This window comes from Streptomyces sp. NPDC039465 (assembly GCF_055639315.1).
In genome coordinates this window covers 1-112,533 of record NZ_JBVKAP010000013.1, presented here as the reverse complement: position 1 = coordinate 112,533, position 112,533 = coordinate 1, and the positions used below count along the sequence as shown (strand labels likewise).

Below are 112,533 nucleotides of genomic sequence, written 5' to 3'. Positions count from 1 at the left end.
GCCGTCGATCCGTTCCAGCGAGGTGTAGAGCGGCAGGATCATGAACGGCAGGAAGTTGTAGGTGAGGCCGCAGACGACCGCCATCGGGGTGGCGAGGACGCGGTTGCCCTCGGTCCAGCCCAGCCAGTTGGTGACGTCGAGGACGTGGAGGGCGTCCAGCGCGCCGACGACCGCGCCGCCGTCGGCGAGGATCGTCTTCCACGCCAGCGTCCGGATGAGGAAGCTGGTGAAGAACGGCGCGATGACCAGGACGAGCAGCAGGGTGCGCCAGCGGCCCGCCTTGAAGGCGATCAGATACGCGAGCGGATAGCCCAGCAGCAGGCAGAGCAGGGTGGCGGTGCCGGCGTAGAGCAGGGACCGGATGAACTGCGGGTAGTACTCCTTCAGCGCCTCCCAGTAGGTCTGGAAGTGCCAGGTGACCTCGAAGCCCTTCTCCAGGGAGCCGGTCTGCACGGAGGTGGAGGCCTGGTAGATCATCGGCAGGGCGAAGAAGACCAGCAGCCACAGGATGCCGGGCAGCAGCAGCCAGTACGGGACGAGCCGCTTGCGGGCCGAGGCCTTGCGGACCGGAAGGTCCGGCAGCTCGGCTGCGGGTGGGGCGTCGGTGACGGTCACGCGGCGTCCTCCACCGTTTCGACCCCGGCGTCGATGGCCTGGGCGGCGTCCAGGCCGAAGGTGTGGGCGGGGTTCCAGTGCAGGACCACGGGGGCGCCGGGGACGAGCCGTGTGTCGCGCTCGATGTTCTGCTCGTACACCTGGAGCGCGCCGCCCGCCGGGCTGTCGACGACGTACTGGGTGGAGACGCCGATGAAGGAGGTGTCGACGATCCTGCCGGTGACCTTGTTGCGGCCGGCGGCGATGGTGTTCTCGTCGTCGGCGTGCGCCAAAGAGATCTTCTCGGGGCGGATGCCGACGAGCAGCCGGCCGCCGGTGGCGGCGGGCGCGGAGCACCGCTCGCCGGGCAGCCGCAGCTTGCCGCCGCCGGCCGTGACGACGAGTTCGGCGCCCGCCTCGACGACCTCCGCCTCGATCAGGTTGGACGTGCCGAGGAAGTTGGCGACGAAGGTGGTGCGCGGGTTCTCATAGAGCTCGGCGGGGGCGCCCAGCTGTTCGACCCGGCCGCCGTTCATCACCGCGACCGTGTCGGCCATGGTCATGGCCTCCTCCTGGTCGTGGGTGACGTGGATGAAGGTGATCCCGACCTCGGTCTGGATGCGCTTGAGCTCCAGCTGCATCTGGCGGCGCAGCTTCAGGTCGAGGGCGCCGAGCGGCTCGTCGAGCAGGAGGACCTGCGGGTGGTTGATGAGCGCGCGGGCGACGGCGACGCGCTGCTGCTGCCCGCCGGAGAGCTGGTGCGGCTTGTGCTTGGCCTTGTCCCCGAGCTGGACGAGCTCGAGCATCTCGCCGACCTGCTTCTTCACCGACTTGACGCCACGGCGGCGCAGACCGAAGGCGACGTTCTCGTAGATGTCGAGGTGCGGGAAGAGTGCGTAGGACTGGAAGACGGTGTTGACCGGGCGCTTGTACGGCGGCAGGTCGGTGACATCGCGGTCGCCGAGGAAGACGGTGCCGGTGGTGGGCTCCTCCAGGCCGGCGATCATCCGCAGCGTGGTGGTCTTGCCGCAGCCGGAGGCGCCGAGGAGGGCGAAGAAGGAGCCCTCGGGGACGGTGAGGTCCAGCGGCTGTACGGCGGTGAAGGCGCCGTAGGACTTGCTGATCCCGGTGAGACGGACGTCGCCGCCGGTGTTCTTGTCAGTCATGGGTCGTGATCCCAGGGGTTTCGAGGGGGCGGGTCGGCTGGGCGGCGTCGGCTCAGGCTCCGATGAGCTTGGCGAACTTCTCCTCGTACGCCGTCTCCTCGGCGCTGCTGAGCGAACGGAAGGCGCGCGACTTCGCCGCCATGGCCTTGTCGGGGAGGATCAGCGTGTTGTCCGCGAGCGCCGGGTCGATCTTGGCGAGTTCCTCCTTCACGCCGTCGACCGGGCAGACGTAGTTGATGTACGCGGCGAGCTGGGCGGCGACCGGGGGCTCGTAGTAGTAGTCGATGAGCTTCTCGGCGTTGGTCTTGTGCCGGGCCTGGGCCGGGACAAGGAGGTTGTCGCTGGAGGTGATGTATCCGGCGGCGGGGATCGTGTACTTGATGTCCGGGTTGTCGGCCTGGAGCTGGATGACGTCGCCGGCCCACGCCAGACAGGCGGCGAGGTCGCCCTTGTCCAGGTCGGAGGTGTAGTCGTTGCCGGTGAAGCGGCGGATCTGCTTGGTGGTGACGCCCTTCTGGAGGCGTCCGATCGCCGCGTCGAAGTCGGCGTCCTTGAAGGAGCCGGGGTCCTTGCCCATGTCGAGCAGGGTCATGCCGACGGAGTCCCGCATCTCGGTGAGAAAACCGACCCGGCCCTTGAGCGTGGGGTCGTCGAGGAGCTGGGACACGGAGTCGACCTTCCGGCCGCCGGTCGCCTTGGAGTTGTAGGCGATGACGGTGGAAATGCCGGTCCAGGGGTACGAGTAGGCGCGACCGGGGTCCCAGTCGGGGCTGCGGAACTGCGCCGAGAGGTTGGCGTACGCATGGGGCAGGCGGGACGCGTCGAGCTTCTGCGCCCAGCCGAGCCGGATGATGCGGGCGGCGAGCCAGTCGGTGACACAGATCAGGTCCCGGCCGGTGTCCTGGCCCGCGGCGAGCTGCGGCTTGATCTTGCCGAAGAACTCGACGTTGTCGTTGATGTCGGCGGTGTACTTGACCGCGATGCCGGTGCGCTTGGTGAACGCCTGCAGCGACGGGTAGGTCTTCTCGTCCTCACTGACGTCCATGTACTCGGTCCAGTTGGAGAAGGACAGACGCTTCTCCTTGTCCGAGTAGTCCGTGGACGCGGGGCCCGCGCCCTCCCGCTTCGCGGGAGGGATGCCGCAGGCGCTCAGCCCGGCGAGGCCGCCGAGGGTGAGCGCGCCGACGCCGCCGGCGCGCAGCATCGAACGGCGGGTCAGGGCGCCCCGGCCGCTGGTCAGACTGCGCCGCATCGCGGCCAGTTGGGCCGCGGACAGGCCGTCGGGCTCGTACTGCTCCATGCGCTGTGCCCTTTCGGGATGGGTGTCGCCGCGTGGTCGGTGCGGCGGCGAGTGGCTATCGGTCCCCGAAGATTGTGCGGTGCCAGTCCTTCCGGATCACCGCGGTGTTTTCGTACATCACATGCTTGACCTGCGTGTACTCCTCGAAGGAGTACACCGACATGTCCTTTCCGAAGCCCGACGCCTTGTATCCGCCGTGGGGCATCTCGCTGATGATCGGGATGTGGTCGTTGATCCAGACGCACCCTGCCTTGATCTCCCGGGTGGCCCGGCCGGCCCGGTAGACGTCCCGGGTCCAGGCGGAGGCGGCCAGGCCGTAGGGGGTGTCGTTGGCGAGCCGCAGACCCTCCTCGTCGGAGTCGAACGGGAGCACCACCAGCACCGGGCCGAAGATCTCGGCCTGGACGATCTCGCTGTCCTGGGGGGCGTCCGCGACGAGGGTGGGCCGGTAGTACGCGCCGTCGCCCCTGGGGGCCTCGCCGCCGGTGACGATCCGGGCGTAGCCGCGGGCCCGGTCGACGAAACCGGCGACCCGGTCGCGCTGGGCGTGGCTGATGAGCGGGCCGAGGTCGGTGGCAGGGTCGAAGGGGTCGCCCAGGCGGACGGTCTCCATGAGCGCCGCGACCTGCTCCACGAACGCGTCGTAGAGGGGGCGCTGGACGTACGCGCGCGTGGCGGCGGTGCAGTCCTGGCCGGTGTTGATGAGGGCGCCGGCGACCGCGCCGTGCACGGCGGCCTCCAGGTCGGCGTCGTCGAAGACGACGAAGGGCGCCTTGCCGCCGAGCTCAAGGTGGAGGCGCTTGACGGTGGAGGTGGCGATCTCGGCGACCCGCTTGCCGACCGGGGTGGAGCCGGTGAAGGAGGTCATGGCGACGTCGCCGTGGCCGACGAGGTGTTCGCCCGCGTCCCGTCCGGCGCCGGTGACGACGTTCACGACCCCGTCGGGGATCCCCGCCTCGGTGGCGGCCTGGGCGAACATCAGCGAGGTCAGCGGGGTGAGCTCGGCGGGCTTCAGGACGATCGTGTTGCCCGCGGCGATCGCCGGGAGGATCTTCCAGGCGGCCATCTGGAGCGGGTAGTTCCAGGGCGCGATGGAGCCGACGACGCCGATCGGCTCGCGGCGGACGTACGAGGTGTGGTCGCCGCTGTACTCCCCCGCCGACTGGCCCTGGAGGTGGCGGGCGGCGCCGGCGAAGAAGGCGGTGTTGTCGATGGTGCCCGGTACGTCGAACTCGGTGGAGAGCTTGATGGGCTTGCCGCACTGGAGCGACTCGACGCGCGCGAACTCCTCGGCCCGCTCGGCGAGGACACCGGCGAACCGGTGCAGCGCCTCCGAGCGCTCGCCGGGCGTGGCGCCCGCCCAGCCGGGGAACGCCTCCCGGGCGGCGGCGACGGCGGCGTCCACGTCGGCGGTGCCGGCGAGGTCGTAGGTGTGCACGGTCTTGCCCGTGGCGGGGTCGACGACGCCGTGTTCCCGCCCTGAGGTGCCCGGCCGCAGCCGCCCGCCGATGTACTGCGCGCCCTGCGCGAAGCGCTCGGCGACCGTGGCCGCGGTGGTGGCCGCGGTGCCGCTGCCGGTCTCGCTGTCCGTCTCGCTGTCCGTGTCCTGGAAGCGGTTGCCCATCACGCTCTCCGTTGTTCCAGATCGAATTGAGTGCCGATCCTGACAGAGCGCATGCGGTCCAACAAGTGATTCCGTTGTTGCCTTTTGGTTACGCGACGGAATCGGTCGACCAAGTGTCGAGGCGCCGCGAAAATCTCCGTACGGAGTGTCCGTGGCGGATGCCAAACTCGCATGCATGGGGAGCATCGAGGAGCTGACCGCGCAGGTCAGCAAGGGTAAGCGAGTGAAATACCTGCACTTCTGGGGGCACACGCCGCGCCGCGACGGACGCGTCGGGAAGAGCTGTCTGAGCCAGTGGTGGCCGTCGCCGTTCACGGTCGACGGAACACGCTATGCCACGGCCGAGCACTGGATGATGGCGTCGAAGGCACGGCTCTTCGGCGATCCGGACGCGGAGTGCGCGGCGGTCGAGGCGCGGAGCCCGGCGCAGGCGAAGAACGCGGGCCGGCTGGTCCGGGGCTTCGACGAGACGGTCTGGGACCGGGAGCGGTACGGCATCGTCGTCGAGGGCAGCGTCCACAAGTTCGCCGCTGACGAGGACCTGCGGGCGTTCCTGCTGTCGACGGGCGACCGCGTGCTGGTGGAGGCGAGCCCCCTGGACCGCATCTGGGGCATCGGCCTCGCCGCCGACGACCCCCGCGCCGAGGACCCCGCCCGCTGGCGGGGTCTGAACCTGCTGGGCTTCGCCCTGATGGAGGCCCGGGAGCGCCTGTGGGGCTGACGCCGGGCCTGACGCCGGGGGCGCGGGCCCCCGGCGGTCCCACGGAGGGGAAAGGTCAGCGGGCGGACTGCACGACCAGGGACGTCGAGTACGAGTCGTAGGTGCCGCTGTCCTCCTTCTCGCTCTGCACGATCGCCCAGATCAGGAACGCGAGGAAGGCGGCGCTCACCACCATGCCGATCGAGCCGAGCACGATCCCGGCGACCGCCATCCCCGAGTTCGTCGCCTCGCCGCGCTGCACGCGCTTACGGCCGATGACGCCGAAGATCAGGGCGAGGATGCCCAGGATGATCCCGAGGCCGTACGCGCAGAAGCCGACCGTGGCGCAGATCCCGAGGACCATCGCCGTGATGCCCATGCCGTTGGCCGGTGCGGCGCCGGGCCAGCCGGGCTGGCCGTAGCCGGAGTAGCCCGGGTAGCCGGGGTGGCCGTACCCCGAGGCCGTGGGGGCGGTGGGGTAGCCGTAGCCGCTCGCCGGGGGCGCCGTCGCCGGGCCGCCCGGAGCGGTCGGCGGGGGCGGAACCGCGCCCAGGTCGGGCGGGCCGAAGCCGCCCGCCCCCGGCATCGCCGTCATCGTGGGCTGGTCGTGCACCGGAGGCGGCGTCGGACCGCCCGCGGCTCCGGGCGTCGGCTTGCTCAGCTCCACTTTGTCCTGTGGTGTGCGGCCCTCCGGCGGCGCCCACGGGTCCGGCCGGTCGCTCTGGTCAGACATGTGCCTCCCCCATCATGGTCCCGCCATGCTACGACGTGGCTCATACCCCAGGGCCGCCCGGTCCCCACCCCGCCTACGATGATCCGATGACCGATCTGCGCCCCTTCATCGCCGGACTCCCCAAGGCCGAGCTGCACGTCCACCACGTGGGCTCCGCATCTCCCCGGATCGTCGCCGAACTGGCCGCCCGCCACCCCGACTCCAAGGTCCCCACGGACCCGCAGGCGCTGCGCGACTACTTCACCTTCACGGACTTCGCCCACTTCATCGAGGTCTACCTGTCGGTCGTGGACCTGATCCGCACCCCGGAGGACGTCCGCCTGCTGACGTTCGAGGTCGCCCGTGACATGGCGCGGCAGAACATCCGCTACGCGGAGCTGACGATCACGCCGTACTCCTCGACCCGCCGCGGCATCGACGAGAACGCGTTCATGGCGGCGATCGAGGACGCCCGCAAGGCCGCCGAGGCCGAGCTGGGCGTGATCCTGCGCTGGTGCTTCGACATCCCCGGCGAGGCCGGCCTTGAGGCCGCCGAGGAGACCGCGCGGCTCGCGGTGGACCTGCGCCCCGAGGGGCTGGTCTCCTTCGGGCTGGGCGGGCCGGAGATCGGTGTCCCCCGCCCGCAGTTCAAGCCGTACTTCGACCGGGCCCGCGCCGCCGGTCTGCGCAGCGTCCCGCACGCGGGCGAGACGACGGGCCCCGAGACGATCTGGGACGCCCTGGGCGAGCTGGGCGCCGAGCGCATCGGCCACGGCATCAGCGCCGTCCAGGACCCGGCCCTGCTGAAGCACCTGGCCGACCACCGGATCGCGCTGGAGGTCTGCCCCACCTCCAACATCGCCACGCGCGCGGTGACCGACCTCGACGAGCACCCGGTCAAGGAGATGGTGCGGGCCGGTGTGCTGGTGACGATCAACAGCGACGACCCGCCGATGTTCGGCACCGACCTCAACAACGAGTACGCGGTCGCCGCCCGGCTCCTGGACCTGGACGAGCGGGGCCTGGCCGCGCTCGCCAAGAACGCCGTCGAGGCGTCCTTCCTCGACACGGACGGCAAGGCCCGGATCGCCGCCGAGATCGACACCTACACCGACGCCTGGCTCAGCCGGTAGGACCCCGACCGCACCGGCGACAATGGGTCCATGCGCAACGTCACCGTCGTAGGGCATCGAGGCGACCCCTACCGCTTCCCCGAGAACACCCTCGCGTCGCTCCGTTCGGCGGTCGAACGGGGCGCGGACGCGGTCGAGATCGACGTCCGGCTCACCCGCGACCGCGTGCCCGTGCTGCTGCACGACGACACGCTCAAGCGGCTGTGGAGGCACGACCGCCTGCTGACCAGCCTCACGTACGACGAGGTCCGGGCGGTGGCCGGCGGCGTGCCGACGCTGCGGGACGCGCTGCTCGCCGCCGGGTCGCACCGGCTGATGATCGACGTGCCGGGCGCCACCGAGTCCGACATTCGCGCCATCGTCGGCGTCGTCCGCGAATGCGGCGCGGGCGGGCGTACGTACTACTGCGGCGGCCCCACCGCGATGCTTCAGGTGCGGGCCGCCGACCCGGCCGCGGAGATCGCGCTGACCTGGGACACGCTCGCCCCGCCGCGGCGTGTGCTGCTCGACGCCGTCGCGCCCCGCTGGCTCAACTACCGCTTCGGGCTGGTGAGCCGGGACCTCGCCGACCGGGTGCACCGGGACGGCTTCCTGCTCTCTGCGTGGACCGCGGACACCCGGCGCACCATGCGGAAGCTGATCGCGCACGGCGTGGACTCGATCACCACCAACCGGGTGGACACGCTCGCCTCCGTCCTGCGCAAACGGCAGCCCTAGTGGACGTCCCGGGAGACATACGGGGGCTGTGGGACCGGGCCCGGGTGCTGTCGCGCACCCATCCATGGACCGTGGACATCGGGATCGCGCTGCTGGTGCAGGCGGCGATGTCGATGCCGTTCGTGGTGCCGCGCGCGCCGGAGCTGGCTCCGGCGACCTGGCAGGCGTACGGACTGACCACCCTGACCGTGCTGCCGCTGGTCTGGCGCCGCCGCGCGCCGGTCACCGTCTTCGCCGCGATCCTGGCGACGAGCGCGCTGTACCGGCTGGCCGTGGACGGGCCCGGACAGCCGCTCCCGTACACCGGCCTGGTCATCGTCTACACGATCGCCGCCCTGTGCCCGCCCCGCCGTCGCCTGGCGACCCTGCTGGCCCTGGTGGTGGCGGTGCCCGTGTCGGTCTGGCTCAACACACGCTCCGTGCGGGAGCTGACCTTCTCGCTCTTCGTCTTCGCCGCGGCGTACGTCTTCGGGCGGCTGGTCGACACGAGCAGACGGGCCAACCGGATCGAGGCCGAGCAGGCCGCCGCGCGCGAACGGGCCCGGATCGCCGGGGAGATGCACGACATCCTGTCCCATGCGGTGAGCCTGATGATCGTGCAGGCGGAGGCGGGACCGGTGGCGGTGCGTACGGCGCCGGAGCGGGCGGAGGCGGCCTTCGACGCGATCTCCGAGACCGGCCGGGACGCCATGGTCCAACTGCGCCGCATGCTGGGCGTGCTGCGCGAGGAGCCGGAGGGGGACTGCGCGTCGCCGCGTGAGCCGCAGCCGGGCATCGCCGGGCTGCCGGGCCTGGTGGAGCGGGTGCGGGCCAGCGGGCTCGAGGTGACCTACGAGGAGACCGGGGACGTACGGGCCCTCGGCGACGCGACCGGGACGACGGTCCACCGCATCGTCCAGGAGGCCCTGACCAACACCGTCAAACACGCGGCCGCGCGCCGCGCCCACATCCACCTCACCTACGGTGAGGCGGTGGTCCGGATCACGGTGACCGACGACGGGCGGGGCGCCCGGACGCCGGCCGCGGGCGGCCACGGCCTGGTGGGGATCCGCGAGCGGGCCGCCGCCCACGGCGGCCGGGCGACGACCGGCCCGGGACCTGACGGCCGGGGCTTCGAACTGCGGGTCGAGCTCCCGCTGGAGACGGCCCGGAAAGGGGAACGATGACGATCCGAGTCGTGGTCGCCGACGACCAGGAGCTGGTCCGCAGCGGCTTCGCGATGATCCTGGACGTCCAGCCGGACATCGAGGTGGTCGCCGAGGCGGGCGACGGGGCCGAGGCCGTCGAGGCGGTGCGCCGGCACGCCCCGGACGTGGCGCTGCTCGACATCCGCATGCCGCGCATGGACGGGATCGAGGCGTGCCGCGCGATCAGCGCCGCCGGCGCCTGCCGGAGCGTGATGCTCACGACGTTCGACTCGGACGCGTATGTGTACGAGGCGCTGCACGCGGGCGCGAGCGGCTTCCTGCTGAAGGACGTCCGCAGGGACGACCTGGTGCACGCCGTGCGGGTGGTCGCGCGGGGCGACTCGCTCCTCGCGCCGTCGGTGGCGCGCCGGCTCGTCGAGGAGTACACCCGGCCCACGCGCCGGGCGCCGCGCCCCGATCCCCGGCTGGAGGTGCTGACGGCCCGGGAGCGCGAGACGCTGCTGCTGCTCGCCCGTGGCCTGTCGAACGCGGAGATCGCCGCGTCCCTCGTCGTCAGCGAGCACACGGTCAAGACGCATGTGGGCCATGTGCTGGCCAAGCTGGGGCTGCGCGACCGTATCCAGGCGGTGATCTGCGCCTACGAGACGGGTCTGGTCGCGGCGGGTGCTCCCCCGGCCGGGGGAGGCGCCGGCGGCGGCTTCTCCCCCGCGTCGGCGAGGGACTGACCCGGGAAGACCGCCCGCGTCGGCGATCCGTGTGAAGCCGCAGGCCAGCAGGATGGAGCCGTCGAGAACAACGGCTCATGTCCCAGGAGTTGACCATGAACGCACGGACCCGTGCCCTGATCGCCGCCGCGCTCGTCCTCGGTGTCGCGGCGGGCCCTTCGGTACTGCCCGCGGCCGCCCACCCGCCGGTGGCGGCCGCCGCCCGGGGCGGTGTACCGGCCGCCGACGCCGAGCGGCTGGCGGCGGCGATCGCCGGGCTGCCGCGGCAGGACGCGACCGCCGCGCTGGTGCGGGTCGGCGGCACCGAGGGGAGCTGGCACGGCACCTCCGGCGTGCACGACCTGCGCAGCAACCGCCCCGCGGACCCGCACGCGCGCTTCCGGGCCGGTTCGGTGACCAAGGTCTTCACCGCGGCGACCGTTCTCCAGCTCGCCACCGAGCGCCGGATCGACCTGGACCGTACGGCCCGCTCGTATCTGCCGGAGCTGATCCCCGCGGCGTACGGGGACGTGACCGTACGGCAGTTGCTCAACCACACCCATGGCATCCCTGCGGCCAAGATGCCCGGCCGGACCGTCGAGGAGCGGTACGCACTGCGGTTCGAGCGGCACGACGCGCGGGAGATGGTCCGCTCGGCGACCGGCCAGGAGCGGGAGTTCGCCCCCGGCACCCAGCAGCACTACCTCAACATCGGCTACACGATCGCGGGTCTGCTGGTCGAGCGGGTCACCGGCGAGAGCTACGAGCGTACGGTGCAGCGCCGCATCCTCGGCCCGCTCGGGCTGCGCGGCACGTACTTCCCCGGCACGAGCCCCCGTATCCACGGCCCGCACAACCACGGCTACCAGCTGATGACGCTGGAGGACGGCTCCCGGGGGCTGCGGGATGTGTCGGTGTGGGGGGCGACGGACGGCTGGGCGGCCGGTGACGTCATCTCGACCACGGCGGATCTTGAGCGGTTCACGAAGGCGTTGTTCGCGGGCCGAGTGGTGCGCGGGCCGCTGCTGGAGGAGATGTTCACCCTGCCGCGGCTGAACGGCGAGCTCGTGCCGACCTACAAGTCCGGGGCTCCCGCGGCCTATTCGGTCGGGCTGTCGATGAAGCGGCTCGGCGGGCGGGAGGTGTGGGGCAAGACGGGCGGCCGCTGGGGCTACACCGCGGCGATCGCGTCCACCCGCGACGGGGCGCGCACGCTGGTGTACAGCGTCAACGCGACCGATGCGAAGGGTCAGGAGATGAACCAGGTCGCGCTGGCCCTGATGGTGGGCGCGTACGGCCCGCCGACGCCGTGAGCCGTCCGACGCCCGCCCGTCACAGGCCACAAGTCACAGGTCACTGGCCACAGGTCACAGGCCGACGATCGCGTTCCACTTCTTCGCGAACTGAGCCCGCTCCTCGGAGGTGATGTCCCGGGCGGTCGCCAGGCGGCGCCGCATCGCGTCGTCGGGGAAGATCAGCGGGTCCTCGGCGAGCGCTGCCAGTTCCTCGTCGTCGGAGTCGGCGAGGACGTCGCGTGCGGCGGGGACCGGGCAGACGTAGGTGACCCAGGCGGCGAGCTCGGCGGCGACCTCGGGCTGGTAGTAGAAGTCGACCAGCTTCTCGGCGTTGGCCTTGTGGCGGGCGAGGTTGGGGATCATCAGGCTCTCCGCCCAGAGCTCGGCGCCCTCCTCGGGGACGACGAACTCGATGTCGGGGTTGTCGGCCTGGAGCTGGATGACGTCGCCCGAGTAGGCCTGGCAGGCCAGCACGTCCCCGGTGGACAGGTCCTTGATGTAGTCGTTGCCGGTGAACCGCCGGATGTGCCTGGTCTTCACGAGCTTGTCCACCTGCTCGCAGACCGTGTGGAAGTCGTCGGCGGTCCACCGGGTCACGTCGACGCCGTTGCCCTGCATCAGCAGGGCGAAGGACTCGTCGAGGCCGGAGAGCAGGGTGACCTTGCCGCGCAGGTCGGGGGCCCAGAGGTCCCTGGTGGACCTGATCTCCCGGCCGAGCGCGCGGCGGTTGTAGGCGATGCCGGTGATCCCGGACTGCCAGGGGACGCTGTGGGTACGGCCCTGGTCGAAGCCGGGGGACCGCAGCTGCGGGTCGAGGTACCTGGCCACGTTGGGCTGCCGGGTGCGGTCCATCTCCTGCACCCAGCCCAGGCGTACGAACCGGGCGGCCATCCAGTCGCTGACGACGACGAGGTCCCGGCCGGTCTCCTGATGGTTCATCAGCGCGGGGCTGATCTTGCCGAAGAACTCGTCGTTGTCGTTGATCTCCTCCGTGTAGCGTACGGAGACCCCGGTGCGGTCGGTGAAGGCGGCGAGCGTGGGACGCAGGGAGGTGTCGTCCTCGTCGGTGTCGATGTAGAGCGGCCAGTTGGCGAAGTCGAGCGTACGGTCGCGCGCGGACAGGTCGCGGCCGGCCCGGTCACCGGGCTCGACATAGGCGGCGGGCACCCCGCAGCCGCCGAGCGCGGCCGTCGCCGCGGTGGCGCCCAGCACGCGCAGCAGCGAACGGCGGGGAAGGGGGCTGCGGATACTGCTCGGTAGGGCTCGCACTCAGGAAGCATCCCCGGACGGGCGGTGAGGGGCAATGGACGCTCCGTCGACCGCCAGGCGTGGGGCCGGACACGTTGTCGACCGGTCGGCGGCCCCGGCGGCGGGGGCCGTTGTCAGACCCGGCCCCTAGTCTGCGGTCATGTCTGAGACGTCGCGAACCACCCCGCCCCGGCCGCTCGATGTGGAGGCCCTGTTCCCCGAGGTCGTCGCCTATCGCCGGGAGACCGTACGGCTCCATCCGCGGCAGGGAAGCCCCGGGGTCCTGGACAGTTCGGTGGGCGGGCCGCTGCTGTGGCCGGCCGGGGAGCCGTGGCCGCACTGCGAGGACGACCATCCGCGTACGGGCTACGCCCCGCCGCGCGGCCACGGGCCGCTGCCGATGGTGCCGGTGGTGCAGCTGTACGCCCCCGATGTGCCCGAACTGCCCTTCCCCAAGGGCACGGATCTCTTCCAGATGCTGTGGTGCCCCTTCGACCACGAGCACGGCTATGTGCCCCGGCCGGAGCTGTACTGGCGTGACAGCGGCCTCGTGGAGGAGGAGCTGACGGCGCCGCCGCGGCCGGAGGGGGCCCGCGAGGACTATCTGCCGGACCCGTGTGTGGTGCACCCGGAGCGGGTGACCGAGTATCCGAACTGGGACCTGCCGGAGTCCGTGTACGAGGCGCTGGAGGAGCGGTTCGACACGGTCGAGGAGGAGACCGGCTGGTCGTACTGGTCGCATCTGTCGGTGGCCGAGGGCATCAAGGTCGGCGGCTATCCGACCTGGACGCAGGACCCGTACTGGCCGGACTGCCTGGGCTGCGGGCGGCGGATGGAGCATCTGCTGACGGTCAACAGCGCGGAGTTCGACGGGGAGTCGTGGCGCTCGTGGGTGCCGGTGGAGGACATACCCGCCGAGGGCACGGTGATCGACCTGCCGTACGACGCCCGCCGCCCGGTGCAGCGCCCGCCGGGCCTGATGCTCGGTGACATGGGCGGCATGTACGTCTTCGAGTGCCGCTTCTGCCCGGACCGGCCGTACGCGTACCACTCGGACTGCTCGTAGCGGCGCCCGAAAACAGAACGGGCGGGCGGGGACCGAACCCCGCCCGCCCGTTCGGGGCCGGTCTTAGCCCAGGGACGTCATCACGTGCTTGATGCGCGTGTAGTCCTCGAAGCCGTACGCGGAGAGGTCCTTGCCGTAGCCGGACTTCTTGTAACCGCCGTGCGGCATCTCGGCGACCAGCGGGATGTGGGTGTTGATCCACACACAGCCGAAGTCGAGGCTCTTGGACATGCGCATCGCGCGCGCGTGGTCCTTGGTCCAGACGGAGGACGCCAGGGCGTACTCGACGCCGTTCGCGTACTCCAGCGCCTGCTTCTCGTCGCTGAACGACTGGACGGTGATGACGGGGCCGAAGACCTCGTTCTGCACGATCTCGTCGTCCTGCTTGAGGCCGGAGACGACGGTCGGGGCGTAGAAGTAGCCCTTGTCGCCGACCCGGTGGCCGCCGGCCTCGACCTTGGCGTGGGCCGGGAGGCGGTCGATGAAGCCGGAGACCTGCTTCAGCTGGTTGGCGTTGTTCAGCGGGCCGTAGAGCACGTCCTCGTCGTCCGGCTGGCCGGTCTTGGTGTCGGCGGCGGCCTTGGCGAGCAGGCTGACGAACTCGTCGTGGATGGACTCGTGGACCAGGACGCGGGTGGCGGCCGTACAGTCCTGGCCGGCGTTGAAGAAGCCCGCCACGGAGATGTCCTCGACGGCCTTGGCGATGTCGGTGTCCTCGAAGACGACGACCGGCGCCTTGCCGCCCAGCTCCAGGTGGACGCGCTTGACGTCCTTGGCCGCCGACTCGGCGACCTGCATGCCGGCGCGTACGGAGCCGGTGATGGAGGCCATCGCGGGGGTCGGGTGCTCGACCATGGCACGGCCGGTCTCGCGGTCGCCGCAGATGACGTTGAAGACGCCCTTGGGGACGATCTGGCCGATGATCTCGGCCATCAGCACGGTCGAGGCGGGGGTCGTGTCGGACGGCTTGAGGACGACCGTGTTGCCCGCGGCGAGGGCCGGGGCGAACTTCCACACGGCCATCATCATCGGGTAGTTCCACGGCGCGACCTGGGCGCAGACGCCGACCGGCTCGCGGCGGATGATCGAGGTCATGCCCTCCATGTACTCGCCGGCGGAGCGGCCTTCGAGCATGCGGGCGGCGCCGGCGAAGAAGCGGATCTGGTCCACCATCGGCGGCAGTTCCTCGCTGGCGGTCAGGCCGTGCGGCTTGCCGGTGTTCTGGACCTCGGCGGCGATGAGGTCCTCGGCGCGCTCCTCGAAGGCGTCCGCGATCTTCAGCAGTACCTTCTGGCGGTCCGACGGGGTGGTGTCCCGCCAGGCGGGGAACGCGGCCGCGGCGGCTTCCATCGCCGCGTCCACGTCGGCCTGGCCGGAGAGCGGAGAGGTCGCGTAGACCTCGCCGGTGGCCGGGTTGACCACGTCGATGGTCCGTCCGTCGGCGGCGTCCCGGAACTCCCCGTTGATGTAGTTGCGCAGACGACGCAGCTCGGTGGTCACTTTTGCCACCCCTCCTTGTCAGAGTTTCAGATGTCCGGTGGGTGAGACGTCCACAGCCTAGTCGTTGAGGTGACGCTTTCGACAGCCCCGACCCTCCGCAACTTCGGATTCAGTGTGATCGAGAGGCTCGAACAACGAATTTCATCGGTTTGGGGTTGCCAGACCGACGAGTCTCGGTGCACAGTGAAGTCGTGGTCAGTCGAAGCGCAGATTCCAGGACCGGGAACGGATCGTCCCCGACGATCGATGCCGTATCCCTGGCGATCATCGAACAGCTCCAGGAAGACGGACGCCGTCCGTACGCCGCCATCGGGAAGGCCGTGGGCCTCTCGGAGGCCGCCGTCCGCCAGCGCGTCCAGAAGCTGCTCGACCAGGGAGTCATGCAGATCGTCGCCGTCACCGACCCCCTCACCGTGGGGTTCCGGCGCCAGGCGATGGTCGGCATCAATGTCGAGGGGGATCTGGATCCAGTCGCCGACGCGCTGACCGCGATGGCCGAGTGCGAGTACGTGGTGATGACCGCGGGCTCGTTCGACCTGATGGTGGAGATCGTCTGCGAGGACGACGACCACCTGCTGGATGTGATCAACAAGCGCATCCGCACCCTCCCCGGCGTGCGCTCCACCGAGAGCTTCGTCTACCTCAAGCTCAAGAAGCAGACCTATATGTGGGGAACCCGATAGCCGTGAGCAAGGACCTCTCCAAGACCGCCTACGACCACCTGTGGATGCACTTCACCCGCATGTCGTCGTACGAGAACAGCCCGGTGCCGACCATCGTCCGCGGCGAGGGCACCTACATCTACGACGACAAGGGCAGGCGCTACCTCGACGGCCTCGCCGGCCTCTTCGTGGTCCAGGCGGGCCACGGCCGCAAGGAGCTCGCCGAGGTCGCCGCCAAGCAGGCGCAGGAGCTCGCCTTCTTCCCCGTGTGGTCGTACGCCCACCCGAAGGCCGTCGAGCTGGCCGAGCGCCTCGCCAACGAGGCCCCCGGCGACCTGAACAAGGTCTTCTTCACCACCGGCGGCGGTGAGGCCGTCGAGACCGCCTGGAAGCTTGCCAAGCAGTACTTCAAGCTGATGGGCAAGCCGACCAAGTACAAGGTCATCTCGCGTGCGGTCGCCTACCACGGCACCCCGCAGGGCGCCCTGTCCATCACCGGCCTGCCGGGCCTGAAGGCCCCCTTCGAGCCGCTGGTGCCGGGCGCGCACAAGGTGCCCAACACCAACATCTACCGCGCCCCGCTCTTCGGCGACGACCCCGAGGCCTTCGGCCGCTGGGCCGCCGACCAGATCGAGCAGGAGATCCTCTTCGAGGGTCCTGACACCGTCGCCGCGGTCTTCCTGGAGCCGGTGCAGAACGCCGGCGGCTGCTTCCCGCCGCCGCCCGGGTATTTCCAGCGGGTCCGTGAGATCTGCGACAAGTACGACGTGCTGCTCGTCTCCGACGAGGTCATCTGCGCCTTCGGCCGCCTCGGCACCACCTTCGCCTGTGACAAGTTCGGCTACGTCCCGGACATGATCACCTGCGCCAAGGGCATGACCTCGGGCTACTCCCCGATCGGCGCCTGCATCGTCTCCGACCGGCTCGCCGAGCCGTTCTACAAGGGCGACAACACCTTCCTGCACGGCTACACCTTCGGTGGCCACCCGGTCTCCGCGGCCGTCGGTCTCGCCAACCTCGACCTGTTCGAGCGCGAGAAGATCAACCAGCACGTGCTCGACAACGAGGGCAACTTCCTGTCGACGCTGCAGAAGCTGCACGACCTGCCGATCGTCGGCGACGTCCGCGGCAACGGCTTCTTCTACGGCATCGAGCTCGTGAAGGACAAGAACACCAAGGAGTCCTTCAACGAGGAGGAGACCGAGCGCGTCCTGTACGGCTTCCTCTCGAAGGCGCTGTTCGACAACGGTCTGTACTGCCGCGCCGACGACCGTGGCGACCCGGTCATCCAGCTGGCTCCGCCGCTGATCTCGGACCAGTCCACGTTCGACGAGATCGAGCAGATCCTCCGGGCCACCCTCACCGAGGCCTGGACGAAGCTCTGACGGCTCCGGCCGTCCGTCGATCGCACGCCGCCCTCACGGCGTGACCGGCCCGGGCATGCCCCCATCCGAGTGAGATGGAGGCTGCCCGGGCCGCGTGCTGTCCGGACACCCCGATCTGAATACTTACGGTGCCTCTGGGTGACCAGTGACCGACAGGCCCGTCCTTCGTTCCCCCGTACGGGGGACGACACATCAGATCCGATACCGAGGTGTACGCCATGGTGGCCCCGCCGGACAACGACGTGCTCTGGGCGCGTTCCCTGAACTGCTCGCTGGGCGGTACGCCCGCCCTCAGCGGTGTCTCCCTCGGCATCCGCGAGGGCGAGATCCTTGCCGTGACCGGCCCACGCGGCTCCGGCAAGACCACGCTGCTGCGCTGCCTCTCCGGCCAGCTCCTCCCCGACCAGGGCGAGGTCTGGTTCAACAGCAGCCCCGTCCACACCATGGCGCCGCTCCAGCGTGAACGGCTGCGCCGGGAGAAGTTCGGCTGGATCGACCCCGAACCGGCCCTCGTCCCCGAGCTCACCGCCTGGGAGAACGCCGCCCTGCCCCTGCTGCTGCGCGGCTCCTCGCAGCGGGCCGCGAAGACCACCGCCATGGAATGGCTGGAACGCCTCGACATCGGCATGTGCGCCCGCAAGCGCCCGCACGCCCTGCTCCAGGACCAGCGCCAGCGGATCTCCCTCGCCCGGGCGCTCGTCACCACCCCCAGCGTGCTCTACGCCGACGAACCCACCGCCACCCTGCACCGCGCCGAGGGCGCGCAGTTCCTGCGGACCCTCACCACCGCGGCCCGCTCCCACCGCATCACCGTCCTCCTCGCCACCCACGACCCCGAGATCGCCACCCTCGCCGACCGGGCCGTCGCCCTGCTCGACGGGCGGCGCGTGAACTCCACCGGAGGCGGCACGAACGGAGCGGAGGGCGTCACGGCGTGCTCGCTCTCCGTCTAGCCCGCGGCACCCACCCCCTGGTCCTGCTGCGGCGTCTGCTCGTCGTCTGCGCCGCGGCGGGGGTCGGCTTCCTGCTCCTGTGCGCCCTCGGATACGCGGCCGGCCACCCCGAGGACTCGTCCACCGCCACCCTGCGGCTGCTGTGGTGCCTGGTCCCGCTGGCCGCGATGGTCCACCTCGCCGTCGCCGTGGCCCGTACGGACCCGAGCACCCGGCCCCGGCCAGGGCTGTCCGCGATCGGCCTCGGACCGGCCCGGCTGACCGCGATCGCGGCCGCGTCCACCGCCGTCTCCTGCACCCTCGGCTCGGCCCTCGCGCTCCTGTTCTACCTGCACCTGCGTGGCGACATCACCGGCATGCCGTTCGACGGCGCCGCCGCCGAGCTGCTCGCCGCCGACCAGCCGATGCCGCTGGCCGCCGCCCTGACCCTGCTCGCCGTCCCGCCCCTGACCGCGACCCTCGCCGCGGCCCTGGCGCTGCGCCTGCGCAAGCCCGCCCCCTCCCCCGACGCCCCGCCGGACGACGGCGCCCCGGGCGGCCTGCCCTGGGGGGTGGCGCTGCTCGCGGCCGGCCTCGCCGTGGAGACGTACGCGGCCAGCGGCGGCCAGGACGAGGCCGGCGTCTTCGCCGGCTGGGCCCTAACGGCGCTCGGCCTCGCGGTGGCGGGCCCGAGCCTCACCCACCTGTGCGGCAGGCTCCTGCAGGCCGTCCGCCCCGGCGCCACCCGCCTCCTCGCCGGCCGGGCGCTGATGACCGAGTCCCGCCGCATCGGCCGCCCCCTCGGCGTGGTCTGCGCGGTCGCCTCCGGCGCGTTCGCCGCCGCCACCGTCTCCGTCACCATCGGCCCGCTGGCCCTCCTCGGTGCCCTCCTCGTCGTCGCCTGCACCCTCGGCACCCTGGCCACGGCGGCCCTCGAAGCCCGGCAGGCCCGCACCCCCACCACCGCCGCCCTCCTGACCCTCGGCGCACCGCCCGCCACCCTGCGCGCCGCCGCCGCACTGCGCGCCGGCGTCCTCCTGCTCGTCCTCACCCCCGTGACCTGGGCCGTCGCCGCACTGGCCGCGATGCCGCTGCACGGCTGAGCCGCCCACCCGGCCAGGCCGGCGCCCGGGGCCCCGGCCACCGCCCCGTAGGGCCTGGGCCTATCGTGGCCGCATGGCGCACCCACACGGCCCCACCGAGCAGCCCACCCCGCACGGCCACGACCGTGAGATCGAGACGCTCGAAGAGTTCGACGCCGTCGTCCACCGCGGCTCTCTGGTCGGATACCGCGTCCAGTCGCTCGACCTCACGGACCGCACCTTCGCGCTGCTCACCCACGACACCACCGCCGCCGTCTTCCTCGGCTGCCCCATGGAAGCCGAGGCCGCGGCCAAGGTCCGCGCCGACGGCGCGCTCGTCTTCCCGCCCGTGCCCGACCTCCCCTTCGACCCGTACCGCGGGCTCCTGTACACCCCCGAGGAGCTCTTCACCGGCGTCCGCACCGAGGGCTACGACGCCACCCCGGACGCCCTCGCCTACGAGTGGTTCCAGCGCACCCGCGCCGACGGCGACGTCTTCGCCTCGATGCTGCGCTCCCTGCACGACGACGCGATCTCCGACGCCCTCGACGAACTCCTGGCCGGCACCCCGGTCGTGGGCGTGATGGGCGGCCACGCCATGGCCCGCGGCACCGACGCGTACGCCGGCGCGGCCCGCCTTGGCCGCTCGCTGGCCCGGCAGGGGCTGACCGTGGCGACCGGCGGCGGGCCTGGCGCGATGGAGGCCGCCAACCTCGGCGCCTACACCGCCCCGCACCCGGACGACGTCCTCGACGAGGCCCTGGAAATCCTGGCCAAGGCCCCCTCGTTCACGCCGTCCGTCACCGACTGGGCGCGGGCCGCGTTCGACGTCCGCGACCGCTGGCCGCGCGGCGGCGACTCCATCGGCATCCCCACCTGGTTCTACGGCCACGAGCCGCCGAACCCGTTCCCCGGCCACATCGCCAAGTACTTCGCCAACGCCACCCGCGAGGACGGTCTCCTCGCCCGCTGCACCGCGGGGGTGATCTTCCTGCCCGGCGCGGCCGGCACGGTCCAGGAAATCTTCGACAACACCACGCCGAACTACTACGAGTCCCGCGGCGAGCCGACCCCGATGGTCCTGGTCGACGAGGCCCACTGGACCGAGCGGCTGCCCGCCTGGCCCCTGCTCCAGGCCCTCGCCGCCGAACGCCCGATGGCGGCCAGGATCGCCCTGGTCGACTCCGTCGACGACGCCCCCGCCGCCCTGCGCGCCCTGGCGGCCGCCGGCCCGGTCGGCTGACCGCCCCCGCACCCCTCCCGGCCAGGCATATGAGGCCGGGAGGCAACGCGGCCGCCGAATCCCGCGTCTCGCAGTCGGAACCCCACGGGCCCCGAAGGGCCCGATCCGACGCGAACGGAGCTTTCGGTGCTCATAGGACTCCTGACGGCCGTCGCGGCCTCGATCTGCTACGGCACGGGATCGGTCCTCCAGGCCGTCGGCTCCCGCAAGTCCGCTCGGCGCGAGGCTGCGGCCGCCGGGGTGACCCAGCACGGCGGCCCCAGCCTCCAGTCGACCGCCAAAGCCGCGATGACCTGGGAGTTCATCGTCGGCACCATCCTCGACTTCATCGGTTTCGGACTGGGCGCGCTCGCCGCCCGGATGCTGCCGCTGTTCCTCTCCCAGACCGTCATCAGCGCCAATCTGGTGATCACGGCCGTGCTCAGCGTGAAACTGCTCGGCATCCGGCTCACCCGCGCCGAATGGTCCTCGATCGCCGTCGTCTGCTCGGCGCTGGTGCTGCTGGCCACCGCCGCCGGGCCCGAGGGCAGCGGCCACACCCCCATCGCCACCCACTGGTGGCTGCTGGCGATCTCGCTGCTGCTGATGGTGGGCGGCACGGTCGTCGTCCGCCTCCTCGGCGCGCGCGCCGCGATCCTCGCCGGTCTGCTCTCCGGCCTCGGCTTCGGCGCCCTCGGCGTGGGGGTGCGGATCCTGGACGGCATCGACCCGTTCGACCTCGGCGTGCTGCTGACCGACCCGGCGCTCTACGCGATCCTGGTCGCCGGCATCGGCGGCATGTACCTGCACACCGTCGCCCTGCAGATCGGTTCGGTCAACGGCGCCACCGCCGCGCTCGTCGTCGGCGAGACCGTCCTGCCCGGCATGATCGGCGTCTGGTGGCTGGGTGACACCTCCCGCCCCGGCTTCGCCTGGCTGGCCGTCACCGGCTTCGTCCTGGCCGTGGCCGGCGCGGTCGCCGTGGCCTGGTTCGGAGCCCCGGAGGACCCGGCCGCCACCGGCCCCGCGCCCGACCCCGCCGCCGACCCTGCGGACGCCCCCGGTCTCGTACAGGCCCGGTAGCCGCCGCGCGGGGCGTCACCCGCCGAGGACGACGACCTCCTCGACCCGGAACGTCGCCCCCACCCGGGCCCCCTCCTCCGGCGCGTCACGCAGCGCGCACTCGGCCTCCAGCGGCGGCGCGTCCGTCGCGGGCCGCAGCGTCACGGCGACATGGCTGCCCCGGAACGTACGCGCCTCGACCGTGCACGCAAGACCCTCGCCCGGCCCGCCGAGCCGCACCCCCGCGGGCCGTACCAGCAGCCGGCCGGGGCCCTGCGGGGACCCGGCGGGCACCGGCACCGCGCCCCACGGCGTCTGCGCGGCGGCGCCGCTGACGCTCGCCGCCACCACGTTGTCGAAACCGAGGAACCGGGCCACGAACTCGTCGGCCGGCCGCTGCCACACCTCCAGCGGGGTCCCGCTCTGCGCGACCCGCCCGTCCCGCATCACCACCACCCGGTCGGCCAGCGCGAACGCCTCCCCCTGGTCGTGGGTGACCGCGAGCACGGTCGTACCCAACCGGCCGAACAGCTGCCGCAGTTCGACGACGAGACGCTCGCGCAGCGTACGGTCGAGCTGGCCGAGCGGCTCGTCCAGCATCAGCAGCTGGGGCCGCGGCGCCAGCGCCCGGGCCAGCGCGACACGCTGCTGCTCCCCGCCGGAGAGGGCGGCGACCGACCGCCGCCCCGCCCCCGGCAGCCCGACGAGATCCAGCAACTCCCCCACCCGTACGGCCTGTTCGGCCCTGGACACGCGGTGCATCCGCAGCCCGAACGCGACATTGCCGGCGACGTCCCGCTGCGGGAAGAGCTGATGGTCCTGGAACATCAGCCCGACACCCCGCCGGTGCACCGGCACCCCGCGCTGATCCGCGCCCGCGAGCAGCACCCGGCCGCCGTCGAGGGACTGGAGCCCGGCGACGGCCCGCAGCAGCGTCGACTTGCCGCTGCCGGACGGCCCGAGGACACAGACGATCTCGTGCTCGGCGACCTCCAGGTCCACGCCGTCGAGCGCGGGCCGCTCACCGAACCGTACGGTCGCACCGGTGACCGTCAGCAGTGCCATCAGAACTCCCCGGACGTGCGGTCGGTGCGGATGCGCTCCAGGAGCAGCAGCGCCACCGCGCACACCACCATCAGAATCGTCGACAGGGCCATCGCCTGCCCGTAGTTGAGCTCGCCCGGCCGGCCGAGCAGCCGCGCCACCGCCACGGGCAGCGTCGGCCGGTCGGGCCGGGCGATGAAGACCGTCGCGCCGAACTCGCCCAGGGACACGGCGAACGCGAACCCGGACGCGATCAGCAACGCCCGGCGCACCAGCGGCAGATCCACCTCACGCCAGGCCCGCAGCGGGGAGGCCCCCAGCACCGCCGCGGCCTCCCGCAGCCGCTCGTCCACGGCCCGCAGCACCGGCAGCATCGTCCGCACCACGAACGGCACCCCGACCAGAGCCTGGGCCAGGGGCACCAGGATCCAGCTGGCGCGCAGATCGAGCGGCGGCTCGTCGAGGGTGATCAGGAACCCGAAGCCCACGGTCACCGCCGACACGCCGAGCGGCAGCATCAGCAGCGCGTCGAAACCGCGCACCAGCCGCCCCGCCCTACGGGTGAGCGCCGCCGCGGCCAGCCCACCGACGAGAACGGCGATGGCGGTGGCCACCAGCGCGTACTGGAGGGAGTTCCCGATCGCCTCCAGCGGCGGTACGAGGAACGTGCCGCCGCTGTCGTCCACCGCCTGCAGGGCCCGGTAGAAACCGAACCCGTACCCGCCGGACGTGTTGAACGACCGCTCGACCAGCACCCCGAGCGGCAGCAGGATCAGCAGGGCGACGCTGACGAGCACGGCCGCCAGCAGCGCCCACTGCCCGGCGCCGTGCGGCCGGTCCGCGGTCCGCTCCGGGTCGACCAGCTTCAGCGCCGTCTCACGCCGGCGCACCGTCCAGGCGTGCACCGCGAGGATCGCGCCGACCGCCACGAACTGCACCATCGTCAGCACCGCCGCCGTCGGCAGGTCGAGCAGATCGGCGGTCTGCCGGTAGATCTCCGCCTCCAGCGTGGAGTACGCCGGCCCGCCCAGGATCTGCACGACGCCGAAGGAGGTGAACGTGAACAGGAACACCATCAGCGCCGCCGCGGCCACGGACGGCCCGAGCGCGGGCAGCGTGACCTGACGAAACGCCCCGAACCGGGAGGCGCCGAGCACCCGCGCCGCCTCCTCCTGACGCGGGTCGAGCTGCGCCCACAGCCCGCCGACGGTCCGCACGACCACGGCGTAGTTGAAGAACACATGGGCGAGCAGGATCGCCCACACGGTGGTGTCGAGCCGCAGCCCCCACAGCTCGTCGAGGAGCCCGCCGCGCCCCACCAGGGCGAGAAAGGCCGTGCCGACGACGACGGTCGGCAGCACGAACGGCACGGTGACGACCGCGCGCAGCAGCGTCTTGCCCGGGAAGTCGAACCGGGCGAACACAAAGGCGCCCGGCAGGGCGATCAGCAAGGTCAGCGCGGTGGAGGCAAGCGCCTGCCAGGCCGTGAACCAGAGCACGTCCAGGATCTCGGGACGCCCCAGGGTCTCGCCGAGCCGCCCGAGCCGCCAGCCCTCCCCCGTCTTCAGGCCCCTGCCGACGATGGAGACGACCGGCCAGGCGAAGAAGACGGCGAAGAAGGCGACGGGCAGGACCATCAGGCCCAGCCGCGCCGCACTTCCCCGCGCGGTGGCGCCACGGACCGGCGTGCCTACTTCAGGACGAGCGAGGACCACGACTTGATCCACTGGTCGCGCTTGTCGGCGATCTTCTCGGGAGCCATGGTGTGCGGCTTGTCGACGACCACGCCGTGCTTGGTGAACAGCTCGGGAAGCTTGGCGTCATTGACGGCCGGGTTCACGAACATGTTCAGCGGCATGTCCTCCTGGAACTTCTTGGAGATCAGGAAGTCGATGAGGGCCTTGCCGCCGGCCTCGTTCTTCGCGCCGGCCAGCAGGCCGGCAAACTCGGTCTGGCGGAAGCAGGTGCCGGTGGCCACGCCGGTAGGCGCGGTGGCCGGCTGCGGCTCGGAGAAAAGGACCTCGACCGGCGGGCTGGAGGCGTACGACACGACCAGCGGCCGGTCTCCCTTGGCCTTCTTGCCGCCCGCGGAGCCGGAGAACTCCTGGTTGTAGGCGATCTCCCAGCTGTCGACGGTCTTGACGCCGTTGTCCTTCAGCTTCTTCCAGTACGCCTGCCAGCCGTCGTCGCCGTACTGGGCGGCGGTGCCGAGCAGGAAGCCGAGGCCGGGCGAGGACCGCTCGGGGTTCTCGACGACGAGCAGGTCCTTGTAGGCGGGCTTGGCCAGGTCGTCGAAGCTCTGCGGCGGCGCGAGCTTCTTGTCGGTGAAGTACTTCTTGTCGTAGTTGACGCAGATGTCGCCGGTGTCGATCGGGGTGACCCGGTGCTTGTCCTTGTCGAGCTGGAGCGCGGCCGGGATCCGGTCCAGGCCCTTCGCCTCGTACGGCACGAACAGGTCGTTGTCGAGGGCGCGGGAGAGGAGGGTGTTGTCGACGCCGTAGAAGACGTCGCCCTGCGGGGAGCCCTTGGTGAGGATCTCCTTGTTGACGGCCTCGCCGGCGTCGCCGCTCTTCAGCACCTTGACCGTGTAGCCGGTCTCCTTGGTGAACTGCGCCAGCACCTCCTTGGAGGCGTTGAACGAGTCATGGCTGACGAGGGTGACCGTCTTCGACCGCGTACCGCCGGAGGCGGAGTCCTTCTCGCCGGAGCCGCACGCGGCGAGCGTGCTGACGCCCAGCGCAGCGGCCAGCGCACTGACCGTGATCTTCTTGGTGGTGCTCACTGATTCCTCCTGGGTGTGACCAGGAAGAGACGCGGCCCTGCCCGCGACCGTGGCGGGCACGGCACGCGGGCAGGGCGCAACAGCTCGAGTAACGACCGAACTTCCTACCCAGAATGACCTGGGCGAGGTTCAGAGGGTCTGCGGTCTGACGGTCACCGCACTCTCAGCGCTGTGGCGCTCCCCTGTCGGAATATGCAGATGTTCGAGCCCAGCGTACAAGGTCAGCGTTCCAGGGCCGCCAGCTGTCCACAGGCACCGTCGATCTCCTGGCCGCGGGTGTCACGGACGGTCACCGGCACGCCGTGGGCGGCGATGGCCTCGACGAACGCCTTCTCGTCCTCGGGGCGGGAGGCGGTCCACTTGGAGCCGGGCGTCGGGTTGAGCGGGATCAGGTTGACGTGGACCCGCTTGCCCTTGAGCAGCCGGCCGAGCAGGTCACCGCGCCACGCCTGGTCGTTGATGTCGCGGATGAGGGCGTACTCGATGGAGATCCGGCGGCCGGACTTCTCGGCGTACTCCCAGGCCGCGTCGAGGACCTCGCGGACCTTCCAGCGGGTGTTCACGGGGACGAGGGTGTCGCGGAGCTCGTCGTCGGGGGCGTGCAGCGAGACGGCGAGCCGGCACTTGAAGCCCTCGTCGGCGAAGCGCAGCATCGCGGGCACCAGGCCGACGGTGGAGACGGTGATCCCGCGCTGGGACAGGCCGAGGCCGTCCGGCTCGGGGTCGGTGAGCCGGCGGATGGCGCCGACGACCCGCTTGTAGTTGGCCAGCGGCTCACCCATGCCCATGAAGACGATGTTGCTGAGCCGGGCGGGCCCTCCGGGCACCTCGCCGTCACGCAGCGCGCGCATGCCGTCGACGATCTGGTGGACGATCTCCGCCGTGGACAGATTGCGGTCGAGACCGGCCTGTCCGGTGGCGCAGAACGGGCAGTTCATACCGCAGCCGGCCTGCGAGGAGATGCACATCGTGACCCGGTCCGGGTAGCGCATCAGCACGGACTCGACGAGCGTGCCGTCGTGCAGCCGCCACAGCGTCTTACGGGTGGTGTCGTCGTCGCAGGAGATGTGCCGCACGACGGACATCAGGTCCGGCAGCAGCTCCCCGGCGAGCTTCTCGCGGGACGCCGCGGGGATGTCGGTCCAGGCGGCGGGGTCGTGCGCGTACCGCGCGAAGTAGTGCGTCGACAGCTGCTTGGCGCGGAACGGCTTCTCGCCGATCGCGGCGACGGCTTCCTTGCGCTCGGCGGGCGTGAGGTCGGCGAGATGCCGCGGCGGCTTCTTGGCACCGCGCGGGGCGACGAAAGTGAGTTCTCCGGGCAGCGGACGGGCCACGATGGGGCGTCTCCTCAGAACGACGAGGTCTGGACACCCCCGCGCGGGGCGGGGAGCGCGGCGCGACGGCACCGCGGCGCGGGAGACCTCATGGACCACCCCCGCGGCGGCGGGGACGACTCGGTACGACGAAAGGGCTCGCGGTCACGCCACGAGCCCTTCCAGGATACCCGCTGTCTGTCAAGCGGTGCCGACGAAGATCACCAGCAGCAGCCAGACCACCGGCGCCGTCGGCAGCAGCGAGTCGAGCCGGTCCATGATGCCGCCGTGCCCCGGCAGCAGCGTGCCCATGTCCTTGATGCCCAGGTCGCGCTTGATCATCGACTCGCCCAGGTCGCCGAGCGTGGCGCTCGCCGCGACCGCGAGGCCCAGGAGGAGCCCCTGCCACCACGTGCCGTCGTCGATCAGGAACTGCATGCACAGCGCGCCCGCCGCCATCGCGAAGGCCACCGCGCCGACCAGCCCCTCCCGGGTCTTCCCGGGGCTGATCCTGGGCGCCAGCTTGTGCTTGCCGAAGCGCCAGCCGATCGCGTACGCGCCGGTGTCGCTGACGACGGTCAGGAGCAGGAAGGTCAGCACCCGCTCGGGCCCGTCGTCGGCGGTGAGCATCAGCGCGACGAACGTCGCCAGGAAAGGCACGTAGAACGCCGCGAAGACACCGGCCGTGACGTCCTTGAGATAGCCCTCGGGCGGTTCGATCATCCGCCACACCAGCACCGCGAGGGCGGTGAGCGCCATGGCGACCCATGCGCCTTCCGCGCCGCGCACATAACCGGCCACCACCATCGCCGCGCCGCCGACCGCGAGCGGCACGAGGGGTGCCTTGATGCCCTTGCGTTCCTCCAGGCGGGAGGTGAGCTCCCAGAGCCCGACCACCACGGCGACCGCTATCACGCCGACGAACGCCGGCTTCCAGATGAACAGCGACGCGATGATGACGGCACCGAGCCCGACCCCGACCCCTATGGCCGCCCCGAGATCCCGGCCCGCGCTCTTCTTCTGCGGGGGCTGGGGCGGCTGGGGAGGCTCCGCAGGCTGCGGGTTCGCCTGCGGCGGGGTGTCCATGGGCTCCTGCGGCTTCTCGTCACGGAACAGGGGACCGCTCAGCCGAGCGGCCCCCCGGTCGTCATCCTGGTCTCCGGCGGCCGGAACGTCGGGCACGATGGGCATGGGCCGAGTCTGCTGTGCCTCATGCCCATCGTAGGCGGGACCCGCCGGGGCAGGCCCCTGGTCGGGCGGTCCCCAGTAGCCGGCTGTAGGCGGGGCCCCCCAGGAGGAGTCGTTCATCAGACCTCGAGCAGCTCGGCTTCCTTGTGCTTGAGCAGCTCGTCCACCTGCGCGACGTACTTCGCGGTGGTGTCGTCGAGCTCCTTCTCGGCGCGGCGGCCCTCGTCCTCGCCGACCTCGCCGTCCTTGACGAACTTGTCGATGGTCTCCTTGGCCTTGCGGCGCACGGACCGGATCGAGATCTTCGAGTCCTCGGCCTTGCCCTTGGCGACCTTGATGTACTCGCGGCGGCGCTCCTCGGTCAGCTCCGGGAACACCACACGGATGATGTTGCCGTCGTTGCTCGGGTTCACCCCGAGGTCGGAGTCACGGATCGCCTGTTCGATGTTGCGCAGAGCGCTCTTGTCGAACGGGGTCACCACGGCCATCCGCGGCTCGGGAACCGAGAAGGACGCCAGCTGGTTGATCGGCGTGATCGCACCGTAGTAGTCGGCGACGATCTTGTTGAACATCGCCGGGTGCGCACGCCCGGTGCGGATCGCGGCGAAGTCATCCTTGGCGACCAGGACGGCCTTCTCCATCTTCTCCTCGGCCTCGAGGAGGGTCTCTTCGATCACCACTTGCTCCTGCGTGTCTTGAGTAGGCGCGTCTTCTCCTGCACGGTGTCCGACCGGCAGGGCGTTTGTCCATCCCCTCGCGGGGCCCCGGGAATGCCGGGGAACCATCCCCGGCGGACCGGGGATGCAGGGGCCCGGAAAACTCAGGCCCGGGTGCCCTGGTCGCTCACGAGTGTGCCGATCTTCTCACCCTTCACCGCGCGGGCGATATTGCCCTCCGCGAGCAGCTCGAAGACGAGGATCGGGAGGTTGTTGTCCCGGCAGAGGGTGATGGCCGTGGCGTCGGCGACCTTGAGGTTGCGGGAGAGCACCTCGCCGTACTCCAGCGCGTCGAACTTCACCGCGTCCGGGTTGGTCTTCGGGTCGGAGTCGTAGACCCCGTCCACGCCGTTCTTGCCCATGAGCAGGGCCTCGGCGTCGATCTCCAGGGCGCGCTGGGCCGCGGTGGTGTCGGTGGAGAAGTACGGCATGCCCATACCGGCACCGAAGATGACCACACGGCCCTTCTCCAGGTGGCGCACGGCACGCAGCGGGATGTACGGCTCCGCGACCTGCCCCATGGTGATGGCGGTCTGGACCCGGGAGTCGATGCCCTCCTTCTCCAGGAAGTCCTGGAGGGCGAGGCAGTTCATGACGGTGCCGAGCATGCCCATGTAGTCGGAGCGTGCCCGGTCCATGCCGCGCACCTGGAGCTCGGCGCCGCGGAAGAAGTTTCCGCCGCCGATCACGATCGCGATCTCCGCGCCGTCGCGGACGACCGCGGCGATCTCGCGCGCGATGGCGTGTACGACGTCGGGGTCGACACCGAGACCGGTGCCGCCGGAGAAGGCTTCACCCGACAGCTTCAGCATGAAGCGGCCGGCCTTGTTGCCGTGGTTGTCGTCGCCCTGTGCGGCGCCCTGATTCATGGAGATCTCCTCGTGCACATACGAAGAAGGCCATTGCCGGTGGGTGCTGGTGTCCCGTAGCGGCAATGGCCTCCTCGTCAGATCTGCGGCTGTCCGGCGCGATTGCGCGGGGCTTCCGCTGGGGAAACCCTAGCGGGCTCCCGTGTCGATCGCGTACCGGCTCAGATGCCGACCTTGATGCGCGTGAAGCGCTTCAGGGTGACACCGGCCTCGTCCAGCACCTGCTGGACGGACTTCTTGTTGTCGAGCGCATACGGCTGACCAAGGAGGGTGGCCTCCTTGAAGAAGCCGTTGACACGACCCTCGACGATCTTCGGGAGGGCGGCCTCGGGCTTGCCCTCGGCGCGCGTGGTCTCCTCGGCGACGCGGCGCTCGGCCTCGACGACCTCGGCCGGGACGTCCTCACGGGAGAGGTACTTCGGCGCGAAGGCGGCGATGTGCTGCGCGACACCCTTGGCGAGGTCGGCGTCGGCCTTGTCCAGCTCGACCAGGACACCGATCTGCGGCGGCAGGTCGGGCATGGTGCGGTGCATGTAGGCGAAGACGAAACCGTCGGCGAACTGCGCGAAGCGGTCCAGGACGATCTTCTCACCGAGGTTGGCGTTGGCCTCGTCCACGAACGCCTGGACGGTCTTGCCGGCCTCGATCTCGGAGGCGAGCAGCGCGTCGATGTCCGCCGGGGAGGTGGCGGCGACGTGCTTGGCGATGTCCGCGGCGACGGACTGGAACTTGTCACCCTTGGCGACGAAGTCCGTCTCGCACTTCAGCTCGACCAGGACACCGGAGGTGTTGTCGTCGGCGATGAGGGAGACGACGGCACCGTTCTCGGCGGAACGGCCCTCGCGCTTGGCGACGCCCTTCTGGCCCTTGATGCGAAGCGCCTCGACGGCCTTGTCGACGCTGCCGTCGGCCTCGTCCAGCGCCTTCTTGCAGTCCATCATGCCGGCGCCGGTGAGCTCACGGAGCTTCTTGACGTCAGCGGCGGTGTAGTTCGCCATGAGTCTGTATTTCTCTCTCGAAGTCTGAAAGATCTACGAAGATCTACGGGTCAACGGCGGGGGCCTCGTGAGCCCCCGCCGTCGACAACCGAAGTGTGAAGGTCAGGCCTGCTCGGCGTCCGCGGCCGGAGCCTCGGCAGCCTCAGCGGCCGGAGCCTCGGTGGCCGGAGCCTCGGCAGCCTCGGCGGCCGGAGCAGCCTCAGCGGTCTCGTCGGCCTTCTTCTCGCCCTCGAGCAGGTCGCGCTCCCACTCGGCGAGCGGCTCGCCGGCAGCCTTCTCGCCCGGCTTCGAGTCACCGGTGGCGACGCCGGAACGGGCGATGAGGCCCTCGGCGACGGCGTCGGCGATCACGCGGGTGAGCAGGGTGACGGAGCGGATCGCGTCGTCGTTGCCCGGGATCTTGTAGTCGACCTCGTCGGGGTCGCAGTTGGTGTCGAGGATCGCGACGACCGGGATGTGGAGCTTGCGCGCCTCACCGACGGCGATGTGCTCCTTCTTGGTGTCGACGATCCAGACGGCGCTCGGCACCTTCTGCATCTCGCGGATACCACCGAGGGTCTTCTCCAGCTTGGCCTTCTCGCGCGAGAGGACCAGGAGCTCCTTCTTGGTGAGGCCGGAGGCGGCCACGTCCTCGAAGTCGATCGCCTCAAGCTCCTTCAGACGCTGAAGGCGCTTGTAGACGGTGGAGAAGTTGGTGAGCATGCCGCCCAGCCAACGCTGGTTGACGTACGGCATACCAACGCGCGTCGCCTGCTCGGCGATGGCCTCCTGGGCCTGCTTCTTGGTGCCGACGAACATGATGGAGCCGCCGTGCGCGACGGTCTCCTTGACGAACTCGTAGGCGCGGTCGATGTACGACAGCGACTGGAGCAGGTCGATGATGTAGATGCCGTTGCGCTCGGTGAAGATGAAGCGCTTCATCTTCGGGTTCCAGCGACGGGTCTGGTGACCGAAGTGGACGCCGCTCTCCAGCAGCTCCCGCATCGTGACGACGGCCATGGCCGTATCTCCTTGGATTTCTCGGTTATGTCCTGACGCCCCGACGCGCCGTGCCACGAGGGACCGAAAGGCGCTGCCACGACTTTTGAGGGCAGTGGCGGGGCGTGCGAAGTCGACCCGGTGACCCGGATCGCCAACAGAAGTGTACGGGACCCACGCGGTGCCGGGTGACGACGCTGTCCACAACCGGTCAGTCGTCCATCCACTTGTCCACAGATCCCGACCAAGATCAGCAAGATTCCCCAGGATCTGCGGGACGCTGTCGCCATGAACCACTACACAGCGTTAGCACTGCTGCTGGCAGTGCTCCCCGGGGCCGCCTGGCCAGACCAGGGCCCGAGCGGGCTGAGCGGGTCGAGCGGGCTTCCCGGTGCGGTCGGCTCAGGGATCGGCTCAGCGGGCCCGGTCGGCCGGGCCTGGCCCCTCGGCCCACCCCGCCCCACCATCGTCCGCGGCTGGCAGCCACCCACCACCCCCTACGGCCCCGGCCACCGCGGCATCGACCTCGCCGCCCCACCAGGCACCCCCGTACGTGCCGCCGCCCCCGGCCACATCTCCTACGCGGGACCCGTCGCCGGGCGCGGCGTTCTCACCATCACCCTCACCGGCACCGGCGAACCACCCTTACGTACCACCTACGAACCCGTGACCCCACTCGCCACCACAGGCAACACCGTCACCGCAGGCCAAATCGTCGCCACCACCACAACAACCACAACCAGCCCCCACTGCCAGGACAGCTGCCTGCACTGGGGCCTACGCAGAGCCGACACCTACCTCAATCCACTCGCCCTCCTGCCACCCCAGCTGCTGCGACGCCCACCGTCCAGACTGCTCCCGGTGACAGGCCTGCCCTGACGGGGCCGGGGGCGGGACGGGGCAGGGCCGCAGGGGGCGACGGGGGGAGGGGCGGGGGGAGGGGGGTGGGCCCCCTGGGGGGAGATCAGGGGGTGCGGACGCCGTGGAGGGCCATGGAGACCGCCGTGCGGGCGATCACCGTCGGGTCTTCGGCCGCTCCGAGTTCGATGCGCCGGACCGCGGCGTCGACGACGCCTTGGAGCAGCATGGCGGCCAGGCGGGGTTCGGGCTGGCCGAGTTCCGCGAGGGCTTCGACGATCATGGCGACCAGGCCGCCGTGGGCGGCGCGGATCTTCTCCCGGGCGCCGTCGTCGAGTTCGCTGGCGGAGATGGCGACGACGGCGCGGTGCCGGCGGTCTCCCACGAGCTCCAGCTGCTGGCGTACGTACGCCTCGACCTTGCCCTCGGGGGTGTCCGCGCGCTCCATGGCGCTCTCGACCTCGGCGGCCCAGAGGGGGAAGTCGACGGCGCAGAGCTCCTCGACGACGGCGGCGCGGGAGCGGAAGTACTCATAGACGGAGGACCTGGCGAGTCCGGTGCGCTCGGCGAGGGCGGGGAAGGTCAGGGCTTCCGTTCCGCCTTCGGACAGCAGGGAACGCGCGGCGTCCAGGAGGGCGCCGCGCTGCATGGTCCGGTGCTCGGCCACGGAGGCCGCTCGAATCCTGGGCACGGCTCCACTCTACGACCGTCGCTTCGGCGTCAGCGTCCTACATCGGCCAGCTTGGCCCGGAGCTGGAGGACGGATTTGGTGTGGATCTGGCTGACGCGGCTTTCGGTGACGCCGAGGACGTGGCCGATCTCGGCGAGGGTGAGGCCTTCGTAGTAGTAGAGGGTGACGACGGTCTTCTCGCGCTCGGGGAGGGTGTTGATGGCGCGGGCGAGCAGCCGTCGCAGCTCTCTGTCCTCGGCGACTTCGACGGGGTTGTCGGCGGCGGTGTCCTCGAGGGTGTCCATGAGGCTGAGCCGGTCGCCGCTCTCGCCGCCGACGTGCAGCAGCTCTTCGAGGGCCACGACGTTGGCGAGGGACAACTGGCTGAAAACAGCGTGTAGTTCCTCGAGGGCGATGCCCATCTCGGCGGCGACTTCGCTCTCGGAGGGGGTGCGGCGCAGCTGTGCTTCGAGGGTGGCGTAAGCGCGTTCCACGGCACGGGCCTTCTGGCGTACGGAGCGGGGAATCCAGTCCAGGGCGCGGAGTTCGTCGATCATCGCGCCGCGGATGCGGGTGATGGCGTACGTCTCGAATTTGATGGAGCGTTCGACGTCGAACTTCTCGATGGCGTCGATGAGTCCGAAGACTCCGGAGGAGACGAAGTCGGCTTGTTCGACGTTGGAGGGCAGCCCCACGCTGACGCGGCCGGCGACGTATTTGACCAGGGGTGAGTAGTGCAGGATCAGCTGCTCCCGGAGCCGCTCGTCGCCCGTGGCCTTGTAGGACCGCCACAGCTCGTCGAGTGACGAGGGCGCGGGTGGCCGCACGGTGCCCCGGGCTGCGGGGGGCACCGCAGTGCGGTCAGACCCGGAGGTGTGCTGGGGCATGTGTTGCCTTGAGCCGTTCTGCCGTGGGGTGCGGGATGGCGGGTGCGTGTACCTGGGTGGGGATTTCGGTGAGCGTAGCGTGACTGGGCTGTCGCGGTGAGCGAAGAGACGCGGATCGCCCCTGGGCGGGAGGCTGCCGTCGGGCACACCTTCGAACGGGAGCCGACGCCGCGTGCGTCGGCTCCCGGTGGGGTGCTGTGGGTGGTGCGTGGGTCATCGGCATCACTTTTTCACCCGAATGCCTCAGGTCAAGTACCGCCTCGCCACTGGTTCGTCGTGCCGCGTGGGGGGTGGGTGAGGGTCCAGTCGTCGCCGTGTCGTTCGACGAAGCCGAGGGCGTGGAGTTCGTACAGCTTGGCGAGCGTGTCGTCGGGGTGTGTGGAGGCACGGAGGGCGATGTCGGGGGCGCGGAGTGCGCCGTGGCCGGGGAGGGCTTCGAGTACGCGGGCGGCTGTGGGGTCGAGGAGGTCTCTGGGGAGGATGGGGCCGCGCCGGGCGGGGGCGAGGTCGCCGATGTCTCCGACGAGTTCGATGACGTCGGCGGCGTCGGTGACCAGGGTGGCTTCGCCGCGCAGGAGTTCGTGGACGCCTGCGGAGAGGCCGCTGGTGACGGGTCCGGGGATGCCCATGGTGTGGCGGCCGAGGCGCTGGGCGTTGCGGACGGTGACGAGTGATCCGCTGCGGTACTGGGCTTCGACGACGACGGTGCCGCGGGTGAGTGCGGCGATGACTCGGTTCCGGAGGATGAATCTGGCGGGTGTGGGGTGACTTCCGGGTGGGAGTTCTCCGACGACGAGGCCTTGTTCGGTGATGCGTGCGATCAACTCGGCGTGACCTCGGGGGTAGACGGTGTCGACTCCGCAGGCCAGTACGGCGATGGTGGCGCCGCCGGCGGCGAGGGCGCCGCGGTGGGCGGCGCCGTCGATGCCGAAGGCCGCACCGGAGGTGACGACCCAGCCGCGTTCGGCGAGGCCGGAGGCGAGGTGGGTGGCGGTGTGGGTGCCGTAGGGGGTGCAGGCCCGGGCGCCGACGACGGCGACGGAGCGCAGGGACCAGGTGCGCAGGTCGCCGAGGCCGCGGGCCCAGAGCCCGATGGGGCGGGCGTCGCCGAGGTCGTCGAGTTGGGTGGGCCATTCGAGGTCGCCGGGGATGAGGAAGCGGATGCCGTGGGTGTGGGCGGTGGCGAGGTCGTCCTCGGGGTGGGCGGCGGCGGCGCGGGTGCGCCAGCCGTGGATGCGGCGTTCTCCGGTGGGGCCGAGGATGCCTTGTTGGTGGGTGGGTGTGGTGAGGCGGGCGAGGAGGCCGGTGGCTCCGTAGCGGCGCAGGCAGCGTCCGCCGTGTTCGTCGCCGGGTTCGATGGTGCGGGTGAGCGCGGCGCGGGCGAGGCGTTCGGCGGAGTGGGACAGGTCGGTGTGGGACGGGTCGGGGGTGCCGGGGCCTTCGGTGAGGGGTGGGGTCATGGGCGGGCTCCGGCTGCGGTGGGGATTCCTCGGGCGATGCCGGTACGTAGTTCGAGGGCGAGGGCCACGTCCTCGGTGAGCGGACGGTCGTGTCCGGCGAGGTCGGCGATGGTCCAGGCGACGCGGAGGACGCGGTCGAGGCCGCGGGCGGTGAGCAGTCCGCGTTCGATGTCGCGTTCGGCGGCGGCGAGGGCGCCGGGGGCGACGAGGTAGCGAGTGCGGAGTTCGTGGCCGGGGACTTCGCTGTTGACGGTCCAGGGGGTGTCGTGGAGGCGGGTGGCGGCGCGGTCTCTGGCTTCGTGGACGCGGGCCGCGACGGTGGCGGTGGGTTCGCCGCGGCCGCCTTGGGTGAGGAGGTCGGAGCGGGTGACGGGTTCGACTTCGACGCGGAGGTCGACGCGGTCGAGGAGGGGGCCGGAGAGGCGGGCCTGGTAGCGGCGAATGAGGGAGGCGGGGCATTCGCAGCCGGCGCCGTGGAGGGTGTGCCGGCCGCAGGGGCAGGGGTTGGCGGCGAGGGTCATGAGGAAGCGGGCGGGGAGGCGTACGACGCCTGCGCTGCGGGCGATGACGACGTGCCCGGATTCGAGGGGCTGACGGAGGGCGTCGAGGACTTTTCCGGAGAATTCGGGTGCTTCGTCGAGGAAGAGGACTCCTTTGTGGGCGAGGGAGACGGCGCCGGGGCGTGGCAGGCCGTTGCCACCGCCGACGAGGGATTGCATGGTCGCGGAGTGGTGGGGTGCGCAGTAGGGCGGGCGGTGTACGAGGGGTTCGCCGGGCGGGAGGATGCCGGCGACGGAGTGGATGGCGGTGACTTCGAGGGATTCCTTCCTGGCGAGGGGTGGCAGGACGCCGGGGAGTCGTTCGGCGAGCATGGTTTTGCCTGCGCCGGGTGGTCCGGTGAGCAGGAGGTGGTGGCTGCCGGCGGCGGCGACTTCGAGGGCGGTGCGGGCGCTGTGTTGTCCTGCGACGTCGGCGAGGTCGGGTCCGTCGGTGGGGTCGTGTGCGAGGCCGGTGCCGACGGCGGCGCCGGGGACGACGAGTCCGGCGAGCATGGCGTCGGGGCGGCCTTGTTCGGTGGGTTCTTCCTCGGGGACGGGTTCGTCGGTGAGGACGGCGATGAGCTGGCGCAGGCTGCGGACGCCGAGGACGGAGACGCCGGGGACGAGGGATGCTTCGCCGGCGGTCTGTTCGGGGACGACGACGTGGCGGTAGCCGGCTTCGGCGGCTGCGAGGACGGCAGGCAGGACGCCGCGGACGGGTCGGGCGCGGCCGTCGAGGCCGAGTTCGCCGATGAGGACGAGGTCGGCGATGACGCGGGGGTCGATGCGTTCGGCCGCGCCGAGTACGGCGGCCGCGACTGCGATGTCGAAGCCGCTGCCGCTTTTGGGGACGGATGCGGGGCTGAGTCCGACGGTGAGTTTTTTCTGTGGCCAGTCGGCGCCTGAGTTGACGATGGCGGCGCGGACGCGGTCGCGGCTTTCGCTGAGGCTTTTGTCGGGGAGTCCGACGAGGGTGAAGGCGGCGACGCCGGGTTCGAGGTCGGCCTGGACTTCGACGACGACGCCTTCGACGCCGACGAGTGCGACGGAGCAGGTGCGGGCGAATCCCATCAGGCCACCCCCTGGGCGTGGTCGACGACAGGTGCGCCGCGTCGGGGCAGGATGATGCCGATGAGGTCGATGCGCAGGCCGCCGGGGGGTGGTCCGCCGTGGCGGTGGAGCCAGCAGGCGGCGAGTCGTCTGAGCCGGTCGGCCTTGCTGGGGGTGATGGCGGCCATGGGGTGCTCGTAGGCGCCCCCTCTGCGGGTTTTGACTTCGCAGACGACCAGGGTGTCGCCATCCTGGGCGACGATGTCGATCTCTCCGGTGCGGCCGCATCGCCAGTTGCGTGCGATGACGGTCATGCCGTGTGCGGTGAGCCGGCGTGCGGCCAGCTCTTCTCCGTAGCGTCCGAGTGCCCCCGTGGCGTTCATCGGTAACCACCTCCGCGGACGACTGTGGCGGGGCGCCGCGGAGCGTGTGGATCTTGGTGGATAACCGACCGGTTGTGGAAAACCGGATCACTCGTTCGGGGACTGGACAGCGGGCGGCATGAGCAACCGCCGGTCCGGCATCCGCTGCCGGTGCCGGTGCCGGGATCAGGTTGCGGGGTCAGGTGACGGGATCAGCTGCCGGGGAGTTCGAGGTCGCTCTTATTGAGCTCCTCGATATTCACGTCCTTGAACGTGAGGACGCGTACCTGCTTGACGAAGCGAGCGGGCCGGTACATGTCCCAGACCCAGGCGTCGGCCATCGAGACCTCGAAGAACACTTCGCCCTGGACCGAGTGCACCTGCATCTCGTAGTCGTTGGTGAGGTAGAAGCGACGCTCGGTCTCGATCACATATTTGAACAGCCCGACGACGTCGCGGTACTCCCGGTAGAGCTTCAGCTCCATCTCGGTCTCGTACTTCTCGAGGTCCTCGGCGCTCATGGCATGTTCCCCTTCAGCCGTGCGTCCCCCTATTGTGCGACAGCCTCCTGCGCCCCTAGACGTTTTCCGGGGCCAGGACCACCGGTGCGCTCGGGGGTCCCTCGTCGAGCAGTGTGCGAAAGAGCTCGGCGAGTCTGGTCGGGTACACCGTCTCACGGGCCGCCGACAGTTCGGCGGAGGTCCACCACCTGAGACCAGTGACACTGCGGGTCTCCAGTTCGGTGAGGGTGCCGAGCGCGGCGGTGTTCTGGGTGGTACGTGCCAGGAAGTACCACTCGTCCTGGTCCCAGCGGCGGCCGTCGAACGGGAACGAGCAGTGCCGCTGCCAGAGCACCGGGCCGAGTTCCACGTCGGTGATGCCGGTCTCCTCGGCCAGTTCCCGCAGGGCGGCCTCTTCCCGGGTCTCGTCGCCCTCCAGGCCGCCGCCGGGGGTGAACCACCAGGTCTGGCCCGGGTCGTCCGGTTCGTAGCCGTGCATGAGCAGGATGCGGTCGTCGGGGTCGAGCAGGATCACCCGCGCGACGCGGCGCGCTTCGGGGCCACCGGCCACGCCTGCCTCCTCGGGCCCGGCCCCGGCGCCGCCCTCGCGCCCGGCAGCCCTTTGGGGTCCTGAAGAAACGCCCCTTCCGGGATCTGAGGGGCCGCCGTGCAGCTCGGTCATCCCGTCACCGCCTTTCCTCGCTCCGCCGCCGGTCGCCGGGACAGGAGCCGCGCCAGGGGCCCGTATGCGCATCCGGCGAGGATGAGTGCCGCTCCGGCCACCACGGAGCCCAGGATCAGCTTCACCGGGCCCGGCCGCGACACTCCCCCGGGCAGGGCGGCGAAGGCGGCGGGCCGCTCGATCACGCTGCCGAGCGGCCAGGCGATGGCATCGACGCGGGCGCTGACGGCGCTGCGCGGTACGGATCCTTGGCCTGCCTCGCGGAGGTGGACGCGGGAGTCGAGCGAGGTGAGGCGCTCGTCGCCGAGGAGGAAGAGGTTGCCCTGGGGCACGGTGGCGGTGAAGTTCTGCGGGGAGGCCGGGCCGCCCTTGTCCCGCAGATACGGTTCTTCGACGGCCTTGCCGTTGACCGTCAGACGCCCGTCCGCGTCGCAGCAGGCGACCTTGTCGCCGCCCACCCCGACGACGCGTTTGATCATGGGCAGGTCGCTCCAGACCGCGTCCTTGAAGATCACGATGTCGCCGCGGCGGACGTCGGCCCCGTCGATGCGCTGGGCCAGCACCCGGTTGCCCACGTCGACGGTGGGGGTCATCGAGTCGCTGGGGACGGTGTAGGGCTTGTACTGGACCACGCCCCAGGCGAAGCCGCCGAGGAAGAGCACACAGCCGACGGCCACGGCCAGCCCCGACAGTGCGCTGCCGAGGCGGCCGCGGCCGCCTTCCGTCCGTACAGTCCCGCTCATCCCAGCGCTCCCCGCCTCGGAGGTTCGATCTGGGACGGCACCCTACCCGCGCTCCCCTACTCGGCGGTATGGCCGCCCGCGCCATGGACGGGCCCCACGCTCAGCTCTGCTGAAGGGTGTCCTGGTGGCGCCGCTTCCTGCGCAGGAGCAGCAGCGGTACGGCGCCCACGGCACCGATGCCGGCGAGTCCCGCGGCACCGGGGGCGACGGCCGCGGCCGCTCTCAGGCCCTGCTGGTCGAAGGTGGCCGGCACGGGCAGGGTCGCCCAGCGGGTCAGCGGCCAGGCCACGACAACGGCGCGGCCGACGACCTGGTCGTTGGCGACGGTGCCGTTGCCCGGGAGCTCCTGGTGGTAGCGGGAGTCCAGGGAGTTCTGGCGGTTGTCACCCATGACCCAGATCCGGCCCTCGGGCACCTTGATCGGCCCGAAGGGCTGGTCGTCGCAGGGGGTGGAGCCGGGGTAAATGTAGGCGGTCTCGTCCAGCTCCTTGCCGTTGACCGTGACCTTCCCGCCCTTGCGGCACTGGACCGTGTCGCCGCCGACTGCGATGACCCGCTTGATCAGGTCCTTCTCCTCGGCGGAGGGCATGAGGCCGATGAAGCTCAGGAATTCCTGGACCACGTTGGGCTCGGGGGTGGGCTCGCCCTCCAGCCAGCCGCCCGGGTCGTGGAAGACGACGACCTCGCCGCGGTCGGGCTCGGAGCCGAACCACGGGGTCAGCTTGTCGACCAGGACGCGGTCTCCGCGCTGCAGGGTGTTCATCATCGAGTCCGAGGGGATCGAGAACGCCTGCACGAGGAAGGTCTTGATCAGCAGCGCCAGGACGAGGGCGATACCGATCAGCAGCGGCAGTTCCTTCCAGAACGAACGTTGTTTCTTGACGTACGGGCCGCTGTCGTCGCCGCCCGTGTCACCGGACTCGGCGTCGGGACGGCTGCCGGAGTCATCCGTCATGGCTGCGGGTGAGCCTGCGAGCGGCTCGGGCCCCTCCTCGGGCCCTTCGTGTCCGGATCGTGCGCCGACCGCCACATCCCCCACATCCACTCCTCACTCCGTGCAATTGCCTGCCCCAAGCCAGAGACAGCCCTATCACTCCCATAACGAGCGGGAGTTCCGCAGGGGTCGGGAGCCGGATCAATCCGTTGAGATTCCGAGGAGACACACTATGCGACGGGCCGGGTGCGGCCGTAGACGCCGTCCGCGCGTCGGGGGGATCGGGGACGGAGGCGTACGTCTCCTTCTCCTCCAGGGTGCGCCAGTGGCTGAAGGGCCAGGCGATGACCACGGCCCGGCCGACGACCTGGTCCTCGGCGACGGTTCCCTGGAACGCCTCGTCGAGGTGGAAGCGGGAGTCGGCCGAGTTGGCCCGGTGATCGCCCATCACGAAGAGGCGGCCTGCGGGCACCTTGACCGAGAATTTGATCTTCGACGGTTCATTGCCCGGGTGCAGGTACGGCTCGTCGATCGGTATGCCGTTGATGGTGATGCGTCCGTCGGCGTCGCAGCACTTCACGGTGTCGCCGCCGACCGCGACGACCCGCTTGATCAGGTCCTTCTCGTCGGCGGACGGAAGCAGTCCGATGAAGGTCAGGCCCTGCTTGATCTGCTTGAGGACGACGGGGTCCTCCTCCTGGGGGACCGCCTCCTCCTGGAGCCAGCGGCCGGGGTCCTTGAAGACGACCACGTCGCCGCGCTGGGGCTTGGTGCCGAACCACGGAGTCAGCTTGTCCACCAGGACCCGGTCGCTGATCTGGATGGTCTGCTCCATCGACCCGGACGGGATCACGAACGCCTGGACCAGGAACGTCTTCAGGACCAGGGCTATGAGCAGCGCGACCGTGATCAGGAGGGGTATCTCCTTGATCGCGGAGCGTTGGCGGCGGCGTTTGACCTTGCGGGCGAGCTTGCGGCGCTCGGCGCGGCCGGGCAGGGGCCGGGCGCCGTCCGTGGGGCGCGAGCCCGTGGGCAGCCGGGTGTCGGCGCGATGGTGGGCGCGCCGGCCCCGGTTACCCATGGCCTCCGCCCGGCTTCGGGGCGGGTACGCGGTCGAAGGCGCCAGTGCCGCCGATGGAGGTCCAGCGTCCGAGCGGCCAGCCGATCCAGTCGGCGCGGCCGATGACCTGGTCGACGGGGACCATGCCGCCGCCGGGCGAGCCGAGGTGGTCGCGGGAGTCGCTGGATCTGCTGCGGTGGTCGCCCATGACCCAGAGGGTGCCTTGGGGGACGACGATGTCGAAGGGGACCTTCGAGGGAGCGTCGCCCAGGAAGAGGTACGTCTCCTGCACCGGTGTGCCGTTCACCCGGACCCTGCCCCCTTTGTCGCAGCAGACGACGCGGTCTCCGCCCACGCCCACGACCCGCTTCACGAAGTCGGTCTCGGCCGGCTCGGCGAGGCCGAGGGCCGCGGCGGCCCCGTGCAGGAGCCCCGTGACGGGGTTGTCCTGCGGCGCCTCCTGGACGAAGGAGCCGGTGCCGTCGAAGACGACGACGTCACCGCGGCGGGGCTCAGCGCCGAAACGGTACGCCAGTTTGTTCACCAGGACCCGGTCGCCCACTTCGAGGGTGGGTTCCATGGAGCTGCTGGGAATCAGGAACGGCTGCACCACGAAGTGGCTGAGGAGCAGCAGGAAGAGGGTGCAGACGAGGCCGAGGAGCCCCGCGCCCCGCCAGGAGAGCCCTGGAATGCGCGCGGAGCGCGACCGCTCCTCCGTCGTGGAGGAGCGGTCGCGCTCCGTGTGCTGTGCTTCGGTGTCCATCGGGGGCAGAGCCTATCCGGCCACCCTGTGGGCCCGAGTGCGCGTCGGTGAGCCGGGGGCTCAGTTGTCGCGCTTCTCCTTGATCTTGGCAGCCTTGCCGCGCAGCTCACGCAGGTAGTAGAGCTTGGCGCGACGGACGTCACCGCGGCTGACGAGCTCGATCTTCTCGAAGATCGGGCTGTGCACCGGGAAGGTGCGCTCGACGCCGACGGAGAAGGAGACCTTGCGGACCGTGAAGGTCTCGCTGATGCCCGAGCCCTGGCGGCGGATGACGACGCCCTTGAACTGCTGGATACGGGAGCGGTTGCCCTCGATGACGCGGACGTGGACGTTGACGGTGTCACCCGGGCGGAAGGCCGGGACGTCCGAGCGCAGGGAGGCGGCGTTCACGCCGTCGAGCAGGTGAGACATGTTCTTCGTCTGCTTTCTTCGCACGACGCCACAGGTCGCCGAGCGGGAGTTCGGTGAGAATTCGGGAGCTGCGCCGCCACGTCTGCGACGGTCCCCCTGTGGCAGGGGCGCAGTCCGGGCGTACAGCAGCGGCCTATTCTTCCACGGCCTGCGGCCTGCGCCAAAATCGGCCGCCGGGTTCGGGGGCCCAGCCGAGCATCGAGAGGATTTCCCGGTCCTTCTTGTCGAAGGCGGCGGGGTCGCAGCGCTCGATCAGGTCGGGGCGGTGCAGGGCGGTGCGCCGGAAGGCCTCGTCGCGCCGCCAGCGGGCGATCTTCCCGTGGTGCCCGCTGAGGAGGACGTCGGGGATGGTGCGGCCGCGCCACTCGGGTGGCTTGGTGTAGACGGGGCCTTCGAGCAGGTTGGCCATGGCGCCGGGGGCGAAGGAGTCGTCGCGGTGGGATTCGGCGTTGCCGAGGACGCCGGGGAGCAGCCGGGCGACGGCCTCGGTGATGACGAGGACGGCGGCCTCTCCGCCGGCGAGGACGTAGTCGCCGATGGAGACCTCGTAGACCGGTATGCGGGTGGCGTACTCGTCCATGACCCGGCGGTCGATGCCTTCGTAGCGGGCCGGGGTGAAGATCAGCCAGGGCCGCTGGGAGAGTTCGACGGCGAGTTCCTGGGTGAAGGGGCGGCCGCTGGGGGTGGGCACGACCATGACGGGGCCCTGGGCGCCGGTCTCGTAGCCGTCGGCCATGATCTGGTCGAGGGCGTCGCCCCAGGGTTCGGTCTTCATGACCATGCCGGGGCCGCCGCCGTAGGGGGTGTCGTCGACGGTGTTGTGGCGGTCGTAGGTCCACTGCCGCAGGTCGTGCAGGTGGACGTCGAGCTGGCCACGCGCGCGTGCCTTGCCGACGAGCGAGACGTTCAGCGGCTCCAGGTACTCGGGGAAGATCGAGACGACGTCGAGTCTCATCCGTGCGCGCCCTTGGGATCCTGGCCGTTGTCGTGCCGGGCGTCGTCGCGCCGGTCGCCGTCGTGCCGGGCGTCGTCGCGTGAGGAGACGATCTCGGCGTGGTCGTCGATCAGCCCGGGCGGCGGGTTGATGACGGCCTTCTGCTCGGCGAGGTCGATGTCGGTGACGATCTCCTCGACGAAGGGGATCATGAGCTCGGTGCCGTCGGCGCGTTCGACGATGAAGAGGTCCTGGGACGGCAGGTGGGAGATCTCGGTGATCCGGCCCACCTCGGTGCCGTCGGCGAGGACGACGTCGAGGTCGATGAGCTGGTGGTCGTAGAACTCGTCCTCGTCCTCGGGGCGCTCGTCGGGGTCGACGTCGGCGATGAGGAGGGTGTTGCGCAGGGCTTCGGCGGCGGTGCGGTCCCGTACGCCTTCGAAGCGGAGCAGCAGCCGGCCGCTGTGGACCCGGCCGGTCTCGATGGTCAGCGGCCCGACGGAGGCCGGGTCGGTGACCAGTACGGCGCCGGGGCCGAGCCGCAGTTCAGGCTCGTCGGTGCGTACCTCGACGGTGACCTCGCCCTTGATGCCGTGGGCGCGGCCGATCCGCGCGACTACCAGCTGCACTACTCACTCTCCTGTCATACGGCGACGGGCCGGGGCGGACCGCGAGGCCCTCCCCGGCCCGTGCCGGCGCTTCTCAGGTTAAACAGCCAACTTGATCAGCGAACCTGGTCCACGTCGACGAGGTCGACGCGGATTCCACGGCCGCCGATGGCGCCCACGACGGTGCGCAGCGCACGTGCGGTGCGGCCGTTGCGGCCGATCACCTTGCCGAGGTCGTCGGGGTGGACCCGGACCTCGAGCACGCGGCCGCGGCGCAGGTTGCGCGAGGCGACCTGCACATCGTCAGGGTTGTCGACGATGCCCTTCACGAGGTGCTCGAGAGCCTCCTCGAGCATGCTCAGGCCTCGGTCGACTCGGTGGACGCAGCCTCAGCCTCGTCCGCCTTCTTGTCGGCCTTCTTCGCCTTGGGGGTGATGGCCTCACCCTTGGCGTCGTCGCCCTCGAGGGACTTCGCGAACGCGTCGAAGGAGGCGCGCTTGTCCTCCTTCGTCGCCGGCTGCAGCAGCGGCGCCGGGGCCGGCAGGCCCTTGTGCTTCTGCCAGTCGCCGGTGAGCTTCAGGATCGCGAGGACCGGCTCGGTCGGCTGGGCGCCGACGGACAGCCAGTACTGCGCGCGCTCCGAGTTGACCTCGATGCGGGACGGGTTCTGCACCGGGTGGTACAGGCCGATCTCCTCGATGGCCCGGCCGTCACGGCGGGTACGGGAGTCGGCGACGACGATGCGGTAGTGAGGCGAACGGATCTTGCCCAGACGCTTCAGCTTGATCTTGACTGCCACTGGAGTGGTGTCTCCTGGTCTTGACGTGGTTGGGCACAACGAGATGCCACGTGGGGTTGCGGTACTCGGGTGCCCGATGGACGCGTCAGCCGGAGGAGAGAGGGGTCCTGTTCGACTGTCGAGTACAGCTAGCCATTGTGCCACACGCGCCCGGCTCAGCTCGCGGCGCCCACCGCTTCGGGGATGCGGAAGGGCTTGCCGCAGCCGCCGCAGACGATCGGGGCCTGGGCCAGGACCGACGGGACCACGCGTACGTTGCGGCCGCAGTCGCAGACGGCCTTGACCCGCACGCCGCCGCCGGAGGAGCCGTGCCGGGCGGCCGGTCCGCGGAAGGAGCGCTTGGTGTCGGCGGCCGTGGCGGCGGTGTGCGCCTTGAGGGCGCGCTGGAGCCGCTCGATCGTCGGCCGGTAGCGGCGCTTTGCCTCGGGGTTGAGCGTGACCAGGGAGAAACCGCTGCTGGCGTGCGGCTCCTCGGGATGGTCCAGGCCCATCTCCTCGGCGATCGCCAGGAATCTGCGGTTGTGGTAGCGGCCGGCGCGGGAGGTGTCGCGGACCCCTCGGGCGGCGGCGATGCCGTGGACTGCCTCATGGAGCAGTCGTTCGAAGGAGAGCTCGGCGCCACAGGCGGACGACGACTCTCCGATCAGGGATTCGGGCGCGGCAAGGTCCGGCAGCTCGGGGTGGTGCCGCTGAATGTCGGCCCACGCCTGTGCCAGCTCTGCGGCGAGAACAGGTGGTGTCGTGCTCACGTCGCTTACAACGAGCCGGGACGCCGCCGGGTTCCATTCCGGGGCATCCCAAATATTTTGCACGTACCCGTCAGTTGCCATTGATGCGTCCTCACAAGGGCCAGTGCGCTGATCTGCGGAGAAGGCTCACAGCTCACACCAAGGTGGTACGTAGTGGCGCGTGCGCCCCCGCGTGCGGGTGAAATCCGTGCGCCCGGCGCGCCGTTGTGCGGCGTGGCGCGTGGCGTGCGGGGCTTTTGGGGGCCCGTGCGTCGACAGCGACAGTACCGGCGCGGTGGGGGGCGTACGGCACCGACCCGGGCGGGTTGGCCGGATGGTCACCTTCGGCCGACCGGGTGCAAGCGTGGCCGCGCGACCACTGGACGGCGGGACGGATGCGGAGTTCCCTGGCATAGCGGGGGATGCGAGCGCACGTAACGGGGGCTGTCAATCAGGGCACGGACGCACGGATGGACCTCTCGGCGGATTGGGGCGCTTTCTATGACACCTACGCTCGTTCGGCACCGACCCCAGCTGGACCTGGCCCCGGCGGCCGCGGATGCGACCGCGCGCGCCCGGGACTGGGCCGAGATCCAGGAACGGATGCTGGTACCGCTCTACGAGGCGGTGTACGGGCGCCTCGACGTCGGCGCCGGGACGCGGCTGCTGGGCCTCGGCTGCGGCTCGGGGCTCGCGCTGCTGCTGGCCGCGGGGCGCGGCGCGCAGGTCACGGGCGTGGACTCGGACCACGCGCGCGTGGAGCTGGCCCGGGAGCGGCTGCGGCCGGGGCAGGCCGCCCGGCTGGTGGACGGCGGCCCGGCGGACGCCGTGGACCCGGCCTCTCCCCCGTACACCTTGATCACCGCGTTTCACCCGATCGGGTGCATGGCGGGCGACGAGGAGGAGCTGGCTCCGGCGCTGGGGGCCGTCTCGGCGGCGGCCGAGCGGGGCGGTGCGGTGGTACTGACCGCGTGGGGCCCGCCGGAGCGGTGCGCCACCTCGGCGGTCATGCGGGTGGCGACGAAGCTGGCCGAACGTATGCGGGCCCGGCGCCGGGGTGCGGGCGGCTGGCGGCCCGCGCAGCGGGACGCGCTGGAGGAGATCGCGGCGGGTGCGGGGCTCAGGCCGGACGGCTCGGGCCGGGTGGCATGCCCGTTCGGGTACGCGGACATGGCGAGCGCGGTGCGGGGACTGCTGTCGACCGGGGCGTTCGACGCGGCGGTGGCGGCGACGGACCAGCGGCAGGTGGAGAAGGAGCTGACAGAGGCACTGCATCCGCACGTACGGCGGGACGGCACGGTGTGGATGCCGAACGTCTTCCGCTATCTGATCGCCCGAACGGCGTAAACCCGCCGGAGCGAGGCGGCGCGCGATGCGGTACGGACGGGGCGCGCGGTGCGGTACGGGCGGGGCCCGGGCGGTCCGGCGGTCGGGAGCCCTACGGCGGAAACCCGTCGGGAGGGGCTCGGCGCGGTGCGGGGTGGCCCGGGTGGACGGCCGTGCGAGCCGCCCACCGCGGAACCCCCCGCGGGGCCGGGGCTCGACGCGGTACGCGGGCCCGGGTGGACGGCCGTGCGAGCCGCCCAACGGCATACGAAGCCGGAAGGCGGCCGCGGACGCCCGACGGCCCCCAAGGCCGGGTCCCGTCTCAGTCGGTGTCCTTGGCGAGGCGGGTGATGCCGGCGGCGCGGTAGGCGGCGTCCTCCTCCAGGGTTTCGGCTTCCAGGAGGGCCGCGGCGAGGGTGTCCAGACGGTCGCGGTTGTCGCGTAGTTGGCGGCAGGCGCTCTCGTAGCACTCGTCAACGATGCGGCGCATCTCGCCCTCGACCGCGTCGAGGGTGGCGGGCGCCGCGGACAGGCCGTAGGCCTGATGGGCGGCGTCGGAGGGGATGGCGGTGAGGCGGCCGACGAGCTCGCTCATCCCCCAGCGGCCGACCATGCCGCGGGAGAGGCGGGTGACCTGCTCCAGGTCGCTCTCGGAGCCGGTGGTGACGACGCCGAAGACAACCTGCTCGGCGGCCATCCCACCGAGCGCGCCGATGATCCGGCCGCGCAGGTACTCCTCGGTGTAGGCGTATTTATCGGCGTCGGGTGTGGACAAGGTGACGCCGAGGGCGCGGCCGCGAGGCACGATGGTGACCTTGCGGACGGGGTCGGCGCCGGGCTGGAGCATGCCGAGCAGGGCGTGGCCGCTCTCGTGGTAGGCGGTGCGGCGGCGTTCCTCCAGGGGCATGACCAGGGGCCGTTCGGCGCCGAGCTGGACCTTCTCCAGGGCGTCGGAGAGGTCGGACTGGGTGACCGCGCGCTGCCCGCGTTTGACGGCGAGCAGGGCGGCCTCGTTGGCCAGATTGGCCAGTTCGGCTCCGGTCATGCCGGGGGTGGTGCGGGCGACCTGGATGAGGTCGACGTTGTCGGCGAGCGGGATCTCCCGCGTGTGGATCTTGAGGATGGCCTCGCGGCCGCCGCGGTCGGGCGGGGAGACGTGGACGATGCGGTCGAAGCGGCCGGGGCGGGTGAGGGCGGGGTCGAGGACGTCGGCGCGGTTGGTGGCGGCGAGGACGATGACGCCTTCGGAGCCGGTGAAGCCGTCCATCTCGGTGAGGATCTGGTTGAGGGTCTGTTCGCGCTCGTCGTGCCCGCCCATGCCGGCGCCGCCGCCGCGGACCCGGCCGATGGTGTCGATCTCGTCGATGAAGACGATGGCGGGGGCGACCTTGCGGGCCTCGGCGAAGAGTTCCCGTACCCGTGAGGCGCCCACGCCGACGATCATCTCGATGAACTCGGAGGCGGAGGCGGAGAAGAACGGCACGCCCGCCTCGCCGGCGACCGCGCGCGCGAGGAGCGTCTTTCCGGTCCCGGGCGGGCCGGCGAGCAGCACGCCGCGGGGCATCTTGGCGCCCATCTCGCGGTAGGCCTGGGGGTTCTTGAGGAAGTCGACGACGTCGTTGAGTTCGCCTTCGACCTCGTCGATGCCGGCGACGTCGTCGAAGGTGGTGCGTTTGACGTGTTCCAGTTCGACGGGTTTGGGGGGTGCCTTGCGGCCGAGCATGCCTCCGCCGCCCATTCCGGCGCTCATCCGCCGGGCGATGAACACCCACAGGAGGACGAGGAGCAGCATCGGGGCGAGGGAGAGGAGGAGATTGGCGAGGAAGCTGCGTTCCTGGACGACGGGTTCGGCGGTGACGGTGACCTTCTGCTCGGTGAGTTCGGCCCAGAGGTTGTCGTCGGCGAAGGCCGGGCGCTGGGTGGTGAACTTGGTGTAGTCACCCTCGCCGTCGGGAACGGGCTGTTTGTTCTTCAGCTGCCCCTGGATGGCGTCGCCCTTGGAGTAGATCTTGGTGACGTTGCCGGAGGTGACCTGTTTGCTGAATTCGGTGTACGAGACGGTCGGCTCGTCGCCGTCGTTGAAGAAGCCGAGGATCAGATTGGTGATCAGGTAGACCACCAGTGCGGTGAGGATGAGCCCGCTCCAGCCGCCGGGCATCTTCTTCTTCGGCGTCGGGGGTGGCGGCGCCCCTTCGGAGCGCCACGGCTGGTCGGTCCGGTCGCGCGGGGGTACGGGGTTGGCCACGCTGCTCTCCTCAAGCCGACGTCAGCCCCATTATTCGAGAACGGGATCAACCCGGCATCACGGACTTGTCCCCTGCGGGACGCCGTGCGGGCGGACGGCGTACGGGCATACGGAAGGGCCCGGGACCGTCCCCGGTCCCGGGCCTGCGTCCGTACGGCGGCTGATCAGCCCATGAACTTCTTGAACTCGTCCGGCAGCTCGAAGTCCTTGCCCGGCTCACCCGCGGGCAGCCCGAACGCGCCACCGGCCTGGGCTTGCTCGCGGCGCACCGCGGCGGCCTGCTCCTCGGCCTTGCGCTTCATCGGGTTGCCGCTCTTGCGCTTGCCCTTGGCCTGCTTCTGCTGCTTCTTCTGGCGGCCGGGGCCGCCGCCCATGCCCGGGATCCCCGGCATGCCCGGCATACCGCCGCCCTGGGCCATCCGGGACATCATCTTGCGGGCGTCGAAGAACCGCTCGACCAGCTGCTTGACCGCGCTGACCTCGACGCCGGAGCCCTTGGCGATACGGGCGCGGCGCGAGCCGTTGATGACGGTCGGGTCCTGGCGCTCGGCCGGGGTCATCGACTTGATGATCGCGGCCGTACGGTCGACGTCCCGCTCGTCGATGTTGTTGATCTGCTCCTTCATCTGGCCCATGCCGGGCAGCATGCCGAGCAGCTTGCTGATGGAGCCCATCTTCCGGACCTGTTCCATCTGGGCGAGGAAGTCGTCGAGCGTGAACTCCTGGCCCTTCTTGGACGCCAGCTTGGAGGCCATCTTGGCGGCCTCTTCCTGGCTGAAGGTCTGCTCGGCCTTCTCGATGAGCGAGAGCATGTCGCCCATGCCGAGGATGCGGGACGCCATGCGGTCCGGGTGGAACGCGTCGAAGTCGTCCAGCTTCTCGCCGTTGGAGGCGAACATGATCTGCTTGCCCGTGACGTGGGCGATGGAGAGCGCGGCACCACCGCGGGCGTCGCCGTCGAGCTTGGAGAGCACGACGCCGTCGAAGCCGACGCCGTCGCGGAACGCCTCGGCGGTGTTGACCGCGTCCTGGCCGATCATGGCGTCGACGACGAAGAGGACCTCGTCCGGCGAGACCGCGTCGCGGATGTCCGCGGCCTGCTGCATCATCTCGGCGTCGATGCCGAGGCGGCCGGCGGTGTCGACGATGACGATGTCGTGCAGCTTCGACTGCGCGTACGCGATCGAGTCCTTCGCGACCTGGACCGGGTCGCCGACGCCGTTGCCCGGCTGCGGCCCGTAGAACCCGACGCCGGCGCGCTCGGCGACGACGCCGAGCTGGGTGACGGCGTTGGGGCGCTGGAGGTCACAGGCGACGAGCAGCGGGGTGTGTCCCTGCCCCTTGAGCCAGAGGCCGAGCTTTCCGGCGAGGGTGGTCTTACCGGCACCCTGGAGACCGGCGAGCATGATCACGGTCGGCCCGGACTTGGCGAACCGCAGGCGCCGGGTCTCGCCGCCCAGGATCGTGACAAGCTCGTCGTTGACGATCTTGATGACCTGCTGGGCGGGATTGAGGGCCTGGGAGACCTCGGCGCCGAGGGAGCGCTCCTTGACCTGCCGGATGAACGTCCGGACCACGGGGAGTGCGACATCGGCCTCGAGCAGGGCGATACGGATCTCGCGCGCGGTGGCGTCGATGTCCGCCTCGGACAACCTGCCCTTGCCGCGGAGGTTCTTGAACGTCGCGCTGAGGCGGTCGGAAAGGGTATCGAACACGGCGGTCGCGGATCCTCGGTGGTCGGGGGCAGAGACAGTCGCCCTCCAGGGTATCTGGCCCGGAGACCAAGGCGCCCTCGCCGGTCGGATTCAGACCGGAGAGGGCGCAAACCCCCGCGTCGGCGGGGACCACGCCGCCCTCAGGCGTCCCGTACCCCGAAGGTTCGGACCACCCCCGCGTCGGCGGGGACCACGCCCGGTCAACGAGCTTCCTGCCCCGTCGTCACGTCGTCCGCAGCGCCGCCTCCAGGACCCGCGCCACCTCGGCGGCGTCCTCCGCGGGCAGCCGGGCACCCGCCGGGCCCGTCACGTAGAACGCGTCGACCGCGTTCGCGCCCAGCGTGGACACATGCGCGCTGCGGACCCGTACGCCTGCGTCCTCCAGCCCCCGGCCGATGCGGTGCAGCAGGCCGGGGGCGTCCTGGGCGCGGACCTCGATGACGGTGGCGCGGCGGGAGTCGGCGGCAGCGACCGTGACGCGGGGTGGTGGGGCCGTGACGCCTCGCCTGCGGGGGTAGGCGGCTTCTCGTTCGGCGAGGCGGGCCGGGATGTCCAGGGAGCCGTCCAGGGCGCGGACGAGGTCGGCGCGGAGGCGGGTGGCCTGGGGCAGGGAGCCGTATTCGGCAGCGACGCGCCAGTTCAGGACGAGGACGGAGGTGGCTCCGAGGTCGCCGGGGAGGTCGACGGCGCGCAGGTCGGCGGCGCGAACGGTGAGGCGGTGCAGAGCGAGGACGCCGGCGGCGGCGGGCAGGACGCCGGGCTGGTCGGGGACGGCGATGAGCAGTTCGACGCCGACGGGTTCGGGGGCGCCGTCCTCGGGTGCCGTCTCGGTCTGGGCGTGCAGGGCGAGGACGGGTTCGCCGGTGCGCAGGGCTTCGATGGCGAGGCGTTCTTGTTCGGCGCTGGGTTCGGCGGGTTCGGGCTGGTCGGGTTTCTCCCCGGCGAGGACGGCGGTGACGCGTTTGACGAGGTCGGTGACGAGGGAGCCGCGCCAGGAGGACCAGGCGGCGGGGCCGGTGGCGAGGGCGTCGGCCTCGGTGAGGGCGTGCAGGAGTTCCAGGGTGGTGGGTGTGCCGACGGCGTCGGCGACCAGGGCGACGGTGGCCGGGTCGTCGAGGTCGCGCCGGGTGGCGGTCTCGACGAGCAGCAGGTGGTGGCGGACGAGGGTGGCGATGATGCCCACGTCGTGCTGGTCGAAGCCGATGCGGGCGGCCGCGTCGCGGGCGATGGTCTCGCCTGCGACGGAGTGGTCGCCGGGCCATCCCTTGCCGATGTCGTGGAGGAGGGCGGCGACGAGGAGGAGGTCGGGGCGGCCGACGCGGCGGGTGAGCAGGGAGGCGCGTACGGCGGTCTCGACGAGGTGGCGGTCGACGGTCCAGGTGTGGACGGGGTTGCGCTGGGGGCGGCAGCGGACGCGTTCCCAGTCGGGCAGCAGGCGGCTGATGAGGCCTTCGGCCTCCAGGGCGTCCCAGACGGGGACGGTGGGCTCGCCGGCGCCGAGGAGGGTGACGAGGGCTTCGCGGGCTTCGGCGGGCCAGGGCACGGGCAGCGGGCCGGTGGCGGCGGCGAGGCGGCGTACGGCGTGCGGGGAGAGCGGCAGGGCGGACTGGGCGGCCGCGGCGGCGGCGCGCAGCGGGAGGACGGGGTCGCGTTCGGGGCGGGCGGTGCGGGCGAGGACGGCCTCGCCGTCCATCTCGACGACGCCTTCGGCGAGCGGGGTGCGCTCCACGGGCGGTTTCCCGACGGTCCGTCCGCCGATGAGGGCGCGCAGCCGGGGTCGTACGGAGCGGGCCCGTAGGACGCGGTTGACCTCGCGCCAGGTGACGTCGGTGGCGTAGGCGATGGTGCGGGCGGCTTCGTAGACCTCGCGGAGCAGGGTGTCGGCGTCCAGGAGGCCGAGGTGGTCGGCGACGGTGTCCTGTTCCTGGAGGGCGAGCCGGTCGGTGGCGCGGCCGGTGGTGAGGTGGAGGGCGTCGCGGGTGTCGAGGAGGACGCGGCGGGCTTCGGCGAGGCCGTCGCGGGGGGCGTCGGCGAGCCAGGAGGCGGCGACGGCGCGCAGGGCGGTGGCGTCGCGTAGTCCGCCGCGGGCCTCTTTGAGGTCGGGTTCGAGGAGGAATTGCAGTTCGCCTTGGCGTTCGGCGCGCTCGCGGCAGAGGGCGTCGAGTTCGGGGAGGCGTTTGGGTGCCTGGTTGCGCCAGTCGGCGAGGACGGCGGTGCGCAGGTTGGTGACGAGTGCGGGGTCGCCGGCGAGGGGGCGGGCGTCGAGGAGACCGAGGTGGGCCTTGAGGTCGTCGGCGGCGGTTCTGCGGGCTTCGGCGGGGGTGCGTACGGAGTGGTCGAGGGCGAGTCCGAGGTCCCAGACGGGGTACCAGATCCGGTCGGCGAGGGCGGCGATGTCGCGGGCGCTCGCGCTGCCGTCGTGGAGGAGGACGAGGTCGAGGTCGCTGCGGGGGGAGAGTTCGCCGCGGCCGTAGCCGCCGACGGCGGCCAGGGCGGTGCCGCGGGGTGGGGTGGCGGCGGCGAAGAGGGCGCCGAGCCACTCGTCGGTGAGCCGGGCGAGGGCGGCACGCCGCGGCGGCCCGGGCCGCGCCTTCTCGTTGAGGAGGCGCAGCCGGGCCGCCGCGTAGCCGCTGGGTCCCGAGTCTTCCGTTTCCGTGCTCGTGTCGAGGCTCGTCACCCGGCAGCCTGCCTTTCGGTGGTCGCGGTTACAGAGCGTCCGGGCCGCGTTCGCCGGTGCGGACCCGTACCGCGGTCTCGACCGGAACGCTCCAGACCTTGCCGTCTCCGATCTTGCCGGTGCGGGCGGCCTTCACGACGACGTCGATGAGCTGTTCGGCGTCCTCGTCGTCGACGAGGACCTCGATACGGATCTTGGGGACGAGGTCGACGGTGTACTCGGCGCCGCGGTAGACCTCGGTGTGGCCGCGCTGGCGGCCGTAGCCGCTGGCTTCGGTGACGGTCAGGCCGTGTACTCCGAAGGCCTGCAGGGCCTCCTTGATCTCGTCGAGCCGGTGTGGCTTCACGACGGCCGTGATGAGCTTCATGCGTCCACCTTCTTGGTCTCCTGGGCTACGGGGGCGGGGGCGGCGGTGGTGCGCGAGGAGGTGCCGCCGCCGGCTCCGCTGAAGTCGTACGCGGTCTCGGCGTGCTCGACCTGGTCGATGCCGGAGATCTCGTCGTCCTCGGAGACCCGCATGCCGATGGCCTTGTCGACGAGGAAGGCGAGGATCGCCGAGACGACCAGAGAGTAGGCGAGGACGGCGAAGACTCCGATGGCCTGCTTGCCGAGCTGTTCGAGGCCGCCGCCGTAGAAGAGGCCCTTGGCCTCGGACTGGACGCCGCCGGTGGCGAAGAAGCCGACGAGGAGGGAGCCGGCGATGCCGCCGACGAGGTGGACGCCGACGACGTCGAGGGAGTCGTCGTAGCCGAACTTGTACTTCAGGCCGACGGCCATGGCGCAGAGCAGTCCGGCGATGGCGCCGATGGCGATCGCGCCGAGTGGGGAGCAGGAGCCGCCGGCGGGGGTGATGGCGACGAGGCCGGCGACGGCGCCGGAGGCGGCGCCGAGGGTGGTGAAGGCGCCGTGGCGGATCTTCTCGTAGGCGAGCCAGGCGAGCATGGCGGCTGCGGTGGCGACCTGGGTGTTGACGAACATGACCGCGCCGACGCCGTCGTCGTTGCCGAGCCAGGAGCCGGCGTTGAAGCCGAACCAGCCGAACCACAGCAGTCCGGCGCCGAGCATGACCAGCGGGAGGCTGTGGGGGCGCATCGGGTCCTTCTTGAAGCCGACGCGCTTGCCGATGACGAGGATGACGCCGAGGGCGGCGGCGCCGGCGTTGATGTGGACGGCGGTGCCGCCGGCGAAGTCGATGACGCCCATCTCGAAGAGCCAGCCGCCGGTGCCCCAGACCCAGTGGGCGACGGGGAAGTAGACGATGGTGGCCCACAGGGCGATGAACAGCGCCCAGGCGGTGAACTTGACCCGGTCCGCGAGGGCGCCGCTGATCAGGGCGGGCGTGATGATCGCGAACATCAGCTGGAAGACGGCGAAGACGTAGACCGGGATGGTGTAGCCGGGCCAGAGCTCGGTGATACCGATGCCGCTGAGGCCGACGTACTCGGAGGACCAGCCGATGAGTGATCCGGAGTCGGTGCCGAAGGCGATGCTGAAGCCGTAGAGCACCCACAGGATCGTGACGATCCCGAGGCTGATGAAGCTCATCATCAGCATGTTGAGGGTGGACTTGACGCGGACCATGCCTCCGTAGAAGAAGGCGAGTGCCGGGGTCATCAGCATGACCAGGGCGGAGCAGATGAGCATGAACCCGGTGTTGGCGGCAGACAGCTCGGGGGCGTCTGCGGCCAGGGTCGTGATGGCTGGTGCCATCGGCGTCTCCTCGTCGTCGTACGGCCTGTGCGGGGGCGGGGCCGGAGCGGCTGGCCATGAGGGGTGGCCGGTTATGACGCCCGAGGTTGGCGCAGCGCCGTTTCCGCCGATGCCGCTCGATGTTTCGCGGTAGTGACGAAGAGGTCTTGCGTGTTACGCCGCCATGAACTGGAGGGTCACGGGGAGGTCACGGGAGTACCCTCCGCGGGTGTCACCCCGGGGTGTGGTCCCCGTGGACGCGGGCCGGCCGCGACAGTCACCCGTTGACCTGGCGGGGGAGCCGAGTCGGGCTGTACGGGGTGGCTGTCGCGGCCGGGGTTCCGGGGGCGGCGGCGTGGGTCAGACCGCTTCGGCGGCCTCGGGGAGCTGGGCGGTGAGCAGGTCGGTGAGGCGTACGACTTCGGCTACGTCTCCGAAGTCGCGGGCGGCGGTGTCGACGGTCTTGCGCAGTCGGGTGTTGACCCGTTCGGAGCGGACGCTGCGGGCGACCGTGAGGGCTTTCTCGGCGAGGACGGTGGATTCCACGGGCTCGCGCTTGAGGAGGTGGACGGTGGCCATGCCGATGAGGTTGAGGGCGTAGGACCGCTGGTGTTCGCCGTCCTTGGCGAAGAGGTCGACGGCCCGTTCCATGACCGGTTCGGCGAGGGAGGCGTAGGTGGGGCTGCGGCCGGCGACGTAGGCGAGGTCGCGGTAGGAGTGGGCGTTCTCGCCGTTGAGTTCGGCCTCGGAGAAGAAGCGGATCCAGTCGGGCTCGGGCTCGCCGTCGAGGCCGGCGTCGGCGAAGGTGTCCTCGGCCATGCGGACGGCCCGTTTGCACTTGCTGGGCTGGCCCATGTTGGCGTAGGCCCGGGCCTCCATCGCATACAGCATGGCCTGGGTGCGCGGGGTGGCGCAGTCGCGGCTGCCGTACTGGGCGAGGTGGATGAGTTCGAGGGCGTCGTCGGGCCGGCCGAGGTGGATCATCTGGCGGCTCATGGAGGAGAGGATGTACGAGCCGAGGGGTTTGTCGCCGGCTTCCTTGGCGGCGTGCAGGGCGAGGACGAAGTACTTCTGGGCGGTGGGGTGCAGGCCGACGTCGTAGCTCATCCAGCCGGCCAGTTCGGCCAGTTCGGCGGCGCATTTGAAGAGCCGCTGGGAGGTGGCGGGGGGCTGGGGTTCCTGGAGCAGGTCGGTCACTTCGTGGAGCTGGCCGACGACGGCCTTGCGGCGCAGTCCGCCGCCGCACTGGGCGTCCCACTGCCGGAACATGGCGGTGGTGGATTCGAGCAGGTCGAGCTCGGCCCGGGAGAGGCGGTGGGGGCGGCGGGCGACGGGCTCGGGGCGGGCCGGCTCGGCGGCCGGGGAGGGCACGAGCCAGCGCTGCATCGGTTCGATGAGGGAGGGGCCTGCGGCGAGCGCCAGGGAGGTGCCGAGGAAGCCGCGCCGGGCGAGCATGAGGTCGCTGCGGGAGAACTCGCTGAGGAGTTCGACGGTCTGGGGCCCGGCCCAGGGCAGGTCGACTCCGGACACCGAGGGTGACTGGTGGGCGGTGCGCAGGCCGAGGTCCTCGATGGCGACGACGCTGCCGAACCGCTCGGAGAAGAGCTCGGAGAGGATGCGCGGGATCGGCTCGCGGGGCTGCTCGCCGTCGAGCCAGCGGCGGACCCGGGAGGTGTCCGTGCTGATGTGGTGTGCGCCCATCTGGCGCGCCCGGCGGTTCACTTGACGCGCGAGCTCGCCCTTCGACCAGCCGCTGCGCATGAACCACGAGCTCAGCTGCTCGTTCGGGCGCTTGCCGGCATTCGTACCGTCTGCGCCACTGCCGCCCACTGGAACGCCCCCATCCGCTGAATCCTCAGGTGAATCTCGGTAGAACCTCTGTCGTGCGAACCCCTATCAGAATGCCGTGAGTCGCGGCATCCGTCCGGAGCTTGTCGCCCTTCAAACAGATGTCGCAGACGACTCCGGCATGCCTCCGGCATACCCGTGCGCGCGCCCGTTCCCCGGGGTTCGTGTACCGAAAGTAATCCTACGATCACCGGTCCTGCGAGGGCGATTCAAGAATCGCCACCATTCGCCACCCCTTCGAATGAACGCGCCAGGGACCGAACGCGATTCACTTGACATGCGACGAACGGGAGTCGGCGGACAGTTGCACGCGCAGGCGTGCGCCACCGCCTGCACCACCCCTCTCACCCCATCGCGCCGCCGGAGCCGGACCGGCCGCGACGCAGAGTTAGGGGCAGACTCCGGCTCGTAACCACCGGCGACTTCCACCCGTTGGAGGGGGCATGGGCTTCACGATCGGCAGCAGCCGGGGGATCAGGGAGATCCGGTCCGGCTCTTGGCGCCGCGGGCGCGCCGCGGAGGGCACTGCGGTGGCCGAGTACACGGGGCTGTGGGGGTGGGACGTGGTCCCGGGCGCCCGGGCGGCCGCGGGCCGCTGCTCCTGCGGGGACGCGTCCTGTACGGCCCCGGGGGCGCACCCGCTCGCCTTCGCCCCGGAGGTCCCGGCGGGCGCGGGGCTCGACGAGGCCACCCGGGCCTGGGCGGAGGTCCCGGGGGCTGCGCTGATGCTTCCGGTGGGCCGGGCCTTCGACATCATCGAGGTCGCGGAGGGGGCGGGCCGCCGGGCGCTGGTGCGCCTGGAGCGGATGGGGCTGCCGCTGGGCCCGGTCTCGGCGACGCCGATGGGACGGGCGCAGTTCTTCGTGGCTCCGGGCGCGGCGGAGGAGCTGCCGCGGCTGCTCTACCGGATGGGCTGGGACGACGCCGGGCTTGATCTGCACTGCCTGGGGCCGGGGAGTCACATCACGGCCCCGCCGTCGGACCGCGGGGGCCAGGGGCCGGCCCGCTGGCTGCGGCCGCCGACGCTGGACACGGCGGGAGCGCCGCCGCAGGCGCGGCTGCTGCTCGGCACGCTGGCGTACATCTGCCACCGCTCGACGGCTCCGTAGCCGCGGGATCCGGGGTGCCACGAAGGGGTCCGAGGGCGCGCTGCCCTCGGACCCCTTCGTGTGTGCGGGAGAGACCGCGGCTTAGGCCGGTTCGCCGATCAGTGCGTCGACGAAGGCCTCCGGGTCGAAGGGGGCCAGGTCGTCGGGGCCCTCGCCGAGGCCGACGAGCTTGACCGGGACGCCCAGCTCGCGCTGGACGGCGACGACGATGCCGCCCTTGGCCGTGCCGTCGAGCTTGGTGAGGACGATGCCGGTGATGTCCACGACCTCGGCGAAGACGCGGGCCTGCACGAGGCCGTTCTGTCCGGTGGTGGCGTCGAGGACGAGGAGGATCTCGTCCAGCGGGCCGTGCTTCTCCACGACGCGCTTGACCTTGCCGAGCTCGTCCATCAGGCCGGTCTTGGTGTGCAGGCGGCCGGCGGTGTCGATGAGGACGACGTCGGCGCCCTCGGCGATGCCTTCCTTGACCGCGTCGAAGGCGATGGAGGCCGGGTCGCCGCCCTCGGGGCCGCGGACCGTACGGGCGCCGACGCGCTCGCCCCAGGTCTGGAGCTGGTCGGCCGCGGCGGCGCGGAAGGTGTCGGCGGCGCCGAGGACGACGGAGCGCCCGTCGGCGACCAGGACGCGCGCCAGCTTGCCGGTGGTGGTGGTCTTGCCGGTGCCGTTGACGCCGACGACCATGACGACGCCCGGGGTGTCCTGGCCGCTCTCGGTCTTCACGGCCCGGTCGAAGTCCGTGCCGAGGAGGGAGAGGAGCTCTTCGCGGAGCAGGCCGCGCAGCTCGTCGGGGGTGCGGGTGCCGAGGACCTTGACGCGCTCGCGCAGCCGCTCGACGAGCTCCTGGGTGGGGGCGACGCCGACGTCGGCGGTGAGGAGGGTGTCCTCGATCTCCTCCCAGGTGTCCTCGTCGAGGTGCTCGCGCGACAGGAGGGTGAGCAGCCCCTTGCCGAGGGTGTTCTGGGAGCGGGCGAGGCGGGCCCGGAGCCGGACGAGCCGGCCGGCGGTGGGCTCCGGGATCTCGATCGCGGGTGCGGGGGCCTCGGCGACGACCGGGTCCTCGACGGCGACGGGAGTCTCGACGGCCTCTTCGGCGGTCGGGAGGTCGACCTCCTCGATCGTGCGGCGTGGCTCGTCCCGTGGTGCCTCCGCCTCGTCGCCGACGTGCGGCTCGGTGGGCGGAGCGGTGATGGTCGGCGTGGTGGTCGGTGCCGTGGGCGGCAGCTGCTTCTTCTTCTTCTTGCGGCTGCTGACCACGAGGCCGCTGGTCACGGCGACCGCGGCGACCAGGGCGATGACTACGGCAAGGATGAGGATGTCCATAACCCGTCCAGTATCCCCTAGCACGCCCGGCCGCTATCTGAGGCTTTGGGGGGAATGTACGATGCTGTGAACCCCCCACCTCTGCACGGAGCTGATCCATGTCCCACGACTCCGACGCCGAAGGCGCGATAGAGACCCGCGGTCTCGAGCCCGTCCCCGACGCCGAGCGGACCGGTCACGTCCGTGAACTCTTCCCGACCTGGGTCGCCGCCAACATCAGTGTGCTGTTGCTCACGATGGGTGCGGGGCTGATCGTCTTCAACGGTCTGAACTTCTGGCAGGTGCTGGTCGTCGCGATCGCGGCGCCGGTGCTCTCGTACGGGATCGTCGGGCTGATCTCGATCGCGGGCAAGCGGGGCGGCTCGCCCGGCATGGCGCTGTCGCGGGCGGTCTTCGGGCAGCGCGGGAATCTCTTCCCCGGTTCGCTGATCTGGGTGGCGCGCTGGGGCTGGGAGACGATCAACGCGGTGACCGGCGCGTATGCCGTGCTAACCGTGCTGGATCTGCTCTTCGGTATCGAGTCGAGCACGCCGCTGATCGTGGTGACGCTGCTGCTCTTCGTGGCCTGCACGTTCCTGGTGTCGGGGCTGGGCATCAACGCCCTGCGGGTGTGCAGCACCTGGTCGACGTATCTCTTCGGCGCCTTCTCGGTGCTGGTCCTGGTGTATCTGGTGGCCAACACCGACTGGTCGGCGGTGTTCGACAAGCCGGCGGGATCGACGGCGATGCTGATCGCCGGTATCGGCACGATCGCGGCGGGCGGGATCAGCTGGGTGCCCTCGGGCCCGGACTTCACGCGCTATCTGCCGCGTACGGCCTCCTCGAAGGCGATGGTGGGCTCGACGATCGGCGGCGCGGGGATCGTGGTGCTGCCGATGGTGCTGATGGGTGCGGTGATGGCGGTCGGCACGCCCGGTCTTGCCTCGGCGCAGGACCCGGTCTCCTTCATCGGTGAGCTGCTGCCCACGTGGATCTCGGTGCCGTATCTGGTGATCGCGCTCATCGGGATGCTGCTGATCAACTCGATGTCGATGTATTCGGCCGGTTTCACCGCGCAGACCCTGGGCATCAAGGTGCCGCGCGCCTGGGCGGTCAGCGTGAACGCGGTGATCTCGCTGATCTTCGGCTTCCTGCTGATGGTGGTGGCGACCAGCTTCATCGGCTCGTTCATCTCCTTCCTGACGCTGCTGGCCGTGGCGTTCTCGGCGTGGATCGGCGTGTTCGGCGTCGACATGCTGCGCCGGCCGCACTACGACGGCCAGGCCCTGATGGACACCACCCGTACCAGCGCGTACTGGTACCGGGGCGGGTTCGCCTGGCCGGCGATGGCGGCCTGGGCGGCGGCGTTGGTGGTGGGTCTGCTGTTCACCAAGGTCGACTGGTTCACCGGTCCGCTGGCGTCCTCCTGGATCGGGCGGAACGGTCTGGGCTGGGCGGTGACGATCGTGGTGGCGGCGGCGCTGTACGCCGTGCTGCCGCGGGCAGCCGTGTCGGCGCCGTCGGCGGATTCCGAGCCCGAGCGCGAGACTGTTTCCATCTGACACCACGTCAGCTAGCGTCCCCCTTCGCCGGATTCCGTCGCGCGGAGGGGGACGTCTGTATGCCGTTCACAGTCGTACGGTTCAATCTCGTCGATCCCCGTGCCACACCGCGGAGCCTGTCGGACCGCTACCGGGCGGCCCTGGAGATGGCCGCGTACGCGGACGACCGCGGGGTCGACACGGTCCAGACCGAGGAGCACCACGGCGCCGCCAACAACTGGCTGCCCTCCCCCTTCGCCTTCGCCGGCGCGGTCTTCGGGGCCACGCGCCGGATCGCGGTCACGGTCTCGGCGATCATCGGGCCGCTGCACGATCCGCTGCGGCTGGCCGAGGAGATCGCGGTGCTCGATCTGCTGAGCCGGGGGCGGCTGGTGACGGTGGCGGGGATCGGCTACCGCCCGGAGGAGTACGCGGCGCACGGCGTGGACTGGGGGCGGCGGGGCAAGCTTCAGGACCTGCTGCTGGAGACCCTGCTCAAGGCCTGGTCCGGGGAGCCGTTCAGCTATGAGGGCCGTACGGTGCGGGTCACCCCGCGCCCGTACACGCAGCCGCATCCGCTGCTGCTGGTGGGCGGCTCGTCCAAGGCGGCGGCGCGGCGGGCGGCCCGGCTGGGGCTGCCGTTCTTCCCGAGCGCGCATCTGCCGGAGCTGGAGGCGTACTACACGCGGCTGCGCGCGGAGTACGGCACCGAGGGGTGGACGATGATGCCGGCCGAGAGCACCCCTCTGCTGCATCTGTCCGAGGACCCGGACCGGACCTGGGAGCTGTACGGGGAGCACTTCCTGCACGAGGCGCGGACGTACGCGTCCTGGCAGTCGAAGGACATCCGCTCGGCGGTGCGCTCGGCGGCGACGACGGTGGCCGAGCTGCGGGCGGAGGGGGTGTACCGGGTGGTGACGCCGGACGAGTGCGTGGCGCTGGGCGCGGAGAGTCTGGTGCTGCATCCGCTGTGCGGCGGGATGCCGGTCGACGAGGCGTGGCGGAGCCTGCATCTGCTGGCGGAGAACGTACTGCCCCGGCTCAAGGAGTGAGCCGGGGCAGTTTCGTGGGTGAGGAGAGGGGCAGCGGGGTTTAGCCCATCTCCTCCAACGCCTTGCCCTTGGTCTCCTTCACGAACTTGAGCACGAAGGGGATGGAGAGCACGGCGAAGATCGTGTAGATGACGTACGTGCCGGCGAGGTTCCAGTCGGCCAGGGACGGGAAGCTCGCGGTGATGGCCCAGTTGGCGATCCACTGGGCGGAGGCGGCGACGCCGAGTGCGGCGGCGCGGATCCGGTTGGGGAACATCTCGCCGAGGAAGACCCAGACCACCACGCCCCAGGAGAGGGCGAAGAAGAGGACGAAGACGTGGGCGGCGACGAGGGCGACGACGCCTTCGGTGCTGGGGAGCTTGCCGTCGACGAGGTCGGCGGAGAAGGCCCAGGCCTCGACGGCGAGGGCGATCGCCATACCGGCGGATCCGACGAGGGCGAGCGGCTTACGGCCGACCCGGTCGACCAGGACCATCGCGACGACGGTGCCGACGATGTTGATGATCGAGGTGGTGAAGGAGTAGAAGAATGAGCTCGCGGGGTCGATGCCGACGGACTGCCAGAGCGTCGAGGAGTAGTAGAAGGCGACGTTGATGCCGACGAGCTGCTGGAAGACGGAGAGTCCGATGCCGACCCAGACGATGGGCAGCAGCTTGAGGCGGCCGCCGACGAGCAGGTCCTTGAAGGTGGACTTGTGCTCGCTGCGCATGGCCAGCTCGATCTCGGCGACGCGGTGGTCGAGGTTGACGTTCTTCCCCTCGACCTCGGCCAGGACGGCCTTGGCCTTGTCGATCTTGCCGACAGAGATGAGGAAGCGCGGCGACTCGGGGATCGCGAAGGAGAGCAGGCCGTAGAGGACGGCGGGTACGACCATCACGCCGAGCATCCACTGCCAGGCCTCGAGGCCGCCGATCTCGCCGCGCTGTTCGCCGTCGGCGAGCTGCAGGATGCCGTAGTTGACCAGCTGGGAGACGGCGATGCCGATGACGATCGCGGCCTGCTGGAAGGAGCCGAGTCGGCCGCGGTAGGCGGCGGGCGCGACCTCGGCGATGTACGCGGGGCCGATCACCGATGCCATGCCGATGGCGAAGCCGCCGACGATCCGCCAGAAGGCCAGGTCGTAGAGGGCGAAGGGCAGGGCGGAGCCTACGGCGCTGACGGTGAACAGCACGGCGGCGATCTGCATGCAGCGGATGCGGCCGATGCGGTCGGCGATCCGGCCGGCGGTGGCGGCACCGATCGCGCAGCCGATCAGGGCGATGGCGATGACCTGGGCGAGCGTGCCGGAGCCGATGTCGTACCGGTCACGGATGGCCTCGACGGCGCCGTTGATCACGGAGCTGTCGTATCCGAAGAGGAAGCCGCCCATCGCGGCGGATGCCGTGATGAAGATGACGTGGCCGAGGTGATCCGGATGAGCCGCCCGTCCTTCGGAGGGCGGCGGCGTGGGCGCCTGCGCGGTGCTGGTCACATGGACTCCTGGAGGCATCCGGCAGCGTCGCCGGAGCGTGGGGGCGAGCCCTTCCAGTGGCGCACAACTTCACGCCGCCCACCACTTGAAGGTAAAAGCAACGCAGCAGAGACTATGCCTTCAAGTTTCGAAGTCAATACCTGTGAACTTGTGAATTTGAAACGCGGCGATTCCTGGTCGATGTTCAAGTCTTGAAGTGACGGGGTGCTTGCTCAGCGGAGTCGCTGGCTGATCACCTTGGAAACTCCGTCGCCCTGCATGGACACGCCGTAGAGCGCGTCGGCGACCTCCATCGTCCGCTTCTGGTGCGTGATCACGATCAGCTGCGAGGACTCCTGGAGCTCCTGCATGATCCGGATCAGCCGCTGGAGGTTGGTGTCGTCCAGAGCCGCCTCGACCTCGTCCATCACGTAGAACGGGCTCGGCCTGGCCTTGAAGATGGAGACCAGCATGGCCACGGCCGTCAGCGACCGCTCACCGCCGGAGAGCAGCGAGAGCCGCTTGACCTTCTTGCCGGGCGGGCGGGCCTCGACGTCCACGCCGGTGGTGAGCATGTTGTCGGGGTCCGTCAGGATCAGCCGGCCCTCGCCACCGGGGAAGAGCCGCGAGAAGACCCCCTCGAACTCGCGGGCCGTGTCGCGGTACGCCTCGGTGAAGACCTGCTCGACGCGCTCGTCGACCTCCTTCACCACCTGAAGGAGGTCCGCGCGGGTCTTCTTCAGGTCCTCCAGCTGCTCGGAAAGGAACTTGTGGCGCTCCTCCAGCGCCGAGAACTCCTCCAGCGCCAGCGGGTTGACCTTCCCGAGCTGCTGGTACGCCCGCTCGGCGGCCTTGAGCCGCTTCTCCTGCTCCGAACGGACGAACGGGCGTGGCTGGTTGCGTGGATGGTCCGGGTCCTCAGGGAGCTCCTCGCCCTCGGCGGGCGGGGACGGCGGTACGAGCTGGTGAGGGCCGTACTCCTCGACCAGACCGGCCGGCTCGACTCCGAGCTCCTCCAGCGCCTTGGTCTCCAGCTGTTCGATCCGCATCCGCTTCTCGGCCCCGAGGACCTCGCCCCGGTGCACCGAGTCGGTGAGCTTGTCCAGCTCGGCCTTGAGGTCCCGGCCCTCGCCCCTGGCGGCGGCGAGACCGGCCTCACGGGCGGCCTTGGCGGCCTCGGCGGCGGCCCGCTCCTTCTCGGCCCGCACCAGCGACACCTCGACGTGCGCGAGGAGCTGGCGGGCGCCGGCCGCGACCGCGGCGGCCACCTCGGCCTCGTGGCGCAGCCTGGCCCGGCGCTGCTCGGCACGCGCGCGTGCCTCCCGTTCGGCGCGGGCGGCCCGGTCGAGGCCGTCGGCCCGGCCAGCGAGCCCCTTGACCCGCTCCTCGTGCGTACGGACCTGGAGCCGGGCCTCCATCTCGGTCTGGCGGGCGTTGGCGCCGTCGGCGGCGAGCCGGTCCCGGACGGAGGTGTCGGGCTCCTCCTGGACCGGCGTCTCCTCAGCGACGGCCAGGCGTTCGGCCAGCTCCTCCGCCTCGTACAGCGCCTTCTCCAGGGCCTCCTGGGCGCGGCCGGCGGCCGCTGCGGTCCGCTCCGCCTCGCCCGCGGCGCCCCTGGCCTGTCCGGCGAGCCGCCCGAGCTGCTGGGCGACCTGCGACTTCTCCCGGTCGGCGGCACGCCGCCGCTCCCCCAGTTCCTCGACGAGCGCGGCGGCGGTGGCCCGCCGCTCGGTGGCCGCGCGCTGTTCGACGGCGAGCTCCTCGCACCGTACGGCCAGTTCGGCGAGGTCCGCGGCGGCCTCGTCCACGGACGCCTGCACCTCCAGCAGGCTGGGCGCCCCGGCGGAGCCGCCCTGCGCCAGATGCGTCCCGAGCAGATCGCCCTCGGCGGTCACCGCGGTCAACTCGGGCCGGGCCCGCACCAGCTCCTCGGCGTCCTCCAGGGTCCCGACCACGACGACGTCCCGTACGAGCCGCCGCACCGCCCCAATCAGTGCGGCCGGCCCGGTCACGAGATCGACCACGTACGGAGCCGCCCCGGCCGCCACGGCGACCCCCGCGGGCGTCGCCTCCGCGGCGGGGCGGGGCACCATCGGGTCCCCGGCGCTCTGCGCCGGGGGGCCGGAGGCGGGCTGCCCGCCGGAGCCGTCGCCGACGGCCGGGGCGGGGGCGGCGTCAACCGGGCCCGGAGCCGGGACACCCGGGCGCTCGGCCGTCGGCCGCCCGCCCGAGCCGTCGCCTGCGGCCGGGGCCGCCCCGGAGCCCGGGACGCCGGGCACACCGGGCCCCTCGGCGGCGGGAGCGGGCACGGCGTCATCCGATCCCTGCCCCGGGCCGCCGGACACACCAGGCCGCTCCGCGGCGGGCACCGGCACGCGCGGGGGAACAGGGGCCGGTTCGCCGCCCAGGAGCAGGACCGCTCGGCCGGCGTCCTCCTTGCGGAGAAGGCGGATCGCTTCGGCGGCCGTGGCCGGGTCGGTCACGGCGAGGGCGTCGGCGGCGGCGCCCAGGGCCGCCGCGACGGGGGTTTCGAAGCCGGGGGTGACGTCGAGGAGTTCGGCGGCCGGGCCGAGCAGTCCGGTAAGACGTTCCTGCGCGGCGAGCAGCGCGCCGGTGCCGTCCTTGCGGCGCAGGCCCAGGGCGAGGGCGTCGTGGCGGGCCTGGGTGGCCGCGCGGCGGCGTTCGGCCGTGGTGGCCGCCTCCCGGGCCGCCGACAAGGCGGCCTCGGCCTCGGCGAGTTCGCGGCGGGCTGCCTCGTGCCGCTCCCCCAGCGCCGAGTCGTCCGCGTCGAGCCCGGCCACTTCGGCCTTGAGCTGCTCGTACTCCTCCTCGGCGGCGACCGCGCGGGCGTGCGCCTCGTCCCGGGCCTCGGCGAGGCGCCCGATCTCCGCCTGGGCGGAGGCCGCCCGCGAGCGGGCGGCGTTGACCTGACCGCTGAGCCGGGCGAGGCCCTCGCGCCGGTCGGCGATCGCGCGGGCCACGTCCTTGAGGCGCCGCTCCTCGACGGCGAGCTCGTGTTCCAGCTCGGCGCGGTGGGCAACGGTGTCCTCCAGGGCCCGCTCCGCGGCCTCCAGGGCGGCTTCCAGCTCCGCCTCCTGTTCGCGGATCCTGGCGGCCTCGCGCTCCATGTCCTCGGGGTCGCGGCCGCGCCGCTCCTCCGGGGGCGCGGCCGTGGCGCTCTTCACGCGCGCGTCGGCCAGGGAGATCGTGCCGCGGACCCGCTCGGCCAGCTGCGAGAGTTCGTAGAAGTTCTGCTGGGCCCGCTGGAGCCGTGGCGCGAGCCGCCGCACCTCGTCCTCCAAGTCCGCCTCGCGGGTCAGCGCGGCCCGTAGCGCCGCCTCGGCCCGCTCCTTGCGTTCCTTGAGGGCGGCCTCGTCGGCGATCTCGGTGCGCAGCGCCTCCCGGAGCCGTACGAGATCGTCGGAGAGGAGCCGGAGCCGGGCGTCGCGCAGATCGGCCTGGATGACGGCGGCGCGCCGGGCGACCGCGGCCTGCCGGCCGAGCGGCTTGAGCTGGCGGCGCAGTTCGTCGGTGAGGTCCTGCACGCGCGCGAGGTTGGCCTGCATGGCGTCGAGTTTCCGCAGCGCCTTTTCCTTGCGCTTGCGGTGCTTGAGGACGCCGGCCGCTTCCTCGATGAAGGCGCGGCGGCCCATCGGGTCGGCGTGCAGAACCGAGTCGAGCTGGCCCTGTCCGACGATGACGTGCATTTCCCGGCCGATGCCGGAGTCGGAGAGAAGATCTTGAATATCGAGGAGGCGGCAGGTGTCTCCGTTGATCTGGTATTCGCTGCCGCCGTTGCGGAACATGATCCGCGTAATGGTGACCTCGGCGTAGTCGATCGGCAGAGCGCCGTCGGAATTGTCGATGGTCAGCGAGACTTCCGCGCGGCCGAGCGGGGGCCGCCCGGTCGTGCCGGCGAAGATCACGTCTTCCATCTTGCCGCCGCGCAGCGACTTGGCGCCCTGTTCGCCCATGACCCAGGACAGCGCGTCCACGACATTGGACTTGCCGGAGCCGTTCGGCCCCACCACGCAGGTGATACCGGGTTCGAAGCGCAGTGTGGTGGCGGAGGCGAACGATTTGAAGCCACGCAGGGTCAGGGCCTTGAGGTGCACGCCCCCGGACTCTACCTGTCACCTCCGGTTTCACCCATGAAGGTGCAGGGCAGATCAGTCGGTAAGGCGGGGCCGGTAGCGACGGGGGGAACAGCTGGTACGCCATGGCGACGAAAGAAAGAAGGGACGCCTGAGCGTCCCTTGCATATCTCTGATCTCAACGAGATCTCATCGAGCGAGAGTGTTTCTCACCTGTCCCCTGGGGGCTGACATCAGGTGAGCGCAGGCTCCGCCTGGTGAACGTCGAGGTCGATGCCTTCGAGCAGCGACTCTGCCGGGTGCTGTGCGGCGGCGGTCAGCGCGTCGTTCTCCGACTGGATCCGTACCAGCTCGGATTCGAGGTCCTGTACGCGCTGCTGAAGCCGTCGCATCTCGGCGAGGAGTCGCGGGTCGGAACCGCCGACGTAACCGAGAAGCGCCTTTGCCATGATGGATGGTCCTCCACACTGAGTGACCGACCGAAGCGGTGTGGGTCGTGAGGGATTCGCACCCGCGGTGTCCGGCAGCCCTTGATTCACTGCGTCCTGCTGCCAAACAGCTAAGGTGCGCGGGGCTTCCAGAGTCTCACCAAAAAGTTTGACGGTCAACACGATCACGCCCGTATCAGGGGCCGACCATGGGGGTCCGCGGCCGCGAAATGTGCGGCGGCGCCTCGCGCATGGTGCCCGGAGGGGCGTGGAGATCATCCTTACTCGCGCAGCCTCGCACGACAAGGCTTTCTTGGCAACCATGCGTCCATCGACCGCTAATGCACTGGTCACTCCACGCATGCGCACATGTCGGCGGGTGTACGACGGGTGTCCGAGGCACGTCCGCCCGTAGTCGGGCGGAGTGCCGGACAGGCGTAGCTGACAAGATCGTCAGCGGATCGCGAATGTCTCGTATCCGCCGCGGGGCGTGTCCCAGATCTCAGTCACTCCGTCGACGCGGCCGGGTGTGTCGTCGGATCGGAGCCAGTCCAGAAGACGGTGGCAATTCTCACTCGACCCCTCGGCGACGACCTGGACGCGTCCGTCGTCGAGATTGAGGGCGAATCCTTTGAGGCCGCCGATCTCCAGTGCATTCGCCCTGGTGAACCAGCGGAAGCCCACTCCCTGTACCCGGCCGCGCACCCAGGCGGTGAGCCGCACATCTTCGTTCATGTGTGAAAGCTAACCGGTCAATTGCACACGGAGCACTTCACCCCCAGGCGTCATGGCGTACAGTCCCCCACCAATGCAGCTCACCCATTCGGGTGTGTCACATGAACGGCTGCTCGAAAGCTGAAAGATCAGGAAGGCAGAGCAGATGGGACGCCATCGACGGAGTAATCGGGGCGGCCTCCCCGTACGCACCGGGCTGCTCGGCGCCTCCGCGGCCGTGGCCGTGGGCGCCGTGGCCGTCGCCTCCGGCTGGCTCCCGGGCGGCGAGACGCACACTGTCGGCGGGAGCCGCACGGGATCGTCGAGCGAGCAGCTGCGGATCGACGGCGGCGTGCCCGAGCTGCTGACGCAGGGCGGTTCGTCCGCGACGCCGTCCAGGACGCCGGACGGTACGGGCTCCGCGAGCGCCGAGGCCCGCCGCTCACCCTCCCCGTCGAAGACCCCGTCGCCGTCCAAGACCCCGTCGAAGACCCCCTCGCCGTCGAAGACCCCCTCGCCGACCCCGACCAAGCCGTCGGCGACGCCGTCGAAGAAGGCCGAGGCCCCGAAGAAGACGAAGAGCGCGACCCCGACGCGTACGGCGACGCCGGAGAAGACGCCGGTGGAGAAGCCCACGGCGCCGGTCACCCAGGACAGGGCGGCGGCCGCCGAAGCCGCGGTCCTGAAGCTGGTCAACGTCGAGCGGGCCAAGGTGGGCTGCTCGGCGGTGCGGGCGAGCGCGCCGCTGGCCTCGCTGGCCGGCGACTTCAGCCGGGACATGGCGCAGCGGAACTTCTTCGACCACACGGACCCGGACGGGGACACCCCCTGGGACCGGGCCGAGCAGGCCGGCGTGCAGGGTCTGAGCGCGGAGAACATCGCCCGCGGGCAGGTGGACGCGGCCGCCGTGATGACGGCCTGGATGAACAGCGACGGCCACCGCGCGAACATCCTGAACTGCGACTACACGACCCTGGGTGTGGGCGTGTACTTCGCTGACGGCGGTCCGTGGTGGACCCAGGACTTCGGCTTCTGAGCTCCGGCCCTAACCCTTGGAAAGCGCAACCCTCTGGTGAGCGCTGTGCGGGCGTAGGGTTGCTGGCATGACCGCAGACACCTCGCAGGAGCTCACGGGCGACGACCTGGCGTTCAATGTGTTCGCCCGGGCCTGTCCCTCGCGCGGGACGCTGGAGCATGTGACCGGGAAATGGGGCAGCCTGACGCTCGGCGCCCTGTACGACGGGACGTTCCGCTTCAACGAGCTGCGGCGGCGCGTGGACGGCGTCAGCGAGAAGATGCTGTCCCAGACGCTGCACGCGCTGGAGCGTGACGGCCTGGTGCACCGCGAGGCGCAGCCGACCAATCCGCCGCGCGTGGACTACGAGCTGACGCCGCTGGGCCGGGACGTGGCCGAGCGGCTGCTCGGGCTCATCCACCTGGTCGAAGGCCGGATGCCCGAGGTCCTCGCGGCGCGGGAGAGCTACGACGAGACGCGCGGCGGCCGCTGACAGCGCGGGCAGAAGTAGCTGGAACGGTTCATCCAGGGGCGCCGGCGCAGGGGCGTACCGCAGCGCCGGCACGGCTCGTCCTCGCGCCCATAGGCGTCCAGAGACCGGTCGAAGTAGCCCGATTCGCCGTTCACATTCACGTAGAGGCTGTCGAAGCTGGTGCCGCCGACCATCAGCGCGGCGCCCATCACGTCACGGACGTGCCCGAGCAGTTCGACGGAGCGCGGCCGGGTCAGCGTGGCGGTGGGCCGGTCGTAGTGGAGCCGGGCGCGCCACAGCGCCTCGTCGGCGTAGATGTTGCCGACGCCGCTGATCAGCGACTGGTCGAGCAGGGCGCGCTTGATCGTCGTACGGCGAAGGCGCAGCGCGCGATGGAAGGCCTCCTCGTCGAAGGCCGGGTCGAAGGGGTCCCGGGCGATGTGCGCGATGACGTCGGGCAGCCCGTCGGGGGCGTTGTCGTGGAGTGAGAGCCCGCCGAAGGTGCGCTGGTCGACGAAGCGCAGCTCGGTGCCCTCGGTGTCGTCGAAGCGCAGCCGGATCCGCAGGTGCTTCTCGTCCGGGGCGTCCTCGGGCTGGACCAGGAGCTGGCCGCTCATGCCGAGGTGGCCGAGGACCGAGATGTCGCTGTCGGCGAGCGGGATCCAGAGGTACTTGCCGCGCCGCTGGGCGACCGCGAGCCGCTGTCCCTTCAGACGGGCCGCGAAGTCCTCCCCGCCGGCGAGGTGGCGGCGCACCGCGCGCGGGTGCAGCACCTCGACCTCGGTGACGGTACGGCCGGCCACCCAGCGCTCCAGGCCGCGCCGGACGACTTCGACCTCGGGCAGCTCGGGCACGGCGCTCCTTTGACGGGGGTACGGGATCGATGCCCGAAGCCTACCGCCGGGCGGGTGACGGCCCGCGGCGATCTCCGTAACCCGGCGGCCGCACCCCGGTGGCCGTACCCGGGAAACAGCTCCGCCCGCCCCCGGGGATGGGGACGGGCGGGATGTTCGAAGGGGCGGGTCAGGCCGTGGCCGTGTCCGCGGGAGCCGGGGAGTCGTCCGAAGAGGTGTCGGCGACCTCTTCGGCGGCCTCTTCGGCGGCGGCCTTCGCCGCGGCCTCCCGCTCGTCCGCGGCAGTGCGGATGGCCCGCCAGGCGGACTCCGCGGCCTGCTGCTCCGCTTCCTTCTTGCTGCGGCCGGTGCCGGTGCCGTACGAGACACCACCGACGCGGGCGGCAGCAGTGAAGGTCTTCTCGTGGTCCGGACCGGTCTCGCTGACGAGGTACTCCGGAACACCGAGACCCTCGGCGGCCGTGAGCTCCTGGAGACTGGTCTTCCAGTCCAGGCCGGCACCGAGGTTCGAGGACTTCTCGATCAGCGGGTCGAAGAGCCGGTGCACCAGCTCGGAGGCCGCGTCGAGACCCTGGTCGAGATAGACCGCGCCGATCACCGCTTCGAGGGTGTCGGCGAGGATGGAAGCCTTGTCCCGGCCGCCCGTGCCCTCTTCGCCCCGGCCGAGCCGGATGAAGGAGCCGAGTTCCAGCCCGCGGCCGACCTCCGCCAGCGCACGCGAGTTGACCACCGCGGCCCGCAGTTTGGCCAGCTGGCCTTCGGGCAGATCCGGGTGGGTGCGGTACAGCGTGTCCGTGACCACCAGACCGAGCACGGAGTCCCCGAGGAACTCCAGCCGCTCGTTGGTGGGCAGGCCGCCGTTCTCGTACGCGTACGAACGGTGGGTCAGCGCACGCACCAGAAGGGCGGACTCGAGCTGATACCCGAGCCGCCCTTCCAGAAGCGTGTGGGACGAGGCATTGTCCGTCTTGTGTGACTCAGACATTGCGCCTCTCACCAGCCACTCAGACCGAGAGGACCTGGCGCTTGTTGTAGGTGCCGCAGCTCGGGCACGCGATGTGCTGCTGCTTCGGCTCCTGGCAACGCTCACACGAAACCAGGGTGGGGACCGCAGCCTTCCACTGCGACCGGCGGTGGCGCGTGTTGCTGCGCGACATCTTCCGCTTCGGAACAGCCACGGCTACTTCTCCTGCTTCTCGTCGACGCCCGGTTCGGCGCCGCTCATGTTGTCCTTCTCATCGGTTCCCAGCGAACCGGCGAGTCCCTGCAGTGCCGCCCAACGAATGTCGACGGCGTCGTGGTGGTGGTCCGGGTCGTCGTTCAGGTTGGCGCCGCACTCGGCGCACAGTCCTGCACAGTCCTCCCGGCACACCGGCTGCATCGGCAGTGCGAGCACCACCGCATCGCGCAGCACGGGCTCGAGGTCGAACATGCCGTCCTCGAGGGGGGTCATGTCCTCGTCGTCCTCGGCATCGTCGCCCGTGGCCGCCTTACGGCCCCGGTCGTCGGTGTCGGGGTACGAGAACATCTCCTGGAAGTCCGCCTCGACCTCTTGGCTCAGCGGCTCCAGACACCTTACGCACTCCCCGTCGGCCGATGCACGGGCGGTGCCTGTGACAAGCACCCCTTCCATGACCGACTCCAGACGGAGCTCGAGCTCCACCGGCGCGCCCTCGGGCACTCCGATGACTCCTTCGATACCCAGGCCGTCCTTGGGGGCCTGGACCGAGCGGGAGATCCGCTGGAGAGCACCAGGACGCCGCCCCAGCTCGTGCGTGTCGAACACGAGGGGGTTGCGGTGGTCGAGGCGCGTGCTCAGGGTTCTTCCTGCTTTCGGATCGTGAGGGGGCTGCCGTGCTTCCGTGACGGAATCCGGGCAGCGGTGATCGCGGGCATACACGCGACCGAAGAGCCAGGATACTGGACGCTGCGCTCAGGGCCCAATCCGGGCCCGGTACGGCCGCCGGATTCAGTGCCCTTGGTGCCCCTGCTCGTAGCGGCGCAGCTGCTCCAGGTCGATCATGCTCGTGTCGAAGAAGCTGGTCTCGTCGAGCGCGGCGGCCGGCTGGGGCTGCGGGGCGTGCTGGGGCTGCTCGTAGCCCGCGTACTGCTGGGCGTAGCCCTGGTCGTACGTCTGCTGGGGCTGGTAGGCGTACGGATCGCTCTGGTAGCCGTACGTCTCCTGGTGCTGGACTTGGGGCTGTGTGCCGTAGCCGGGGTCGTGGGAGGCGACGACGGTGTACGGGTCGGGCTGGGCCGGTACGTACGGCTGCTGGGCCGGTGCGGGCGGTACGGGCTGGGGGGTGGCGAGCTCGGCGAGGCCGGCGAGGTAGTCGGCGTCGGAGGTGTGCACGCCGGCGGCCGCGCCCTGGGCCGCGAGGGCGCCCAGTTCGTCGGTGGCGATCCGGCCGTGCAGCTTCTGGCGGCCGCGGCCGACCGCTTCCAGGGTCTTGCTGAGCACGTTCTCGAAGGCGCCGAGTTTGGCGTCCACGTACTCGTCGGCGCGCTGGATGAGGGTCTGCGGGTCGGAGCTGTACTCGGGGGCGTCGTCGTCCTCGCCGTACGTCCCGTCCGGTCCGGGCGCGCGGCCGAGCAGCTTCTCGCGGCCGCGGTCGACCGAGCCGATGGTCTTGTTGAGGACGACCTCGAAGTTGGCGAGCTTGGAGTCGACGTAGTCGTCGGCCTCGGCCTTGATCTCCTCGGCCTCGCGCCGGGCCTCGGCGAGGATGCGGTCGGCCTCCTCCTGGGACTGGCGGGCGACCTGGGTGTCGGAGATCAGGGAGCCGCGTTCGGCGTGGGCGGCCTCGATGATCCGCTGGGCCTCCTGGCGGGCCTGCTCGACCATCTGCTCACGGCCGCCGATGAGCTCCTGGGCCTGGGCGAGCGAGCCGGGCAGGGCCTGGCGCACCTCCTCCAGCATGGCGAGCAGCTCGGCGCGGTTAACCACGCAAGAGGCCGACATGGGCATGGAGCGGGCGTTCCCGACCGCCTCGACGATCTCGTCGAGCTTCTTCTGCACGTCCACCGTGTGCTCGCCACTCTCTACAGCTGGTTGGAGACGGACGGGACGACTGTAAGGGCAGTCGTCCCCTGTCCGACACCGGGTGACGCCGTGTCAGGTGGTCACTGCTCGGCGAGCCGGGCGGTGAGCTTCTCCAGGACCACCGGGGGGACCAGGTGGGAGACGTCGCCGCCCCAGGCCGCCACTTCCTTGACCAGGGAGGAGGAGAGGAAGCTGTAGGTGGGGTTGGTGGGTACGAACAGCGTCTCGACGCCGGAGAGCCCGTTGTTCATCTGGGCCATCTGGAGTTCGTAGTCGAAGTCGCTGACCGCGCGCAGGCCCTTGACGATGGCCGGGATGTCGCGCTGCTTGCAGAAGTCGACGAGCAGTCCGTGGAAGGACTCGACCTGGACGTTGCCGAACTCGGCGGTGACCTCGCGGATCAGCTCGATCCGCTCCTCGACGGTGAACAGCCCCTTCTTGGACTGGTTGATCATCACCGCGACGTGTACGACGTCGTACAGCTTGGATGCGCGGGCAATGATGTCGAGGTGTCCGTTGGTGATGGGGTCGAATGACCCCGGACAGACGGCGCGGCGCAACTGAAGTCCCTCGCTCTCCGGTCCGGTCATGGTGCGTCTTCGCACGTAGAGGCGGCGCGACCGTACCAAAACGTTCCCTCGCCGTAGCGACGGGACCTGAGGGGCTCGAACCCCTCGGGCCAGTCGAATTCCCCGCCTCTGGTGCTGCGCTCCACGGTGACGAGGGCATCGGCCGCGAGCCAGCCCTGAGAGCGGAGTGTGAGCAGGATCTCGCCAAGATCGCTGTCGGACACTGCGTAGGGCGGATCGAGAAAGACCAGGTCGTAGGGGGCGGTGGGGGCCGGACCTGTCACGATCTGTTCCGCTTTGCCGGTGCGGACCTCGGCGCCGGGCAGTGCGACGGCGCGGACGTTCTCCCGGACCGTGCGGGCGGCCCGGCTGTCGGCCTCGACGAGGAGGGCGTGGGCGGCGCCGCGGGAGAGCGCCTCGAGGCCTACGGCGCCGGAGCCCGCGTAGAGGTCGGCGACGCGTACGCCGTGCAGGGATCCGAGGAGCGCCTCCCAGGTGGAGAAGAGCCCCTCGCGTGCCCGGTCGGAGGTGGGGCGGGTGCCGTTGCCCGGCGGGACGGCCAGACGGCGTCCGCCGGCCACGCCGGCGATCACGCGGGTCATTCTTGAGTCCTTGTCCTTCGGTCAGACGAGCAGACGTTCGCCGACTCCCACGATATGGGCTTCGTCGTGGGCGGCGCGTCAGCCCTTCTCCAGATACTCCTCCCGTTCCTTGTCGAGCAGGGCGTCCAGGGCCGTACGGAGCTCGGGCAGGCGGGTCAGGTCCGGGTCGGCGGCGACGACGGCGGCGGCCTCTTCGCGGGCGGCGGCGATGACCTCCTCGTCCTCGAGGACGGACAGGACCCGCAGGGAGGAGCGGACGCCGGACTGGGCCTGGCCGAGGACGTCGCCCTCGCGGCGCTGTTCGAGGTCGATCCGGGAGAGTTCGAAGCCGTCGAGGGTGGCGGCGACGGCGGTGAGGCGCTGGCGGGCGGGGCTGGCCTCGGGCATTTCGGTGACCAGGAGGCACAGGCCCGGGGCGGAGCCCCGGCCGACCCGGCCGCGCAGCTGGTGGAGCTGGGAGACGCCGAACCGGTCCGCGTCCATGATCACCATGGCGGTGGCGTTGGGGACGTTGACGCCGACCTCGATGACGGTGGTGGCGACGAGTACGTCGATGTCGCCGGCGGCGAAGCGGCGCATCACGTCGTCCTTGCCGCCGGGGCCGTCGGGGGCCATCCGGCCGTGCAGGATCTCCACCCGCAGGCCGGCGAGCGGTCCGGTCCTGAGCTGTTCGGCGATCTCGACGACGGCGAGCGGGGGTCGCTTCTCCGCCTCGTCCTCGGGCGACTTCTTCTTGCCGCCCTTGCCGGCGTCGTCCTCGTCGTCGCCGATGCGGGGGCAGACCACGTACGCCTGATGTCCGTTCTCCACCTCCTCGCGCACCCGCTCCCAGGCGCGGGCCAGGAAGTGGGGTTTGTCGGCGGCGGGCACGACATGGCTGGCGATGGGTGAGCGGCCGGCGGGCAGCTGGTCCAGGACGGAGGTCTCCAGGTCGCCGAAGACCGTCATGGCGACCGTGCGCGGGATGGGGGTGGCGGTCATGACCAGCAGGTGCGGAGGCTGCTTGGCGCGGCCGCGCAGGGCGTCGCGCTGCTCCACGCCGAAGCGGTGCTGTTCGTCGACGACGACCAGGCCCAGGTCGTGGAACTGCACCTTGTCCTCGATCAGCGCGTGGGTGCCGATGACGATGCCGGACTCGCCGGTGACCAGGTCGAGCAGTGCCTGTCGGCGGGCGGGGACGCCCATGGAGCCGGTGAGCAGCGTGACCTTGGTGCCGGGCTCGGATCCGCCGAGCATGCCGCCTTCGGCCAGCTCGCCCATCATCTCGACGACGGAGCGGTGGTGCTGCTGGGCGAGCACCTCGGTGGGGGCGAGCATGGCGGCCTGGCCGCCGGCGTCGACGACGGCGAGCATGGCGCGCAGGGCGACGAGGGTCTTGCCGGAGCCGACCTCGCCCTGGAGGAGGCGGTGCATGGGGTGCTCGGTCGACAGGTCGTGGAAGATCTCCGCGCTGACCTTCTGCTGGCCTTCGGTGAGGGTGAAGGGCAGTTTGGCGTCGAAGGCGGTGAGGAGTCCGTCGGGGGCGGGTCTGCGGGGCACGGCGGGCAGTTGGGTGTCCGCGTGGCGGCGGCGGGCGAGGGCGACCTGGAGGACGAAGGCCTCGTCCCACTTGAGACGCTCGCGGGCGGCGGCGACGTCGGCCTTGGTGGCCGGGCGGTGGATCTTGCGCAGGGCGTCGGGGAGGTCGGTGAGGCCGCGGCCCTCCCGCAGGGCGGGTGGCAGCGGGTCGGCGGCGTCCTGGGCGCTGGGCAGCACGGCGTCGACCGCCTTGGCGATCTTCCAGGACTCCAGGCCCTTGCAGGCGGGGTAGATCGGGATGAGCGCGCCCGCCCAGGAGTCCACCTCGTCCTCGCCGCTGTCGGCGCCCAGCTTCGCGTACGTGGGGTGGGCGAGCTGGAGGCGGCGGTTGAAGACGGACACCTTGCCGGCGAACATGGCGCGGCTGCCGGGGAGCAGCTCCTTGTGCGGCTTGTGGATGCCGCGGCCGAAGAAGACCAGCTGGAGACGGCCGCTGCCGTCGGTGATGGTGATCTCCAGACGCTGGCCGCGGCCGCCGTTGAAGGTGTGCACGCGGGCGTCGGCGACCTGGGCGACGACGGTGACGTCTTCGTCCAGGGGCAGTTCGGACAGGGCGGTGAGCTGGCCCCGCTCCTCGTACCGCCGGGGATAGTGATGCAGAAGATCACCGACGGTGCGCAGGCCGAGGTGCTCGTCCATCACCTTCGCGGTGGCGGCTCCGAGCAGTTTCTTCAGTGGTTCGTCGAGCGCAGGCACGCGTTCCATTGCACACCACACCGCTGACAGACGCGCGCACCTGTGGATAACCCCTGGTCACCACGGTGCCGTGGCCCCTAGGATGACGCGGCTTGCCTCCTTCCCCCTACGCCGTGGGGGGACCCCCACACCGGGCTCACCTCGCGATCACCGCACCGGGATCGCCCGACCCGCGCCGGCGCCCGTCCCCCCACCGGCGCAGCGACGATGACTGCTGATCACACACCGCACACCTTCCAGGTCGATCTGCGCGGCCTGGTGGACCTTCTCTCCCACCATCTCTATTCGAGCCCCAAGGTGTATCTGCGCGAGTTGCTGCAGAACGCCGTGGACGCGATCACGGCCCGCCGTGCCGAGCAGCCGGACTCCCCGGCGCGGGTGCGCCTGTACGCGGAGGGCGGCCATCTGCGCGTCGAGGACAGCGGCATCGGTCTGACCGAGCAGGACGTGCACAGCCTGCTGGCGACGATCGGCCGCAGTTCCAAGCGCGGCGGGGCCGAGGGCATCGCGTCGGCGCGGGCCGAGTTCCTGGGGCAGTTCGGCATCGGACTGCTCGCCTGTTTCGTCGTCGCCGCCGAGATCCGGGTGGTGAGCCGGTCGGCGCGGACGCCTGGGGCGCCGCCCGTGGAGTGGGTGGCCCGCGACGACGGCTCGTACACCGTCCGTACGCTCCCGGACGGGGCGCGGACCGAGCCCGGCACCAGTGTGCACCTGACCGCGCGGCCGGGCTGCGGGGACTGGCTGGCCGAGGAGCGGGTGCTGTCCCTGGCCCGGGACTTCGGCTCCCTCCTCCCGTACGACGTACGGGTCGGTGAAGCCGCGGTGACGGAGCGGCCCGCGCCCTGGGACCGTACGTATCCGAGTCCGGCGGCCCGCAGGGTGGCGCTCGCCGGTCACTGCCACGACCTGTTCGGCTTCGCGCCGCTCGACTCGATCGATCTGGACCTGCCGCTCGCGGGGGTCCGCGGTGTCGCCTACGTCTTGCCGTCGGCGGTGAGTCCCGCGCGGCGGGCGGGGCACCGGGTCCATCTGAAGGGGATGCTGCTCACGGACCGGGCGGACGAACTCCTGCCGGAGTGGGCGTTCTTCGTGCGGTGCGTCCTGGACACGGACTGTCTGCGGCCCACCGCCTCCCGGGAGGCGCTGTACGCGGACGAGACCCTGGCGGCGGTGCGTGAGGCCCTCGGGGAGCGGATACGGGAGTGGCTCACCGGTCTCGCGGCCGGCGACCCGGAGCGGCTGGCGCAGTTCCTCGCGGTGCACCACCTGGGGGTGAAGTCGCTGGCCCGGCACGATCCGCAGATGCTGCGGACGATGCTGCCGTGGCTGCCGTTCGAGACGACCGACGGGCGGCTGTCGCTGGAGGAGTTCGCCCGGCGCCACCCGGTGATCCACTACACCCGGACCGTCGAGGAGTTCCGGCAGGTCGCGCCGATCGCGTCGGCGCAGGGGATCGGCGTGGTCAACGGCGGCTACACGTACGACACCGAGCTGGTCGAGCGGCTGCCGGAGGCCCGGCCGGGGACGGCCGTCGCGGAGCTGGACGCGGACACGGTCACGGCCCATCTGGACGCGGTCGATCCGGACGCCGAGCTGGCGCTGGCGGGGTTCTTGTCAGTGGCGCGTGCCACGCTTGATCCGCTCGGCTGTGATGTGTCCCTGCGTTCCTTCCACCCCCTGACCGTGCCCGCGCTCCACCTCGACGACCGGACGGCCCGCCATGAGCAGGCCCGTGCCGACGCGGAGGAGCAGGCCGACGACCTGTGGGCGGGCATTCTCGGCTCGCTGCGCGGCAGCGCGCCGCGGGCCCGGCTCGTCCTCAACCACCTCAATCCGCTGGTCCGCCGGGTCGGCGGGCTCGGCGAACCGGCGCTGGCCGCGCCTGCCGTCGAGGCGCTGTACGGGCAGGCGCTGCTGATGGCCCGGCGGCCGCTGCGGCCCGCGGACTCCGCCCTGCTCAACCGCGCGTTCCTGGGCCTTCTGGAATGGGCCACGCACACCCCCGGCAGAAGTGAGGAGGCCGACGGATGACCCTGACCATCGACGCGCTGCGTGAGGCGATGCGCGACAACTACGCCCAGCCGGAGGGTCCCGCGCGCAACGCGCGCGCGGAGCGGCTGCTCGCCGAGGCCGAGGGGATCGGCGAACCCCTGGCGGTCATCGAGGCCCTCGGCCACCAGCTGCAGGTCTACAACTACAGCTCCGAGAAGGCGAAGATGTTCGTCCCCTTCGCGCGGCTGCTGCGGATGTGGGACGAGCGGCCGGAGGACTTCGACGCGTACGAGACCCATGCGCTGCACTGGGTCTTCAAGTGGGTCTCCAGCGGAATGCTGGACCAGCCGCACATTCCGCTCGCCGCCATCGAGAAGTGGCTCGGCGAGATGGAGCACCGCTACCGCCTGGCCGGGCATTCGGAACGGGCCGTACGGCAGGGCGAGTTCCGGGTCGCCCGGCATCTGGGGGACCTGGAGCGCGCGCAGCGGGCGTACGCGGCGTGGCTCGCCGCGGACCGGGACGACATGGCGGACTGCCACGCGTGCGAGCTGCACGGCCAGGGGGGCTGGCAGACGGAGCTGGGCGCCGACGAGAAGGCGCTGGAGATCTGGGCGCCGGTGCTGGAGGGCGAGCACACCTGCGCCCATGAGCCGCACGCGGTGCTCGCGTCCTCGCTGCTGCCGCTGGTGCGGCTCGGCGAGGGCGACCGGGCCCGCGCGCACCATCTGCGCGGCTACCGGCTGGTGCGGCCGCTGGAGAGCATGCGGGGCGCGGTGGCGCTGCACATCGAGTTCTGCGCGCTCACCGGGAACGAGGCGCGGGGTCTTGAGATCCTGGCCGAGCGGCCGGCGTACTTCACCGACAGCGGTGACCCGGACAGCCAGATGGACTTCCTGTCCGTCGCGGCGCTGCTGATGGACCGGCTGGTCGCGCTGGGCCACGGCGAGCGCGAGGTGCCGGGGCCGGCGGGGACGCGGTGGACGGCCCGGGCTCTGGCGGGGCACGCGCGCGGGGAGGCGCTGGCGATCGCGGCGCGGTTCGACGAGCGCAACGGCACGGACCGGGTGAGCACGCTCGTACGGGAGCGGATGGCGCAGGCGCCGCTGATGGAGCGGCTGCCGCTGGGGGTACGGGCGGTACGGGCGGGCGCGCCTGCTCCCGCTTCGGCTCCCTCATCGGCTCCCGCTTCGGCCGGGGAGCCGGTCCGGGTCGAGGAACTGCTCGCCGACGCGCGCCGGCTCTCGGCGGCCCGGTACCCGGACGCGCGCGGGGCGTGGGCGCGGCTCCGGAGAGCGGTGGCGGCGGACGCGGCGGCCTTGGAGAGCCTGGACGGCCTCGCCCGGGCGGAGCTGGACGACCATGCGGCGATGGCCCACGACGGTGAACCGGCCGAGGCGATCGCGCTCTTCCACGACGCGGCGCGGGGGTACGAAGCGGCGGGGGAACCGGCCAGGGCCGCGGCCGCGCTGGCCCGGGCGGCGTTCCTGCACGCGCTGGACGAGCGGCCCGATGAGGCGCTGCGCGGGGTGGAGCAGGCCGTGGCCCGGCTGCTCACGCTGCACGCGGAGGGTCTGGCCGCGCCCCGGGAGGTCTCCGGTGGCCTCCTGTACCGGGCCCGGATCCGGATGGCGCTCCTGGAGGTGGCCGACGACGGCACCGTCGAGGAAGCGCTCACCGCGCTGGAGGAGTTCGCCGCGGCCCATGGGCGGGACGCGTCGGTCGCGGATCGGGCCGCCGAGGCCCGGTCCCTGCGGGGCGATCTCGCGGCGCGCTCCGGCGATCTGGCGGGCGCGGTCGGGCACTACGCGCGCGCCGCGGAGGTTTTCCACGCGGCGGGGCTGCCGTGGTACGCCGTCGAGGCGGAGGCCCGGTTGGCCTCGGCCGCGCGCCGGCTGGGCGACCTGGAGACCGCCGAGCGGGCGGCCCGGGCGGCGCTGGAACACGGCGGGCCGTACGTGGAGGCGCTGTGGCACGCCCGGCTCCATCAGCAGCTCGCCGAAGTCCTGGCCGAGACCGGGGAGTTCGGGCAGGCCACGGATCACGCCCTGGAGGCGGCGCACTGGGCGGACGAGGCGGGCGAGAGCCACTTCGGCGCGTACTCCCGGCATCAGCTGGGTGGCTGGCTGCTGCGCATGGGCAGTACGGCGGAGGCGGCGGCGATCCTGGAGGCCGTGCTGACCGACCTGACCGTCGAGGAGCACGGGGACGGCATGGTCGTGCAGACCCTGTGGTGGCTCGGGGAGTGCCTGATGGCCCTCGACGAGCCGCGGGCGGCGGCGGAGCACTGGCTGCGGGCCGCGGATCTCGCCAGCGGGTGGCCGGAGCAGTGGGACCACGCGACGCTGGCGGGGCTCGCGGGCCGGGCGCTGTACCGCGCGGAGCTGCTGCCGGAGGCGGAGCGGGCGTACGGGCGGGCCGCCGAGCTCTGGCGGGAGCTGGGCGACGTCCACGCGCTCGTGCGGACGCTGCGGATACGGGGCTGGGTGGCCGGGGGCGCGGCGGGCCGCGAGCGCATGGCGGAGGCGGCCGGGGAGTGCGAGGCGGCGCTGGCGGGGGCGTCGGGGGAGGCGGCGGACCGTCTGCGCGCCGAGCTCGCCGCCACGTACCGCCAGACCGGCGAGCTGCTCGCCCGCGCCGAGGACCCCGACCTCCGCGAGGCCCTCACCTGGGTCGACCTCGCGGCCACCACATTCGCCGAGGCGGGCCCGGCCTTCACTGACCAGCGCACGGGCGCGGACCTGCTGGCGGCGTGGCTGCTCCTGGACCTCTCGGAACCGTCGTCGGCGGCGGCGCGGGCGGGGGCGGTGCGGGAGCGCTACGAGTCGGCGGAGGGCGAGGTGGCGGAGTCGCGCCGGGCGGAGGCGGAATCCATCCTCCGCGAGGCCCGGTCGCTGTGAGGGGTTTCCCCCCACCCCACCCCTCCCCGAAACCCTGACGGGACCGGGGGGCTCCGCCCCCGTGCCCCCGGGGCGGCAGCTCCGCGCCGCGGGGGTCCCGGGGCACGTCCGCGGGCGCCGTGACCGGCCCGCGGCGCGGCGGGGACCGTTCATGGGGACGGCGATGCCCGCGCGGAGCACGTCCGCCGGGGCCGGGCCGGCCCCGAACCCCCGGGCGGCAGCTTCGCGCCGCGACGGGGCGGGACCTCCCGCCCGGGCGGCGGTTCCGCGCCGGGGGGCGTTCCGGGGGCGGGGCCCCGAACCCCGAACGCGGCAGCTTCGCGCGCGGGGCCCGTTCCGGGGCCTCGCGCGCGGGGCCCGTTCCGGGGCGGGTGTCGGCGCGGCCCAAAGCACGGCGCTCCCCCGCCGCCCGCTCCCTACTCCACGCCGATCAGCAGCGGCGGTGCCCCCCGCCCCGCGCGGTACGTCGTGGTGTCCACCGCCAGGTGGCCGTCCCGGACGTGGGTTTGGAGGGATTCCGAGAGGGACTCGGGGATCTCGTCCGCGAGGATCAGGGTGACCAGTTCGCCGCCCGCCGCGAGCATGCGGTCCAGGACCGTTGTCGCCGTGTTCTGGAGGTCTTGGCCGATGACGGCGACGTCGCCGTCGATCAGGCCCAGGATGTCGCCGGCCTGGCAGACGCCGGCCGAGGTGAAGGACTGGTGCTCGGCGACGGCGAGTTCGCCGTAGCGGGTCGCGCCGGCCGCCGCTGTCATGGCGACGACGTCCTCGTCGAAGCGGCGGTCCGGTTCGTGGACGGCGAGGGCCGCGATGCCCTGGACGGCCGCGCGGGTGGGGATGAGGGCGACGCGGATGCCCTCGGCGCGGGCTTGTTCGGCCGCCGCGGCCGCCGGGTGGCGCAGGTCCGCGTCGTTGGGGAGCAGGACCACCTCGCGCGCGTGCGCCCGGCGAATCGCGTCGAGGAGTTCTCCGCTGGCCGGGGGCTCCCCGGGCCTGGCGAGGACGGTCGTGGCGCCCGCGTCGGCGCACAGGCCCGCCAGGCCCTCGCCCGGGACGACGGCCACCACGGCCCGCTGGACCTGCTCGCGGGCCGGCGGCAGCGGCTCGCCTCCGAAGTGGGTGATCCGGATCCGGTACGGCCGGCCCGCCTCCACGCCCGCCTCGACCGCCGCGCCCGCGTCGTCGACATGGACGTGGACGTTCCACAGGCCGTCGCCGCCCACCACGACCAGGGAGTCGCCGAGCCCGTCGAGGCGGCTCTTCAACCGGGCCACGGCCTCGTCGTCGGCCTCCAGGAGGTAGATGACCTCGAAGGCGGGGCCGCCCGGCTCGCATGCCTCCGGCAGCGGCAGGGCCGCGGCGCGCGCCGCCCGTACCGTACGCGGCGGCGCCTCCCCGGACACCGCCTCCACCAGCGCGCCGAGCACGGTCACCAGGCCCCGGCCGCCGGCGTCGACGACGCCCGCCCGTTCCAGCACGGCCAGCTGGCGAGGGGTCGCCTCCAGGGCCGCCCTGGCCCCGTCGTACGCACTGCGGGCCACCCCCGCCAGGTCGTCGCCGCGCGCCGCGGCCGCCGCCGCGGTGGCGACGCTGAGGATGGTGCCCTCGACAGGGTGCGCGACCGCCTGCCGGGCCGCCTCCGCCGCCGTGCACAGCGCCCGTACGAGGTGATCGCCGTCACTGCCGGCCGACAGCACCTCGGCCATGCCGCGCAGCAGCTGGGAGAGGATCGTCCCGGAGTTGCCCCGGGCGCCGAGGAGGGCGCCGTGCGCCATGGCCCGTACCGCGTCGCCGGCCTCGACCGGGCCTGGCTCGTACGCCGTGAAGACCGCCTCGACGGCCTGCGCCGCGGATTCGAGGGTCAGATAGAGGTTGGTGCCGGTGTCCCCGTCCGCGACCGGATAGACGTTGATCGCGTCGATCTCCTCGCGCTCCCTGCCGAGCGCCTGCAGCGCCAGTGAGCTCCAGGTTCGGACCACTGCGGCGTCGAGGGTCTGCGGCACCTGGCGGGCCTCCTTGTTCGGCTTTCGGCGGCGGGGGCGGCTGCCTCGCAGCGTAGACCTCGTCGGCCCCGGTCAGGGGGCGGGGGCCGAGGTGGTGACCGGGCAAGACATGGTAGTTTCGTTCTACCGACGCGGCCGTTGTATGCTGCTTCGGTTGCCCGACGAGAGTCGGGCCATTCCCCGGTACTGCCACTTCAGTCACTTCGATCTGATTCCGGCACGCCGGATTTCACTGTAAGTGCATCTGAAGTCTTTGGAGTGACCCGTGGCTGCCAACTGCGACGTCTGCGGCAAGGGGCCGGGCTTCGGCAACAACATTTCGCACTCGCACCGCCGTACGTCCCGTCGCTGGAACCCGAACATCCAGCGCGTGCGTGCCGTGGTCGGTCGGACGCCGAAGCGGCTCAACGTCTGCACCTCGTGCATCAAGGCCGGCAAGGTCTCGCGCTAAGGTGATGTTCCCCGCGTACGCGGGGATGATCCCCGCGACGTTTCGTCGTAGCGCAGCCCCTGCGGTTGCCTTGAAAGCCGGTCCACCTCACGGTGGACCGGCTTTTCGCTTTCCCCCGTGAACCACCGCTAGCGGAAGCGCCAGCCATGGTCCACCGGGCCGATGCCCGCGCCGAGCGCGAACCCGGCCGCTATCGCCCCCGTCACGTACTTCTTGGCGGCCGCGACGGCCGTCGGGACGTCCTCGCCCTTCGCCAGGCCCGCCGCGATCGCCGAGGCCAGCGTGCAGCCGGTGCCGTGGGTGTGCCGGTTGTCGAGGCGGGGCGCCCGCAGCCAGTGCTCCCCGGTGCCGTCGGTGAGCAGGTCCACCGCGTCCCCGGCGAGATGCCCGCCCTTGATGAGCGCCCAGCGCGGCCCGAAGCCGAGCACGGCGTCGGCCGCCCGCCGCAGGTCGCCCTCCGCATGGACCTCGACGCCGGTCAGCTGGGCGACCTCGTCCAGGTTGGGGGTGGCGACGGTGGCGACGGGCAGCAGCCGCTCGCGTACGGAGTCGAGCGCCGAGGCGGCCAGCAGGCTGTCGCCGTGCTTGGAGACACCGACCGGGTCGACGACCACGGGCGCGTCCGTGTCCGCGAGGAGCTCGGCCACGGTCTCCACGAGCGGCGCCGAGGCGAGCATGCCGGTCTTGACCGCCTGGACACCGATGTCGTCGACGACGGCGCGGTACTGCGCCCGTACGGCCTCCACAGGCAGTTCCCAGGCGCCCTGGACGCCCAGGGAGTTCTGGGCGGTGACGGCGGTGATCACGCTCATGCCGTGCGTGCCGAGCGCCAGCATCGTCTTGAGGTCGGCCTGGATGCCGGCCCCGCCGCCGGAGTCGGATCCGGCGACGGTGAGGACCAGCGGCGGGCGGGTCACTCGGTCTCCCCGAAGTGGTCCCAGCCGCCCGTGCTGTGCCAGGGGGCGCCGTCGACGGTCACCTGCGGCAGCGCGGAGGGGTTGAGCACCTCCCCGATGACCTTCCAGCGGGCCGGCAGCTTCACGTCCGGCGGGAAGGTCGCGACGATCGCGTGGTCCTCTCCCCCGGTCAGCACCCACTGGAGCGGGTCGACGCCGACGGCCTGGCCGATGTCGTTCATCTGCGTGGGGATGTCGATCAGGCCCGAGCGCAGGTCGATACGGACCTTGCTGGCCTCGGCGATGTGCCCGAGGTCGGCGATCAGGCCGTCGCTGACGTCGCACATGGCGGTGGCGCCGAGCCCGGCGGCCGCGGGGCCCGCGTGGTACGGCGGCTCGGGCCGCCGGTGGGCCTCGACGAAGGCGCGCGGGGAGCGGAAGCCGCGCGAGAGCACCGCGTAGCCGGCCGCGGACCAGCCCAGCCAGCCGGTGTAGGCGACGACGTCGCCGGGCTGGGCGCCGGCCCGGGTGACCGGGTCGTGGTTGCGCAGGTCGCCGAGGGCGGTGATGGCGACGGTGATGGTGTCGCCGCGGACCACGTCCCCGCCGACGACGGCCGCTCCGGCCACCTGGCATTCGTCGCGCAGGCCGTCCATGAGCTCGGTGGGCCAGGTGACGGGGAGCTCGGCGGGGACGACCAGGCCGAGCAGGAGCGCGGTGGGCACGGCGCCCATGGCGGCGATGTCCGCGAGGTTCTGCGCGGCCGCCTTGCGGCCGACGTCGTACGCCGTGGACCAGTCGCGGCGGAAGTGCCGCCCTTCGAGCAGGATGTCCGTGCTGGCCACCACGCGCCGGTCGGGTGCGGAGACCACGGCGGCGTCGTCGCCGGGCCCGATCCGTACCGCGGGGGTGGTGGTGAGCCGGGAGGTGAGCTCCCTGATGAGCCCGAACTCCCCCAACTCGCCGACTGTGCCCTTCACCGAGTCTCACCTCTTGTCGTCGTGCCGGCCGGGCCCGGTCGTCGAGACGGCCGGTCCCCGGAGCGCCCGGGGAACCCGGGAGCAGCGTCGCATCCCCGTCGCCCGAACGCCCCACCGGGCTTGCGGTCGCGGGGATCCGCGGCTGTCGGTACGGTCGAATCGACCGTCAACTTCTGTCTTCCGTACGCCACGCTGCGAGCGCCGCCGAGTGCGGAGGTCTCCCCGTGGCCCGCGGCGACGCGGTACCGTGGCGTCCCTTTATCTCTCCACAAGATCCTCGTGGCCGCCCTGGAGGTTCCGTGGTACAGGCGTACATCCTCATCCAGACCGAGGTGGGCAAGGCGTCGACCGTCGCCGAGACCATCTCCAAGATCCCGGGGGTGATCCAGGCAGAGGACGTGACGGGTCCCTATGACGTCATCGTGCGCGCCCAGGCCGACACGGTGGACGATCTGGGACGCATGGTGGTCGCGAAGGTCCAGCAAGTGGAGGGCATCACGCGCACCCTGACCTGCCCGGTCGTGCATCTGTAGCCCCCGTCTACCCTTGGCCGGTGATGACTTCCCACCGGCTCGTTCGCCTGCCCGTCGCCGCAGCGGCCGTGCTGCTGGCCGTCTCGGGCTGCTCCTTCGGCGGCTCGGCCGCCTCGGTCGCGGTTCCCAGCCCGCCGGCCGGGGAAGCCGCCTTCTGCCGTGCGCTGCACGAGGAGCTTCCCAGGACCGTGGCGGGGCTCGACCGGAAGGATCCGGAGCCGGAGTCCGAGCTGACCGCCGGGTGGGGGGATGCGGCGATCGTACTGCGCTGCGGGGTCCCCCGGCCCGAAAAGCTGAACGACGTCCGGGCTCCGGGCGCGACGGTCGGTGGCGTGGACTGGATGATCGAGAAGCCGGAGGGCGGCGGGACCAAGGTCACCTCGACGTACCGCATGACGTATGTCGAGGTGACCCTGGACGGTCGGTTCACCGATGTGGCGCCGCTGATGGAGCTCGCCCCCGCCGTGAAGAAGGCGGTCCCGCCGAGCCTCTAGCGCGCTAGCGCAGGCCGGTGGAGCGGTTCAGCGCGGCCTGGATGAGCCGGTCGACCAGCTCCGGGTAGGACACACCGCTCTCCTCCCACATCCGTGGGTACATGGAGATCGGCGTGAAGCCGGGCATGGTGTTGATCTCGTTGATCACGAACTGCCCGTCCTCGGTGAGGAAGAAGTCCGCGCGGACCAGGCCCTCGCAGGACACCGCCTCGAAGGCGGCGACGGCGAGCCGCTGCACCTCGGCGGTGGCCTCGTCGCCGATCGGGGCGGGCACGAGCCCGGACGCCGAGTCGATGTACTTGGCCTCGAAGTCGTAGAAGTCGTGGTCGGTGACGGGCGGGATCTCGGCGGGCACGCTGGCGCGTGGTCCGTCCTCGAACTCCAGCACACCGCACTCGATCTCGCGGCCGCGCAGCAGCGACTCGACGAGGATCTTGGGGTCGTGGCGGCGGGCCTCCTCGATGGCGTCGTCGAGGCCGGCGAGGTCGTCGACCTTGGTGATGCCCATGGAGGAGCCGCCGCGGGCCGGCTTCACGAAGAGCGGCCAGCCGTGGTCGGCGGCGAACTCGACGATCCGCTTGCGGGCCGTCGCGGGGTTCTGCTCCCACTCGCGGGGGCGGACGACGACGTACGGGCCGACGGGCAGGCCGAAGGAGACGAAGACGCGCTTCATGTACTCCTTGTCCTGGCCGACGGCGGAGGCGAGGACGCCGGCGCCGACGTACGGGATGCCGGAGAGCTCCAGCAGGCCCTGGAGGGTGCCGTCCTCGCCGTAGGGGCCGTGCAGCACGGGGAAGACGACGTCGACCTCGCCGAGGGCCTGGGGGACGGCCCCGGGCTCGGTGAGGACGACTTCGCGGGAGGCCGGGTCGACGGGCAGGATCACGCCGCCCCGCTCCGACTCGGCCAGCTCGTCGACGCTGGGCAGGGCGCGGTCGGTGATGGCCATCCGCTCCGGCGCGTCCGCGGTGACGGCCCAGCGGCCGTCGGCGGTGATGCCGATGGGGAGCACGTCGTACTTGCTCCGGTCGATGGCGCGCAGGACGGCGCCGGCCGTGACGACGGAGATGGCGTGCTCGGAGCTGCGTCCGCCGAAGACGACGGCCACGCGCGGCTTGCGCCCGGTGCTGGTGGGGAGGTTCTCGCTGCTCATATCGGGTTGAGCGTACCCGCTCGGTGGGCGTGGGAGGATTCCCGCGCCGCACCGATTCCGGTGGTGAAGGGTGACGAAAAGGTGTGGACCGGGGCGGGTCGGATCAGTGCCGCTCGGGCTTGGCTGTGCGGCCCATCAGCTCCTTGAGGGCGACCATGGGGGGCTTGCCCTCGTGGACGATGCCGACGACGGTCTCGGTGATGGGCATGTCGACGCCGTGGCGGCGGGCCAGATCCAGCACCGATTCACAGGACTTGACGCCCTCGGCGGTCTGCTTGGTGACCGCGATGGTCTCCTGCAGGGTCATGCCGCGGCCGAGGTTGGTGCCGAAGGTGTGGTTGCGGGAGAGCGGCGAGGAGCAGGTGGCGACGAGGTCGCCGAGTCCGGCGAGGCCGGAGAAGGTGAGCGGGTCGGCGCCCATGGCGAGCCCGAGCCGGGTGGTCTCGGCCAGTCCGCGGGTGATGAGGGAGCCCTTGGCGTTGTCGCCGAGTCCCATGCCGTCTGCGATGCCGACGGCGAGCCCGATGACGTTCTTGACGGCGCCGCCCAGTTCGCAGCCGACCACGTCGGTGTTGGTGTACGGGCGGAAGTACGGGGTGTGGCAGGCGGCCTGGAGGCGCTGGGCGACGGCCTCGTCGCGGCAGGCGACCACCGCGGCGGCCGGCATGCGGCTGGCGATCTCCTTGGCGAGGTTGGGGCCGGTGACGACGGCGACCCGGTCCGGGGAGACGCCGGCGACCTCCTGGACGACCTCGCTCATCCGCTTGGCGGTGCCGAGTTCGATGCCCTTCATGAGGGAGACGAGGACGGTGCCGGGGGCGAGTTCGGGCGTCCAGGCGGCGAGGTTGCCGCGCAGCGTCTGGGAGGGCACGGCGAGGACGGTGAAGTCGGCGTCGCGCGCGGCCTCGACGGGGTCGGTGGTGGCGCGCAGGTTGGCCGGGAGCTCGATGCCGGGCAGGTAGTCCGGGTTGGTGCGGGTCTTGTTGACCGCGTCGGCGAGTTCCTGGCGGCGGCCCCAGAGGGTCACCTCGCAGCCCGCGTCGGCGAGGACCATGCCGAAGGCGGTGCCCCAGGAGCCCGTTCCGAAGACGGCGGCCTTGACGGGTCGAGTCACTTCTTTCCCTCTCCCGCGGCCTTGCGCCGCTGCTCCAACCGCGCCTTGCGGTGGTCGTACGGCTGGTCGGGGGCCTTCTCGCCCCGTACGTCCGCCAGCTGTGCGGTGATCGCCGCCATGATGACCTCGGTGGCCTCGCGCAGCACGTCGGGCGTGGGCTCGAGGCCGTAGAAGCGGGAGAGGTCGACGGGCGGTCCGGCCTGCACGATCAGGGTCTTGCGGGGGAACAGCCGCAGCTTGTTCTCCTTGGCGTACGGCGGCATGGCCAGGTTGGCGCCCCACTGGGCGACCGGGATGACCGGGACCTTGGTCATCAGGGCGACGCGGGCGGCGCCGGTCTTGCCGGCCATGGGCCACATGTCGGGGTCCCGGGTGAGGGTGCCTTCGGGGTAGAAGGCGACGCATTCGCCCTTCTCGATGGCGGTGACGGCGGCCCGGAAGGCGTCCAGCGCGTTGGTGGTCTCGCGGTAGACGGGGATCTGGCCGGTGCCGCGGAGCATCATGCCGACGAAGGAGCCCTTGAACAAGGCGGCCTTCGCGAGGAAGCGGGGGACCCGTCCGGTGTTGTACTGCCAGTGCGCGTAGGACAGCGGGTCCAGGTAGGAGTTGTGGTTGACGGCGGTGATGAATCCGCCGTCGGCCGGAATGTGTTCCATTCCCCGCCAGTCCCGCTTGAACAGAACCACCAGCGGCGGTTTTGCGATGACCGCCGCGAGGCGGTACCAGAAGCCGATTCTGCGGCGGGACACTCGGACACCTTCCTGTGGAACTGGCCTGATGGGGGTCAAGTGTCGCCTCAGGCTCCTGGTCTGTCGAGAACACCGTACGCCCCGGCCCGGGGGCCGACCCTCCGGGTCGTGTGGGCGGCGGGCGACAATGGGCCCCGATGAACATCGATCCGGACGACGGCTGGTCCTTGGTCGTGCCCCTGAAGCCGCTCGCGCTGGCCAAGAGCAGGCTCGCGGCGGCGGCTGGCGCGCGGGGGCGGCCGCGGCTCGCGCTGGCTTTCGCGCAGGACACGGTGGCGGCGGCGCTGGCCAGCCCGGGGGTGCGGGATGTGGTGCTCGTCACGGACGATCCGGTGGCGTCGGTGGCGCTCTCGGCGCTGGGGGCGCGCATCGTGCCCGACTCCCCCGCCGCCGGGCTGAACGCGGCGCTCGCGCACGGGGCCCGGGCGGTACGGGAATCACGACCCCGGGCTCCGGTGGCGGCGCTCAACGCCGATCTTCCGGCGCTGCGCCCCTCCGAACTGGCGTGTGTGCTTCAGGCGGCCGGACAATTCCCCCGGGCATTTCTCTCCGATGCCGCCCAAATCGGCACGACATTCCTGTCGGCCGGCCCGGGAGTGGAATTAAGGCCCGCATTCGGGGGCGCGTCGAGGCTGCGGCATTTGTCTTCGGGGGCGGTGGAAATCGGGCTGACCGGGGTGGATTCCGTACGCCGGGACGTGGACACCGGGGAGGATCTGCGGGCGGCGCTCGCGCTGGGGGTGGGCCCGCGGACGGCCGCCCGCTGGGCGCGGGTGAGCCGATAGGCTGCGGTACATGCAGGCGACCGCGTACACGTACGACCCCGAATCCCGCAGCGGCAGTGTGCTGCTCGACGACGGCACCCCGGTGGAGTTCGCCGCCGAGGCCTTCGACGCGGGGGGTCTGCGGCTGCTGCGTCCGGGGCAGCGGGTGCGGATCGAGACCGAGGGCGAGGGCGCGGGGCTGCGCATCACGCTGGTGACGCTGCAGACGTTCTGAGGATGTTCTGAGGCCGGGCGCGGGCGGCCGCGCCGGGACCACCGCGGGCCGGGCTCCCCCGAGGGGAGCCCGGCCCGGCGTGTGAGTGGCCCTATGAGCTTGTGCCGCTTACTTCTTGCGCGCGGTGGTCTTCTTGGCGGTGGTCTTGCGCGCCGTGGTCTTCTTGGCCGGCGCCTTCTTCGCGGTGGCCTTCTTCGCCGGGGCGGTCTTCTTGGCGGCGGCCTTCTTGGCCGTGGCCGTGGTCTTCTTGGCCGGGGCCGCCTTCTTGGCGGCGGGCGCGGCTTTCTTTGCCGTCGCGGTGGTCTTCTTCGCGGTGGTCTTCTTGGCCGCCGTGGTCTTGGCGGTGGTCTTCTTCGCCGGGGTGGTCTTCTTCGCCGCCGCCTTCTTGGCGGTGGTGGCCTTCTTGGCCGCGGCCTTCTTGACGGTCGCGGAAGCGCCGCCGGTCAGGCTGCCCTTGGGGGCCTTCTTGACGGAGACCTCGCCTCCCTTGGGGAGCTTCTTCGAGCCGCTGACCAGGTCCTTGAAGCCCTGGCCCGCGCGGAAGCGGGGAACCGAGGTCTTCTTGACCCGGACCCGCTCACCGGTCTGCGGATTACGGGCGTACCGGGCCGGACGGTCGACCTTCTCGAACGAGCCGAAGCCGGTGACCGAAACCCGCTCACCGCCGACCACGGCACGCACGATCGCGTCGAGCACCGCGTCGACAGCGTCCGCGGCCTGCTGACGGCCGCCGAGCTTGTCGGCAATCGCTTCTACGAGCTGCGCCTTGTTCACGTCTTCCCCTTCGGAGACATTGCCAGAACGAAAGTGTTCAAGCTTTTTCGCACGTTAGGCAGATATATACCGCAAATCAAACACGAAACGGTCTAATCACCCTAGTGCCGCAACGGTGCGGACTCGTTGCGGAGTTCCGGGTGTCAGTCGCCTTCAGGGAATCGGCCCTCATCGAGGTCCTTCATCAACCGGTCCAGACGCGCTGCCGCGTCCTTGAGATCGTGCTTCGCCGCGGCCGTCACGACCAGCAGCTTCCGGGACAGCGCCATCCTTACGCCCTCCGGGACTTGCAGTTCACGCACTCTTGTGTGCGCTTCCTTCAATCGGGCCGCGACCGCCGCATAGAGCTCGAGTTGGCTGTCGCGTTCCATGCACCGATTGTGCCATCTAGGGCGAGTTGTCGCCCGACAGGGTCTCAACAAGCGACTGCGCCCCCCACCGGGCGGTGGGGGGCGCAGTCCTGGAAAAGCGCTGCTCAGGCCGTAATTGTACGGGGCTTGAAGGCCGGCCGAGAGGTCTCGTACGCCGCGATGTCGGCTTCGTTCTGAAGGGTGAGGCTGATGTCGTCCAGGCCGTTCAGGAGCCGCCAGCGGGCGTTCTCGTCGAGTTCGAAGTCGGCGTCGATTCCGGCCGCGAGAACCTTCCGGCGCTCCAGGTCGACGGTGATCTCGGCGGTCGGGTCGGCCTCCGTCAGGGCCCACAGCGCGTCCACGACGTCCTGCTCCAGAACCACCGTGAGCAGCCCGTTCTTCAGCGAGTTACCACGGAAGATGTCGGCGAAGCGGGCGGAGATGACGGTCTTGAAGCCGTAGTTCTGCAGCGCCCAGACGGCGTGCTCACGGGAGGAGCCGGTGCCGAAGTCGGGGCCCGCGACCAGGACCGTGGCGCCCTGCCGCTCGGGGCGGTTGAGCACGAACTCGGGGTCCTTGCGCCAGGCCTCGAAGAGTCCGTCCTCGAAGCCGTCGCGGGTGACCTTCTTCAGCCAGTGGGCGGGGATGATCTGGTCGGTGTCGACGTTGCTGCGGCGCAGCGGAACGGCCCGGCCGGTGTGTGTGGTGAAAGCTTCCATGGTTCCTCAGACCCCCGCGGGCGTAGCGACGTCGGACAGATCTGCCGGGGAGGCCAGATGGCCCAGTACGGCGGTGGCGGCGGCGACCTGGGGCGAGACCAGATGGGTGCGTCCGCCCTTGCCCTGGCGGCCTTCGAAGTTGCGGTTGGAGGTGGACGCGGAGCGCTCACCGGGCGCCAGTTGGTCGGGGTTCATGCCCAGACACATCGAGCAGCCCGCGTGCCGCCATTCGGCGCCGGCCTCCTTGAAGACCTTGTCCAGGCCTTCCTCGACGGCCTGCAGGGCGACCCGGACGGAGCCCGGGACGACCAGCATCCGTACGCCGTCGGCGACTTTGCGGCCCTCGATGACCTCGGCCACCGCGCGCAGATCCTCGATCCGGCCGTTGGTGCAGGAGCCTACGAAGACGGTGTCGACATTGATCTCGCGCAGCGGCTGCCCGGCGGTCAACCCCATGTATTCCAGGGCCTTTTCGGCGGCGAGGCGCTCCGATGCGTCTTCGTACGAAGCCGGGTCGGGGACGTGCGCGGACAGCGGCGCGCCCTGGCCCGGGTTGGTGCCCCAGGTGACGAACGGGGAGAGGGAGGCGCCGTCGATGACGACCTCGGCGTCGAAGACGGCGTCGTCGTCGGTGCGCAGCGTCTTCCAGTACGCGACGGCGGCGTCCCAGTCCTCGCCCTCGGGGGCGTGGGGGCGGCCCTTCAGATAGGCGAAGGTGGTCTCGTCCGGGGCGATCATGCCCGCGCGGGCGCCGGCCTCGATCGACATGTTGCAGATGGTCATCCGGGCCTCCATCGAGAGCTTCTCGATGGCGGGGCCGCGGTACTCCAGGACGTAGCCCTGGCCGCCGCCGGTGCCGATCTTGGCGATGATCGCCAGGATCAGGTCCTTGGCGGTGACGCCCTCGGGCAGCTCGCCCTCCACGGTGATGGCCATGGTCTTGGGGCGGGCCATCGGCAGGGTCTGGGTGGCCAGGACGTGCTCGACCTGGCTGGTGCCGATGCCGAACGCCAGCGCACCGAAAGCGCCGTGCGTGGAGGTGTGCGAGTCACCGCAGACCACGGTGGTGCCGGGCTGGGTCAGGCCCAGCTGCGGTCCCACGACGTGGACGACACCCTGCTCGACGTCGCCCAGCGGGTGCAGCCGCACGCCGAACTCGGCGCAGTTCTTGCGCAGCGTCTCCAACTGCGCGCGGGAGACCGGGTCGGCGATCGGCTTGTCGATGTCGATCGTGGGGGTGTTGTGGTCCTCGGTGGCGATGGTGAGGTCGAGGCGCCGCACCTGCCGGCCGCTGAGGCGCAGACCGTCGAAGGCCTGGGGGCTGGTCACCTCGTGCAGCAGGTGCAGATCGATGTAGAGGAGGTCGGGCTCGCCCTCGGCGCGCCGGACGACGTGGTCGTCCCAGACCTTCTCCGCGAGTGTCCTACCCATCGCTTTCCCTCCGACCCGGCGGCGTCGCCAGGCCCAACTAGAGATCAATTGCGCCGCCGTCCGCACGTCGGACCCAGCGTGTGAAGCAAGCCCTTGTGCGGCCGCACATCCAGAGTCGCAACTTCTCGGAGAATTTGAACTTGCGTTTCACAGAGTGAGACGTGAGTATCGTTGCATGGACAACTCTAGCGGCGTCGGCGTTCTCGACAAGGCAGCTCTGGTATTGAGCGCACTGGAGTCCGGTCCGGCCACCCTCGCCGGGCTGGTCGCGGCGACAGGGCTCGCACGACCCACGGCACATCGCCTTGCCGTGGCACTGGAACACCACCGGATGGTGGCGAGGGACATGCAGGGCCGGTTCATCCTCGGCCCGCGGCTGGCGGAGCTCGCCGCCGCGGCCGGCGAGGACCGCCTGCTGGCCACGGCGGGACCGGTTCTGACCCATCTGCGCGACGTCACCGGCGAGAGCGCGCAGCTCTACCGCCGGCAGGGCGACATGCGCATCTGCGTGGCGGCCGCCGAGCGGCTGTCCGGACTGCGGGACACCGTGCCGGTCGGCTCCACGCTGACCATGAAGGCCGGCTCCTCGGCGCAGATCCTGATGGCCTGGGAGGAGCCGGAGCGCCTGCACCGCGGTCTGCAGGGCGCCCGCTTCACGGCGACGGCGCTGTCGGGCGTACGGCGCCGTGGCTGGGCCCAGTCGATCGGTGAGCGTGAGCCGGGCGTCGCGTCCGTCTCGGCGCCCGTACGCGGCCCGTCCAACCGCGTGGTGGCGGCCGTCTCCGTCTCCGGCCCGATCGAGCGGCTGACCCGCCACCCGGGCCGGATGCACGCGCAGGCCGTGATCGACGCGGCGGCCCGGCTCTCCGAGGCCCTGCGCCGCAACGGCTGACCGCCGCTCCCCCTACGTCCCACATTCCGGTCCACCGCTTCAACGCCGCAGCGGTGGGCCGGAGTTGGCAGCGAGAACCGGAACACGAAGAAGCCCTCCCCTGCTGGGGAGGGCTTCTTCTTCACGTACCCCCGACCGGATTCGAACCGGCGCTACCGCCTTGAGAGGGCGGCGTGCTAGGCCGCTACACAACGGGGGCAAGATCTTTGACCATGCGACTCAGTCGCATGATGTTACTACGCTGGCCTACCTGGACTCGAACCAAGACTAACTGAACCAGAATCAGTCGTGCTGCCAATTACACCATAGGCCACTGGTGGTTTAGACCAGTTGGTACCCCCGACCGGATTCGAACCGGCGCTACCGCCTTGAGAGGGCGGCGTGCTAGGCCGCTACACAACGGGGGCCCTAGCGATCCCACCCGGCACAGGATGCCGGGTGATGTCACCACGTATTCACCGGGAGCGACCCTGGTGATCCGCAGGATGGATCTGTACCCCCGACCGGATTCGAACCGGCGCTACTGCCTTGAGAGGGCAGCGTGCTAGGCCGCTACACAACGGGGGCTTTGCAGATGAGCTCTGCGAGCTGGCCTACCTGGACTCGAACCAAGACTAACTGAACCAGAATCAGTCGTGCTGCCAATTACACCATAGGCCACCAAAACTCAACCCCCTCGTGTGGGGTTTTGTTCGGCTTACGCTTTCGGTTCCGGGTTTTCGACCCGCTCCCCTCGGCGCAGGAAGAACATTACCTGAAGGTGTCCGACGCTCCAAAACGGGTATCGGGCCCGAGCAGCGCGGGCAGCTGGGCGAGGCCGGTGATCCGGGCCAGCTCGGGGCGCCCCCCGAGGCCCGCGCGGTCCAGCCAGATGCCCCGGAGCCCGGCCTCCACCGCTCCCCGGGCGTCGATGTCCGGCTGGTCACCGACGTAGGCGACCTCGTGCGGGGCCAGCCTCAGGGTCGCGCAGGCGGCATGGAAGGCCTCGGCGGCGGGCTTGGCGACGCCCAGCTCGGCGGCGCAGACCACGGCCTCGAACCGGTCCCACACGCCCAGCGTGCGCAGCTTGTGCTCCTGGTTGAGGAGCGAGGAGTTCGAGAGCACGGCGTGGCGGTAGCCGTCCGCCAGGTGGTCGAGGGCGGGCACAGCGTCCGGGAAGAGCTCCCAGGCCGCCTCGTAGTGACGCAGATAACGGCCGAACCAGTCGTCGGCTTCGGCGTCGGTGAGGCCGTCCGCCGCGAGGAAGTCACGCACCCGGTCGCGGCGCTGGGCGAGGAAGTCGACCCCGCCGGCCTCGAAGCGGCGCCAGTGGACGAGGGTGACCTCCTTCCAGAGCGCCAGCGCCTCGTCGGCGGTGCCGTACCGGGCGAGCAGCCCCTCGGCGAGGAGATGGGCGCGCATGCCGGCGGTGTCGGCGCCGGCGTAGTCGAAGAGCGTGTCGTCGATGTCCCACAGGACGGCTCTGATCGCCATGCGACCACGGTACGCGACGGGCCCCTTACATACTCGGAATTATGCATTCCCATTGGATTGCTGCGTTCCACTTTGATTTCTTGACTTTACGACGCGCTGTCCGCCTACACTCCGTCCGCCAAGTCGGCGATCTTGTTCCCACGGAGGAATTCATGACCTCATTTCGGCGCGCCCTTGCCGTCGCACTTCCCGCCGCCACGCTCCTTGGGCTTGCCGCCGCGCCCGCCCAGGCCGGGGTGGGTATTTACTGCAACGACTGGGAGAAGAACTGCGCCACCTTCTACTTCAACAGCAACCGTGAGGGCTCGCGGACCACGTTCACCGGAAAGGACGGCTGGGCCGGTGAAGTCAGCGACCTCGCGGGCTACAAGTTCCTGGACAGCGGCGCCGGACAGGGTCAGCCGGTCAAGAACAACGCCGCCTCGTTCTACAACGGCAGCATGCAGCAGGCCACGATCTTCTTCAACAGTGGTTGGGGCGGCGCCTGCGACGCCGTCGCGTCCCTGACGAACGTCGACCAGCTGCGCAACACGTACAACGAGAACGCCTCCCTCGGCTTCGGTTCGCGCACCGGCTCGAACTGCTACAAGTTCAACTGACGCCAAGCAGCATCCGAAGTGCACGACAGCCCCGCGTGCCGGCCACGGCCCACGCGGGGCTCCGCAGCGAAGGCATGTCGATGAGACGTTTGGCGACTTCCGTGTTCGCCGTGTTCGCCCTGGTGGGATGCACCACACAGGGATCCCCGCAGCATGCCGGAGCGCGGCCCGGGGCCATCGGCCCCGCGAAGACTCCGGCCGCCGCGGAGCGGGGCTACACCTTCCAGCTCCCCATCGCCGCGTTCAGCTACACCGGCGAGGAGTACGCCACGATCGAGGCCGCCGAGCATGAGCTGGCGAAGCGGTGCATGGCCCGCTACGCGCTCACGTACCGGCCGCCCCGGCCCGGGCCCGAGCCGCCGGCCGTGGACCGCCGGTACGGACTCTCGGAGCAGTCCAGCGCCGTTGCCTTCGGTTATCGGATCCCGCTGGGGAAGCCGCCCGGGGCGCAGAACCAGCTCGGCAAGGACGAGCTTTTCGTGCTGTACGGCCGGCGGGGCGCGGAAAACAAGTCGGGGGCCCTCGAATACCGCGGAAAGCCTGTTCCGGAGAACGGCTGCCTGGGTGAGGCGATCCTTGACCTGCGCAAGAAGTACGAATACCCGGCGGGGGGTGAGGTGGCTCGCCGGATTTCGACGCAGAGCTATCGGGACTCCACCGGGCACCCGCAGGTGCAGGCCGTGGTCAAGAAATGGTCCGCCTGCATGAAGGAAAAGGGCTACGCATTCGCCTCGCCGCTTGATCCGCTGGCTCTGGAGAAATTCCAGAACGGTCCGGTGACGGCCGAGGAGAAGGCGACCGCCGGGGCCGACATCGCGTGCAAGCAGCGCACGGATCTGCTGAAGTCCTGGTTCACCGTGGAGTCGGGGCTCCAGAAGACGATGATCGCCAAGGACGCCGCGGCGCTCCGGAAGCTCCAGGACCTGCACCGGCAGAAGGTCGCGGCGGCGAAGAAGATCCTCTCCGAGGGATGACACCGCACGCACTGAGGCCCGGCCCCCTCACGGGGGCCGGGCCTCGGGCGTACGACAGGAGTGACTAGGCCGTGAGCTTCGCCAGGGCCGCGTCGATACGGGCGAGGGTCTTCTCCTTGCCCAGGATCTCCAGGGACTCGAAGAGCGGCAGGCCGACCGTGCGGCCGGTGACCGCGACCCGGACCGGGGCCTGGGCCTTGCCGAGCTTGAGGCCGTGCTCCTCGCCGGCGGCGAGGACCGCGTTCTTGAGCGACTCGGGGTCGCTCCAGTCGGCGGCCTCCAGCTTGGCGCGGGCTGTCGTCAGCAGTGCGTCGGAGCCCTCCTTCATCGCCTTCGTCCAGGACGCCTCGTCCTCGACGGGCTCGGCGCGGAAGAGGAAGTCGACGTTGGCGGTGATGTCCGACAGGACGGTCAGCCGGGTCTGGGCGTGCGGGGCGATCGCCTCCCAGGCGGCCTGGTCGAAGTCCTCGGGCGCCCAGTTGGCGTGCGGGGCCTTCAGCCAGGGCGTGCACGCCTCGGCGAAGGCCTTCACGTCGAGACGGCGGATGTGGTCCGCGTTGATCGCCTCGGCCTTCTTGAGGTCGAAGCGGGCCGGGTTGGCGTTGACGTCCGCGACGTCGAACTTCGACACCATCTCCTCGATGGAGAAGATGTCCTGGTCGGCCGAGAAGGACCAGCCGAGCAGCGAGAGGTAGTTGAGCAGGCCCTCGGGGAGGAAGCCGCGCTCGCGGTAGATGTTGAGGGACGCCTGCGGGTCGCGCTTGGAGAGCTTCTTGTTGCCCTCGCCCATCACGTACGGCAGGTGGCCGAAGGAGGGGATCTCCTTGGCGATGCCGAGTTCGATGAGCGCCTTGTAGAGGGCGATCTGCCGCGGGGTGGAGGAGAGCAGGTCCTCGCCGCGCAGGACGTGGGTGATCTCCATCAGGGCGTCGTCGACCGGGTTGACCAGGGTGTACAGCGGGGCGCCGTTGGCGCGCAGGATGCCGTAGTCCGGGACGTTGTCCGGGGTGAAGGTGAGCTCGCCGCGGACCAGGTCGGTGAAGGTGATCGGCTCGTCGGGCATCTTGAAGCGGACGATCGACTCGCGGCCCTCGTCCTTGTAGCGCTTGATGCGCTCGGCGCTCAGGTTGCGGCAGGTGCCGTCGTAACCCGACGGCTTGCCGGCCAGGCGCGCGGCGTCCCGGCGGGCCTCCAGCTCGACGGCGGTGCAGAAGCACTCGTACGCGTAGCCGCCGGCGCGGAGCTTGTCGGCGACGTCCTTGTACAGGTCCATGCGCTGCGACTGGCGGTACGGGGCGTGCGGGCCGCCGACCTCGGGGCCCTCGTCCCAGTCGAGGCCGAGCCAGCGCAGCGAGTCGAGGAGCTGGTGGTACGACTCCTCGGAGTCGCGCGCCGCGTCGGTGTCCTCGATGCGGAAGACCATGGTGCCCTGGTTGTGCCGGGCGAAGGCCCAGTTGAACAGGGCGGTGCGGACCAGGCCCACGTGGGGGTTGCCGGTCGGCGAGGGACAGAAACGGACGCGGATGTTCGCGTTAGCCACGCTTGATCACCTTGTTGGTGAGAGTGCCGATGCCTTCGATGGTGACGGCGACCTCGTCGCCGACGTTGAGGGGGCCGACCCCGGCGGGGGTGCCGGTGAGGATGACGTCGCCCGGGAGCAGCGTCATGGCCTCGGTGATGTGGACGACCAGGTCCTCGATGGAGCGGATCATGTCGCTCGTACGACCCAGCTGGCGCTGCTCGCCGTTGACCGTGCACTGGAGGGTGAGGTCGCTCGGGTCGAGGTCGGTCTCCACCCAGGGCCCCAGGGGGCAGGAGGTGTCGAAGCCCTTGGCGCGGGCCCACTGCTTCTCGCGCTTCTGGGCGTCGCGGGCGGTGACGTCGTTGGCGCAGGTGTAGCCGAAGATGACGTCCTTGACCCGCTCGCGGGGGACCTCGCGGCACATGCGGCCGATGACCACGGCCAGTTCGGCCTCGTGGTGCAGCTCCTCGGAGAAGGAGGGGTACTCGATGGCGTCGCCGGAGCCGATCACGGAGGTGGTGGGCTTGAAGAAGGCGACGGGTACGTCGGGGACCTCGTTGCCGAGCTCGGCGGCGTGCTCCGCGTAGTTGCGGCCGATGGCCACGACTTTGTTGGGGAGGACGGGCGGCAGGAGCCGGACCTTGCTCAGCGGGACCTTGGTGCCCGAGAGCTCGAAGTCGCCGTACGGGATGCCCTTGATGATGTCGAGGACGAGGGCACCGGATTCGACGGTCCCTTCGCCCTCGACCGCGCCGAAGGCGACATTGCCGTCGATGGAGAACCTGGCGATGCGCACGAGTGCTGTCGCCCCTCACTACTGGCTGGCTGGAGTCTGACGCTCCAGGCTAACGCCGTGCGGGGGGCGGACCTCCCGTAATTCCCTCGTCCCGCGCTCGCGTCACTGCGGGAGGGGGGCGTCCATCAGGGTGGTGCGGCGGGGGTTGGCGGTCTGGGTGGGCAGCTCGACGGCGTGCTCGGGCTGTGCGCCCCGCTCCAGCTGCTCGGCGTCCTCGAGGTGGGCGAGCGTGGTGCGGCGGGGGTTGGCTATGTTGCGCAGCAGCATCGTCGTCTTCATCGCTGTCTTCGGACCTTCTCGGGGTAGGGATGGACAGGGTGCCTTCGCTTGTAAAGCGTCAGGCTAAACATTCAATTCCCTTCGAATGCATGGAAGAGACAACGATCTACGTGTGAGTTTGCTCACCAACGGACCGGCAATTCCGGCATTGCGGACAGTCACCCGTCATTACGGAAACGGACATTGCGCCACTGAACGCGCCATTCCGCTCCTGATCATGGCGACTGGGACAGGGTCCACCCCTAAGCGACTCGTAGGGATACGTCCGGTTTCCACCCGAACACGCTCCACATGCGGTGACGTCTCGCACACACGCCGTTATGGCGGCGGTGGCCCCGGCCGCCGCCCTTGTTGGAGATCGAGCACTGTGCTGGAATTCCACGCACCGCCGCGGGTCCGACAGACCGGCGCGCAGGTGTGGCGCAACGCAGCGCCGAGTGAGCGGCGGGAAGGGGGAATCTGCGCCGGTCACTGACGACCACCCGGGGGCGCGACTGCGCCCCACGACGCCGACACCGTCCTGTTCCGTTCACGCGGAGGGACGCCTGGTCCAGAGGTTGCGACGCTAGTGCAGGGACGTTTCAAGAGGGATGGCTCGGGGTCTCCCCAAGCCCGCCAGGGCCGCGGGGATGCTGCGGCAGAACAGGAGCCGCGCGGCGCGAGCGACCGCGGCGCCTCGCCCCAGCACGCCCAGAACCAGGGTCAGGGACAGACACCGGCCGGCGAGGGCAAGGAGCGCGCCGGACGTCCGGGTGCCGCGCCCGCCGCGGCCGAGGCATCGGTCCCCCTGAAGCCCGCCGGTCCGTCTGAGACCGGCTCGCGCATGGCGCTGCGCAACTGGCGCATCTCCACCAGGCTCGTCTCCCTGCTCGCCCTCCCCGTGGTCGCCGCGACCACCCTCGGTGGGCTGCGTATCAACGAGTCCCTCAACGAGGTCCAGCAGCTGGAGCACATGCAGCTGCTCACCAAGATGACCCGGGAGGCGACGGCCCTCGCGACGGCGCTCCAGAAGGAGCGCGACCTCACCGCCGGCCCGCTCACCAACGGCTTGTCGGCCGGCGACTTCAAGGTCTCCGAGCCGCGCCGCAACACCGACCTCAAGCAGAAGGCGTTCCTCGACGCGACCGAGCAGATCGGTGACGCCGAGGGCGACGAGGCCCTGCAGTCGATCCGCGCGAACGCCAGCCAGATCGCCTCGCAGGTCGTCACCCTGGGCGACATCCGCCAGGGCGCGTACGCCAAGAACGTCTCGAAGTCGCAGACCGTCGAGGCGTACAGCCGGCTGATCGAGTCGCTGCTCAGCCTCTCCCAGGACATGGCCCAGGCGACCAGCAACCCGGAGATGATCAAGCGCACGCGTGCGCTGGCCGCGTTCTCCTCCGCCAAGGAGTACGCCTCCATCCAGCAGGCGATCATCGCCTCGGCCCTCCCCCAGGACCCCAAGGACGGCACCGACCTCCAGCTCCAGGACCGGCTGTACGGTGACGCCGCGCGTACCAGCGAGAAGGCCGAGCTGCGCGCCTTCGAGGCGCTCTACGAGAGCATGGGCGGCAACGCGACCGACCTGACCTCGCCGCTGAACAGCTCCAACCCCACGATCGAGGCGGCGAACAAGTACGCCGAGCGCGTGCTGAGCAACCCCAAGGGTCTGACGGACCAGGACCCGCGAGGCTTCCTCGACTGGACCGACGAGTACAGCACCAAGATCACGGCCATGAACTCCATCGAGGCCACGCTGCTGGGCGAGATGGAGGGCAAGGCCCGTGACCTGCGCCAGGAGTCGCAGCGCGAAGCCGTCATCAACGGTGCGCTGATCCTCTTCGTCCTCGGTGTCTCGCTCGTCGGCGCCTTCGTCGTGGCCCGCTCCATGATCCGGTCGCTGCGGCGACTGCAGGACACCGCCACCAAGGTCGCCCAGGACCGGCTGCCCGAGCTGGTCAAGCAGCTCTCCGAGTCGGACCCGCAGGACGTCGACACCTCCGTCGAGTCCGTCGGTGTGCACTCCCGGGACGAGATCGGCCAGGTGGCCGCGGCCTTCGACGACGTGCACCGCGAGGCGGTCCGCCTCGCCGCCGAGCAGGCCCTGCTGCGGGGCAACGTCAACGCGATGTTCACCAACCTCTCGCGCCGCTCCCAGGGTCTTATCCAGCGTCAGCTCTCGCTCATCTCCGAACTGGAGTCCCGCGAGGCCGACCCGGACCAGCTGTCGTCGCTGTTCAAGCTCGACCACCTCGCCACCCGTATGCGCCGGAACGGCGAGAACCTCCTCGTCCTCGCCGGTGAAGAGCCCGGCCGCCGCTGGACGCGCCCCGTCCCGCTGGTCGACGTGCTCCGCGCCGCCGCGTCCGAGGTGGAGCAGTACGAGCGCATCGAGCTGGCCTCCGTACCGGCCACCGAGGTCGCCGGCCGCGTCGTCAACGACCTCGTCCACCTCCTCGCCGAGCTGCTCGAGAACGCCACCTCGTTCTCCTCGCCGCAGACCAAGGTCCGCGTCACCGGTCACGCGCTGCCCGACGGACGTGTCCTGGTCGAGATCCACGACACCGGCATCGGCCTCTCCCCCGAGGACCTCGCCGCGATCAACGAGCGGCTCGCGTCGCCGCCCACCGTGGACGTCTCCGTCTCCCGCCGCATGGGTCTGTTCGTGGTCGGCCGCCTGTCCCTGCGACACGGCATCCGCATCCAGCTGCGCCCGTCGGACTCCGGCGGCACCACCGCGCTCGTCATGCTCCCCGTCGACGTCGCCCACGGCGGCAAGAAGCCCGCGCCGGGCATGCCGGGCGCCGGTGGTCAGGGGGCCGTGCCGCAGGGCAACGCCTCCGGTGGCCGGCTGCCCGCCGGCCCGGGTGGCGCCGGTGGCGGCCGTCCGGGTCTGCCCGGTGGTCCCGGCGGAGCCGTCGGCCGTACGGGCGGCGGACCGCGCGGTCAGGTGGACGTCGGCTCCGGCCCGCGCGCCGCGCTGCCCGGCCGGGACGGTGCCGGTACGGGCGCCGGTGCCCCGCGCGGCAACGGCGGCCCGCAGTCCGCTCCCGGACAGGACCCGCAGCGTCAGGGCGCCGGTGCCGGTGCCGGTGCGGCCATGGGCGGCTTCGGCGGCAACGCCGGTGCGCCCCAGGGCGGCATCCCCACGCGCAACGACGTGTGGCAGAACCAGAACCAGAACCAGCAGGGCGGCCCGCAGGGCCAGCAGGGCGGCGCCCCCAAGGGCCGTCCCGCTCCGCAGGGTCAGCAGCCGGGCCAGCAGCAGGGCGGCCCCGGTGCGCGTCCCGCGCCGGCGCCGGGCGGCTTCCAGCCCGCTCCCGGCCGCCCCGCCCAGGGCGACCGCGGCCGCCAGCAGCCGCTGCCGCCCGCCGGTGGCCCGCGCGCCGAACTGCCCGGCGGCGACGCCCCGCAGCAGCAGCGTCCGCAGACCACCAGCTGGGGCAGCGACCAGGTGCCGGCGAACCCGCGCCAGCAGCAGCCGCAGCCCGCGCCGCGCCCGGTCCAGCCGCAGAACATGACGCCGCTGGACGCCCCGCGCGGCCACGAGGAGCCCGAGGCGACCGGCCAGTTCCCGCGGCCGGACTTCCCGCAGCGCCCCGCGGCCCCGTACCCGAGCCACCTCCAGCCGCAGCCGCAGGACCCCGCGTCCACGGCTCAGTTCCCGCGTCCCGACTTCACGGCCCCGCAGCCGCCCTCCCAGGGGCAGGCGCCCGCACAGCGCCAGCGTGGCCGTGACACCGCGGACTTCGGTGTATCGCGTCCGCCGGCCGGCGCCCTGCCGCAGCAGCCGCAGCCGGAGGCCCTGCCGTCGGCCGGTTCCGGCGACGGCCGTACGCCGCTGTACGACACGCTGGAGACGAACTGGCGTCATGGTCAGGGCGGCGACCCCGACCAGACCATGCAGACGCCCGTCGTCCCCCAGCAGCCGGAGCGGCCCACCCCGCCGCGCCGGTCCGCGCCCGAGGCGGCCGCACCGGCCACCACCTCGTGGCGTACCTCCCCCAACGACGAACTGGTGCGCCAGGCCGAGCGGGTCCGCAAGCCCGCGGCCGGCGGTGTCACCACGTCCGGTCTGCCCAAGCGGGTCCCGCGCGCCAACCTGGTGCCCGGTACCGCGCAGGAGCAGCCCACCACGGCCGGCCCGCAGGTGTCGCGTGCGCCCGACGACGTCCGCGGCCGTCTGACCAACCTCCGCCGAGGCATCCAACAGGGTCGCCAGGCGGGGAACTCGACCACGGGCAGCTTCAACATCGGCCCGAATCACCAGCAGGAGCGTTAGTTGAGCCCGATGAGCCAGGCGGCGCAGAATCTGAACTGGTTGATCACCAACTTCGTGGACAACACCCCTGGGGTGTCCCACACGGTGGTGGTCTCCGCCGACGGACTTCTGCTGGCGATGTCCGAAGGGTTTCCGCGCGACCGCGCCGACCAGCTCGCGGCCGTCGCCTCCGGACTGACCTCGCTCACCGCGGGGGCGTCCCGGATCTTCGAGGGCGGCCCCGTCACCCAGACCGTCGTGGAGATGGAGCGCGGCTTCCTCTTCCTCATGTCCGTGTCGGACGGCTCCTCCCTGGCCGTCCTGGCCCACCCTGAGTGCGACATCGGCCTCGTCGGGTACGAGATGGCGCTGCTGGTCGACCGGGCCGGCAGCGTCCTCACCCCGGACCTGCGGGCCGAGCTGCAGGGAAGCCTGCTCCACTAGCCCAACAGCACGTCGGCGGTGCGCCCCTCAGCCCGCCTTCCGCCCCAACTGACCGTAAGGCCGCCCCACCATGGCCCCCCACCGGCCCCTCAGACGGCACGAAGACGATCCTGCTGTCACGCCCGGAGGATTAATGACCCCGCCACCCGCCTCTCACGATCCGTACGGCGTCTCCATAGACGCCTACGGGCATGAAGGCGACCAGCCGCTGGTCCGTCCGTACGCCATGACCGGCGGCCGGACCCGGCCGCGCTACCAGCTCGCCATCGAGGCGCTGGTCAGCACGACCGCCGACCCGGCCCACCTCGGGTCGCTGCTCCCCGAGCACCAGCGGATCTGCCACCTCTGCCGTGAGGTCAAGTCGGTGGCCGAGGTCTCCGCACTGCTGTCGATGCCCCTGGGTGTCGCCCGGATCCTCGTCGCCGACCTGGCCGAGGCGGGCATGGTGGCGATCCACCAGCCGGGCAATGGAGAGGCCGGCGGAACGCCGGATGTGACGCTGCTCGAAAGGGTGCTCAGTGGACTTCGGAAGATCTAGCGGCGGTGCCGCCCGGTCAACCACCAGCGCGAAGATCGTGGTGGCGGGTGGCTTCGGCGTGGGCAAGACCACGTTCGTCGGCGCCGTCTCGGAGATCAATCCGCTACGTACCGAGGCCGTGATGACGTCCGCGTCGGCGGGCATCGACGACCTCACGCACACCGGCGACAAGACCACCACCACGGTGGCGATGGACTTCGGCCGTATCACCCTGGACCAGGACCTGATCCTGTACCTCTTCGGTACGCCGGGCCAGGACCGCTTCTGGTTCATGTGGGACGACCTGGTCCGGGGTGCCATCGGCGCGGTCGTGCTGGTCGACACCCGTCGGCTCGCCGACTGCTTCCCGGCGGTCGACTACTTCGAGAACTCCGGGCTGCCGTTCGTCATCGCCCTCAACGGCTTCGACGGCCACCAGCCCTACGGTCCCGACGAGGTGCGCGAGGCGCTCCAGATCGGCCCGGACACCCCGATCATCACCACCGACGCCCGTCACCGGGGGGACGCGAAGAGCGCGCTGATCACGCTCGTCGAGCACGCCCTGATGGCGCGGCTCAAGTAATGGCCGGTATACGTCAGTTGTCGTACTCCGGCCGGTTGTAAACACGGGCGGGCTGTGTGGTTCGACACGGTCCGCCTCGGTGTTCATAACATTTCGACAGAGAATTGAGCCTGGTCGGACACCCGACGCATCCGACTCGTATCGCTGTGCTCACATGAGCCCCGCCTTTTGGCGGGGCTCGCTCTTTATGCCCGTTTTATCTGCGGTCTGGACCACTTCAAATGGCCCGTTCCCGCTGTTTGGAACGGACCCGCTTCACGTGCTGCAATTCCCTGAACTCCCGAGTAGTACGGCCCTGAACGAAAAACGGCACAACGTAGGTGCCGACGCCGAGAGGTTGTTGGTCGAGTGAGGCGAAGCAAGGAAAGCTCCGCGGAGCAGCAGGCGCGGGGAAACTTCACCCCGCCGCCGCGCGCGGTGTCGCCTGCGGACGCGCCCGGAACGGTCGAGGAAAGCGCCCCCACCGGCAGCTCCAGCAAGCTGTCCCCGCGTAACTGGCGGGTGCCCACCCGGCTGAACGCGATCCTCCTCATACCCGTGCTCGTCGGCCTCGTCATGGGCGGCTTCCAGGTGAAGATCGCGGTCGACACCTGGCAGGAGGCCCGGGACGCCGAGAAGACGGCGCTCATCGTGCGCGCCGCCTCGGAGTACGGCCAGGCCCTCCTCAACGAGCGTGACCTCACCGCCGCACCGCTCCTCACCGCGAGGACCGAGGAAGACCGTAAGACCGACGAGGTCCTCAAGATCTACGCGGCCACCGACGAGGCGAAGAAGAAGTTCGACGCCGCCGTCCAGGACATGCCCGAGGGGCAGGGCCTGGAGCGCCGTCTGGAGCTCTTCCGCAAAGCCGAGCCGGGGCTCAAGGACCTGCGCGCCGTCGCGTACAAGCGCGTACAGGACCCGGTCCAGACCGAGCAGGGCTATGTCGCGGTCCAGCACTACCTGATGGAGTTCTCCAACGAGCTCGGTCTTGGCACCGGCAACGTCACCAGCTACGGCCGTACGGTCTACGCCATCCAGCTCGCCAAGGCCGCGAACTCGCTGCAGCGCTCGATCGGTATGCACCTGCTGGTCCGGCCGAGCAAGGACGACGCCGTCTTCGCCCAGCAGTCGGTGGCGTTCAACTCGTACAACTACCTGGAGTCCATCGCCCTCGGCGAGTACCAGTCCGGTGGCACCGAGGCCGATGTCGCGCGCCTTCAGGAGATCATGAAGGGCAAGGCGGTCGAGGGCGCCAAGAAGCTTGAGGCCGCCGGTCTCAACCCGCCCCGGGACAAGCAGGGCAACGTCCTCGCCGGTATGGCCGCCGCCATCGGCCAGACCAAGGACGCCGACGGGATCAAGGACCTGCGCAAGCAGGACATCACCCCCGAGACCTGGATGGGCGGCTCCACCGCCAAGTTCGACGGCTACTCCCAGGTCGAGTCGGAGCTCGTCACCAAGGCCGTGGACGAGGCCTCCGAGATCGCCGACGAGGCCAGGACCGACGCGTTCGTCATCGGTGGCATCGTCGTGATCGCGCTGCTCACCGCCTTCATCCTGGCCGGGATGATGGCGCGCCAGATGAGCCGCTCCATGCGCCAGCTGCGGACCGCCGCCTTCACCATCGCCGAGCAGCGGCTGCCGATGCTGGTCGACCAGCTCTCGCGCACCGAGCCCGGCCGCGTGGACACCCGCGTGAAGGCCATCCCGATCGACACCCAGGACGAGATCGGCGAGGTCGCCCGCGCCTTCGACCAGGTCCACCGTGAGGCCGTCCGGCTCGCCGCCGAGCAGGCCCTGCTCCGGGGCAACGTCAACGCGATCTTCACCAACCTGTCGCAGCGCAACCAGGCGCTGATCGAGGGCCAGCTGACCCTGATCACCGACCTGGAGAACAACGAGGCCGACCCGGACCAGCTGGAGAACCTCTTCAAGCTGGACCACCTGGCGACCCGTATGCGCCGCAACGGCGAGAACCTCCTCATCCTCGCCGGCGAGGAGCCGGGCCGCCGCTGGAACCAGCCGGTGCCGCTGGTGGACGTGTTGCGCGCCGCCTCCTCCGAGGTGGAGTCGTACGAGCGCATCGAGCTGACCGGTGTCCCCGAGTCCGAGATCCACGGCCAGGCCGTGACCGACCTCGTGCACCTGCTCTCCGAGCTGCTGGAGAACGCCACGACGTTCTCCTCCCCGCAGACGAAGGTTCGCGTCACCGCAACCCGGCTGCCCGACGGTCGGGTCATGATCGAGATCCACGACAAGGGCATCGGCCTGACCGCCGAGGACTTCGCGGACATCAACCACAAGCTGGCCAACCCGCCGACCGTGGACGCCGCCGTCTCGCAGCGCATGGGCCTGTTCGTGGTCGGCCGCCTCGCCGACCGGCACGGCATCCGGGTCCAGCTGCGCCCCTCGGGCGAGCAGGCGGGCACGACCTCGCTGGTCATGCTCCCGGACGCGATCACCCACGGTGGCGGTGGCGACCCGCTGCCGGACGACGACTTCACTGTCTCGCAGATCATCCCGGAGCAGCAGGCCTTCGAGAGCGCGCCGCTGCGCACCGCCGCCGAACTCGGCTTCGACGACTCGCGCTACGAGCAGCAGACGGGCGAGCGCCAGCTCGACCCGGTCGGCCGTTCGCTGATACGTGAGGAGCGCCGGGCGGCCCTGGAGGAGCGCGCGCAGGGCGGCGACCGGCCGCTGTTCAGGGACGAGGTCGAGCAGGACCAGCAGGGGTACGTACCGCAGCAGGACGAGCGGTCCTACGGCCAGGAGTACGCGCAGGGCGAGCAGCAGCAGGGCTACGACCAGGGCTACCAGCAGCCTGGTTACGACCAGCAGCAGGGCTACGGCGAGCACTCCGGCTACGACGAGTACTCCGGCGAGGGCTACCGCCAGGACGAGTACCGCACCGGTGAGTACCAGACCGGCGACTACGCCTCTGGCACCTCGGGCAGCTACTCGGAGTCGGCGTATCCGGAATCCGCGTACCCGGCTCAGGAGGCTCAGCAGCCGCAGTACGGCGGCTCGTTCGACTCCCAGGCCCAGCAGGGCGAGTGGGCCGGTCAGGACGGCTTCCAGGGTGGCTACGAGCCGGAGTACCGGCCAGAAGCGGAATCTGCCCCGGGCGCTCCCGCGCACGCTCCGGAGCGCGTAGGCTTCGACCGTCAGGGTCCGGCCCCGAGCAGCGGTCACGCGCTGACCGACGCCGGTCTGCCGCGCCGCGGCAGCAGCGCGCAGAACCCGCAGGCGCCGCAGCCGCAGTCGCAGCAGCGGGCGCCGCAGGCGAAGCCGGTGCAGCAGCAGGCCCAGCCGGTCCGCGAGGACCGGCAGAACGACGCCGACGGCTCCGACGACTGGCGTTCGACGAACGACGAACGCTGGCAGCGGGCCGAGAAGCTCCGCGAGCCGAAGGCCGGTGGGGTCACCCCCTCCGGACTGCCGCGGCGGGTCCCCAAGGCCAATCTGGTCGAGGGCACGGCGGAGCAGACCCCGCAGGGCGGCCCACAGGTCTCCCGCGCCCCTGAGGACGTGCGTGGCAGGTTGAGCAACCTGCGGCGCGGTGTCCAGCAGGGTCGCAGCGCGGGAACGGACACGAACGGATCGGGCCTCGGCCCGGGTAGTACCTACAACCAGGAGCGTTAGTGTGAGCCCGATGAGCCAGGCGGCGCAGAATCTGAACTGGTTGATCACCAACTTCGTGGACAACACCCCTGGGGTGTCCCACACGGTGGTGGTCTCCGCCGACGGACTCCTGCTGGCGATGTCGGAGGGTTTCCCCCGGGACCGTGCCGACCAGCTTGCGGCTGTCGCCTCCGGACTGACCTCGCTCACCGCGGGGGCGTCCCGGATCTTCGAGGGGGGTGCCGTGAACCAGACCGTGGTCGAGATGGAGCGCGGTTTCCTCTTCATCATGTCCATCTCGGACGGTTCTTCGCTGGCCGTGCTCTCGCACCCGGACGCCGACATCGGCCTCGTCGGGTACGAGATGGCGCTGCTGGTCGACCGGGCCGGCAGCGTCCTCACCCCGGACCTGCGCGCGGAGCTTCAGGGCAGCCTCCTGAACTAGAAGAACTGTTCTCAACCAGCAGACAGACAGTGCGTTTCGCGCCATCGCACCATAGGGTGCGGTGGCGCGGCTCCAAGGGACATGGACCGCGACGGCAGTCGGAGGAGGAAACGTGGGAACACCCCCGGGCGGACGCCCATATGACGGTTACGACGGGCACCAGCCGCACGGTGACACCGGTCAGAACCGTTTCAACTTTCCCTCCGCACCGAGCAGACAGGGCCCCGCACAGCCCTATCCGAATGCTCAGCAGCCGTACGACCAGCCGCAGGCGCCGCGTATGCAGCCTGCGGCCCCGCGGCGGACCACCGAGCCCGCGGCCCGCTCAGGGTCGGGCTCAGGGTCCCAAACCAGCCACAACCCGCTGGTCCGTCCGTACGCCATGACCGGCGGCCGGACCCGGCCGCGGTACCAGCTCGCCATCGAGGCACTGGTCAGCACCACGGCCGATCCGGCCCGGCTGCAAGGGCAGTTGCCCGAGCACCAGCGGATCTGCCGGCTGTGCTTCGAGATCAAGTCGGTCGCCGAGATCTCGGCCCTTCTCTCCATACCCCTCGGCGTTGCCCGGATCCTCGTCGCCGACCTGGCGGAGGCCGGCCTCGTCGCCATCCACCAGCCCGGCGGCGACGAGGCCGCCGGCGGCCAGCCAGATGTGACACTGCTCGAAAGGGTGCTCAGTGGACTTCGCAAGCTCTAGCGGCGGTGCTGCCCGCTCAACCACCAGCGCGAAGATCGTGGTGGCGGGCGGCTTCGGCGTGGGCAAGACCACGTTCGTCGGCGCCGTCTCGGAGATCAACCCGCTGCGTACCGAAGCCGTCATGACCTCCGCGTCGGCGGGCATCGACGACCTCACCCACACCGGCGACAAGACCACCACCACGGTGGCGATGGACTTCGGCCGTATCACCCTGGACCAGGACCTGATCCTGTACCTCTTCGGTACGCCCGGCCAGGACCGCTTCTGGTTCATGTGGGACGACCTCGTGCGCGGCGCGATCGGCGCCGTCGTGCTGGTCGACACCCGTCGGCTCGCCGACTGCTTCCCGGCGGTCGACTACTTCGAGAACTCCGGGCTGCCGTTCGTCATCGCCCTCAACGGCTTCGACGGCCACCAGCCGTACACGCCGGACGAGGTGCGCGAGGCGCTCCAGATCGGCCCGGACACCCCGATCATCACCACCGACGCCCGCCACCGCGCGGACGCGAAGAGCGCCCTCATCACGCTCGTCGAGCACGCCCTGATGGCCCGCCTGCGCTAGGCCGTCACCAGCCGCCCCGGGCCCCGTACACCGCCGATGGTGTGCGGGGCCTTCCGCGTGGGCGTCTGCGTGACGTCCCGGGTGCCACGCCGTACGCCAGGGCCCGGTTACGGGCATGCGGAAAGGCCCCCGTGTTGGGCGGCTGCGAGCAGTGTAGAGAGACGCTCGGCTGGGGTTTGCCAGCCGAGCGTTTTGCGTGGGCGGCCGTTGAGTTCGGCAGCGACG

103 protein-coding genes, 5 tRNA genes and 1 pseudogene (1 of these 109 only partly in view) are annotated in these 112,533 nt (G+C 71.0%); 38 read left to right on the top strand and 71 right to left on the bottom strand.

All coding sequences use genetic code 11. The features are described from left to right. The 4 genes in view from ACZ7LT_RS31600 to ACZ7LT_RS31585 are tightly spaced (at most 55 nt apart) and all read right to left on the bottom strand, a layout consistent with a single transcriptional unit that may run on beyond the window. Positions 1 to 615 carry the 5' portion of an ABC transporter permease gene (locus ACZ7LT_RS31600; RefSeq protein ID WP_471239534.1) on the bottom strand. The gene continues 312 nt to the left of window position 1, outside the view, so only the first 615 of its 927 coding nucleotides appear in the window; it begins with the start codon at positions 613 to 615; its stop codon lies off the left edge, out of view. After that, positions 612 to 1,760 (bottom strand): ABC transporter ATP-binding protein, encoded by a 1,149-nt coding sequence (locus ACZ7LT_RS31595; RefSeq protein ID WP_471239533.1) that lies wholly within the window; start codon positions 1,758 to 1,760, stop codon positions 612 to 614. Before ACZ7LT_RS31595 ends, ACZ7LT_RS31600 begins: the two co-directional genes overlap by 4 nt. A gap of 52 nt (positions 1,761 to 1,812) precedes the next feature. Beyond that, positions 1,813 to 3,060 carry a polyamine ABC transporter substrate-binding protein gene (locus ACZ7LT_RS31590; RefSeq protein ID WP_471239532.1) on the bottom strand — a complete coding sequence of 416 codons (1,248 nt, stop codon included), beginning with the start codon at positions 3,058 to 3,060 and terminating at the stop codon, positions 1,813 to 1,815. Between the two features lie 55 nt (positions 3,061 to 3,115). Continuing rightward, positions 3,116 to 4,684, bottom strand: coding sequence for a gamma-aminobutyraldehyde dehydrogenase (locus ACZ7LT_RS31585; protein ID WP_471239531.1), 1,569 nt, complete (start codon positions 4,682 to 4,684; stop codon positions 3,116 to 3,118). A 175-nt stretch (positions 4,685 to 4,859) separates the two neighbouring features. Here ACZ7LT_RS31585 and ACZ7LT_RS31580 point away from each other — a divergent pair, with 175 nt between their 5' ends. After that, a complete protein-coding gene (locus tag ACZ7LT_RS31580; protein WP_471239530.1) occupies positions 4,860 to 5,405 on the top strand; it encodes an NADAR family protein in 546 nt (181 codons plus the stop codon). Positions 5,406 to 5,460: 55 nt separating this feature from the next. Here the strand turns inward: ACZ7LT_RS31580 and ACZ7LT_RS31575 are convergent, their stop codons facing one another. Further along, positions 5,461 to 6,117 (bottom strand): DUF4190 domain-containing protein, encoded by a 657-nt coding sequence (locus ACZ7LT_RS31575; protein ID WP_471239529.1) that lies wholly within the window; start codon positions 6,115 to 6,117, stop codon positions 5,461 to 5,463. An 86-nt stretch (positions 6,118 to 6,203) separates the two neighbouring features. Here ACZ7LT_RS31575 and ACZ7LT_RS31570 point away from each other — a divergent pair, with 86 nt between their 5' ends. The 5 genes from ACZ7LT_RS31570 (at position 6,204) to ACZ7LT_RS31550 (ending at position 11,111) form a co-directional block, all read left to right on the top strand. Next, a complete protein-coding gene (locus tag ACZ7LT_RS31570; RefSeq protein ID WP_471239528.1) occupies positions 6,204 to 7,229 on the top strand; it encodes an adenosine deaminase in 1,026 nt (341 codons plus the stop codon). A gap of 30 nt (positions 7,230 to 7,259) precedes the next feature. Continuing rightward, positions 7,260 to 7,946: a glycerophosphodiester phosphodiesterase gene (locus ACZ7LT_RS31565; protein ID WP_471239527.1), complete on the top strand. Its 687-nt coding sequence runs from the start codon at positions 7,260 to 7,262 to the stop codon at positions 7,944 to 7,946. Further along, on the top strand, positions 7,946 to 9,112 hold the full coding sequence (locus tag ACZ7LT_RS31560) for a sensor histidine kinase (protein ID WP_471239526.1): 1,167 nt from the start codon (positions 7,946 to 7,948) through the stop codon (positions 9,110 to 9,112). Before ACZ7LT_RS31565 ends, ACZ7LT_RS31560 begins: the two co-directional genes overlap by 1 nt. Next, positions 9,109 to 9,819 carry a response regulator gene (locus ACZ7LT_RS31555; protein ID WP_471239525.1) on the top strand — a complete coding sequence of 237 codons (711 nt, stop codon included), beginning with the start codon at positions 9,109 to 9,111 and terminating at the stop codon, positions 9,817 to 9,819. The genes ACZ7LT_RS31560 and ACZ7LT_RS31555 overlap by 4 nt, the downstream gene beginning before the upstream one ends. A gap of 95 nt (positions 9,820 to 9,914) precedes the next feature. After that, positions 9,915 to 11,111: a serine hydrolase domain-containing protein gene (locus ACZ7LT_RS31550; protein ID WP_471239524.1), complete on the top strand. Its 1,197-nt coding sequence runs from the start codon at positions 9,915 to 9,917 to the stop codon at positions 11,109 to 11,111. 54 nt (positions 11,112 to 11,165) lie between these two features. Here the strand turns inward: ACZ7LT_RS31550 and ACZ7LT_RS31545 are convergent, their stop codons facing one another. Then, positions 11,166 to 12,362: a polyamine ABC transporter substrate-binding protein gene (locus tag ACZ7LT_RS31545; protein WP_471239523.1), complete on the bottom strand. Its 1,197-nt coding sequence runs from the start codon at positions 12,360 to 12,362 to the stop codon at positions 11,166 to 11,168. Between the two features lie 139 nt (positions 12,363 to 12,501). Here ACZ7LT_RS31545 and ACZ7LT_RS31540 point away from each other — a divergent pair, with 139 nt between their 5' ends. Continuing rightward, positions 12,502 to 13,407, top strand: coding sequence for a YwqG family protein (locus tag ACZ7LT_RS31540; protein ID WP_471239522.1), 906 nt, complete (start codon positions 12,502 to 12,504; stop codon positions 13,405 to 13,407). 63 nt (positions 13,408 to 13,470) lie between these two features. Here ACZ7LT_RS31540 and ACZ7LT_RS31535 read toward each other — a convergent pair whose 3' ends face one another. Then, positions 13,471 to 14,907: a gamma-aminobutyraldehyde dehydrogenase gene (locus ACZ7LT_RS31535; protein WP_471239521.1), complete on the bottom strand. Its 1,437-nt coding sequence runs from the start codon at positions 14,905 to 14,907 to the stop codon at positions 13,471 to 13,473. 191 nt (positions 14,908 to 15,098) lie between these two features. On the opposite strand from ACZ7LT_RS31535, the gene ACZ7LT_RS31530 reads away from it, so the two are divergent. From ACZ7LT_RS31530 to ACZ7LT_RS31505, 6 genes are all read left to right on the top strand, one after another. Further along, entirely contained in the window at positions 15,099 to 15,590 is a 492-nt protein-coding gene (locus tag ACZ7LT_RS31530; protein WP_028798041.1) for an Lrp/AsnC family transcriptional regulator, read from the top strand. Next, on the top strand, positions 15,575 to 16,954 hold the full coding sequence (locus tag ACZ7LT_RS31525) for an aspartate aminotransferase family protein (protein WP_471239520.1): 1,380 nt from the start codon (positions 15,575 to 15,577) through the stop codon (positions 16,952 to 16,954). Before ACZ7LT_RS31530 ends, ACZ7LT_RS31525 begins: the two co-directional genes overlap by 16 nt. Positions 16,955 to 17,172: 218 nt before the next feature. Then, positions 17,173 to 17,907: an ABC transporter ATP-binding protein gene (locus tag ACZ7LT_RS31520; RefSeq protein WP_471239519.1), complete on the top strand. Its 735-nt coding sequence runs from the start codon at positions 17,173 to 17,175 to the stop codon at positions 17,905 to 17,907. After that, positions 17,889 to 18,989 (top strand): hypothetical protein, encoded by a 1,101-nt coding sequence (locus ACZ7LT_RS31515; RefSeq protein WP_471239518.1) that lies wholly within the window; start codon positions 17,889 to 17,891, stop codon positions 18,987 to 18,989. Before ACZ7LT_RS31520 ends, ACZ7LT_RS31515 begins: the two co-directional genes overlap by 19 nt. A 73-nt stretch (positions 18,990 to 19,062) precedes the next feature. Continuing rightward, complete coding sequence (locus ACZ7LT_RS31510; RefSeq protein ID WP_471239517.1) at positions 19,063 to 20,211, top strand: LOG family protein; 1,149 nt, start codon at positions 19,063 to 19,065, stop codon at positions 20,209 to 20,211. A 126-nt stretch (positions 20,212 to 20,337) separates the two neighbouring features. Then, a complete protein-coding gene (locus tag ACZ7LT_RS31505) occupies positions 20,338 to 21,273 on the top strand; it encodes a hypothetical protein (protein WP_471239516.1) in 936 nt (311 codons plus the stop codon). A 15-nt stretch (positions 21,274 to 21,288) separates the two neighbouring features. Here ACZ7LT_RS31505 and ACZ7LT_RS31500 read toward each other — a convergent pair whose 3' ends face one another. The 9 genes from ACZ7LT_RS31500 to rpsB form a co-directional block, all read right to left on the bottom strand. After that, positions 21,289 to 22,311, bottom strand: coding sequence for an ABC transporter ATP-binding protein (locus tag ACZ7LT_RS31500; RefSeq protein ID WP_471239605.1), 1,023 nt, complete (start codon positions 22,309 to 22,311; stop codon positions 21,289 to 21,291). 5 nt (positions 22,312 to 22,316) lie between these two features. After that, on the bottom strand, positions 22,317 to 23,933 hold the full coding sequence (locus tag ACZ7LT_RS31495; protein WP_471239604.1) for an ABC transporter permease: 1,617 nt from the start codon (positions 23,931 to 23,933) through the stop codon (positions 22,317 to 22,319). Positions 23,934 to 23,986: 53 nt separating this feature from the next. Then, a complete protein-coding gene (locus tag ACZ7LT_RS31490) occupies positions 23,987 to 25,078 on the bottom strand; it encodes a thiamine ABC transporter substrate-binding protein (protein ID WP_471239515.1) in 1,092 nt (363 codons plus the stop codon). A 221-nt stretch (positions 25,079 to 25,299) separates the two neighbouring features. Beyond that, on the bottom strand, positions 25,300 to 26,412 hold the full coding sequence (gene rlmN, locus ACZ7LT_RS31485) for a dual-specificity RNA methyltransferase RlmN (protein ID WP_471239514.1): 1,113 nt from the start codon (positions 26,410 to 26,412) through the stop codon (positions 25,300 to 25,302). A 180-nt stretch (positions 26,413 to 26,592) separates the two neighbouring features. Next, the gene (locus tag ACZ7LT_RS31480) at positions 26,593 to 27,699 is read right to left on the bottom strand and encodes a phosphatidate cytidylyltransferase (protein WP_471239513.1); all 1,107 of its coding nucleotides are present in this window, start codon (positions 27,697 to 27,699) and stop codon (positions 26,593 to 26,595) included. Then, complete coding sequence (frr, locus tag ACZ7LT_RS31475) at positions 27,699 to 28,256, bottom strand: ribosome recycling factor (protein ID WP_471239512.1); 558 nt, start codon at positions 28,254 to 28,256, stop codon at positions 27,699 to 27,701. The genes ACZ7LT_RS31480 and frr overlap by 1 nt, the downstream gene beginning before the upstream one ends. 143 nt (positions 28,257 to 28,399) lie before the next feature. After that, positions 28,400 to 29,164: a UMP kinase gene (gene pyrH, locus ACZ7LT_RS31470; RefSeq protein WP_471239511.1), complete on the bottom strand. Its 765-nt coding sequence runs from the start codon at positions 29,162 to 29,164 to the stop codon at positions 28,400 to 28,402. Between the two features lie 161 nt (positions 29,165 to 29,325). Then, positions 29,326 to 30,162, bottom strand: coding sequence for a translation elongation factor Ts (gene tsf / locus ACZ7LT_RS31465; RefSeq protein WP_471239510.1), 837 nt, complete (start codon positions 30,160 to 30,162; stop codon positions 29,326 to 29,328). Positions 30,163 to 30,264: 102 nt separating this feature from the next. Further along, a complete protein-coding gene (gene rpsB / locus ACZ7LT_RS31460) occupies positions 30,265 to 31,161 on the bottom strand; it encodes a 30S ribosomal protein S2 (RefSeq protein ID WP_471239509.1) in 897 nt (298 codons plus the stop codon). 303 nt (positions 31,162 to 31,464) lie between these two features. Here rpsB and ACZ7LT_RS31455 point away from each other — a divergent pair, with 303 nt between their 5' ends. Next, entirely contained in the window at positions 31,465 to 32,019 is a 555-nt protein-coding gene (locus tag ACZ7LT_RS31455; RefSeq protein WP_471239508.1) for a peptidoglycan DD-metalloendopeptidase family protein, read from the top strand. Positions 32,020 to 32,104: 85 nt separating this feature from the next. On the opposite strand, the gene ACZ7LT_RS31450 is transcribed toward ACZ7LT_RS31455, so the two are convergent. The 17 genes from ACZ7LT_RS31450 to ACZ7LT_RS31370 form a co-directional block, all read right to left on the bottom strand. Then, a complete protein-coding gene (locus ACZ7LT_RS31450) occupies positions 32,105 to 32,665 on the bottom strand; it encodes a TetR/AcrR family transcriptional regulator (RefSeq protein WP_471239603.1) in 561 nt (186 codons plus the stop codon). 53 nt (positions 32,666 to 32,718) lie between these two features. Then, positions 32,719 to 33,555 (bottom strand): RNA polymerase sigma factor WhiG, encoded by an 837-nt coding sequence (gene whiG, locus ACZ7LT_RS31445; RefSeq protein ID WP_028798038.1) that lies wholly within the window; start codon positions 33,553 to 33,555, stop codon positions 32,719 to 32,721. Positions 33,556 to 33,803: 248 nt separating this feature from the next. After that, positions 33,804 to 35,015, bottom strand: coding sequence for a DNA-processing protein DprA (gene dprA, locus ACZ7LT_RS31440; protein WP_471239507.1), 1,212 nt, complete (start codon positions 35,013 to 35,015; stop codon positions 33,804 to 33,806). Beyond that, positions 35,012 to 36,625 carry a YifB family Mg chelatase-like AAA ATPase gene (locus ACZ7LT_RS31435; RefSeq protein WP_471239506.1) on the bottom strand — a complete coding sequence of 538 codons (1,614 nt, stop codon included), beginning with the start codon at positions 36,623 to 36,625 and terminating at the stop codon, positions 35,012 to 35,014. Before ACZ7LT_RS31435 ends, dprA begins: the two co-directional genes overlap by 4 nt. After that, the gene (locus tag ACZ7LT_RS31430; RefSeq protein WP_471239505.1) at positions 36,625 to 36,987 is read right to left on the bottom strand and encodes a YraN family protein; all 363 of its coding nucleotides are present in this window, start codon (positions 36,985 to 36,987) and stop codon (positions 36,625 to 36,627) included. The genes ACZ7LT_RS31435 and ACZ7LT_RS31430 overlap by 1 nt, the downstream gene beginning before the upstream one ends. 191 nt (positions 36,988 to 37,178) lie before the next feature. Continuing rightward, positions 37,179 to 37,487 (bottom strand): DUF2469 domain-containing protein, encoded by a 309-nt coding sequence (locus ACZ7LT_RS31425; RefSeq protein ID WP_005311352.1) that lies wholly within the window; start codon positions 37,485 to 37,487, stop codon positions 37,179 to 37,181. A gap of 55 nt (positions 37,488 to 37,542) precedes the next feature. Beyond that, positions 37,543 to 38,148: an NUDIX hydrolase gene (locus ACZ7LT_RS31420; protein ID WP_471239504.1), complete on the bottom strand. Its 606-nt coding sequence runs from the start codon at positions 38,146 to 38,148 to the stop codon at positions 37,543 to 37,545. Then, complete coding sequence (lepB, locus tag ACZ7LT_RS31415; protein ID WP_471239503.1) at positions 38,145 to 38,891, bottom strand: signal peptidase I; 747 nt, start codon at positions 38,889 to 38,891, stop codon at positions 38,145 to 38,147. The genes ACZ7LT_RS31420 and lepB (ACZ7LT_RS31415) overlap by 4 nt, the downstream gene beginning before the upstream one ends. Positions 38,892 to 38,991: 100 nt before the next feature. Then, on the bottom strand, positions 38,992 to 39,921 hold the full coding sequence (lepB, locus tag ACZ7LT_RS31410; protein ID WP_471239602.1) for a signal peptidase I: 930 nt from the start codon (positions 39,919 to 39,921) through the stop codon (positions 38,992 to 38,994). After that, a complete protein-coding gene (gene lepB, locus ACZ7LT_RS31405; protein ID WP_471239502.1) occupies positions 39,836 to 40,906 on the bottom strand; it encodes a signal peptidase I in 1,071 nt (356 codons plus the stop codon). Before lepB (ACZ7LT_RS31405) ends, lepB (ACZ7LT_RS31410) begins: the two co-directional genes overlap by 86 nt. After that, positions 40,899 to 41,648, bottom strand: coding sequence for a signal peptidase I (lepB, locus tag ACZ7LT_RS31400; protein ID WP_471239501.1), 750 nt, complete (start codon positions 41,646 to 41,648; stop codon positions 40,899 to 40,901). The genes lepB (ACZ7LT_RS31405) and lepB (ACZ7LT_RS31400) overlap by 8 nt, the downstream gene beginning before the upstream one ends. Before the next feature lie 60 nt (positions 41,649 to 41,708). Beyond that, the gene (rplS, locus tag ACZ7LT_RS31395) at positions 41,709 to 42,059 is read right to left on the bottom strand and encodes a 50S ribosomal protein L19 (protein WP_471239500.1); all 351 of its coding nucleotides are present in this window, start codon (positions 42,057 to 42,059) and stop codon (positions 41,709 to 41,711) included. 133 nt (positions 42,060 to 42,192) lie between these two features. Beyond that, positions 42,193 to 43,014: a tRNA (guanosine(37)-N1)-methyltransferase TrmD gene (gene trmD, locus ACZ7LT_RS31390; protein ID WP_471239499.1), complete on the bottom strand. Its 822-nt coding sequence runs from the start codon at positions 43,012 to 43,014 to the stop codon at positions 42,193 to 42,195. Further along, complete coding sequence (gene rimM, locus ACZ7LT_RS31385; RefSeq protein WP_471239498.1) at positions 43,011 to 43,622, bottom strand: ribosome maturation factor RimM; 612 nt, start codon at positions 43,620 to 43,622, stop codon at positions 43,011 to 43,013. The genes trmD and rimM overlap by 4 nt, the downstream gene beginning before the upstream one ends. A gap of 95 nt (positions 43,623 to 43,717) precedes the next feature. After that, positions 43,718 to 43,957, bottom strand: coding sequence for an RNA-binding protein (locus ACZ7LT_RS31380; protein WP_005311361.1), 240 nt, complete (start codon positions 43,955 to 43,957; stop codon positions 43,718 to 43,720). A gap of 2 nt (positions 43,958 to 43,959) precedes the next feature. Beyond that, positions 43,960 to 44,400 (bottom strand): 30S ribosomal protein S16, encoded by a 441-nt coding sequence (gene rpsP, locus ACZ7LT_RS31375; RefSeq protein WP_019889780.1) that lies wholly within the window; start codon positions 44,398 to 44,400, stop codon positions 43,960 to 43,962. Between the two features lie 155 nt (positions 44,401 to 44,555). Further along, complete coding sequence (locus ACZ7LT_RS31370) at positions 44,556 to 45,149, bottom strand: hypothetical protein (protein WP_471239497.1); 594 nt, start codon at positions 45,147 to 45,149, stop codon at positions 44,556 to 44,558. Positions 45,150 to 45,629: 480 nt separating this feature from the next. On the opposite strand from ACZ7LT_RS31370, the gene ACZ7LT_RS31365 reads away from it, so the two are divergent. Further along, entirely contained in the window at positions 45,630 to 46,475 is an 846-nt protein-coding gene (locus ACZ7LT_RS31365) for a methyltransferase domain-containing protein (protein ID WP_471239496.1), read from the top strand. Positions 46,476 to 46,776: 301 nt separating this feature from the next. Here the strand turns inward: ACZ7LT_RS31365 and ftsH are convergent, their stop codons facing one another. From ftsH to nsdA, 6 genes are all read right to left on the bottom strand, one after another. Then, complete coding sequence (ftsH, locus tag ACZ7LT_RS31360) at positions 46,777 to 48,699, bottom strand: ATP-dependent zinc metalloprotease FtsH (protein ID WP_471239495.1); 1,923 nt, start codon at positions 48,697 to 48,699, stop codon at positions 46,777 to 46,779. A 164-nt stretch (positions 48,700 to 48,863) separates the two neighbouring features. Continuing rightward, positions 48,864 to 50,414 (bottom strand): signal recognition particle protein, encoded by a 1,551-nt coding sequence (gene ffh / locus ACZ7LT_RS31355; RefSeq protein WP_471239494.1) that lies wholly within the window; start codon positions 50,412 to 50,414, stop codon positions 48,864 to 48,866. 223 nt (positions 50,415 to 50,637) lie between these two features. After that, positions 50,638 to 53,091, bottom strand: coding sequence for a [protein-PII] uridylyltransferase (locus tag ACZ7LT_RS31350; protein ID WP_471239493.1), 2,454 nt, complete (start codon positions 53,089 to 53,091; stop codon positions 50,638 to 50,640). A gap of 28 nt (positions 53,092 to 53,119) precedes the next feature. Beyond that, complete coding sequence (locus ACZ7LT_RS31345) at positions 53,120 to 53,458, bottom strand: P-II family nitrogen regulator (protein ID WP_471239492.1); 339 nt, start codon at positions 53,456 to 53,458, stop codon at positions 53,120 to 53,122. Then, complete coding sequence (locus ACZ7LT_RS31340) at positions 53,455 to 54,801, bottom strand: ammonium transporter (RefSeq protein ID WP_471239491.1); 1,347 nt, start codon at positions 54,799 to 54,801, stop codon at positions 53,455 to 53,457. The genes ACZ7LT_RS31345 and ACZ7LT_RS31340 overlap by 4 nt, the downstream gene beginning before the upstream one ends. 339 nt (positions 54,802 to 55,140) lie before the next feature. Continuing rightward, the gene (nsdA, locus tag ACZ7LT_RS31335) at positions 55,141 to 56,610 is read right to left on the bottom strand and encodes a transcriptional repressor NsdA (protein ID WP_189203799.1); all 1,470 of its coding nucleotides are present in this window, start codon (positions 56,608 to 56,610) and stop codon (positions 55,141 to 55,143) included. 461 nt (positions 56,611 to 57,071) lie between these two features. On the opposite strand from nsdA, the gene ACZ7LT_RS31330 reads away from it, so the two are divergent. Further along, the gene (locus tag ACZ7LT_RS31330; protein ID WP_471239490.1) at positions 57,072 to 57,737 is read left to right on the top strand and encodes a bifunctional DNA primase/polymerase; all 666 of its coding nucleotides are present in this window, start codon (positions 57,072 to 57,074) and stop codon (positions 57,735 to 57,737) included. An 81-nt stretch (positions 57,738 to 57,818) separates the two neighbouring features. Here the strand turns inward: ACZ7LT_RS31330 and ftsY are convergent, their stop codons facing one another. Continuing rightward, on the bottom strand, positions 57,819 to 59,057 hold the full coding sequence (ftsY, locus tag ACZ7LT_RS31325) for a signal recognition particle-docking protein FtsY (protein WP_471239489.1): 1,239 nt from the start codon (positions 59,055 to 59,057) through the stop codon (positions 57,819 to 57,821). 98 nt (positions 59,058 to 59,155) lie between these two features. Between ftsY and ACZ7LT_RS31320 the strand changes: the two genes are divergently transcribed. Next, a complete protein-coding gene (locus ACZ7LT_RS31320; protein WP_471239488.1) occupies positions 59,156 to 60,598 on the top strand; it encodes a cytosine permease in 1,443 nt (480 codons plus the stop codon). 59 nt (positions 60,599 to 60,657) lie between these two features. Next, positions 60,658 to 61,629, top strand: a complete 972-nt coding sequence (locus tag ACZ7LT_RS31315) for an LLM class flavin-dependent oxidoreductase (protein WP_471239487.1) — start codon at positions 60,658 to 60,660, stop codon at positions 61,627 to 61,629. Between the two features lie 40 nt (positions 61,630 to 61,669). Here ACZ7LT_RS31315 and ACZ7LT_RS31310 read toward each other — a convergent pair whose 3' ends face one another. The 4 genes from ACZ7LT_RS31310 to ACZ7LT_RS31295 all read right to left on the bottom strand — a co-directional run bounded on the left by ACZ7LT_RS31310 (position 61,670) and on the right by ACZ7LT_RS31295 (position 68,336). Beyond that, positions 61,670 to 63,118: a sugar porter family MFS transporter gene (locus ACZ7LT_RS31310; protein ID WP_471239486.1), complete on the bottom strand. Its 1,449-nt coding sequence runs from the start codon at positions 63,116 to 63,118 to the stop codon at positions 61,670 to 61,672. Between the two features lie 194 nt (positions 63,119 to 63,312). Next, a complete protein-coding gene (locus ACZ7LT_RS31305) occupies positions 63,313 to 67,194 on the bottom strand; it encodes a chromosome segregation SMC family protein (protein WP_471239485.1) in 3,882 nt (1,293 codons plus the stop codon). A gap of 212 nt (positions 67,195 to 67,406) precedes the next feature. Further along, positions 67,407 to 67,622, bottom strand: coding sequence for a hypothetical protein (locus tag ACZ7LT_RS31300; RefSeq protein WP_019889765.1), 216 nt, complete (start codon positions 67,620 to 67,622; stop codon positions 67,407 to 67,409). Positions 67,623 to 68,054: 432 nt separating this feature from the next. Continuing rightward, positions 68,055 to 68,336 (bottom strand): acylphosphatase, encoded by a 282-nt coding sequence (locus ACZ7LT_RS31295; protein ID WP_019889764.1) that lies wholly within the window; start codon positions 68,334 to 68,336, stop codon positions 68,055 to 68,057. A gap of 145 nt (positions 68,337 to 68,481) precedes the next feature. Here ACZ7LT_RS31295 and ACZ7LT_RS31290 point away from each other — a divergent pair, with 145 nt between their 5' ends. Together ACZ7LT_RS31290 and ACZ7LT_RS31285 are read left to right on the top strand one after the other, a co-directional pair. Continuing rightward, positions 68,482 to 69,351 carry a CAP domain-containing protein gene (locus tag ACZ7LT_RS31290; protein ID WP_471239484.1) on the top strand — a complete coding sequence of 290 codons (870 nt, stop codon included), beginning with the start codon at positions 68,482 to 68,484 and terminating at the stop codon, positions 69,349 to 69,351. Positions 69,352 to 69,418: 67 nt separating this feature from the next. Next, positions 69,419 to 69,823: a winged helix-turn-helix transcriptional regulator gene (locus ACZ7LT_RS31285; protein ID WP_471239483.1), complete on the top strand. Its 405-nt coding sequence runs from the start codon at positions 69,419 to 69,421 to the stop codon at positions 69,821 to 69,823. On the opposite strand, the gene mutM is transcribed toward ACZ7LT_RS31285, so the two are convergent. The 8 genes and pseudogenes from mutM to recG form a co-directional block, all read right to left on the bottom strand. Beyond that, entirely contained in the window at positions 69,796 to 70,656 is an 861-nt protein-coding gene (gene mutM / locus ACZ7LT_RS31280; RefSeq protein ID WP_471239482.1) for a bifunctional DNA-formamidopyrimidine glycosylase/DNA-(apurinic or apyrimidinic site) lyase, read from the bottom strand. The two genes, ACZ7LT_RS31285 and mutM, sit on opposite strands and share 28 nt — an antisense overlap. Positions 70,657 to 70,825: 169 nt before the next feature. Beyond that, positions 70,826 to 71,641 (bottom strand): ribonuclease III, encoded by an 816-nt coding sequence (gene rnc, locus ACZ7LT_RS31275; RefSeq protein ID WP_471239481.1) that lies wholly within the window; start codon positions 71,639 to 71,641, stop codon positions 70,826 to 70,828. A 19-nt stretch (positions 71,642 to 71,660) separates the two neighbouring features. Further along, a complete protein-coding gene (gene rpmF / locus ACZ7LT_RS31270; RefSeq protein WP_030496967.1) occupies positions 71,661 to 71,834 on the bottom strand; it encodes a 50S ribosomal protein L32 in 174 nt (57 codons plus the stop codon). Positions 71,835 to 71,836: 2 nt separating this feature from the next. After that, on the bottom strand, positions 71,837 to 72,475 hold the full coding sequence (locus ACZ7LT_RS31265; RefSeq protein ID WP_471239601.1) for a YceD family protein: 639 nt from the start codon (positions 72,473 to 72,475) through the stop codon (positions 71,837 to 71,839). 150 nt (positions 72,476 to 72,625) lie between these two features. Next, positions 72,626 to 73,681 (bottom strand): ATP synthase F0 subunit B, encoded by a 1,056-nt coding sequence (locus ACZ7LT_RS31260; RefSeq protein WP_471239480.1) that lies wholly within the window; start codon positions 73,679 to 73,681, stop codon positions 72,626 to 72,628. A gap of 98 nt (positions 73,682 to 73,779) precedes the next feature. Next, on the bottom strand, positions 73,780 to 74,259 hold the full coding sequence (coaD, locus tag ACZ7LT_RS31255) for a pantetheine-phosphate adenylyltransferase (protein WP_471239600.1): 480 nt from the start codon (positions 74,257 to 74,259) through the stop codon (positions 73,780 to 73,782). 26 nt (positions 74,260 to 74,285) lie between these two features. Beyond that, positions 74,286 to 74,873: pseudogene (gene rsmD, locus ACZ7LT_RS31250) on the bottom strand (16S rRNA (guanine(966)-N(2))-methyltransferase RsmD); the annotation flags it as partial. Positions 74,874 to 74,948: 75 nt separating this feature from the next. After that, complete coding sequence (gene recG / locus ACZ7LT_RS31245) at positions 74,949 to 77,153, bottom strand: ATP-dependent DNA helicase RecG (RefSeq protein ID WP_471239479.1); 2,205 nt, start codon at positions 77,151 to 77,153, stop codon at positions 74,949 to 74,951. Positions 77,154 to 77,351: 198 nt separating this feature from the next. Between recG and ACZ7LT_RS31240 the strand changes: the two genes are divergently transcribed. After that, positions 77,352 to 79,175: an HSP90 family protein gene (locus ACZ7LT_RS31240; protein WP_471239478.1), complete on the top strand. Its 1,824-nt coding sequence runs from the start codon at positions 77,352 to 77,354 to the stop codon at positions 79,173 to 79,175. After that, complete coding sequence (locus ACZ7LT_RS31235) at positions 79,172 to 82,036, top strand: tetratricopeptide repeat protein (RefSeq protein WP_471239477.1); 2,865 nt, start codon at positions 79,172 to 79,174, stop codon at positions 82,034 to 82,036. The genes ACZ7LT_RS31240 and ACZ7LT_RS31235 overlap by 4 nt, the downstream gene beginning before the upstream one ends. A gap of 416 nt (positions 82,037 to 82,452) precedes the next feature. Here the strand turns inward: ACZ7LT_RS31235 and ACZ7LT_RS31230 are convergent, their stop codons facing one another. Continuing rightward, positions 82,453 to 84,039: a DAK2 domain-containing protein gene (locus tag ACZ7LT_RS31230; RefSeq protein WP_471239476.1), complete on the bottom strand. Its 1,587-nt coding sequence runs from the start codon at positions 84,037 to 84,039 to the stop codon at positions 82,453 to 82,455. Positions 84,040 to 84,304: 265 nt separating this feature from the next. On the opposite strand from ACZ7LT_RS31230, the gene rpmB reads away from it, so the two are divergent. After that, positions 84,305 to 84,490, top strand: coding sequence for a 50S ribosomal protein L28 (gene rpmB, locus ACZ7LT_RS31225; RefSeq protein WP_003957616.1), 186 nt, complete (start codon positions 84,305 to 84,307; stop codon positions 84,488 to 84,490). Positions 84,491 to 84,618: 128 nt separating this feature from the next. On the opposite strand, the gene thiD is transcribed toward rpmB, so the two are convergent. Both thiD and ACZ7LT_RS31215 read right to left on the bottom strand, forming a co-directional pair. Then, a complete protein-coding gene (gene thiD / locus ACZ7LT_RS31220; protein ID WP_471239475.1) occupies positions 84,619 to 85,407 on the bottom strand; it encodes a bifunctional hydroxymethylpyrimidine kinase/phosphomethylpyrimidine kinase in 789 nt (262 codons plus the stop codon). Further along, a complete protein-coding gene (locus tag ACZ7LT_RS31215; protein ID WP_471239474.1) occupies positions 85,404 to 86,366 on the bottom strand; it encodes a thiamine-phosphate kinase in 963 nt (320 codons plus the stop codon). The genes thiD and ACZ7LT_RS31215 overlap by 4 nt, the downstream gene beginning before the upstream one ends. Before the next feature lie 299 nt (positions 86,367 to 86,665). On the opposite strand from ACZ7LT_RS31215, the gene ACZ7LT_RS31210 reads away from it, so the two are divergent. Further along, on the top strand, positions 86,666 to 86,899 hold the full coding sequence (locus tag ACZ7LT_RS31210; RefSeq protein WP_019889749.1) for an Lrp/AsnC family transcriptional regulator: 234 nt from the start codon (positions 86,666 to 86,668) through the stop codon (positions 86,897 to 86,899). A 23-nt stretch (positions 86,900 to 86,922) separates the two neighbouring features. Beyond that, positions 86,923 to 87,393 (top strand): DUF3515 domain-containing protein, encoded by a 471-nt coding sequence (locus tag ACZ7LT_RS31205; RefSeq protein ID WP_471239599.1) that lies wholly within the window; start codon positions 86,923 to 86,925, stop codon positions 87,391 to 87,393. A gap of 4 nt (positions 87,394 to 87,397) precedes the next feature. Here the strand turns inward: ACZ7LT_RS31205 and ACZ7LT_RS31200 are convergent, their stop codons facing one another. From ACZ7LT_RS31200 to ACZ7LT_RS31190, 3 genes are all read right to left on the bottom strand, one after another. Further along, positions 87,398 to 88,546, bottom strand: coding sequence for a D-alanine--D-alanine ligase family protein (locus ACZ7LT_RS31200; protein WP_471239473.1), 1,149 nt, complete (start codon positions 88,544 to 88,546; stop codon positions 87,398 to 87,400). 103 nt (positions 88,547 to 88,649) lie between these two features. Further along, complete coding sequence (locus ACZ7LT_RS31195) at positions 88,650 to 89,660, bottom strand: NAD(P)H-dependent glycerol-3-phosphate dehydrogenase (RefSeq protein WP_471239472.1); 1,011 nt, start codon at positions 89,658 to 89,660, stop codon at positions 88,650 to 88,652. Further along, positions 89,657 to 90,409 (bottom strand): lysophospholipid acyltransferase family protein, encoded by a 753-nt coding sequence (locus tag ACZ7LT_RS31190; protein WP_471239471.1) that lies wholly within the window; start codon positions 90,407 to 90,409, stop codon positions 89,657 to 89,659. The genes ACZ7LT_RS31195 and ACZ7LT_RS31190 overlap by 4 nt, the downstream gene beginning before the upstream one ends. A 137-nt stretch (positions 90,410 to 90,546) precedes the next feature. Between ACZ7LT_RS31190 and cofC the strand changes: the two genes are divergently transcribed. Next, positions 90,547 to 91,194: a 2-phospho-L-lactate guanylyltransferase gene (gene cofC, locus ACZ7LT_RS31185; RefSeq protein WP_471239470.1), complete on the top strand. Its 648-nt coding sequence runs from the start codon at positions 90,547 to 90,549 to the stop codon at positions 91,192 to 91,194. Between the two features lie 10 nt (positions 91,195 to 91,204). After that, a complete protein-coding gene (locus ACZ7LT_RS31180; RefSeq protein ID WP_471239469.1) occupies positions 91,205 to 91,408 on the top strand; it encodes a hypothetical protein in 204 nt (67 codons plus the stop codon). A gap of 108 nt (positions 91,409 to 91,516) precedes the next feature. Here ACZ7LT_RS31180 and ACZ7LT_RS31175 read toward each other — a convergent pair whose 3' ends face one another. The 4 genes from ACZ7LT_RS31175 to leuC all read right to left on the bottom strand — a co-directional run bounded on the left by ACZ7LT_RS31175 (position 91,517) and on the right by leuC (position 94,682). Next, positions 91,517 to 92,182, bottom strand: a complete 666-nt coding sequence (locus tag ACZ7LT_RS31175) for an HU family DNA-binding protein (protein WP_471239468.1) — start codon at positions 92,180 to 92,182, stop codon at positions 91,517 to 91,519. Positions 92,183 to 92,325: 143 nt separating this feature from the next. Next, positions 92,326 to 92,553, bottom strand: coding sequence for an SCO5555 family protein (locus ACZ7LT_RS31170; protein ID WP_471239467.1), 228 nt, complete (start codon positions 92,551 to 92,553; stop codon positions 92,326 to 92,328). A 104-nt stretch (positions 92,554 to 92,657) separates the two neighbouring features. Further along, on the bottom strand, positions 92,658 to 93,251 hold the full coding sequence (gene leuD / locus ACZ7LT_RS31165; protein WP_019889739.1) for a 3-isopropylmalate dehydratase small subunit: 594 nt from the start codon (positions 93,249 to 93,251) through the stop codon (positions 92,658 to 92,660). Positions 93,252 to 93,257: 6 nt separating this feature from the next. Beyond that, positions 93,258 to 94,682, bottom strand: a complete 1,425-nt coding sequence (gene leuC, locus ACZ7LT_RS31160) for a 3-isopropylmalate dehydratase large subunit (RefSeq protein ID WP_471239466.1) — start codon at positions 94,680 to 94,682, stop codon at positions 93,258 to 93,260. 175 nt (positions 94,683 to 94,857) lie between these two features. On the opposite strand from leuC, the gene ndgR reads away from it, so the two are divergent. Next, positions 94,858 to 95,574 (top strand): IclR family transcriptional regulator NdgR, encoded by a 717-nt coding sequence (gene ndgR / locus ACZ7LT_RS31155; protein WP_005311436.1) that lies wholly within the window; start codon positions 94,858 to 94,860, stop codon positions 95,572 to 95,574. Between the two features lie 126 nt (positions 95,575 to 95,700). Here ndgR and ACZ7LT_RS31150 read toward each other — a convergent pair. From ACZ7LT_RS31150 to ACZ7LT_RS31125, 6 genes are all read right to left on the bottom strand, one after another. Next, positions 95,701 to 95,773, bottom strand: a tRNA-Glu gene (locus ACZ7LT_RS31150). 42 nt (positions 95,774 to 95,815) lie between these two features. Continuing rightward, positions 95,816 to 95,887, bottom strand: a tRNA-Gln gene (locus tag ACZ7LT_RS31145). A gap of 18 nt (positions 95,888 to 95,905) precedes the next feature. Then, a tRNA-Glu gene (locus tag ACZ7LT_RS31140) sits at positions 95,906 to 95,981 on the bottom strand. A gap of 87 nt (positions 95,982 to 96,068) precedes the next feature. Further along, positions 96,069 to 96,141, bottom strand: a tRNA-Glu gene (locus ACZ7LT_RS31135). Positions 96,142 to 96,162: 21 nt separating this feature from the next. Beyond that, a tRNA-Gln gene (locus ACZ7LT_RS31130) sits at positions 96,163 to 96,234 on the bottom strand. Positions 96,235 to 96,324: 90 nt separating this feature from the next. Further along, the gene (locus tag ACZ7LT_RS31125) at positions 96,325 to 97,047 is read right to left on the bottom strand and encodes an HAD family hydrolase (RefSeq protein WP_471239465.1); all 723 of its coding nucleotides are present in this window, start codon (positions 97,045 to 97,047) and stop codon (positions 96,325 to 96,327) included. Between the two features lie 152 nt (positions 97,048 to 97,199). Here ACZ7LT_RS31125 and ACZ7LT_RS31120 point away from each other — a divergent pair, with 152 nt between their 5' ends. Further along, on the top strand, positions 97,200 to 97,646 hold the full coding sequence (locus tag ACZ7LT_RS31120) for a peptidase inhibitor family I36 protein (RefSeq protein ID WP_471239464.1): 447 nt from the start codon (positions 97,200 to 97,202) through the stop codon (positions 97,644 to 97,646). An 89-nt stretch (positions 97,647 to 97,735) separates the two neighbouring features. Then, positions 97,736 to 98,620: a hypothetical protein gene (locus ACZ7LT_RS31115; RefSeq protein ID WP_471239463.1), complete on the top strand. Its 885-nt coding sequence runs from the start codon at positions 97,736 to 97,738 to the stop codon at positions 98,618 to 98,620. Positions 98,621 to 98,684: 64 nt separating this feature from the next. Here the strand turns inward: ACZ7LT_RS31115 and gltX are convergent, their stop codons facing one another. The 3 genes from gltX to ACZ7LT_RS31100 all read right to left on the bottom strand — a co-directional run bounded on the left by gltX (position 98,685) and on the right by ACZ7LT_RS31100 (position 101,217). After that, entirely contained in the window at positions 98,685 to 100,160 is a 1,476-nt protein-coding gene (gene gltX, locus ACZ7LT_RS31110; protein ID WP_471239462.1) for a glutamate--tRNA ligase, read from the bottom strand. Continuing rightward, positions 100,153 to 100,938 (bottom strand): fumarylacetoacetate hydrolase family protein, encoded by a 786-nt coding sequence (locus ACZ7LT_RS31105; RefSeq protein WP_471239461.1) that lies wholly within the window; start codon positions 100,936 to 100,938, stop codon positions 100,153 to 100,155. Before ACZ7LT_RS31105 ends, gltX begins: the two co-directional genes overlap by 8 nt. A gap of 102 nt (positions 100,939 to 101,040) precedes the next feature. Beyond that, entirely contained in the window at positions 101,041 to 101,217 is a 177-nt protein-coding gene (locus tag ACZ7LT_RS31100; protein WP_471239460.1) for a hypothetical protein, read from the bottom strand. Between the two features lie 568 nt (positions 101,218 to 101,785). On the opposite strand from ACZ7LT_RS31100, the gene ACZ7LT_RS31095 reads away from it, so the two are divergent. From ACZ7LT_RS31095 to ACZ7LT_RS31060, 8 genes are all read left to right on the top strand, one after another. Further along, positions 101,786 to 105,478: a sensor histidine kinase gene (locus tag ACZ7LT_RS31095; protein WP_471239459.1), complete on the top strand. Its 3,693-nt coding sequence runs from the start codon at positions 101,786 to 101,788 to the stop codon at positions 105,476 to 105,478. A 9-nt stretch (positions 105,479 to 105,487) separates the two neighbouring features. Further along, the gene (locus ACZ7LT_RS31090) at positions 105,488 to 105,901 is read left to right on the top strand and encodes a roadblock/LC7 domain-containing protein (protein ID WP_019889727.1); all 414 of its coding nucleotides are present in this window, start codon (positions 105,488 to 105,490) and stop codon (positions 105,899 to 105,901) included. Between the two features lie 133 nt (positions 105,902 to 106,034). Next, positions 106,035 to 106,439 (top strand): DUF742 domain-containing protein, encoded by a 405-nt coding sequence (locus ACZ7LT_RS31085; protein ID WP_471239458.1) that lies wholly within the window; start codon positions 106,035 to 106,037, stop codon positions 106,437 to 106,439. Beyond that, positions 106,420 to 107,001, top strand: coding sequence for a GTP-binding protein (locus ACZ7LT_RS31080; RefSeq protein WP_471239457.1), 582 nt, complete (start codon positions 106,420 to 106,422; stop codon positions 106,999 to 107,001). The genes ACZ7LT_RS31085 and ACZ7LT_RS31080 overlap by 20 nt, the downstream gene beginning before the upstream one ends. 348 nt (positions 107,002 to 107,349) lie before the next feature. Continuing rightward, on the top strand, positions 107,350 to 110,625 hold the full coding sequence (locus tag ACZ7LT_RS31075) for a sensor histidine kinase (RefSeq protein ID WP_471239456.1): 3,276 nt from the start codon (positions 107,350 to 107,352) through the stop codon (positions 110,623 to 110,625). A gap of 10 nt (positions 110,626 to 110,635) precedes the next feature. After that, entirely contained in the window at positions 110,636 to 111,049 is a 414-nt protein-coding gene (locus tag ACZ7LT_RS31070) for a roadblock/LC7 domain-containing protein (protein ID WP_124272100.1), read from the top strand. Between the two features lie 112 nt (positions 111,050 to 111,161). Then, the gene (locus tag ACZ7LT_RS31065; protein ID WP_471239455.1) at positions 111,162 to 111,746 is read left to right on the top strand and encodes a DUF742 domain-containing protein; all 585 of its coding nucleotides are present in this window, start codon (positions 111,162 to 111,164) and stop codon (positions 111,744 to 111,746) included. Then, positions 111,727 to 112,308 carry a GTP-binding protein gene (locus ACZ7LT_RS31060; RefSeq protein ID WP_069978110.1) on the top strand — a complete coding sequence of 194 codons (582 nt, stop codon included), beginning with the start codon at positions 111,727 to 111,729 and terminating at the stop codon, positions 112,306 to 112,308. Before ACZ7LT_RS31065 ends, ACZ7LT_RS31060 begins: the two co-directional genes overlap by 20 nt. The last annotated feature ends 225 nt before the right edge of the window (positions 112,309 to 112,533 follow it).

Bases quoted from the DNA above. Each gene is read 5' to 3' on its own strand.
- ACZ7LT_RS31595 (WP_471239533.1), bottom strand. From the start codon at position 1,760: ATGACTGACAAGAACACCGGCGGCGACGTCCGTCTCACCGGGATCAGC.
- ACZ7LT_RS31590 (WP_471239532.1), bottom strand. From the start codon at position 3,060: ATGGAGCAGTACGAGCCCGACGGCCTGTCCGCGGCCCAACTGGCCGCG.
- ACZ7LT_RS31585 (WP_471239531.1), bottom strand. From the start codon at position 4,684: ATGGGCAACCGCTTCCAGGACACGGACAGCGAGACGGACAGCGAGACC.
- ACZ7LT_RS31580 (WP_471239530.1), top strand. From the start codon at position 4,860: ATGGGGAGCATCGAGGAGCTGACCGCGCAGGTCAGCAAGGGTAAGCGA.
- ACZ7LT_RS31575 (WP_471239529.1), bottom strand. From the start codon at position 6,117: ATGTCTGACCAGAGCGACCGGCCGGACCCGTGGGCGCCGCCGGAGGGC.
- ACZ7LT_RS31570 (WP_471239528.1), top strand. From the start codon at position 6,204: ATGACCGATCTGCGCCCCTTCATCGCCGGACTCCCCAAGGCCGAGCTG.
- ACZ7LT_RS31565 (WP_471239527.1), top strand. From the start codon at position 7,260: ATGCGCAACGTCACCGTCGTAGGGCATCGAGGCGACCCCTACCGCTTC.
- ACZ7LT_RS31555 (WP_471239525.1), top strand. From the start codon at position 9,109: ATGACGATCCGAGTCGTGGTCGCCGACGACCAGGAGCTGGTCCGCAGC.
- ACZ7LT_RS31550 (WP_471239524.1), top strand. From the start codon at position 9,915: ATGAACGCACGGACCCGTGCCCTGATCGCCGCCGCGCTCGTCCTCGGT.
- ACZ7LT_RS31540 (WP_471239522.1), top strand. From the start codon at position 12,502: ATGTCTGAGACGTCGCGAACCACCCCGCCCCGGCCGCTCGATGTGGAG.
- ACZ7LT_RS31520 (WP_471239519.1), top strand. From the start codon at position 17,173: ATGGTGGCCCCGCCGGACAACGACGTGCTCTGGGCGCGTTCCCTGAAC.
- ACZ7LT_RS31510 (WP_471239517.1), top strand. From the start codon at position 19,063: ATGGCGCACCCACACGGCCCCACCGAGCAGCCCACCCCGCACGGCCAC.
- ACZ7LT_RS31495 (WP_471239604.1), bottom strand. From the start codon at position 23,933: ATGGTCCTGCCCGTCGCCTTCTTCGCCGTCTTCTTCGCCTGGCCGGTC.
- ACZ7LT_RS31480 (WP_471239513.1), bottom strand. From the start codon at position 27,699: ATGAACGACTCCTCCTGGGGGGCCCCGCCTACAGCCGGCTACTGGGGA.
- pyrH (WP_471239511.1), bottom strand. From the start codon at position 29,164: ATGAATCAGGGCGCCGCACAGGGCGACGACAACCACGGCAACAAGGCC.
- tsf (WP_471239510.1), bottom strand. From the start codon at position 30,162: ATGGCGAACTACACCGCCGCTGACGTCAAGAAGCTCCGTGAGCTCACC.
- rpsB (WP_471239509.1), bottom strand. From the start codon at position 31,161: ATGGCCGTCGTCACGATGCGGGAGCTGCTGGAGAGCGGCGTCCACTTC.
- whiG (WP_028798038.1), bottom strand. From the start codon at position 33,555: ATGCCCCAGCACACCTCCGGGTCTGACCGCACTGCGGTGCCCCCCGCA.
- dprA (WP_471239507.1), bottom strand. From the start codon at position 35,015: ATGACCCCACCCCTCACCGAAGGCCCCGGCACCCCCGACCCGTCCCAC.
- ACZ7LT_RS31435 (WP_471239506.1), bottom strand. From the start codon at position 36,625: ATGGGATTCGCCCGCACCTGCTCCGTCGCACTCGTCGGCGTCGAAGGC.
- ACZ7LT_RS31430 (WP_471239505.1), bottom strand. From the start codon at position 36,987: ATGAACGCCACGGGGGCACTCGGACGCTACGGAGAAGAGCTGGCCGCA.
- ACZ7LT_RS31425 (WP_005311352.1), bottom strand. From the start codon at position 37,487: ATGAGCGCCGAGGACCTCGAGAAGTACGAGACCGAGATGGAGCTGAAG.
- ACZ7LT_RS31420 (WP_471239504.1), bottom strand. From the start codon at position 38,148: ATGACCGAGCTGCACGGCGGCCCCTCAGATCCCGGAAGGGGCGTTTCT.
- lepB (WP_471239503.1), bottom strand. From the start codon at position 38,891: ATGAGCGGGACTGTACGGACGGAAGGCGGCCGCGGCCGCCTCGGCAGC.
- lepB (WP_471239502.1), bottom strand. From the start codon at position 40,906: ATGGGTAACCGGGGCCGGCGCGCCCACCATCGCGCCGACACCCGGCTG.
- lepB (WP_471239501.1), bottom strand. From the start codon at position 41,648: ATGGACACCGAAGCACAGCACACGGAGCGCGACCGCTCCTCCACGACG.
- rplS (WP_471239500.1), bottom strand. From the start codon at position 42,059: ATGTCTCACCTGCTCGACGGCGTGAACGCCGCCTCCCTGCGCTCGGAC.
- trmD (WP_471239499.1), bottom strand. From the start codon at position 43,014: ATGAGACTCGACGTCGTCTCGATCTTCCCCGAGTACCTGGAGCCGCTG.
- ACZ7LT_RS31380 (WP_005311361.1), bottom strand. From the start codon at position 43,957: ATGCTCGAGGAGGCTCTCGAGCACCTCGTGAAGGGCATCGTCGACAAC.
- ACZ7LT_RS31365 (WP_471239496.1), top strand. From the start codon at position 45,630: ATGACACCTACGCTCGTTCGGCACCGACCCCAGCTGGACCTGGCCCCG.
- ACZ7LT_RS31345 (WP_471239492.1), bottom strand. From the start codon at position 53,458: ATGAAGCTCATCACGGCCGTCGTGAAGCCACACCGGCTCGACGAGATC.
- ACZ7LT_RS31340 (WP_471239491.1), bottom strand. From the start codon at position 54,801: ATGGCACCAGCCATCACGACCCTGGCCGCAGACGCCCCCGAGCTGTCT.
- ACZ7LT_RS31330 (WP_471239490.1), top strand. From the start codon at position 57,072: ATGGGCTTCACGATCGGCAGCAGCCGGGGGATCAGGGAGATCCGGTCC.
- ftsY (WP_471239489.1), bottom strand. From the start codon at position 59,057: ATGGACATCCTCATCCTTGCCGTAGTCATCGCCCTGGTCGCCGCGGTC.
- ACZ7LT_RS31320 (WP_471239488.1), top strand. From the start codon at position 59,156: ATGTCCCACGACTCCGACGCCGAAGGCGCGATAGAGACCCGCGGTCTC.
- ACZ7LT_RS31315 (WP_471239487.1), top strand. From the start codon at position 60,658: ATGCCGTTCACAGTCGTACGGTTCAATCTCGTCGATCCCCGTGCCACA.
- ACZ7LT_RS31310 (WP_471239486.1), bottom strand. From the start codon at position 63,118: ATGCCTCCAGGAGTCCATGTGACCAGCACCGCGCAGGCGCCCACGCCG.
- ACZ7LT_RS31300 (WP_019889765.1), bottom strand. From the start codon at position 67,622: ATGGCAAAGGCGCTTCTCGGTTACGTCGGCGGTTCCGACCCGCGACTC.
- ACZ7LT_RS31295 (WP_019889764.1), bottom strand. From the start codon at position 68,336: ATGAACGAAGATGTGCGGCTCACCGCCTGGGTGCGCGGCCGGGTACAG.
- ACZ7LT_RS31290 (WP_471239484.1), top strand. From the start codon at position 68,482: ATGGGACGCCATCGACGGAGTAATCGGGGCGGCCTCCCCGTACGCACC.
- ACZ7LT_RS31285 (WP_471239483.1), top strand. From the start codon at position 69,419: ATGACCGCAGACACCTCGCAGGAGCTCACGGGCGACGACCTGGCGTTC.
- rnc (WP_471239481.1), bottom strand. From the start codon at position 71,641: ATGTCTGAGTCACACAAGACGGACAATGCCTCGTCCCACACGCTTCTG.
- recG (WP_471239479.1), bottom strand. From the start codon at position 77,153: ATGGAACGCGTGCCTGCGCTCGACGAACCACTGAAGAAACTGCTCGGA.
- ACZ7LT_RS31240 (WP_471239478.1), top strand. From the start codon at position 77,352: ATGACTGCTGATCACACACCGCACACCTTCCAGGTCGATCTGCGCGGC.
- ACZ7LT_RS31235 (WP_471239477.1), top strand. From the start codon at position 79,172: ATGACCCTGACCATCGACGCGCTGCGTGAGGCGATGCGCGACAACTAC.
- ACZ7LT_RS31205 (WP_471239599.1), top strand. From the start codon at position 86,923: ATGACTTCCCACCGGCTCGTTCGCCTGCCCGTCGCCGCAGCGGCCGTG.
- ACZ7LT_RS31200 (WP_471239473.1), bottom strand. From the start codon at position 88,546: ATGAGCAGCGAGAACCTCCCCACCAGCACCGGGCGCAAGCCGCGCGTG.
- cofC (WP_471239470.1), top strand. From the start codon at position 90,547: ATGAACATCGATCCGGACGACGGCTGGTCCTTGGTCGTGCCCCTGAAG.
- ACZ7LT_RS31180 (WP_471239469.1), top strand. From the start codon at position 91,205: ATGCAGGCGACCGCGTACACGTACGACCCCGAATCCCGCAGCGGCAGT.
- ACZ7LT_RS31170 (WP_471239467.1), bottom strand. From the start codon at position 92,553: ATGGAACGCGACAGCCAACTCGAGCTCTATGCGGCGGTCGCGGCCCGA.
- leuD (WP_019889739.1), bottom strand. From the start codon at position 93,251: ATGGAAGCTTTCACCACACACACCGGCCGGGCCGTTCCGCTGCGCCGC.
- leuC (WP_471239466.1), bottom strand. From the start codon at position 94,682: ATGGGTAGGACACTCGCGGAGAAGGTCTGGGACGACCACGTCGTCCGG.
- ndgR (WP_005311436.1), top strand. From the start codon at position 94,858: ATGGACAACTCTAGCGGCGTCGGCGTTCTCGACAAGGCAGCTCTGGTA.
- ACZ7LT_RS31125 (WP_471239465.1), bottom strand. From the start codon at position 97,047: ATGGCGATCAGAGCCGTCCTGTGGGACATCGACGACACGCTCTTCGAC.
- ACZ7LT_RS31120 (WP_471239464.1), top strand. From the start codon at position 97,200: ATGACCTCATTTCGGCGCGCCCTTGCCGTCGCACTTCCCGCCGCCACG.
- ACZ7LT_RS31100 (WP_471239460.1), bottom strand. From the start codon at position 101,217: ATGAAGACGACGATGCTGCTGCGCAACATAGCCAACCCCCGCCGCACC.
- ACZ7LT_RS31090 (WP_019889727.1), top strand. From the start codon at position 105,488: ATGAGCCAGGCGGCGCAGAATCTGAACTGGTTGATCACCAACTTCGTG.
- ACZ7LT_RS31085 (WP_471239458.1), top strand. From the start codon at position 106,035: ATGACCCCGCCACCCGCCTCTCACGATCCGTACGGCGTCTCCATAGAC.
- ACZ7LT_RS31070 (WP_124272100.1), top strand. From the start codon at position 110,636: ATGAGCCAGGCGGCGCAGAATCTGAACTGGTTGATCACCAACTTCGTG.